The 112412-nt window shown below is 72.6% G+C and carries 102 protein-coding genes and 1 tRNA gene (2 of these 103 cut by a window edge); 49 read left to right on the top strand and 54 right to left on the bottom strand.

The features are described from left to right. Together AB0Q96_RS09130 and AB0Q96_RS09125 are read left to right on the top strand one after the other, a co-directional pair. Positions 1-615 carry the end of a class E sortase gene (locus AB0Q96_RS09130; RefSeq protein WP_365323209.1) on the top strand. The gene continues 708 nt to the left of window position 1, outside the view, so only the last 615 of its 1323 coding nucleotides appear in the window; the start codon falls outside the window, past its left edge; its stop codon occupies positions 613-615. A 38-nt stretch (positions 616-653) separates the two neighbouring features. After that, on the top strand, positions 654-1331 hold the full coding sequence (locus tag AB0Q96_RS09125; RefSeq protein WP_365323208.1) for a class E sortase: 678 nt from the start codon (positions 654-656) through the stop codon (positions 1329-1331). Between the two features lie 89 nt (positions 1332-1420). Here the strand turns inward: AB0Q96_RS09125 and pknB are convergent, their stop codons facing one another. From pknB to AB0Q96_RS09095, 6 genes are all read right to left on the bottom strand, one after another. Further along, positions 1421-3388, bottom strand: coding sequence for a Stk1 family PASTA domain-containing Ser/Thr kinase (gene pknB, locus AB0Q96_RS09120; RefSeq protein ID WP_365323206.1), 1968 nt, complete (start codon positions 3386-3388; stop codon positions 1421-1423). 157 nt (positions 3389-3545) lie between these two features. Beyond that, on the bottom strand, positions 3546-5012 hold the full coding sequence (locus tag AB0Q96_RS09115) for a penicillin-binding transpeptidase domain-containing protein (RefSeq protein WP_365323204.1): 1467 nt from the start codon (positions 5010-5012) through the stop codon (positions 3546-3548). After that, positions 5009-6451, bottom strand: coding sequence for an FtsW/RodA/SpoVE family cell cycle protein (locus tag AB0Q96_RS09110; protein WP_365323202.1), 1443 nt, complete (start codon positions 6449-6451; stop codon positions 5009-5011). The genes AB0Q96_RS09115 and AB0Q96_RS09110 overlap by 4 nt, the downstream gene beginning before the upstream one ends. Before the next feature lie 28 nt (positions 6452-6479). Beyond that, positions 6480-7970 (bottom strand): Stp1/IreP family PP2C-type Ser/Thr phosphatase, encoded by a 1491-nt coding sequence (locus tag AB0Q96_RS09105; protein WP_365323200.1) that lies wholly within the window; start codon positions 7968-7970, stop codon positions 6480-6482. A 185-nt stretch (positions 7971-8155) separates the two neighbouring features. Next, positions 8156-8680 (bottom strand): FHA domain-containing protein, encoded by a 525-nt coding sequence (locus AB0Q96_RS09100; protein ID WP_361834640.1) that lies wholly within the window; start codon positions 8678-8680, stop codon positions 8156-8158. Positions 8681-8690: 10 nt separating this feature from the next. Beyond that, a complete protein-coding gene (locus AB0Q96_RS09095; protein WP_365323198.1) occupies positions 8691-9614 on the bottom strand; it encodes a DUF3662 and FHA domain-containing protein in 924 nt (307 codons plus the stop codon). A 412-nt stretch (positions 9615-10026) separates the two neighbouring features. Here AB0Q96_RS09095 and AB0Q96_RS09090 point away from each other — a divergent pair. The 3 genes from AB0Q96_RS09090 to AB0Q96_RS09080 all read left to right on the top strand — a co-directional run bounded on the left by AB0Q96_RS09090 (position 10027) and on the right by AB0Q96_RS09080 (position 12954). Next, positions 10027-10113 (top strand) — tRNA-Leu (locus AB0Q96_RS09090). 374 nt (positions 10114-10487) lie between these two features. Next, a complete protein-coding gene (locus tag AB0Q96_RS09085) occupies positions 10488-12218 on the top strand; it encodes a histidine kinase (RefSeq protein WP_365323329.1) in 1731 nt (576 codons plus the stop codon). Between the two features lie 73 nt (positions 12219-12291). After that, entirely contained in the window at positions 12292-12954 is a 663-nt protein-coding gene (locus AB0Q96_RS09080; protein ID WP_365323327.1) for a response regulator transcription factor, read from the top strand. A gap of 1 nt (position 12955) precedes the next feature. Here AB0Q96_RS09080 and AB0Q96_RS09075 read toward each other — a convergent pair whose 3' ends face one another. Then, on the bottom strand, positions 12956-13411 hold the full coding sequence (locus AB0Q96_RS09075; RefSeq protein ID WP_365323196.1) for a MarR family winged helix-turn-helix transcriptional regulator: 456 nt from the start codon (positions 13409-13411) through the stop codon (positions 12956-12958). 114 nt (positions 13412-13525) lie between these two features. Between AB0Q96_RS09075 and AB0Q96_RS09070 the strand changes: the two genes are divergently transcribed. From AB0Q96_RS09070 to AB0Q96_RS09055, 4 genes are all read left to right on the top strand, one after another. Continuing rightward, positions 13526-14752 carry a hypothetical protein gene (locus AB0Q96_RS09070; RefSeq protein WP_365323194.1) on the top strand — a complete coding sequence of 409 codons (1227 nt, stop codon included), beginning with the start codon at positions 13526-13528 and terminating at the stop codon, positions 14750-14752. A gap of 142 nt (positions 14753-14894) precedes the next feature. Continuing rightward, entirely contained in the window at positions 14895-16361 is a 1467-nt protein-coding gene (locus tag AB0Q96_RS09065) for a DUF2252 domain-containing protein (protein ID WP_365323192.1), read from the top strand. Positions 16362-16653: 292 nt separating this feature from the next. Then, entirely contained in the window at positions 16654-17469 is an 816-nt protein-coding gene (locus AB0Q96_RS09060) for a hypothetical protein (RefSeq protein ID WP_365323325.1), read from the top strand. A gap of 62 nt (positions 17470-17531) precedes the next feature. Then, the gene (locus AB0Q96_RS09055; protein ID WP_365323190.1) at positions 17532-17876 is read left to right on the top strand and encodes a rhodanese-like domain-containing protein; all 345 of its coding nucleotides are present in this window, start codon (positions 17532-17534) and stop codon (positions 17874-17876) included. Positions 17877-17888: 12 nt separating this feature from the next. Here AB0Q96_RS09055 and AB0Q96_RS09050 read toward each other — a convergent pair whose 3' ends face one another. From AB0Q96_RS09050 to paaA, 6 genes are all read right to left on the bottom strand, one after another. After that, positions 17889-19022, bottom strand: coding sequence for an acyl-CoA dehydrogenase family protein (locus tag AB0Q96_RS09050; protein WP_365323188.1), 1134 nt, complete (start codon positions 19020-19022; stop codon positions 17889-17891). Between the two features lie 86 nt (positions 19023-19108). Continuing rightward, complete coding sequence (locus tag AB0Q96_RS09045; protein WP_365323186.1) at positions 19109-20197, bottom strand: 2Fe-2S iron-sulfur cluster-binding protein; 1089 nt, start codon at positions 20195-20197, stop codon at positions 19109-19111. Then, the gene (gene paaD / locus AB0Q96_RS09040; protein WP_365323184.1) at positions 20198-20722 is read right to left on the bottom strand and encodes a 1,2-phenylacetyl-CoA epoxidase subunit PaaD; all 525 of its coding nucleotides are present in this window, start codon (positions 20720-20722) and stop codon (positions 20198-20200) included. Next, positions 20716-21450 carry a 1,2-phenylacetyl-CoA epoxidase subunit PaaC gene (gene paaC, locus AB0Q96_RS09035; protein WP_365323182.1) on the bottom strand — a complete coding sequence of 245 codons (735 nt, stop codon included), beginning with the start codon at positions 21448-21450 and terminating at the stop codon, positions 20716-20718. Before paaC ends, paaD begins: the two co-directional genes overlap by 7 nt. Next, positions 21447-21734: a 1,2-phenylacetyl-CoA epoxidase subunit PaaB gene (paaB, locus tag AB0Q96_RS09030; protein ID WP_365323180.1), complete on the bottom strand. Its 288-nt coding sequence runs from the start codon at positions 21732-21734 to the stop codon at positions 21447-21449. Before paaB ends, paaC begins: the two co-directional genes overlap by 4 nt. After that, entirely contained in the window at positions 21731-22747 is a 1017-nt protein-coding gene (gene paaA, locus AB0Q96_RS09025) for a 1,2-phenylacetyl-CoA epoxidase subunit PaaA (RefSeq protein ID WP_365323178.1), read from the bottom strand. Before paaA ends, paaB begins: the two co-directional genes overlap by 4 nt. A 112-nt stretch (positions 22748-22859) precedes the next feature. Here paaA and AB0Q96_RS09020 point away from each other — a divergent pair, with 112 nt between their 5' ends. The 3 genes from AB0Q96_RS09020 to AB0Q96_RS09010 all read left to right on the top strand — a co-directional run bounded on the left by AB0Q96_RS09020 (position 22860) and on the right by AB0Q96_RS09010 (position 25749). After that, positions 22860-23786: a DUF5819 family protein gene (locus tag AB0Q96_RS09020; RefSeq protein WP_365323176.1), complete on the top strand. Its 927-nt coding sequence runs from the start codon at positions 22860-22862 to the stop codon at positions 23784-23786. After that, positions 23783-25006: an HTTM domain-containing protein gene (locus AB0Q96_RS09015; protein WP_365323174.1), complete on the top strand. Its 1224-nt coding sequence runs from the start codon at positions 23783-23785 to the stop codon at positions 25004-25006. The genes AB0Q96_RS09020 and AB0Q96_RS09015 overlap by 4 nt, the downstream gene beginning before the upstream one ends. A gap of 107 nt (positions 25007-25113) precedes the next feature. Next, entirely contained in the window at positions 25114-25749 is a 636-nt protein-coding gene (locus AB0Q96_RS09010) for a TrmH family RNA methyltransferase (protein WP_365323323.1), read from the top strand. A 72-nt stretch (positions 25750-25821) separates the two neighbouring features. Here the strand turns inward: AB0Q96_RS09010 and paaN are convergent, their stop codons facing one another. Beyond that, entirely contained in the window at positions 25822-27519 is a 1698-nt protein-coding gene (gene paaN, locus AB0Q96_RS09005) for a phenylacetic acid degradation protein PaaN (RefSeq protein WP_365323172.1), read from the bottom strand. Positions 27520-27640: 121 nt separating this feature from the next. On the opposite strand from paaN, the gene AB0Q96_RS09000 reads away from it, so the two are divergent. Beyond that, entirely contained in the window at positions 27641-29212 is a 1572-nt protein-coding gene (locus AB0Q96_RS09000; RefSeq protein WP_365323170.1) for a 3-hydroxyacyl-CoA dehydrogenase, read from the top strand. Continuing rightward, complete coding sequence (locus AB0Q96_RS08995) at positions 29209-29802, top strand: TetR/AcrR family transcriptional regulator (protein WP_365323168.1); 594 nt, start codon at positions 29209-29211, stop codon at positions 29800-29802. The genes AB0Q96_RS09000 and AB0Q96_RS08995 overlap by 4 nt, the downstream gene beginning before the upstream one ends. A gap of 204 nt (positions 29803-30006) precedes the next feature. Here the strand turns inward: AB0Q96_RS08995 and AB0Q96_RS08990 are convergent, their stop codons facing one another. After that, the gene (locus AB0Q96_RS08990; protein WP_329428404.1) at positions 30007-30474 is read right to left on the bottom strand and encodes an Lrp/AsnC family transcriptional regulator; all 468 of its coding nucleotides are present in this window, start codon (positions 30472-30474) and stop codon (positions 30007-30009) included. A gap of 316 nt (positions 30475-30790) precedes the next feature. Here AB0Q96_RS08990 and pdhA (AB0Q96_RS08985) point away from each other — a divergent pair, with 316 nt between their 5' ends. From pdhA (AB0Q96_RS08985) to AB0Q96_RS08950, 8 genes are all read left to right on the top strand, one after another. Next, positions 30791-31954, top strand: coding sequence for a pyruvate dehydrogenase (acetyl-transferring) E1 component subunit alpha (pdhA, locus tag AB0Q96_RS08985; RefSeq protein ID WP_365323167.1), 1164 nt, complete (start codon positions 30791-30793; stop codon positions 31952-31954). Further along, positions 31951-32982 (top strand): alpha-ketoacid dehydrogenase subunit beta, encoded by a 1032-nt coding sequence (locus tag AB0Q96_RS08980; protein WP_365323165.1) that lies wholly within the window; start codon positions 31951-31953, stop codon positions 32980-32982. The genes pdhA (AB0Q96_RS08985) and AB0Q96_RS08980 overlap by 4 nt, the downstream gene beginning before the upstream one ends. After that, a complete protein-coding gene (locus AB0Q96_RS08975; protein WP_365323163.1) occupies positions 32982-34319 on the top strand; it encodes a dihydrolipoamide acetyltransferase family protein in 1338 nt (445 codons plus the stop codon). Before AB0Q96_RS08980 ends, AB0Q96_RS08975 begins: the two co-directional genes overlap by 1 nt. Positions 34320-34594: 275 nt before the next feature. Beyond that, positions 34595-35515 (top strand): DUF6457 domain-containing protein, encoded by a 921-nt coding sequence (locus tag AB0Q96_RS08970; RefSeq protein ID WP_365323161.1) that lies wholly within the window; start codon positions 34595-34597, stop codon positions 35513-35515. Then, entirely contained in the window at positions 35512-36855 is a 1344-nt protein-coding gene (locus tag AB0Q96_RS08965; RefSeq protein ID WP_365323160.1) for a molybdopterin molybdotransferase MoeA, read from the top strand. Before AB0Q96_RS08970 ends, AB0Q96_RS08965 begins: the two co-directional genes overlap by 4 nt. Next, complete coding sequence (locus AB0Q96_RS08960; RefSeq protein ID WP_365323159.1) at positions 36852-37937, top strand: potassium channel family protein; 1086 nt, start codon at positions 36852-36854, stop codon at positions 37935-37937. The genes AB0Q96_RS08965 and AB0Q96_RS08960 overlap by 4 nt, the downstream gene beginning before the upstream one ends. Positions 37938-37947: 10 nt before the next feature. Next, the gene (locus AB0Q96_RS08955) at positions 37948-38148 is read left to right on the top strand and encodes a hypothetical protein (protein ID WP_365323158.1); all 201 of its coding nucleotides are present in this window, start codon (positions 37948-37950) and stop codon (positions 38146-38148) included. A gap of 10 nt (positions 38149-38158) precedes the next feature. Next, positions 38159-39145 carry an NAD(P)H-quinone oxidoreductase gene (locus tag AB0Q96_RS08950; RefSeq protein ID WP_365323156.1) on the top strand — a complete coding sequence of 329 codons (987 nt, stop codon included), beginning with the start codon at positions 38159-38161 and terminating at the stop codon, positions 39143-39145. Between the two features lie 177 nt (positions 39146-39322). On the opposite strand, the gene AB0Q96_RS08945 is transcribed toward AB0Q96_RS08950, so the two are convergent. From AB0Q96_RS08945 to AB0Q96_RS08920, 6 genes are all read right to left on the bottom strand, one after another. After that, positions 39323-39874: a bacterial proteasome activator family protein gene (locus AB0Q96_RS08945; RefSeq protein WP_365323155.1), complete on the bottom strand. Its 552-nt coding sequence runs from the start codon at positions 39872-39874 to the stop codon at positions 39323-39325. A gap of 114 nt (positions 39875-39988) precedes the next feature. Beyond that, positions 39989-42853 (bottom strand): ABC transporter permease, encoded by a 2865-nt coding sequence (locus tag AB0Q96_RS08940; protein ID WP_365323153.1) that lies wholly within the window; start codon positions 42851-42853, stop codon positions 39989-39991. After that, positions 42850-43587, bottom strand: a complete 738-nt coding sequence (locus AB0Q96_RS08935; protein WP_365323151.1) for an ABC transporter ATP-binding protein — start codon at positions 43585-43587, stop codon at positions 42850-42852. Before AB0Q96_RS08935 ends, AB0Q96_RS08940 begins: the two co-directional genes overlap by 4 nt. A gap of 180 nt (positions 43588-43767) precedes the next feature. Beyond that, on the bottom strand, positions 43768-44409 hold the full coding sequence (locus AB0Q96_RS08930; RefSeq protein WP_365323149.1) for a PadR family transcriptional regulator: 642 nt from the start codon (positions 44407-44409) through the stop codon (positions 43768-43770). A gap of 96 nt (positions 44410-44505) precedes the next feature. Then, positions 44506-45342, bottom strand: a complete 837-nt coding sequence (locus AB0Q96_RS08925; protein ID WP_365323147.1) for a hypothetical protein — start codon at positions 45340-45342, stop codon at positions 44506-44508. Positions 45343-45472: 130 nt separating this feature from the next. Continuing rightward, positions 45473-47128, bottom strand: coding sequence for a protein kinase (locus tag AB0Q96_RS08920; protein ID WP_365323145.1), 1656 nt, complete (start codon positions 47126-47128; stop codon positions 45473-45475). A 291-nt stretch (positions 47129-47419) separates the two neighbouring features. On the opposite strand from AB0Q96_RS08920, the gene AB0Q96_RS08915 reads away from it, so the two are divergent. Beyond that, positions 47420-49120 carry a protein kinase gene (locus tag AB0Q96_RS08915; RefSeq protein WP_365323143.1) on the top strand — a complete coding sequence of 567 codons (1701 nt, stop codon included), beginning with the start codon at positions 47420-47422 and terminating at the stop codon, positions 49118-49120. 25 nt (positions 49121-49145) lie between these two features. On the opposite strand, the gene AB0Q96_RS08910 is transcribed toward AB0Q96_RS08915, so the two are convergent. The 3 genes from AB0Q96_RS08910 to AB0Q96_RS08900 all read right to left on the bottom strand — a co-directional run bounded on the left by AB0Q96_RS08910 (position 49146) and on the right by AB0Q96_RS08900 (position 51456). Further along, positions 49146-50186 carry a phosphotransferase gene (locus AB0Q96_RS08910; RefSeq protein WP_365323141.1) on the bottom strand — a complete coding sequence of 347 codons (1041 nt, stop codon included), beginning with the start codon at positions 50184-50186 and terminating at the stop codon, positions 49146-49148. A 15-nt stretch (positions 50187-50201) separates the two neighbouring features. Continuing rightward, positions 50202-50654, bottom strand: coding sequence for a pyridoxamine 5'-phosphate oxidase family protein (locus tag AB0Q96_RS08905; protein WP_365323139.1), 453 nt, complete (start codon positions 50652-50654; stop codon positions 50202-50204). A gap of 142 nt (positions 50655-50796) precedes the next feature. Then, the gene (locus AB0Q96_RS08900; RefSeq protein ID WP_365323137.1) at positions 50797-51456 is read right to left on the bottom strand and encodes a response regulator transcription factor; all 660 of its coding nucleotides are present in this window, start codon (positions 51454-51456) and stop codon (positions 50797-50799) included. Between the two features lie 343 nt (positions 51457-51799). Here AB0Q96_RS08900 and pdhA (AB0Q96_RS08895) point away from each other — a divergent pair, with 343 nt between their 5' ends. From pdhA (AB0Q96_RS08895) to AB0Q96_RS08875, 5 genes are all read left to right on the top strand, one after another. Beyond that, positions 51800-52981, top strand: coding sequence for a pyruvate dehydrogenase (acetyl-transferring) E1 component subunit alpha (gene pdhA, locus AB0Q96_RS08895; protein ID WP_365323135.1), 1182 nt, complete (start codon positions 51800-51802; stop codon positions 52979-52981). A 2-nt stretch (positions 52982-52983) separates the two neighbouring features. Next, positions 52984-53964: an alpha-ketoacid dehydrogenase subunit beta gene (locus tag AB0Q96_RS08890; protein WP_365323133.1), complete on the top strand. Its 981-nt coding sequence runs from the start codon at positions 52984-52986 to the stop codon at positions 53962-53964. A gap of 31 nt (positions 53965-53995) precedes the next feature. Further along, complete coding sequence (locus AB0Q96_RS08885) at positions 53996-55432, top strand: dihydrolipoamide acetyltransferase family protein (protein ID WP_365323321.1); 1437 nt, start codon at positions 53996-53998, stop codon at positions 55430-55432. A gap of 90 nt (positions 55433-55522) precedes the next feature. Further along, positions 55523-56194, top strand: coding sequence for a GntR family transcriptional regulator (locus tag AB0Q96_RS08880; protein ID WP_365323131.1), 672 nt, complete (start codon positions 55523-55525; stop codon positions 56192-56194). Further along, complete coding sequence (locus AB0Q96_RS08875; RefSeq protein WP_365323130.1) at positions 56191-57507, top strand: MFS transporter; 1317 nt, start codon at positions 56191-56193, stop codon at positions 57505-57507. Before AB0Q96_RS08880 ends, AB0Q96_RS08875 begins: the two co-directional genes overlap by 4 nt. A 47-nt stretch (positions 57508-57554) precedes the next feature. Here the strand turns inward: AB0Q96_RS08875 and AB0Q96_RS08870 are convergent, their stop codons facing one another. Next, positions 57555-58382 carry a maleylpyruvate isomerase family mycothiol-dependent enzyme gene (locus tag AB0Q96_RS08870; RefSeq protein ID WP_365323128.1) on the bottom strand — a complete coding sequence of 276 codons (828 nt, stop codon included), beginning with the start codon at positions 58380-58382 and terminating at the stop codon, positions 57555-57557. Between the two features lie 160 nt (positions 58383-58542). Here AB0Q96_RS08870 and AB0Q96_RS08865 point away from each other — a divergent pair, with 160 nt between their 5' ends. Then, positions 58543-59316: a carbon-nitrogen family hydrolase gene (locus tag AB0Q96_RS08865; RefSeq protein ID WP_365323126.1), complete on the top strand. Its 774-nt coding sequence runs from the start codon at positions 58543-58545 to the stop codon at positions 59314-59316. A 103-nt stretch (positions 59317-59419) separates the two neighbouring features. Here the strand turns inward: AB0Q96_RS08865 and AB0Q96_RS08860 are convergent, their stop codons facing one another. Beyond that, a complete protein-coding gene (locus tag AB0Q96_RS08860; RefSeq protein WP_365323124.1) occupies positions 59420-60868 on the bottom strand; it encodes a PLP-dependent aminotransferase family protein in 1449 nt (482 codons plus the stop codon). Between the two features lie 72 nt (positions 60869-60940). On the opposite strand from AB0Q96_RS08860, the gene AB0Q96_RS08855 reads away from it, so the two are divergent. Further along, a complete protein-coding gene (locus AB0Q96_RS08855) occupies positions 60941-62140 on the top strand; it encodes an aminotransferase class I/II-fold pyridoxal phosphate-dependent enzyme (RefSeq protein ID WP_365323122.1) in 1200 nt (399 codons plus the stop codon). A 47-nt stretch (positions 62141-62187) separates the two neighbouring features. On the opposite strand, the gene AB0Q96_RS08850 is transcribed toward AB0Q96_RS08855, so the two are convergent. From AB0Q96_RS08850 to AB0Q96_RS08840, 3 genes are read right to left on the bottom strand one after another with little or no spacing between them, the layout of a single operon-like run. Then, the gene (locus AB0Q96_RS08850; protein ID WP_365323120.1) at positions 62188-62679 is read right to left on the bottom strand and encodes an LURP-one-related family protein; all 492 of its coding nucleotides are present in this window, start codon (positions 62677-62679) and stop codon (positions 62188-62190) included. Positions 62680-62697: 18 nt separating this feature from the next. Beyond that, complete coding sequence (locus AB0Q96_RS08845; RefSeq protein WP_365323118.1) at positions 62698-63450, bottom strand: hypothetical protein; 753 nt, start codon at positions 63448-63450, stop codon at positions 62698-62700. Between the two features lie 7 nt (positions 63451-63457). Next, entirely contained in the window at positions 63458-64900 is a 1443-nt protein-coding gene (locus tag AB0Q96_RS08840; RefSeq protein WP_365323116.1) for a hypothetical protein, read from the bottom strand. Between the two features lie 152 nt (positions 64901-65052). Between AB0Q96_RS08840 and AB0Q96_RS08835 the strand changes: the two genes are divergently transcribed. Then, positions 65053-66837, top strand: coding sequence for an NHL domain-containing thioredoxin family protein (locus tag AB0Q96_RS08835; RefSeq protein ID WP_365323114.1), 1785 nt, complete (start codon positions 65053-65055; stop codon positions 66835-66837). A gap of 7 nt (positions 66838-66844) precedes the next feature. Here AB0Q96_RS08835 and AB0Q96_RS08830 read toward each other — a convergent pair whose 3' ends face one another. The 6 genes from AB0Q96_RS08830 to AB0Q96_RS08805 form a co-directional block, all read right to left on the bottom strand. Further along, a complete protein-coding gene (locus tag AB0Q96_RS08830; protein WP_365323112.1) occupies positions 66845-67516 on the bottom strand; it encodes a hypothetical protein in 672 nt (223 codons plus the stop codon). Positions 67517-67663: 147 nt separating this feature from the next. Further along, positions 67664-68956: a M18 family aminopeptidase gene (locus AB0Q96_RS08825; RefSeq protein WP_365323110.1), complete on the bottom strand. Its 1293-nt coding sequence runs from the start codon at positions 68954-68956 to the stop codon at positions 67664-67666. Positions 68957-69132: 176 nt separating this feature from the next. Continuing rightward, entirely contained in the window at positions 69133-70962 is a 1830-nt protein-coding gene (locus tag AB0Q96_RS08820) for an acyl-CoA dehydrogenase (protein ID WP_365323319.1), read from the bottom strand. Between the two features lie 171 nt (positions 70963-71133). Next, the gene (locus AB0Q96_RS08815; protein WP_365323108.1) at positions 71134-71637 is read right to left on the bottom strand and encodes a hypothetical protein; all 504 of its coding nucleotides are present in this window, start codon (positions 71635-71637) and stop codon (positions 71134-71136) included. 58 nt (positions 71638-71695) lie between these two features. Continuing rightward, entirely contained in the window at positions 71696-73459 is a 1764-nt protein-coding gene (locus AB0Q96_RS08810; protein WP_365323106.1) for an alpha/beta hydrolase, read from the bottom strand. Between the two features lie 5 nt (positions 73460-73464). Beyond that, the gene (locus tag AB0Q96_RS08805) at positions 73465-73890 is read right to left on the bottom strand and encodes a hypothetical protein (RefSeq protein ID WP_365323104.1); all 426 of its coding nucleotides are present in this window, start codon (positions 73888-73890) and stop codon (positions 73465-73467) included. A gap of 125 nt (positions 73891-74015) precedes the next feature. Here AB0Q96_RS08805 and AB0Q96_RS08800 point away from each other — a divergent pair, with 125 nt between their 5' ends. From AB0Q96_RS08800 to AB0Q96_RS08790, 3 genes are all read left to right on the top strand, one after another. Next, positions 74016-74534, top strand: coding sequence for an SseB family protein (locus AB0Q96_RS08800; protein ID WP_046909367.1), 519 nt, complete (start codon positions 74016-74018; stop codon positions 74532-74534). Between the two features lie 179 nt (positions 74535-74713). Beyond that, positions 74714-75676, top strand: coding sequence for a pirin family protein (locus AB0Q96_RS08795; RefSeq protein WP_365323102.1), 963 nt, complete (start codon positions 74714-74716; stop codon positions 75674-75676). A gap of 159 nt (positions 75677-75835) precedes the next feature. Then, positions 75836-76918 (top strand): AI-2E family transporter, encoded by a 1083-nt coding sequence (locus AB0Q96_RS08790; RefSeq protein WP_365323100.1) that lies wholly within the window; start codon positions 75836-75838, stop codon positions 76916-76918. Here AB0Q96_RS08790 and AB0Q96_RS08785 read toward each other — a convergent pair whose 3' ends face one another. Next, complete coding sequence (locus AB0Q96_RS08785) at positions 76919-77731, bottom strand: MBL fold metallo-hydrolase (protein ID WP_365323098.1); 813 nt, start codon at positions 77729-77731, stop codon at positions 76919-76921. Positions 77732-77797: 66 nt separating this feature from the next. Next, on the bottom strand, positions 77798-80098 hold the full coding sequence (locus AB0Q96_RS08780) for a SpoIIE family protein phosphatase (RefSeq protein WP_365323096.1): 2301 nt from the start codon (positions 80096-80098) through the stop codon (positions 77798-77800). 142 nt (positions 80099-80240) lie between these two features. On the opposite strand from AB0Q96_RS08780, the gene aspS reads away from it, so the two are divergent. Beyond that, the gene (aspS, locus tag AB0Q96_RS08775; RefSeq protein ID WP_365323094.1) at positions 80241-82061 is read left to right on the top strand and encodes an aspartate--tRNA ligase; all 1821 of its coding nucleotides are present in this window, start codon (positions 80241-80243) and stop codon (positions 82059-82061) included. 72 nt (positions 82062-82133) lie between these two features. On the opposite strand, the gene AB0Q96_RS08770 is transcribed toward aspS, so the two are convergent. From AB0Q96_RS08770 to AB0Q96_RS08760, 3 genes are all read right to left on the bottom strand, one after another. Continuing rightward, a complete protein-coding gene (locus tag AB0Q96_RS08770) occupies positions 82134-83012 on the bottom strand; it encodes a hypothetical protein (RefSeq protein WP_365323092.1) in 879 nt (292 codons plus the stop codon). Between the two features lie 175 nt (positions 83013-83187). Further along, positions 83188-84795 carry a methionine--tRNA ligase gene (metG, locus tag AB0Q96_RS08765; protein WP_365323090.1) on the bottom strand — a complete coding sequence of 536 codons (1608 nt, stop codon included), beginning with the start codon at positions 84793-84795 and terminating at the stop codon, positions 83188-83190. Positions 84796-84923: 128 nt separating this feature from the next. Beyond that, on the bottom strand, positions 84924-87182 hold the full coding sequence (locus AB0Q96_RS08760) for a VWA domain-containing protein (RefSeq protein WP_365323088.1): 2259 nt from the start codon (positions 87180-87182) through the stop codon (positions 84924-84926). 212 nt (positions 87183-87394) lie between these two features. On the opposite strand from AB0Q96_RS08760, the gene AB0Q96_RS08755 reads away from it, so the two are divergent. Further along, the gene (locus AB0Q96_RS08755) at positions 87395-89455 is read left to right on the top strand and encodes a PhoX family phosphatase (RefSeq protein WP_365323317.1); all 2061 of its coding nucleotides are present in this window, start codon (positions 87395-87397) and stop codon (positions 89453-89455) included. A 40-nt stretch (positions 89456-89495) separates the two neighbouring features. Here AB0Q96_RS08755 and AB0Q96_RS08750 read toward each other — a convergent pair whose 3' ends face one another. The 6 genes from AB0Q96_RS08750 to AB0Q96_RS08725 form a co-directional block, all read right to left on the bottom strand. Then, on the bottom strand, positions 89496-90485 hold the full coding sequence (locus tag AB0Q96_RS08750) for a hypothetical protein (protein WP_365323086.1): 990 nt from the start codon (positions 90483-90485) through the stop codon (positions 89496-89498). A 27-nt stretch (positions 90486-90512) separates the two neighbouring features. After that, the gene (locus tag AB0Q96_RS08745; RefSeq protein ID WP_365323084.1) at positions 90513-91988 is read right to left on the bottom strand and encodes an APC family permease; all 1476 of its coding nucleotides are present in this window, start codon (positions 91986-91988) and stop codon (positions 90513-90515) included. A 229-nt stretch (positions 91989-92217) separates the two neighbouring features. Continuing rightward, positions 92218-94194: an FUSC family protein gene (locus tag AB0Q96_RS08740; RefSeq protein ID WP_365323082.1), complete on the bottom strand. Its 1977-nt coding sequence runs from the start codon at positions 94192-94194 to the stop codon at positions 92218-92220. A gap of 49 nt (positions 94195-94243) precedes the next feature. Beyond that, positions 94244-94480, bottom strand: a complete 237-nt coding sequence (locus tag AB0Q96_RS08735; RefSeq protein WP_365323080.1) for a DUF2630 family protein — start codon at positions 94478-94480, stop codon at positions 94244-94246. A 72-nt stretch (positions 94481-94552) separates the two neighbouring features. Next, complete coding sequence (locus tag AB0Q96_RS08730) at positions 94553-94981, bottom strand: hypothetical protein (RefSeq protein ID WP_365323078.1); 429 nt, start codon at positions 94979-94981, stop codon at positions 94553-94555. Positions 94982-94986: 5 nt separating this feature from the next. Next, positions 94987-95418: a hypothetical protein gene (locus AB0Q96_RS08725; RefSeq protein ID WP_365323076.1), complete on the bottom strand. Its 432-nt coding sequence runs from the start codon at positions 95416-95418 to the stop codon at positions 94987-94989. A gap of 165 nt (positions 95419-95583) precedes the next feature. Between AB0Q96_RS08725 and AB0Q96_RS08720 the strand changes: the two genes are divergently transcribed. From AB0Q96_RS08720 to AB0Q96_RS08710, 3 genes are all read left to right on the top strand, one after another. Next, entirely contained in the window at positions 95584-96054 is a 471-nt protein-coding gene (locus AB0Q96_RS08720) for an Rrf2 family transcriptional regulator (RefSeq protein WP_365323315.1), read from the top strand. Positions 96055-96209: 155 nt separating this feature from the next. Further along, positions 96210-96641 carry a RidA family protein gene (locus tag AB0Q96_RS08715; protein WP_365323074.1) on the top strand — a complete coding sequence of 144 codons (432 nt, stop codon included), beginning with the start codon at positions 96210-96212 and terminating at the stop codon, positions 96639-96641. A 74-nt stretch (positions 96642-96715) separates the two neighbouring features. Then, positions 96716-97120, top strand: coding sequence for a hypothetical protein (locus AB0Q96_RS08710; RefSeq protein ID WP_365323071.1), 405 nt, complete (start codon positions 96716-96718; stop codon positions 97118-97120). A gap of 11 nt (positions 97121-97131) precedes the next feature. On the opposite strand, the gene AB0Q96_RS08705 is transcribed toward AB0Q96_RS08710, so the two are convergent. From AB0Q96_RS08705 to AB0Q96_RS08690, 4 genes are all read right to left on the bottom strand, one after another. Then, positions 97132-97650 (bottom strand): hypothetical protein, encoded by a 519-nt coding sequence (locus tag AB0Q96_RS08705; protein ID WP_365323069.1) that lies wholly within the window; start codon positions 97648-97650, stop codon positions 97132-97134. Between the two features lie 179 nt (positions 97651-97829). Next, positions 97830-98273 (bottom strand): universal stress protein, encoded by a 444-nt coding sequence (locus AB0Q96_RS08700; RefSeq protein WP_365323067.1) that lies wholly within the window; start codon positions 98271-98273, stop codon positions 97830-97832. Positions 98274-98339: 66 nt separating this feature from the next. Then, on the bottom strand, positions 98340-98999 hold the full coding sequence (locus tag AB0Q96_RS08695; protein WP_365323065.1) for an FMN reductase: 660 nt from the start codon (positions 98997-98999) through the stop codon (positions 98340-98342). A 4-nt stretch (positions 99000-99003) separates the two neighbouring features. Then, positions 99004-100092, bottom strand: coding sequence for an LLM class flavin-dependent oxidoreductase (locus AB0Q96_RS08690; RefSeq protein WP_365323063.1), 1089 nt, complete (start codon positions 100090-100092; stop codon positions 99004-99006). Positions 100093-100342: 250 nt separating this feature from the next. Here AB0Q96_RS08690 and AB0Q96_RS08685 point away from each other — a divergent pair, with 250 nt between their 5' ends. The 4 genes from AB0Q96_RS08685 to AB0Q96_RS08670 all read left to right on the top strand — a co-directional run bounded on the left by AB0Q96_RS08685 (position 100343) and on the right by AB0Q96_RS08670 (position 103426). Further along, positions 100343-100462, top strand: coding sequence for a DUF6126 family protein (locus AB0Q96_RS08685; RefSeq protein ID WP_318110168.1), 120 nt, complete (start codon positions 100343-100345; stop codon positions 100460-100462). 54 nt (positions 100463-100516) lie between these two features. Further along, on the top strand, positions 100517-101737 hold the full coding sequence (gene cbiE / locus AB0Q96_RS08680; RefSeq protein WP_365323061.1) for a precorrin-6y C5,15-methyltransferase (decarboxylating) subunit CbiE: 1221 nt from the start codon (positions 100517-100519) through the stop codon (positions 101735-101737). A gap of 8 nt (positions 101738-101745) precedes the next feature. Then, on the top strand, positions 101746-102495 hold the full coding sequence (cobM, locus tag AB0Q96_RS08675; protein WP_365323059.1) for a precorrin-4 C(11)-methyltransferase: 750 nt from the start codon (positions 101746-101748) through the stop codon (positions 102493-102495). A 217-nt stretch (positions 102496-102712) separates the two neighbouring features. After that, positions 102713-103426 carry a hypothetical protein gene (locus tag AB0Q96_RS08670; protein ID WP_365323057.1) on the top strand — a complete coding sequence of 238 codons (714 nt, stop codon included), beginning with the start codon at positions 102713-102715 and terminating at the stop codon, positions 103424-103426. Here the strand turns inward: AB0Q96_RS08670 and AB0Q96_RS08665 are convergent. Together AB0Q96_RS08665 and AB0Q96_RS08660 are read right to left on the bottom strand one after the other, a co-directional pair. Next, the gene (locus AB0Q96_RS08665) at positions 103366-104004 is read right to left on the bottom strand and encodes a GNAT family protein (RefSeq protein ID WP_365323055.1); all 639 of its coding nucleotides are present in this window, start codon (positions 104002-104004) and stop codon (positions 103366-103368) included. The two genes, AB0Q96_RS08670 and AB0Q96_RS08665, sit on opposite strands and share 61 nt — an antisense overlap. Before the next feature lie 102 nt (positions 104005-104106). Then, the gene (locus tag AB0Q96_RS08660) at positions 104107-104499 is read right to left on the bottom strand and encodes a helix-turn-helix domain-containing protein (RefSeq protein ID WP_365323053.1); all 393 of its coding nucleotides are present in this window, start codon (positions 104497-104499) and stop codon (positions 104107-104109) included. Between the two features lie 581 nt (positions 104500-105080). Between AB0Q96_RS08660 and AB0Q96_RS08655 the strand changes: the two genes are divergently transcribed. The 4 genes from AB0Q96_RS08655 to AB0Q96_RS08640 all read left to right on the top strand — a co-directional run bounded on the left by AB0Q96_RS08655 (position 105081) and on the right by AB0Q96_RS08640 (position 108371). Next, the gene (locus tag AB0Q96_RS08655) at positions 105081-106334 is read left to right on the top strand and encodes a helix-turn-helix transcriptional regulator (RefSeq protein ID WP_365323051.1); all 1254 of its coding nucleotides are present in this window, start codon (positions 105081-105083) and stop codon (positions 106332-106334) included. A gap of 39 nt (positions 106335-106373) precedes the next feature. Beyond that, a complete protein-coding gene (locus tag AB0Q96_RS08650) occupies positions 106374-106937 on the top strand; it encodes a hypothetical protein (protein ID WP_365323049.1) in 564 nt (187 codons plus the stop codon). Positions 106938-107084: 147 nt separating this feature from the next. Next, on the top strand, positions 107085-107546 hold the full coding sequence (locus tag AB0Q96_RS08645) for a hypothetical protein (protein WP_365323047.1): 462 nt from the start codon (positions 107085-107087) through the stop codon (positions 107544-107546). A 153-nt stretch (positions 107547-107699) separates the two neighbouring features. After that, complete coding sequence (locus tag AB0Q96_RS08640; protein ID WP_365323045.1) at positions 107700-108371, top strand: class I SAM-dependent methyltransferase; 672 nt, start codon at positions 107700-107702, stop codon at positions 108369-108371. Positions 108372-108383: 12 nt separating this feature from the next. On the opposite strand, the gene AB0Q96_RS08635 is transcribed toward AB0Q96_RS08640, so the two are convergent. Further along, entirely contained in the window at positions 108384-109511 is a 1128-nt protein-coding gene (locus AB0Q96_RS08635) for a cobalt-precorrin-5B (C(1))-methyltransferase (RefSeq protein WP_365323043.1), read from the bottom strand. 12 nt (positions 109512-109523) lie between these two features. Here AB0Q96_RS08635 and AB0Q96_RS08630 point away from each other — a divergent pair, with 12 nt between their 5' ends. Continuing rightward, positions 109524-110321 (top strand): cobalt-precorrin-6A reductase, encoded by a 798-nt coding sequence (locus tag AB0Q96_RS08630; RefSeq protein WP_365323041.1) that lies wholly within the window; start codon positions 109524-109526, stop codon positions 110319-110321. Further along, entirely contained in the window at positions 110318-111856 is a 1539-nt protein-coding gene (locus tag AB0Q96_RS08625; RefSeq protein ID WP_365323039.1) for a serine hydrolase, read from the top strand. The genes AB0Q96_RS08630 and AB0Q96_RS08625 overlap by 4 nt, the downstream gene beginning before the upstream one ends. 48 nt (positions 111857-111904) lie before the next feature. Here AB0Q96_RS08625 and AB0Q96_RS08620 read toward each other — a convergent pair whose 3' ends face one another. Beyond that, a protein-coding gene (locus AB0Q96_RS08620; RefSeq protein WP_365323037.1) for a precorrin-2 C(20)-methyltransferase crosses the window boundary here: on the bottom strand, positions 111905-112412 show its 3' portion. Its footprint extends 977 nt past the window's final position; only the last 508 of its 1485 coding nucleotides appear in the window; its start codon lies beyond the right edge, outside the window; the stop codon is at positions 111905-111907.

Raw genomic sequence — 112412 nt, 5'->3', positions numbered from 1 at the left:
GTCGTCATGCTGCTCTTCGTCACCTACCAGCTGTGGTGGACGAACGTCCGGGCCGGCCAGGAGACCGACCAGGCCAAGGCGCAGATCGAGAACTCCTGGTCGAAGGGCCAGAGCCGGCCCGACGCCTTCGAGCCCGGGCAGGGCTTCGCCATCATGTACATCCCCAAGCTGGACGTGGTCGCCCCCATCGCCGAGGGCATCAGCAAGCCCAAGGTCCTCGACAAGGGCATGGTCGGCCACTACGGCGAGGGCAAGCTGAAGACCGCCATGCCCGCCGACAAGCAGGGCAACTTCGCCGTCGCCGGCCACCGCAACACGCACGGCGAGCCGTTCCGGTACATCAACCAGCTGAAGCCCGGCGACCCGATCGTCGTCGAGACGCAGGACGCGTACTACACGTACGAGATGGCGAGCATCCTGCCGCAGACCTCGCCGTCGAACGTCTCCGTGATCGACCCCGTGCCGAAGGGTTCCGGTTTCACCAAGCCGGGCCGCTACATCACGCTGACCACCTGTACGCCCGAGTTCACGAGCACGTACCGCATGATCGTGTGGGGAAAGCTGGTCGACGAACGCCCGCGCAGCAAGGGGAAGCCGGCCGCGCTCGTAGGCTGAGCCCCATCGAGACCACCCACTTTCGACGGGACGACCCAGTGTCACGTGCGCGCAACCGGATCGCCGGGTTCATCAGCGTCTTCGGCGAACTCCTCATCACCGCCGGTCTGGTCCTCGGCCTCTTCGTCGTCTACTCGCTGTGGTGGACCAACGTCATCGCCGACCGGGCCGCCGACAAGGACGGCGACCAGGTCCGCGACCACTGGGCCGACAGCGGCCCCGGCGCGCTCGACACCAAGGACGGCATCGGCTTCCTGCACGTGCCGGCCATGGGCAACGGCGAGGTGCTCGTGAAGAAGGGCACCGACAGCGAGGTCCTCAACAACGGTGTCGCCGGCTACTACGTCGACCCGATCAAGGCGGCGCTGCCGCAGCAGAAGCAGGGCAACTTCACCCTCGCCGCGCACCGCGACGGGCACGGGGCCAAGTTCCACAACATCCACAAGTTGAAGAACGGCGACTCGATCGTCTTCGAGTCGAAGGACACCTGGTACGTCTACAAGGTCTACAAGACGCTCCCGGAGACCACGAAGTACAACGTGGACGTCCTGCAGCCCGTCCCCAAGGAGTCCGGCAAGACCCGCCCGGGCCGCTACATCACCCTGACGACCTGCACCCCGATGTACACCTCGGACTACCGCTACATCGTCTGGGGCGAGCTGGAGCGCACCGAGAAGGTCGACGCCCGCCGCACCCCGCCGGCCGAGCTCCGCTGACCGGCTCCCCTGGAGAACGAAGTAAGCCCCGGCATCCAGGATGCCGGGGCTTACTCGTACGACCTGCCCACAGGGTGGGCGCGCCGGTTCTAGCCGAACCAGCCCCCGCCGCCGTTGCCGTCCTTCTCGGTCTTCACGTTGACCGACTGGTTCGGCTGGCCCTGCGTGCCGGGCTGCGGGTCCTGCTCCTTGATCCGGGCGTCGCCGCTCGCCGGGCCGTCGACGTTGCCCAGCTGGTAGCCGAGCGCCGTGAGGGTGGCCCGCGCCTGGTCGATCGTCATGCCGACGATCGGGGGGACGGGCTGGGTGTTCTGCTGCGGGCCCTTGGAGACCTTCAGCACGATCTGCACGTCCTTGGACTGGTCCGTGCTGCCCTTCGGGCTCTGGTCGACGACCGTGCCCATGGGCTGCTCGGAGTCCACGTCCTGGCGGGAGACGTTGGTGAAGCCGAGGACCTGCAGCTGCTGGACGGCGACGTCGTAGGTGCGGCTCGTGACGTCCGGCAGCTGCGACTTCTGCTTCTTGGCCACGGTGATGGTGACCTTGGAGTTCTTCTCCGCCTGCGTGCCGCCCTGGGGGTCCTGCTTCAGGACCTTGCCCGGGTCCTCGTCGGACTCCTCGGTCTGCACGACGACCTGGAAGCCCTTGCCGCGCAGCACGTCCTCGGCGCTCGCCTGCTGCTTCTCCGTGACGTCCGGCACCTCGATCTGCGGCGAACCCTCGGAGACGATCACGGAGATCGTCTCGTTGACGTTCATCTTCGCCGTGGGCGAGTAGGCCGGCGTCTGGGTGCAGATCGCGCCCTTCGGCTGGTCACAGCGCTCGGAACCGGTCTGGGCGACCTTCACCTGCGAGTTGACCGACAGCCCCTGCGCTTCCTTCAGCGTCTTGCCGACGAACTGCGGCACCGGGACCTGCTGCGGCCCGTCCTTCTTGTCGAAGAGGGAGACACCGATGAAGATCGCGCCCACCAGCACCAGCAGTCCCGCCAGGATCAGCAGGATCGTCGAGGTGCTGGACTTCTTCTGACGGCGCCGGTCCGGACGGTCGTCGTAACCGCCGTAGCCGCCGTCGTCACCGTTCATCGGGGGCAGCATCGTCGTCTGCCCCGCCGGGTCCGCCTGGCGCAGCGCCGTCGTCGGCTGGTCCTCCGGCGGGTAGCCGCCGTAGCCGCCGCCGTACCCGACCGCGCCCATGGAGGCGGTCGCCGCGACCGGCTGGCCGTCGAGGCATGCCTCGATGTCGGCCCGCATCTCGTCGGCGGACTGGTAACGGTAGTCGGGGTCCTTGACCAGCGCCTTGAGGACGATCGCGTCCATCTCGGGCGTGATCTCGGGGTCGAAGACGCTCGGCGCCTGCGGCTCCTCCCGCACGTGCTGGTACGCGACGGCGACCGGCGAGTCGCCGATGAACGGCGGCCGGACCGTCAGCAGCTCGTACAGCAGGCAGCCCGTGGAGTACAGGTCGGAGCGGGCGTCGACCTGCTCGCCCTTGGCCTGCTCCGGGGAGAGGTACTGGGCCGTGCCGATCACCGCGGCCGTCTGCGTCATGGTCATGCCCGCGTCGCCCATGGCGCGCGCGATGCCGAAGTCCATGACCTTGACCTGACCGGTACGGGTCAGCATGACGTTCGCCGGCTTGATGTCCCGGTGCACGATCCCGGCGCGGTGCGAGTACTCCAGCGCCTGGAGGATGCCGACGGTCATCTCCAGCGTGCGCTCGGGCAGCAGCTTGCGCCCGGAGTGGAGCAGCTCACGCAGGGTCGACCCGTCCACGTACTCCATCACGATGTACGGGATGGAGACGCCGTCGACGTAGTCCTCGCCGGTGTCGTAGACGGCGACGATCGCCGGGTGGTTGAGCGAGGCGGCGGACTGGGCCTCCCGGCGGAACCGGGCCTGGAAGGACGGGTCGCGGGCGAGGTCCGCCCGCAGCGTCTTCACGGCGACGGTGCGGCCGAGCCGGGTGTCGTGAGCGAGGTACACCTCGGCCATGCCACCACGGCCGAGCACCGAGCCCAGCTCGTACCGGCCGCCGAGGCGACGCGGCTCTTCCATAGCTACTCCAGCCCTCTCCGTCTGTCCCGACCGCACCCGTGTGTGGTCCGGCGGTGTGTGCTGTTCGCGCATACGCTACCGGCCGCGGGACGACGCTTCGTCCGTCGGCCGCCACCTGATACCCGACCGGTATGCGGCCCCGGACCCCGGGATCGGCTCAGCTCTTGCTCTTCAGTACCGCCTTCATCACGGCCTTGGCGATCGGGGCCGCCAGACCGCCACCGGTGATGTCCTCACGGTCGGTGCCCTCCGAGTCCTCGACGACGACGGCCACCGCGACCGGCGAACCCTGGTCGGTCTTGGCGTAGGAGATGAACCACGCGTAGGGCCGCTTGGCGTTCTTCTCGCCGTGCTGCGCCGTACCCGTCTTGCCGCCGACCCGCACCCCGTCGATGTCCAGGGCGGCGTTGCCGCCGGTGCCCTTCTCGACGACGTTCTCCATCATCGCCTGGAGCTGCTGCGCGGTGCTCTGCGAGACCGGGCGGCTCAGCTCCTCCGGCTCGGTCTTCTTGATGATGTCCAGGTTCGGCGCCCGCAGCTGGTCGATCATGTACGGCTTCATCAGCTTGCCGTCGTTGGCGATCGCCGCCGTCACCATCGCCATCTGCAGCGGCGTGGTCGCCGTGTTGAACTGGCCGATCGACGACAGCGCGTTGCCACCGCGGTCGGACTTCTTGTCGTACACGGACGCCGCGGAACGCACCGGCGTGAACTGCTCGGCGTTGAAACCGAACTTCTCCGCCATCTCGACCATCTTGTCCCGGCCGACGTCGTCGCCCAGCTTCGCGAAGACCGAGTTGCAGGAGACCCGCAGCGCCTCGTTCAGGCTGGCGTTGGTGCAGCCGCTCGCGTGGTTCTTCATCGGCACCGTGGAGAGCGGGATCTTCCAGCCCTCGGGGGTGTCCGTCGCCGCGTTGATGTCCTTGACCTTGCCGCTCTCCAGCGCCGCCGCGGCCGTGACGACCTTGAAGACGGAACCGGGCGGGTAGATCTCGCGCAGCGCGCGGTTCAGCTTCGGCTTGTTCTTGTCCTTCTCCAGCGCCTGCCAGGCCTGGGCGTCCTTGTTGTGGTAGCCGGCGAAGGAGCCCGGGTCGTACGACGGGGTGGACGCGAGCGCCAGGATCTTGCCCGTCGACGGCTCGATGGCGACGACCGCGCCCGTCTTGCTGCCGAGGCCCTTGAACGCGGCCCGCTGAGCGGCCCCGCTCAGGGTGGTGACGACGTCGCCGCCCTTCTTCTTCTCCCCGGTGAACATGGAGAGCGTGCGGTCGAAGAACAGCCGGTCGTCGTTGCCGGTGAGGATGCCGTCCTCGATCTTCTCGATCTGGTTGGCGTCGAACGCCTGCGAGGCGTACCCCGTCACCGGCGCCCACATCCGGCCATCGACGTACGTCCGCTTGAACGCGTAGAAGTTGTCACCGGAGTCGACGGAGCCGGTGATCGGCTTGCCGTCGACGATGATGTTCCCGCGCTCGTTGGAGTACCGCTCGATCTGCACCCGCTTGTTCTTCGGGTTCGCGTTGAGCTCGTCGGCACGGACGTACTGGAGCCAGTTGTCCCGCAGCAGCAGGGCGAGGACCAGCAGGCCGCAGAAGATCGCGACCCGGCGCAGCGGCTTGTTCACGGACGGACCACCTGCGTCATCTCGGCGTCGGGGTTCGGGGCGGGGGAGGGCGCGGGGCGCCGCGCGGTGTCGCTGATCCGGATCAGGACACCGATCAACGCCCAGTTGGCGATCACGGACGAACCGCCGTAGGCGAGGAACGGCATCGTCATACCGGTCAGCGGGATGAGCCCCATCACACCGCCGGCGACGACGAAGACCTGCAGCGCGAACGCGCCCGACAGACCCATCGCGAGGAGCTTGCCGAACGGGTCGCGGGCCGCGAGCGCGGTCCGCACACCCCGCTCGATGATCAGGCCGTACAGCAGCAGGAAGACCATCACGCCGGCCAGACCCAGCTCCTCGCCGACCGTGGCGAAGATGAAGTCGGAGTTCGCGGCGAAGCCGATCAGGTCCGAGTTGCCCTGGCCGAGGCCGGTGCCGAGGATGCCGCCGGAACCGAACGACATCAGCACCTGCGTCATCTGGTCACAGGCGTTGGCCATGTTGGAGCCCTCGGCGGCCGTCTCCAGACAGCCGAACGGGTCCAGCCAGGCCGCCACACGCGACTGCACGTGGCTCGCGGTCGAGCCGACGACCACCGCGCCGCCCGCGGACATCAGCAGACCGATGACGATCCAGCTGGTCCGCTCCGTCGCCACGTACAGCATGATCACGAACATGCCGAAGAACAGCAGCGAGGTACCGAGGTCGTTCTCGAAGACCAGGATGAGGAGGCTGACCGCCCAGATCGTCACGATCGGGCCGAGGTCGCGGCCACGCGGCAGGTAGAGCCCCATGAACCGGCGGCTCGCCAGCGCCAACGCGTCCCGCTTCACCATCAGATAGCCGGAGAAGAACACGGCCAGGACCAGCTTCGCGAACTCACCGGGCTGGATGGAGAAACCGGCGACGTTGATCCAGATCTTGGCGCCGAACACGTCCGAACCGAGGCCCGGAACCAGCGGCAGCAGCAGCAGCACCAGGGCCGCCACCATCGAGATGTACGTGTACCGCTGGAGCACCCGGTGGTCCTTCAGGACCAGCAGCACCCCGACGAACATGGCGATGCCGATCGCCGAGTACAGCATCTGCTTCGGCGCGTCCGGACTGAACGAGCCGTACGCGCTCGTCGCCCGCTGGATCAGCCGCGGCGACTGGTCCAGCCGCCAGATCAGCACCAGACCGAGCCCGTTGAGCAGCGTGCCCAACGGCAGCAGCAGCGGGTCCGCGTACGGCGCGAACTTGCGCACCACGAGGTGCGCGACGCCCGCGAGCAGGGTCAGGCCCGCCCCGTAACCGAGCATGCCGGGCGGCACCTTGCCGTCGATCGCCAGACCGACGTTCAGGTACGCGAAGACCGGGATGGCGACGGCGAAAGCCAGCAGCGCCAGCTCGGTGTTCCGGCGGCTCGGCGCCTCGATGGCGCCGATCGTGGTCGTGTTCGTGACAACGCTCATGGTGGTGAAAGGCCCCCTACGGGTCTGCCTACTGCTTGCCGCAGTTCGAGGCCAGCTTCTGCTCCTCCGCGGACAGGGTCGGACCCGGGGACGGTGCGGCTGTGGTGGGCTTGGTGGGGTTCGGCGACGCGTTGTTCTCCGTGCCGCGCGGCGTGCTCGACCGGTCCGGGGCGGCGGCGGCCGCCTTACGGCGCTCCTCCGTCTTCTTGCAGGCCGTGGCCTGCACCGAGAGCTCGGAGATCTTCGTCCGCGCCTTGTCGAGGCTGCCGCCGGTGATGGTGTCCTCGACCTGCTTGCGCTGGTACTCGGGCAGGTACTTGAGTTCGATCTCGGGATGGTCCGTCTCGACCTCCGAGAGCTTCACCCACGCCAGATCCTGGCTGATGCCCCGGTACAGCGCCACGTGCTCGTCCTTCGAGCCCACGTAGTACTGCGTCTGCGTCCAGCGGTACCCGCCGTACAGCGCACCGCCGACCACGGCGAGCGCCAGCACCAGCAGGAACGACCGCTTCAGCCACCGACGGCCCGCGGACCGCGGCTTGACGAAGTCGTCGTCCTCGTACGCCCCGAAGGAGCCCTGCGGCGGCATCCCGCCGTAGCCGTGGTCGTCACCGCTGCCGGGCGGGCCGAAACCACCGGCCGGCGGCTGCTGGTGCGGCGCCGGCCGGCCGAGCCCGGAGGCCCGCCCCGCCGGCGTGTGCATCGCACCGCCGTCGTTCAGCTGCGCCTGGTTCTCGGCGACCGCGCCCACGATCACGGGGGTGTCGCTGAGATGACCGGCGAGGGTGTCGCCGCCGTCGACGTCCAGGACGTCGGCCACGATCACCGTGATGTTGTCCGGGCCGCCGCCGCGCAGCGCGAGCTGGATCAGCTCCTGCACGGTCTCCTGCGGACCCTGGTAGCTGGCGAGGGTCTCCTCCAGCGTCTGGTGCGACACCACGCCCGACAGGCCGTCGGAGCACACCAGATAGCGGTCGCCGGCCCGCACCTCGCGGATGGAGAGATCGGGCTCGACGTGATCGCCGCTGCCCAGCGCCCGCATCAGCAGCGAACGCTGCGGATGCGTCGTCGCCTCCTCCTCGGTGATCCGGCCCTCGTCGACGAGCCGCTGCACCCAGGTGTGGTCCTGCGTGATCTGCGTGAGCACGCCGTCCCGCAGCAGATAGGCGCGCGAGTCGCCGACGTGCACCAGGCCGAGGCGCTGACCCGTCCACAGCAGGGCGGTGAGCGTCGTGCCCATGCCCTCCAGCTGCGGGTCCTCCTCGACCATCATCCGAAGCTGGTCGTTGGCGCGCTGCACCGCCGTACCGAGCGAGGTGAGGATGTCGGAGCCGGGGACGTCGTCGTCGAGCGTCACCAGGGTGGAGATCACCTCGGACGAGGCGACCTCACCGGCGGCCTGGCCGCCCATGCCGTCGGCGATGGCGAGCAGCCGGGGACCGGCGTAGCCGGAGTCCTCGTTGCCCTCGCGGATCATGCCCTTGTGCGAGCCCGCGGCGAAACGCAGTGACAGACTCATGCCCACCTGCCCTGTCGGCGCCGCCTCGGGGTGCCGCCGGTCTCGAGACACACTGCCCACCCTCCGGTCGGGAGCCCGTGCCCGCCCTGGCCCACTGGCCGGGCTGCCACGCGCTGCTCGGGGCGGCCCGTCGTGGGGACCGTCCCGGCGCGCATGCTCCGCTCGCGCTCAATCATGACGTAGCACTACTTCCGAAGCTCGATGACGGTCTTGCCGATACGGATCGGCGCGCCCAGCGGAATCGGCGTCGCGGTGGTGAGACGGGTCCGGTCGAGATACGTCCCGTTCGTGGACCCGAGATCCTCGACGATCCAATTGCCGTCCCGGTCCGGGTAGATCCTCGCGTGCCGGCTCGACGCGTAGTCGTCGTCCAGCACGATCGTCGAGTCGTGGGCCCGGCCCAGCGTGATGGTCTGCCCCTGCAGGGCGACCGTCGTGCCGGTGAGGGTGCCCTCGGAGACGACGAGTTTCGTCGGGGCGCCGCGGCGCTGGCGCCCGCCCCCGCCGCTCGCGGTCTGCTGGCCGCGCTGTTGCGGCGGCGCCGCCTGGCGCGCGTTCTGCTGCGGACGCGCCTCCTGGCGGCGCGAACCGCGCTGGGTGACCCGCGTGCCGAAAAGGTCACTGCGGATGACCTGGACGGCCACGATCACGAACAGCCACAGAACGGCCAGGAAACCCAACCGCATGACCGTCAGGGTCAGCTCTGACATTGCCCCCGCTTCACCCTTCGGCTTGCCGGTAAACGATGGTGGTGCTGCCCACGACGATCCGCGAGCCGTCGCGGAGCGTAGCGCGGGTGGTGTGCTGCCCGTCCACCACGATGCCGTTGGTGGACCCGAGATCCTGGATCGTCGAGGGCGTTCCGGTCCGGATCTCGCAGTGCCGGCGGGAGACGCCGGGATCGTCGATCCTCACGTCCGCGTCGGTGCTGCGGCCGAGGACCAGAGTCGGGCGGGAAATCTGATGACGGGTGCCGTTGATCTCGATCCAACGGCGCACCTGGCCGCCCGCACCCGTCGCCGCGGGCGCCGCGGCCGCACCGCCGGGGCGGGCCGTGGCCGGAGCGGCCGGACGGTGTCCGGGCATGGCGGGCGCACCCGGCGGCGGGGCCGCGGGCATCGGCGGAGCGCCGGCCGGCGGACCGCCCTGCGGATAGCCGTAGCCACCGCGGGCCGGCTGCTGGTGACCCTGGGGCCCCTGCGGGAACCCACCGGGCGCGTTCTGCTGCGGGGGCGCCTGGGACGCGGGGGACGCCGGGGACTGTGACGAACTCGACGCGAGCGTACGGCTGCGCACCCGGTACAGACCGGTGTCGAGGTCCTCGGCCTTCTCCAGGTGGACCTTGATCGGCCCCATGAAGGTGTACCGCTGCTGCTTGGCGTAGTCCCGGACCAGACCGGCGAGCTCGTCGCCGAGCTGACCCGAGTAGGGGCTGAGGCGCTCGTAGTCCGGCGCGCTCAGCTCCACGATGAAGTCGTTGGGGACGACCGTCCGCTCGCGGTTCCAGATCGTCGCGTTGTTGTCGCACTCGCGCTGGAGCGCGCCGGCGATCTCGACGGGCTGGACCTCGGACTTGAAGACCTTGGCGAAGGTGCCGTTCACCAGACCTTCGAGTCGCTGCTCGAACCGCTTCATGACTCCCATGGGGCACCTCCTCCGTCGTTGTCGTCCTGGTACTGCTTACTGATCGTATCCACGCGTCGGGAAATCGGCTGGTTCCCCTTCTCTGCCCTGTGGACGAGTGTCACCTCTCACAGACCTTCCGCAGACCTTTCGGCAGACCTTCCCCACGGATCGTAGAGGTGGCCTGTGGACAGTGTCCCGCACCCGGCGGCGGATCAGGAGGGCCCCGTGCGTCACTCGTGCTTCTCGACGGGTCTTCCTCCTCACACTCCTCTCGTCCCCCACCCTTCCTCCCTCGCGCCCCTCCCCCACTCCTCGTCACCCGAGGCGAGGACGAAACAACGGATGTGAATCCACCGCCCCCGACGTGCTAATCTTCAGATGTCGCCAGGCGGACGGGCCAAAAAGCCAAGAAGCTCGGAGATCACCCAATGCGCGGGTGGCGGAATAGGCAGACGCGCTGGATTCAGGTTCCAGTGCCCGAAAGGGCGTGGGGGTTCAACTCCCCCCTCGCGCACCAGACGGAAGCCCCGTAGATCGAAAGATCTACGGGGCTTCTGCGTTGTACCGACGGCGTGGGACGCGCGGCGTGCGACGTGCGGAGTCGTACGGATGGCGTGCGACGTGCGAGGTCGTGCCGACGGCGTGCGAACTCGGGCCCAGGGTTCGGAGCTTGGGATCCGGTCCTCGCGACCGGCGTCCGGGGGCGCGACGTTCGTCGGTGCGGGACGCGACGAAAGAGGACGGCGGACCGTACGCGGCGCCGCCTATCGTGCGGGCGTGGAAGCTCCCCGGAAGATCAGGACGTGGTCCGAAGCCGCCCGGCGGTGGTTCGTGCTGCCCGGCCAGTGGTCGAGGCGCCGGACCGCGGGCGAGCTGGTCCTCGCCGTCGTCATGGCGCTGCTGGCCGCCGGCACCCAGGACATGCTCGGCGGCGACGGCCCGACCCTCGCCGCCGTCGCCCTGGGCTCCGCCGTGCTGTCGCTGCTGCGCCGCAGGCTCCCCGCGACCGTGCTCGTCGTCACCTCGCTCCTCGCGCCCTTCGTGCCGGGCTTCCTGGCCCTGCTGATCCTCATCGGCTGGTCCGCCGGACGCTACATAGCGGGCGCCGGACGGGCACTGGCCGCCTTCACCGCCGCGTACGTGCTGAACGTCGCGGGCACGGTGATCGAGGCCTGGGACCAGCGCATGATCCTGACCCTCGCGTTCATCACCACGCTGTACTTCCTCGCGACGACGCTCGCGCCCGGGCTCGCCCACCGCTACTGGACCCAGCGCCGCAGCCTGCTGCACGCACTCCAGCAGCGCAACGCCCAGCTGATCAGGGAGCGGGCGATGATCGCCGGGCAGGCCAGGCTGCGCGAGCGGCAGCGCATCGCGCAGGACATGCACGACAGCCTCGGGCACCAACTGGCGCTGATCTCGGTGCACACGGGCGCCCTGGAGGTCGACCCGAACCTGACCGACCGCCAGCGCGAGGCCGTCGGCGTGCTGCGGAACGCCTCGGTGGACGCCATGCACGAGCTGCGCGAGGTCGTCGGCATCCTCCGCGACGGGGTGGAGGCGCCCGTCGAACCCGGGGGCATGCCCGTGACGCGGCCCGGGGACGAGACCGGCAAGGCGGCCAGGGGGACCGCCGGCATCGAAGGACTCGTGGCCGCCGCCCGGTCCACCGGGACCACCATCGAACTCGCCCGCCACGGCGAGACCCGGCCGCTCGCGCCGGCCGTCGACCACGCCGCGTACAGGATCGTCCAGGAAGGCCTCACGAACGCCTACAAGTACGCGCCGGGCGCCGCCATAGCCGTCGAAGTGCGGTACGAGCCGGACGCGTTCGTCGTGGAGGTCCTCAATGAACCGGCGACGGCCGAACCGACCAGCGTCGTCAGCGGCGGACAGGGCCTCACCGGACTCCACGAGCGGGCCCGGCTCGTCGGCGGCATCGTGCACGCGGGCCCGGCCGACGGCGGCGGCTTCCGCGTCGCGGGCGTCCTGCCGTACGGGGCGGTGGAGGCCGCTCCGTACGTCGAGCCGGACCTGCTCACGGCGGGCATCGAACTCGGCGTCGCTCCCGGCGCAGGCGGCTCCTCCCACGGCCCCTCTCCCGCTGATCCTTTCGTCGATGCCGCCGACGACTTCCGGCAGCAGTCGCGGTGGCCCCGTTCACGCGACGGTGGTCGGGCCGCGGTCGGAACGCCCGACTGGACGGTGACCGAACGGGAGTGGGCGATGGCGATGCGCGCGGGCAGGGGCAGGAGCACGGGCAGTGGGATAGCGATCGGGTGCGGGATCGCGTTCGCCGCCCTCGTGCTGCTGCTGGTGGCGGGCGGCTTCGGCCTCTACTTCCTGATGGGGTCGATGCAGAAGGGCATGATCGGTCCGGGCGAGTACGACGCCGTCAAGGTCGGGCAGACCGAGCAGGAGGTGCGCGACCGGCTTCCTTCGGGTGACACCATCGCCACCACCGGCCTGCACGGCAAGGGCCCCCAGGAGCCCGAAGGTTCCTCGTGCCTGGTGCTGATGAGCTCGGAGACCGGGGAGAGCATGGAGAGCGAGCCCGTTTTCCGGTTCTGCTTCAAGGACGGCAAGCTGATCGAGAAGAAGTCGTACGAGGTCGTGCGCTAGGCGCGGCCGGTGCCGGCCGGGCCCGGACGCGGGCCCGTGAGCGCAAGTGAGCCGTGGGGGAGTGGCTGTGGCTGTGGCAGGGAGCCGGCAGATCAGGGTCGTCATCGCCGATGACGAGCCGTTGATCAGGGCCGGCATCAGGATGATCCTCACCTCGGACCCCGAGATCGAGGTCGTCGCGGAGGCGGCGAACGGCCGGGAGGCGGTCGACCTGGCCCGCGCCCACGCCGCCGACGTCCTGCTGCTCGACATCCAGATGCCCGTGCTCGACGGGCTCTCCGCCCTGCCGGAGCTGCGCCGGGCCGCGCCTTCGACGCGGGTGATCGTGCTGACCACCTTCGGCGAGCGGGAGAACGTGCTGCGGGCCCTGGAGCACGGCGGCGCCGGGTTCCTGCTCAAGGACACCGCCCCGGCCGAACTGATCCGTGCCGTACGGGCGGCGGCGGCGGGCGACGCGTACCTCTCCCCCGCCGCCACCCGGCACGTGGTCGAGCAGCTGGCCTCCGGGCGGGAGGCGGCCCGGGCGGAGGAGGCACGGACCCGGGTGACGGCGCTCAGCGAACGGGAGCGCGAGGTGCTGGCCCTGCTCGGCGAGGGCCTTTCCAACGCGGACGCCGGCCGCCGACTGCACATGAGCGAGGCGACGGTGAAGACCTACGTGAGCCGCATCCTCGCCAAGCTGGGCTGCGACAACCGGGTCCAGGCGGCCCTGCTCGCGCGGGACGCCCGCCTCTGAGTCAGTCCTTGGCGTCGGGGAGACCCGCGCCGCCGGCCGCGTTGTAGCGGAGCAGGTACGCGGCGAACCGGGCGAGGTCGTCGGCCGACCAGTCCTTGAGGCGCTCCTCGTACGCGGCTTGCCGGCTGGCGTGGGTGGAGGCGAGCAGCCGGGTGCCCTTCCCGGTGGGGTGCAGCACCTGGACCCGGTGGTCGTCCGGGTCGGGCCGCCGTTCGACCAGACCCAGCTTCTCCAGGGCGCCGACCTGACGGCTCACCGTCGACTTGTCCAGGAGGTAGTGGGCGGCCAGGTCCGTGGCCCTGCAGCCCTGCTGGTCGTCGATGTGGGCGAGGAGCGTGTACGAGACCAGCGGCAGCTCCGGGTGGAGCCGGGCGGCCGCGGCCCGCGCCCTGCGGGCGAAGGCGGTCAGCTCGCGCTCGATCGTGTCGAGGGACGCATCCCGCGCGCCGTCGCTCATGGTGCGCTCCTTGTCGCCGAGGGACCCGTGGTCGGACCGGACGGCCGGGCCCGGTGGCCCGATCCCTCTCTTCGGTTGTATAGTACAACGGTTATTTAGTTGTAAAAGCCAACCATGGAGGTTCGGGTGTCCGCAGGATCCGCAGGACAATCCACCCAGGGAGCGTTGCGCCACGTCCTCGGGCATCTGCTCACCCCCCTGCTGATGTGCATCGGCATGGGCCTCGCCTACCTGGGCGCCTTCCACGCACCCCAGCCCCACGACCTGCGCGTCGACATCGTCGGCTCCGGCCCCCAGGCCCAGGTCCTCGCCCAGACCCTCCAGGACAAGGGCGCCGGCGCCCTCGACGTCCGCACCGTCCCCGACCGCGCCACCGCCACCGCCCACCTCCGCGACCGGGCCAGCTTCGGCGCGTACATACCCGGCGGGCAGACCGAGGCGGGGCGGACCGCCGGGGCGCAGGCCGGGGCGCAGGCGGGCGGGGCGGCTGCGGGGCCCGAGCTCCTGGTGGCCTCCGCCTCCTCCGACACCAGCGCCATGGCCGTCGAGAAGGTCTTCACCAAGGTCGCCGCCACCCAGGGCGACCCCCTGAAGGTCACCGACGTCGCACCCGTCGCCTCCGGCGACCCCACCGGCCAGGGCGTCTTCTTCCTGCTCGTCGCCCTCAGCATCGGCTCGTACGCCTCCGTCGCCGTCATCGGCGGCGCCGGCGCCGTCCTGCCCATGCGGATCAGGGCCCTCCTCGCCGCCGGCATGTCCCTCGTCGTCAGCCTCATCGGCGCCGTCTTCGCCGGACCGCTCTTCCACCTCGTCGACCAGGGACTCGGCGGCGTCTGGGCGCTGTCGTGGCTGTACTCCGCCGGCATCCTGCTGATCGGCGTCGGACTCCACACGTTCCTCAAGCGCTGGACCACCCTCGGCGTGATGGTCCTGTTCGTGATGCTCAACTTCACCAGTTCCGGCGGCATCTACCGCCCCGAACTCCAGCCCGGCTTCTTCGGCTCGCTGCACGCCTTCTGGAACGGCGCGGGCTTCGTCGAAGGCGTCCGCGGCCACGTCTACCTCGCCGGCGACGACCTCGGCCGCAACGTCCTCGTGCTGGGCTTCTGGCTCCTCGCGGGCGTCCTCATCACCGTCACCGCCGGAAGGACCGAGGCCCGGCGGACGCGAGCGGCAGCGCGCACACCGGAGACGAAGATCGAGAAGAGCGCTGGGCAGGGCTCGGGGCAGGGCGCTGGGAACGGGTCCGGGAACGGGTCCGAGGAGGGCTCCGGGCAGGACTCCGGGCGGGGTGCTGAGCGGGACGTCGAGGAGGAGATGGAGGAGGCCGTCGGGGTCTGACCCGGCCCGTCCGACCCGCGGAAAGAGTTGTCCACAGGCCGTTGTCCACAGGGGAAGACGACCCGGCGGCCCCGGCGGTACCTTCATGCCAGTCGACGAAGTTGATGTTGGCAGACAGGCAAGGATCGGGGGAGGTCGTCCCATGGACGAGACCAGGACAACGCTTCCGGGGCAGCGCACCCACACCCACGGCGACGCGCGCATCCCGCACGTTCCCGGGTTCGCCCGCCGCGCGGCGGGCGGCACCGAGGCCACGGCCACCGGCTCCGCCAAGCAACGCGGCAAGGACCTGCGCCGCGACGTCCCCCGGGCATCGCACAGCACGCTCGTCCTCGCCGCCGGCCGGCCGGACGCCGTGGCCGCCGTCGAGGAGTCGAGCCGCGGCCGCGTCGCCGCACTCGCACCGATACGCGTCGGCAGGATGGCGGCCAGCCCCTTCGCCTTCCTCCGCGGCTCCGCCGGACTCATGGCCCACGACCTCGTCGGCTCCCCCGTCACCGGCATCGCCGCCCAGCTGTGCGGCGACGCCCACGCCGCCAACTTCGGCCTCTACGGCGACGCCCGAGGACGCCTCGTCATCGACCTCAACGACTTCGACGAGACCGTCGTGGGCCCCTGGGAATGGGACCTCAAAAGACTCGCCACCTCCCTCGTGCTCGCCGGCCGCGAGGTGGGCGCCGACGAGGAGATGTGCCGGGCCGCCGCCTTCGACACCGTCGGCGCCTACCGCCGCACCATGCGGCTCCTCTCCCGGCTCCCCGCACTCGACGCCTGGAACGCCATCGCGGACGAGGAACTCGTCTCCCACACCGACGCCCGGGACCTCATAGGCACCCTGGAACGGGTCTCCGCGAAGGCCCGCAACAACACCAGCGCCCGCTTCGCCGCCCGCTCGACCGAAGCCGTCACCGACGAGGACGGCGGCGGCAGACGCTTCGTCGACGCGCCGCCCGTACTGCGCCGGGTCCCCGACGAGGAGGCCACGGCCGTCGCCACCGCCCTCGGCGAGTACCTGGGCACCGTGTCCGAGGACCGGCTGCCGCTGCTCGCGCGGTACGCCGTGCACGACGTGGCGTTCCGCGTCGTCGGCACCGGCAGCGTCGGCACCCGCTCCTACGTGGTGCTCCTGCTCGACCACCGGGGCGAGCCCCTGGTCCTCCAGGTCAAGGAGGCCCGCCCCTCGGCGTTGCTGCCCTACCTTCCGGCGGCCGGCTTCACCGTCCCGGACGCGGGGCACGAGGGCCGGCGAGTGGTCCTCGGGCAGAAGCGGATGCAGGTCGTCAGCGACATCCTGCTCGGCTGGACCACCGTCGAGGGCCGGCCCTACCAGGTGCGCCAGTTCCGCAACCGCAAGGGCAGCGTCGACCCGGCCGCCCTGACCGCCGAGCAGGTCGACGACTACGGCCGCATGACCGGAGCCCTGCTGGCCCGCGCCCACGCCCACAGCGCCGACCCGCGCCTGATAGCCGGCTACTGCGGCAAGAACGAAGAGCTCGACGAGGCCGTCGCGGCCTTCGCCATCGCCTACGCGGACCGCACCACCGCCGACCACGAGGACCTGCTGTCGGCGATCCGCACGGGACGGATGGCGGCGGAACTGGGCGTCTGACGCCTGAGCGGTCTCCGGACCGGCTTCAAACGGGGGGGCGAGGGGGTGGAGGGGGGAGGGGGAGGGAGGGGGGAGGCCCCCCCGAAGGACCGTAGGCTGGATGGGACGAGCCGGAACGAGGACGTGGACGGGCGTGGACGTGAGCGTGGACCAGGGCGTGGGTGGCGGGTCCGAGGGTGAGCGGCCCGCGGAGGGGCTGTCCGAGGGCGGGCTGCCCGAGGGTGTCGAGCCCGAGGGTGTTCGGCCTGGTGGCGAGCGGTCCGTGGGTGAGCTGCCTGCCGATGGGCTGACCGTGGACGAGCCGCCGGTCGGTGAGCGGTCGGCTGATCAGCGGCCCGAGGCGCGGCTTGAGCGGGCTGTGCGGGTGGCTGAGCAGGCTCTGATCGAGTTCGAGATCGCGGTGGAGACGTTCCGGGTCGAGGTGGAGAACTTCTCCCGGCTGCACCACCAGCGGCTCGGCCCGATGTACACGCGTCTCGACGAACTGGACGCGCGGATCGCGGAGGCTCGGGCGGCGCGGACCGGGGATCCGGAGGACGTGCGGCGGGCGCAGGAGGCGCGGGCCGCGGTCATGCCGATGCCCGGGGTGGACGAGCTGTTCCACGACTGGGTGGACTCCGACGGGCTGTCCGCCGAGGCGGCGGCGATGCTGACCGACCGGCCGGTGCAGCCGCCGAAGCGGGTGCGGCCCTCGGACGAGGTGCGCAAGCTGTACCGCGAGCTGGCGCGGCAGGCGCATCCGGATCTGGCCCGGGAGGAGGGCGAGCGGCAGCGGCGTGAGGAGTTCATCACGCGCGTGAACGCGGCCTACGCCCGGGGCGACGAGGCGCTGCTGCGGGAGCTGTCCGAGGAGTGGGCGGCCGGACCGGTGGCGGAGCTGCGGCTGAGCGAGAGCGAGGAGCTGTACGCGCGGCTGGAGTGGCTGTCGCAGCGCAAGGAGATGCTGTCGGGGGTGGCCCGGGAGCTGGAGGACAGTGCCATCGGCGCGATGCTGCGGATGGCACCGGACGATCCCGACCGGCTGCTCGAGGAGATCGCGGATCAGCTGCTGGCGCAGGTCGGCGAGCGTGAGGCGGAGCTCGCCGTGCTGGTGCGGTCGGTGCAGTAGGTTTCGAGGGTTCGGCGTCCGTGTTCGCGGGTGCCCCCTCTGTGTGAGAGAAGGCCTGTCCCATGAATTTCGCCCCGCTGCCGTCGGTGGACGCGGCCTCCGTGCCGGCCGACGCCCTGGTGCTGGACGTCCGTGAGAACGACGAGTGGGCGGCCGGTCATGTCGAGGGTGCGATGCACGTGCCGATGAGCGACTTCGTGGCGCGGTTCGGTGAGGTGACGGAGGCCGTGGCCGAGGGGCGGCGGGCGTTCGTGATGTGCCGGGTCGGCGGGCGTTCGGCGCAGGTCACGCAGTACCTGGTGCAGCAGGGCATCGACGCGGTGAACGTGGACGGCGGGATGCTGGCCTGGGAGGGTGCGGGGCGCCCGATGGTCGCGGACGGCGGGAGCCCCGCGTACGTGCTGTAGTCCTGTGGTGGTTCAGGCGAGGGGGTGGGCGGCCAGCAGGTCGCCCAGTTCCTCCTCGTGGGCCGCGGCGGGGCCGAGGGCGAGTTCGAGGTGCTTGGCCCAGGCGTGGTAGCGGTGCAGGGAGTAGTCGGTGTCGGCGCCGAAGCCGCCGTGCAGGTGCTGGGCGGTCTGGACGACGCGGCGTACGCCCTCGGAGGCCCAGATCTTGGCGACGGCGATGTCCCCGCCGGCGGGGAGTGGTCCGCCGGCGTCGGTGGTGAGGCGCCAGGCGGCCTGCCAGAGGGTGACCTCCATGGCGCGCAGGTCGATGTAGCGGTCGGCGGCCTGGACGGCGACGGCCTGGAAGGTGGCCACGGGGTGGCCGAACTGTTCCCTCTTGCCGGTGTACTGGCTGGTCATGGTGAGGACTTGTTCGCCGAGGCCGAGGGCGAGGGCGCAGGTTCCGGTGGCGAGGAGGTCGCGGAGCTGTTCCCAGGCGCCTTCGGTTTCGATGACGTCGGCGGGGTCGAGGTGGACGCCGTCGAGGTGGAGTTCGGCGAGGAGTTCGCCGTGGGTGCCGTACTGGTCGGCGAGGGTGAGGCCCTGGTGGGTGCGGGGCAGCAGGGCGAGGACGGTCCTGCCGTCGGGGGTGTGCGCGGGGACGGCGATGAGCTCGGACTGGTGGGCCCAGGGGACGGAGCTGGTGTGCCCGTCGAGGGTCCAGCCGGTGGTGTCCCGGTGTGCGGTGACGGCGAGGGGGGCCGGGTCGTGTCCGGTGCGTCCGTGGGCGGCGGCGGTGAGGACGAGTTCGCCGCGGGTGACGCGGGGGAGCAGGGCGGCGGCGGTGTCGGCCGGTGCGTACTGCTGGAGGGTGAGGGCGACCGCGGTGGTTTCGAGCAGGGGTACGCGGGCGAGGACGCGGGCTGATTCGCGCAGCACGAGGCAGAGGGCGATGGGGTCGAGCCCGGCGCCGCCGTGGGCGGGGTCGAGGGTGAGGCCGAGGAGGTCGGCGGTGGCGAGGCGGGCCCAGAGTGGGCGGTCGTAGTCGTCGGCGACCGCGCCGGGGGTGAGGGCGGGGCTGGGTACGGCGTCGGGTGCGACGTCGGAGAAGACGGCCCTGGCCGCCTCGACGGCGGCGTGCTGTTCTTCGGTGAAGGTGAAGTCCACTGCCCTGTCCCTTCCGGCCCTGTCGATCTGACGGATCGTCAAGATAGAACAGGTTCTACCGGAAGGGAATGGGCGGGCTCCGCCCGTCAGCGGTCGAAGTCGAGCTCGACCTCCGGGGTCGCCGGGTGGGACTGGCAGGCCAGCACGTATCCGGCGTCGGTCTCCTCGGGCTCCAGGGCGAAGTTGCGGTCCATCCGGACCTCGCCGGTGACGAGGAAGGCGCGGCAGGTGCCGCAGACCCCGCCCTTGCAGGCGTACGGGGCGTCCGCCCGGGCGCGCAGCACGGTCTCCAGGAGCGTTTCGCCCTGCTGGACGGGCCAGTTGCCGGAGCGTCCGTGCAGGGTGGCGGTCAGGGTGGCGTCCGCGGGGGCGTCCACGGCGGGGGCCGGGGTGGGGGCGGAGCCGTCGTCGACGTGGAAGATCTCCTGGTGCACGCGGCCGCGGTCGACGCCGAGCTCGCGCAGGGCCCGCTCGGTGTTCTGCACCAGGCCGAAGGGGCCGCACAGGAACCAGCCGTCGATGTCGCCGACCGGGAGCAGTGCGGGCAGCAGGGTGGTGAGCCGCTCGTGGTCGAGCCGGCCGGAGGGGAGTCCGGCCTGCTGTTCCTCGCGGGAGAGCACGGTGACCAGCTGGAAGCGGTCGGGGAAGCGGTCCTTCAGGTCGGCGACCTCGTCGAGGAACATCGTGGAGGCCGCGGAGCGGTCGCTGCGGACGAGGCAGAACGTGGCGTCGGGCTGTCGGGCGAGCAGGGTGGCGGCCATGGACAGGACCGGGGTGATGCCGCTGCCGCCGACGACGGCGGCGAAGTGTCCGGGGCGCGGGTCGAGGACGAAGCGGCCCATGGGTTCCATGACCTCGACGGTGTCGCCGACGGCGAGTTCCTTGAGGGCGTAGGTGGAGAACTCGCCGCCGTCGACGAGGCGGATGCCGACGCGTAGGACGGGGGTCTCGCCCTCGGGGGCGGCCGGGGCGCAGATCGAGTACGTGCGGCGGATCTCTTCGCCGTGGGTTCCGGTGCGGCGCAGGGCGAGGTGCTGGCCGGGGGTGTGGCGGTAGGTGTCGCGCAGCTCGGGCGGGACGGCGAAGGTGACGGCCACCGAGTCGTCCGTGAGCTGCTCGACCTCGCTGACCCGGAGCGGGTGGAATCCGGCCCGTCCGGTCTTTGAGGACTGCATCTACAACTCCTTGAAGTGGTCGAACGGTTCGCGGCAGGCCGTGCAGCGGCGGAGTGCCTTGCACGCCGTGGACGAGAAGCGGCTGAGGAGTTCGGTGTCGGTGGAGCCGCAGTTCGGGCAGCGGATCGCGAGGGTGAGGGGTACCGGGCCGCCGGTGGGGCCCTGGGGGCGGGGCGGGGCGATGCCGAACTCGGTGAGTTTGCGGCGTCCTTCCTCGGTGATGTCGTCGGTCGACCAGGCGGGGCTGAGGACGGTGACGACGCTGACCTCGGGCATGCCGTGGGCGTGGAGGGCGTGTTCGATGTCGGAGGACATCGCCTCGATCGCGGGGCAGCCGGTGTAGGTGGGGGTGAGCTCGACCTCGACGCGGCCGGGTCCGCGGACGTGGACGCCGCGTACGACGCCGAGTTCGGCGAGGGTGAGGACGGGCAGCTCGGGGTCGGGGACGGCGCCGGCGATGCGGGCGAGTTCCTGTTCGAGCGCGGTCGGCGGGGCCGTGGCCGCGGCCGGGGTGGTGGTCACCATGACGCCCCCGGGTGGCTGCGGTGCAGGTGCTGCATTTCGGCGAGCATCCGTCCGAAGGACTCGGTGTGCAGGCCCTGGCGGCCGGCGCCGGCCTTCCAGGCGCCGGTGCGGGGTCCGGTGGGGACGGTGAGGGTGGCCTGGTCGAGGACGGCGGTGACGGAGTCGAGCCAGGCGCGCTCCATCGCGGCGGTGGCGTCGGGGGTGAGGTCCAGGCCGTCGAGGGGCCGGAAGAGTTCGCCCGTGTACCGCCAGAGGGCGTCGCAGGCCTGCTGCATGCGCCGGTGGCTCTCGTCGGTGCCGTCGCCGAGGCGGAGGGTCCAGTGCTCGGCGTGGTCCTGGTGGTAGGCGACTTCCTTGACGGCCTTGGCGGCGAGTCCGGCGAAGGGGCCGTCGCCGGCCGCGAGCTCGCCGTACAGGAGGCGCTGGTAGGTGGAGAAGTAGAGCTGGCGGGCGATGGTGTGGGCGAAGTCGCCGTTCGGCTGCTCGACGAGCTGGCAGTTGCGGAAGGCGCGCTCCTCGCGGAGGTAGGCCAGTTCGTCCTCGTCGCCGGCGAGGGAGAGCAGGATGCGGGCCTGCCCGAGGAGGTCGAGCGCGATGTTGGCGAGAGCGACCTCCTCTTCCAGGACGGGGGCGTTGCCGGCCCATTCCCCCAGCCGTTGGGCGAGGACGAGGGCGTCGTCGCCGAGGGCGAGGGCGGCGGCCGGGGTGGTGGCGGGCTGGGTGGTCACAGGTGCTTCACCCCGTCCGGGATCTCGTAGAAGGTGGGGTGCCGGTAGGGCTTGTCCGCCGAGGGCTCGAAGAAGGGGTCCTTCTCGTCGGGGGAGGAGGCGGTGATACCGGTGGAGGGGACCACCCAGATCGAGACGCCCTCGCTGCGGCGGGTGTAGAGGTCGCGGGCGTTGCGCAGGGCCATTTCGGCGTCCGGCGCGTGCAGGCTGCCGGCGTGGGTGTGGGACAGTCCGCGGCGCGAGCGCACGAACACCTCCCACAGCGGCCATCCGTTGGTGGTCATGCCCGTGCCTCCCCGTGCGTGTGCTGCTTCGCGGTGTGCTTCCCGGCGTATGCCGCGGCGGCGTCCCTGACCCAGGCGCCGTCCTCGTGCGCCTGGCGGCGCTTGGTGAGCCGCTCCTCGTTGCAGGGGCCGTTGCCCTTGAGGACGTCCCAGAACTCGGCCCAGTCGATGGGGCCGAAGTCGTGGTGCCCGCGCTCCTCGTTCCACTTCAGGTCGGGGTCGGGCAGGGTGAGGCCGAGGGACTCGGCCTGCGGGGCGGCGATGTCGACGAAGCGCTGGCGCAGCTCGTCGTTGGAGTGCCGCTTGATCTTCCAGGCCATGGCCTGGGCGGAGTGGGTCGACTCGTCGTCCGGCGGGCCGAACATCATCAGCGAGGGCCACCACCAGCGGTCCACCGCGTCCTGGGCCATGGCGTGCTGGGCCTCGGTGCCGCGGGAGAGGGCGAGGAGCGCCTCGTACCCCTGGCGCTGGTGGAACGACTCCTCCTTGCAGACCCGGACCATGGCGCGTGCGTACGGCCCGTAGGAGCAGCGGCAGAGGGGGACCTGGTTGGTGATGGCGGCGCCGTCCACGAGCCAGCCGATGGCGCCGACGTCGGCCCAGGTCAGCGTGGGGTAGTTGAAGATCGACGAGTACTTCTGGCGGCCGGAGTGCAGCTTGTCGAGGAGCTCGTCGCGGCTGGTGCCGAGCGTCTCGGCCGCGCTGTACAGGTACAGGCCGTGGCCGGCCTCGTCCTGGACCTTGGCCATGAGGATCGCCTTGCGCCGGAGGGAGGGGGCGCGGGTGATCCAGTTCGCCTCGGGCTGCATGCCGATGATCTCGGAGTGGGCGTGCTGGGCGATCTGGCGGACCAGGCCGGCCCGGTAGGCGTCGGGCATCCAGTCGCGTGGCTCGATGCGCTCGTCGGCGGCGACGGCGGCGTCGAACACCGCTTCCAGGGCCGCGTGCGTCGCCGCCGTCCCTGTCGTCGCCGGTGTCGCTGTCGCTGTCGTCTCTGCCGTACCTGCGGTCATCGGACCCCCTACCGACCGATCGTTCGGTTGAATTGCTTCAATGGTCGTTCGACGGCCCGTAAGGTGTCAACCTCTGTGGATAAGTGCTTGGGCCGATCGGGAGCGGGGCGCGATGGACTCGTACGGCGACGGGGGCGTGGAAGAGGACGCCGGGGAGGCTGCGACCAGCGAGGATTCCGGGGCCGGTGAGGACTCCGGGGCCACCGGGGACGGTGGGGGCACCGGTGATCCGGCCGGTGAGGACACCGGCCCGGCACGGCGGGACGCCCTCACGCCGGAGGACGAGCGCGCTCCGCAGGGATCCTCCGCTCCGCAGGACGAGAACGCTCCCCCGGCCGCTCCCCCGGCCGGCCCCCCGGCCGGGATCGCCGCGCTCTCGCTGCCGTATCAGGTGGTCGCCGCCGTCGCGCTCGCCGTGCTCGGGGTCTTCGCCTGTGTGCATCTCGGCATGGTGTTCCTGCACGTCGCTCCGTCGAACACGCTGACCAAGCAGCACGGCGAGGCCGTCGACGACTGGATCTACCCCGAGTTCGAACAGAACTGGAAGCTCTTCGCCCCCAACCCGCTCCAGCAGAACATCGCCGTCCAGGTGCGCGCGCAGGTGTCCGGTGCGGGCGGCCGCAGGACCACCGGCTGGATCGATCTCTCCGGCCAGGACGCCGCGCAGATCCGCGGCAGCCTCCTGCCGAGCCACACCGAGCAGAACGAGCTGCGCAGGGCCTGGGACTTCTACCTGAACTCCCACACCGACGACCACCGCCCCAACGGGCTGCGCGGAGAGCTCTCCGAGAGCTACATGCGGCGGATCGTGATGCTGCGCCTCGACGAGCGGGAGCTCGGCGGCACGGTCCAGCGGGTCCAGCTGCGCTCCGTGACCCGGCCCATCCCGTCCCCCTCGTGGAGCGGCGAGAAGACCGACACCGCGCCGGTCTTCCGTACGTATCCCTGGTGGCGGATCACCGATCCCGACCGGCCCGCCGGGGCCGCGGGCGCCGAGGCCCGGGGTCTCGCGCCGAACCGTACGGAGGCCGGCCGATGAGCGGCACCCCCGCTGCCCCCGCGCAGCCCCGCGTCCCCTTCGACCGGCGGCTCGCCCGCGCCCTCCAGAAGGTCACGGCCGAGGCCCTCGGCCCGTACCAGACGGCCATCGTCCGGATCGGCTTCTCGCTCACCTGGCTGCTGTTCCTGCTGCGCGAATGGCCGCACCGGGCGGAGCTGTACGGGCCCGACGGCCCCTGGTCCTGGGAGATGGGCCGCCGGCTGATCACCGACAACCACGCCTTCACCGTCCTGATGTGGTCGGACGGGAGGCTGTGGTTCGAGCTCGTCTACGGCCTCGCGGTGCTCTCCTCGGTCCTGCTGCTGCTCGGCTGGCACACCCGCGCCGTGTCCGTGGTCTTCATGGCCGGCGTGCTGTCCCTGCAGAACCGGTCCATCTTCATGGGCGACGGCGGCGACAACGTCGTCCACATCATGGCGCTCTACCTCGTCCTCACCCGCTGCGGCCAGGTCTGGTCGCTCGACGCCCGGCGGGCGTCGCGGCGGGCGGCGGACGACGCGGCGGGCGGCCCGGACCGCGACCTCGTGGGGCCGGTGCTGTGGACGCTCCTCGGCGGCCTGCTGATGGCCACCACCTACTTCTCCGACATCACCGGGGAATGGTGGCTCGTGGTGCTGCTGTGGGTGCTGTGGCTGGGGCAGGGGCTGTGGTGGCTGGTGTGCCGGTATGCCGAGGACGAGCCGCGCACGCTGCTCGACGTCATCGCCAACCTCACCCACAACGCGGCCCTCGTCGTGATCATGGCGGAGGTCTGCCTGATCTACGCCACGGCCGGCTGGTACAAGATCCAGGGTTCGCGCTGGCAGGACGGCACCGCGCTGTACTACCCGCTCAAGCTGGACTACTTCTCCCCTTGGCCCGCCCTCTCCGGGCTGCTGGGCACCAGCGGGGTGATGGTGCTGCTGCTGACCTACGGCACGGTGATCGTGCAGGTCGCGTTCCCCTTCACGCTCTTCAACCGCAAGGTCAAGAACGTCCTGCTCGCGGTCATGATGCTGGAGCATGCCGGCATCGCCGTGCTGCTCGGGCTGCCCTTCTTCTCGCTCGCGATGATCTCCGCGGACGCGGTCTTCCTGCCGACCGGCTTCCTGCTGTGGCTGGGCGTACGGGCGGCACGGGGCCGGGACCGGCTGCTGCGGCGGAAGGAGCCCGCGCGGGAGGAGGCTCCGGCGCCGCGCCCCCGTACCCTCGTCGGGTGAGCACCACCGAGGAACAGCCCCGGCCCGTCGGGAGCACCGAACCGTCCGAGCCGTCCGTCCCGTCCGCACCGGCCGGGACGGACGAGGCCGACGAGGCGAGCGAGCCGATCCAGTACGACGAGGGGTTCGGCCCCGAGGTCGGCGTCGGGCCGCACCCGGAGCCCTGGCCGCGGGGCGAGCGCTACGACCCCGAGCTGCTCGCCGGCGGGGACCGGCGCAACGTCGTCGACCGCTACCGGTACTGGACGCGCGAGGCCATCGTCGAGGACCTCGACACCCACCGCCACGACTTCCACGTGGCGGTGGAGAACTGGGGCCACGACTTCAACATCGGTTCGGTGGTGCGGACCGCCAACGCCTTCCTCGCGAAGGAGATCCACATCGTGGGGCGGCGGCGCTGGAACCGGCGCGGAGCCATGGTCACCGACCGCTACCAGCACGTGCGCCACCACCCGGACACCGAGGCGCTGACCGCCTGGGCAGCGGCCGAGAACCTGCCGATCATCGGCATCGACAACCTGCCGGGCGCCGTGCCGCTGGAGCGCACCGTGCTGCCGCGCCGCTGCGTGCTGCTGTTCGGGCAGGAAGGGCCGGGCCTCACCGAGGAGGCCCGGAAGCACGCGGCGATGGTCTGCTCGATCGCCCAGTTCGGCTCGACCCGGTCGATCAACGCGGGGGCCGCGGCCGCCGTCGCCATGCACTCCTGGGTGCAGCGGTACGCCGACGTCCCGGACCCGCAGTAGCCGACAGGCCCGCCCGGACCCGCCCTCCCGGTGGCCCGTGACCCCGGACCTCCGGGGTCACAGGGCGGGAGGTCAGGCCTGGCGGCGGACCTCCACCACGCGGAAGCGGTTGGAGACGAAGGCGCCGTCGCACAGCGCCGCGTTCGCCGCCGGGTTGCCGCCGGAGCCGTGGAAGTCGGAGAACGCGGCCGTCTGGTTCACGTAGACCCCGCCCGTCAGGTTCAGCGAGAGCTGCGCCGACTCCTCCAGGCAGACCTCCTCCACGGCCCGCTCGGTGTCGGCCGAGGTCGTGTACGCGCCGACCGTCATCGCGCCCTTCTCGCGCACCGTGCGCCGCAGCAACTCCAGGGCGTCGGCGGTCGAGTCGACCGAGACGGCGAACGAGACCGGGCCGAAGCACTCGGAGAAGTACGCCGCGTCCGCGTCCGGCTTGGAACCGTCCAGCTTCACGATGACCGGGGTGCGGACGACGGCCTGCGGGAAGTCCGGGTTCGCCACCTCGCGGGAGGCCAGCGCGACCTCGCCCAGGCCCGCCGCGGCCTCCAGACGCGCCTTCACGTCCGGGTTGACCAGCGCGCCGAGCAGCGCGTTCGCCCGCGCGTCGTCGCCGAGCAGGCCGCCGACCGCGCCCGCGAGGTCGGCGACGACCTCGTCGTACGTCTTCGGGCCCTGGTCGGTGCTGACGCCCTCGCGGGGGATCAGCAGGTTCTGCGGGGTGGTGCACATCTGGCCGCTGTACAGGGACAGCGAGAACGCCAGGTTGGAGAGCATGCCCTTGTAGTCGTCGGTCGAGTCGACGACGACCGTGTTGACGCCGGCCTTCTCCGTGTACACCTGCGCCTGGCGGGCGTTGGCCTCCAGCCAGTCGCCGAAGGCGGTCGAGCCCGTGTAGTCGATGATCCGGATCTCGGGGCGGACGGCCAGCGTCTTGGCGATGCCCTCGCCGGGACGCTCGGCGGCGAGCGCCACCAGGTTGGGGTCGAAGCCGGCCTCGGCGAGGACCTCGCGCGCGACCCGGACCGTGAGGGCCAGCGGGAGGACCGCGCGGGGGTGCGGCTTGACCAGGACCGGGTTGCCGGTGGCCAGCGAGGCGAACAGGCCCGGGTAGCCGTTCCACGTCGGGAAGGTGTTGCAGCCGATCATCAGCGCGATGCCGCGGGCGACCGGGGTGAACTCCTTGGACAGCTCCAGGGGATCGCGCTTGCCCTGCGGCTTGGACCAGTCGGCGCGGCCGGAGGGCGTACGGGTCTGCTCCGCGTACGCGTACGCCACCGCCTCCAGACCGCGGTCCTGGGCGTGCGGGCCGCCGGCCTGGAAGGCCATCATGAACGCCTGGCCGCTGGTGTGCATGACGGCGTGGGCGAACTCGTGGGTGCGGCCGGAGATCCGGGCCAGGATCTCCAGACAGACCAGGGCGCGGGTCTCGGGGCCCGCGTCGCGCCAGGCACCCATGCCGGCGCGCATCGCGGGCAGCAGGACGTCGATGTCGGCGTGCGGATACGTGATGCCGAGGGCCGGGCCGTACGGCGAGACCTCCGCGCCGGTCCAGTCGTCGGTGCCGGGCTGGTCGAGCTCGAAGCGGGTGTCGAGCAGGGCCTTGTAGGCGTCGAGACCGGCCGCCGCGTCCAGCGAGCCGCCCTCCCCGTACGCCTTGGGGTGCTCCGGATACGGAGACCAGTACGCGCGCGTGCGGATGGTGTCGAGGGCCTGATCCAGGGTGGACCGGTGCTTGTCGGCCAGACGGTCGGTGGTCAGCTGAGCGGCGGCCATGGGCGCAACTCCTCAATGAGCTGGGCAGGGGCAGGCGTACGGAGTTAGAGTAACCGAACGATCGGTCGGGACAAGGGGGTCCGCCGATCCTGTGGAAAACCCATCGGGGAGGATCACTCCTATGACCGCCAACACGACCGTCCAGGGGAGCGACGCGGTGTCGGCCGACGGAGCCGGACCCATCGATCCGAGCCGCACCGTCGCCGTCGTCGGCACGGGGACCATGGGCCAGGGCATCGCCCAGGTCGCCCTCCTCGCGGGCCATCGGGTCCGCCTCTACGACAGCGCCCCGGGCCGCGCCGAGGAGGCCGTGACCGGCGTCGCGGCCCGCCTGGACCGGCTCGTCGAGAAGGGCCGGCTCGACGCCGCGCTGCGCGCCGCCGCCGTCACCCGGCTGCACGCGGCGGACGGGCTCGCGGAGCTGGCCGACGCCGCCCTGGTCGTCGAGGCGATCGTCGAGCGGCTCGAGGTCAAGCAGCGCCTCTTCGCCGACCTGGAGGAGATCGTCGGCGAGGACACCGTGCTCGCCACCAACACCTCCTCCCTCTCCGTCACCGCCATCGCGGGCGGCCTGCGGCTGCCCGGGCGCTTCGTCGGCATGCACTTCTTCAACCCGGCCCCGCTGCTGCCGCTCGTCGAGATCGTCAGCGGCTTCGCCACCGAGCCGGCCGCCGCCACGCGCGCGTACGAGACGGCGAGGAGCTGGGGCAAGACGCCGGTGCGCTGCGCCGACACCCCCGGTTTCATCGTCAACCGGATCGCCCGCCCCTTCTACGCGGAGGCGCTGCGCCTCTACGAGGAGGGCGCGGCCGACCCCGCCACGATCGACGCGGCGCTGCGCGAGTCCGGCGGCTTCCGGATGGGCCCCTTCGAGCTGACCGACCTCATCGGCCAGGACGTCAACGAGGCGGTGACCCGCTCCGTATGGGAGTCCTTCTTCCAGGACCCCAAGTTCACGCCGTCGCTCGCGCAGCGGCGCCTGGTCGAGTCGGGGCGGCTGGGCCGCAAGTCGGGGCACGGCTGGTTCCCGTACGCGGAGGGCTCCGTCCGTCCCGAGCCGCACACCGCGCCGCCGGCGAAGGCGCCCGCGACGGTCACCGTCCGCGGTGACCTCGGGCCCGCCGGGGCGCTCGTCGAGCTCTTCGAGCAGGCGGGGATCACCGTGCGGCGCAAGGGCGGCACCGGGTACGTCGCGCTGCCCGGCGGCGGCCGGCTGCACCTCGCGGACGGCGAGACGTCCTTCGAGTTCCTCGACGAGGAGGTCGTCTACTTCGACCTCGCCCTGGACTACGCGCGGGCGGGCAGGATCGTTCTGTCCACCGCCGCCCGCACCTCCCCGGAGACCCTGGAGGAGGCCGTCGGGCTCTTCCAGGCGCTCGGCAAGCAGGTCTCCGTGATCGGCGACGTGCCCGGCATGATCGTCGCCCGTACGGTCGCCCTCCTCGCCGACCTCGCGGCCGACGCCGTCGACCGGGGCGTGGCCTCGGCCGAGGACGTCGACACCGCGATGCGGCTCGGCGTGAACTACCCGGCCGGGCCCCTGGAGTGGGCCGGACGGATCGGTTTCGCGGGGCTGCGGGACCTGCTCGGCAACCTGCACGAGCGCTACCCCACCGGCCGTTACGCGCCCTCGCTCGCCCTCGCGCGGCGTGGCTGCGACGAAGAGGCCGCAGAGGCGGAGGAGAGCCGATGACCACCGCGCGACGCGACACGTACACCCCCGACACGCTGCTCTCGGTCGCCGTGCGCGTCTTCAACGAGCGCGGCTACGACGGCACCTCCATGGAGCACCTGTCCAAGGCGGCCGGGATCTCCAAGTCCTCGATCTACCACCACGTGGCGGGCAAGGAGGAGCTGCTGCGGCGCGCGGTCAGCCGGGCGCTCGACGGGCTCTTCGCGGTGCTCGACGAGCCGGGCGCGGGGCGCGGCCGGGCCGTCGAGCGGGTCGAGTACGTGACCCGGCGCACCGTGGAGGTGCTGGTCGAGGAGCTCCCGTACGTGACGCTGCTGCTGCGGGTGCGGGGCAACACGCAGACCGAGCGGTGGGCGATGGAGCGCCGCCGCGAGTTCGACCACCGGCTGGCCGACCTCCTGAGGGCGGCGGCGGCCGACGGCGACCTGCGGGCCGACCTGGACATCCGGCTCGCGACCAGGCTGCTCTTCGGCATGATCAACTCGCTGGTGGAGTGGTACCGGCCGCACCCGGACGCCCCGGAGGAGGGCGATCAGCTGGCGGACACCGTCGTACGGATGGCCTTCGGAGGGCTGCGTACGGCCCGCTGAGGGCGAGGGGGCCCGCCGGGGCTGCCGAGGCCCCTCGTGCCCGGTGGCCCCCACCGAGGCCGGTGGGGGCCACCGGGGCTGTTGGGCACCCACCAAGGCCGGTGGGGGCCGACACCGGCCGTTGGGGGCAACCGAGGCCGGTGGAGGGCCAATCGAGGCCGGTGTCGGCCCCCTGGAGCCGCCCGGCGCGCCCCGTCGGGCCGCTCAGCCGCGCTGTTCCGGGTCCGGGTCGAGGTCGGTCTCCTCGAAGACCAGCAGGGTGCGGGTGGAGAGCACCTCCGGGATCGACTGGAGGCGGGTGAGCACCAGCTCCCGCAGGGTGCGGTTGTCCGGGGTGTGGACCAGCAGCAGGACGTCGAAGTCGCCGCTGACCAGCGCGATGTGCGCGGCCCCTGGCAGGGCCTGGAGCTGCTCGCGCACGGTGCGCCACGAATTCTGGACGATCTTGAGCGTGATGTAGGCGGAGGCGCCGTGCCCCGCCCGCTCGTGGTTGACCCGGGCGCTGAAGCCGCGGATCACCCCGTCGTCGATGAGCCGGTTGATCCGCGCGTACGCGTTGGCCCGGGAGACGTGGACCCGCTCGGCCACCGAGCGGACCGAGGCGCGCCCGTCCGCCTGGAGCAGCCGCAGGATGTCCCGGTCGATCGCGTCCAGCGGGCGGGCCGGCGGCATCGGGGAGACGATGGCAGGGCCCGCCGGGGCTCCCGCCGGGCCCGCCGGAGCGCCCGTCGAGGGGGCGGCGCCGGGGGGCGCGTTCAGGAGCTCGTCGATCGTGCGCTCCTCGACGTCGGCCATTTGTTCATCCGCCATGTCCCCCCGCCTCTCTCCTGTGGACGACCTGCACCCATCCCAAGCTGTGGAGAACCGTTTGTCCACAGGCTGAAGGTGCCTGTAGCCAAAATGCCTCCACGACCGAACAATCGGTAGGTGAGGCGCGCCACATTTCGCGCCACCCGCCTTCGGGTCTTATGCCCGCTCCCACGAGGAGGTGGACTCGTTGCAACAGCGCAGTTCGACAGTCCAAGAGCCCCCCGGTGCCGCACTCGCCTACCGGCCCACCCCGCCGCCGGCCTGGCGGCCGCGTACCGACCCCGCCCCGCTGCTGCCGGACGCCGAGCCGCTGCGCGTGCTCGGCACGGACGCCGTGGCCGACGCCGACCCGGAGCTGCTGCGCCGCCTCTACGCGGAGCTCGTGCGCGGCCGCCGGTACAACGCGCAGGCGACCGCCCTCACCAAGCAGGGCCGCCTCGCCGTGTACCCCTCCACGACGGGCCAGGAGGCCTGCGAGGTGGCGGCCGCGCTGGCCCTGGAGGAGCGGGACTGGCTCTTCCCCTCGTACCGCGACACGCTCGCCGCCGTCGCCCGTGGCCTCGACCCCGTCCAGGCGCTGACCCTGCTGCGCGGCGACTGGCACACCGGCTACGACCCGCGCGAGCACCGCATCGCCCCGCTGTGCACCCCGCTCGCCACCCAGCTCCCGCACGCGGTGGGCCTCGCCCACGCCGCCCGGCTGAAGGGCGACGACGTGGTCGCCCTCGCCATGGTCGGCGACGGCGGCACCAGCGAGGGCGACTTCCACGAGGCGCTGAACTTCGCCGCCGTGTGGCAGGCCCCCGTGGTCTTCTTCGTGCAGAACAACGGCTTCGCGATCTCCGTGCCGCTCGCCAAGCAGACCGCGGCCCCCTCGCTGGCCCACAAGGCCGTCGGCTACGGCATGCCCGGCCGGCTCGTCGACGGCAACGACGCCGTCGCCGTCCACCAGGTGCTCACCGAGGCCGTCACCCGCGCCCGGCGCGGCGGCGGGCCCACCCTCGTCGAGGCCATCACCTACCGGATGGACGCCCACACCAACGCCGACGACGCCACCCGCTACCGCGGCGACAGCGAGGTCGAGACCTGGCGGGCGCACGACCCGATCCTGCTGCTCGAACGGGAGCTGACCGAGCGCGGCCTCCTCGACGAGGACGGCCGGCGCGCGGCGGCCGAGGCCGCCGAGACGATGGCGGCTGCGCTCCGCGAGCGGATGAACGCCGACCCCGTGCTGGACCCGATGGACCTGTTCGCGCACGTCTACGCCGAGAAGACCGCGCAGCTGCGCGAGCAGGCGGAGCAGCTGCGGGCGGAGCTCGACGCCGAGAGTGAGGCGGGATGACCACCCACGCGACCGCGAGGCCGGCCGCCAAGGTGGCGGCCAAGCCCGCCACCATGGCGCAGGCCCTCCAGCGGGCCATGCGCGACGCGATGGCCGAGGACCCCACGGTCCACGTCCTCGGTGAGGACGTCGGCACCCTCGGCGGCGTCTTCCGGGTCACCGACGGCCTCGCCAAGGAGTTCGGCGAGGACCGCTGCACCGACACGCCGCTCGCCGAGGCGGGCATCCTCGGCACGGCCGTCGGCATGGCCATGTACGGGCTGCGGCCGGTCGTGGAGATGCAGTTCGACGCGTTCGCCTACCCGGCGTTCGAGCAGCTCATCAGCCACGTCTCCCGGATGCGCAACCGCACCCGCGGCGCGATGCCGATGCCGATCGTGGTCCGGGTGCCGTACGGCGGCGGCATCGGCGGGGTCGAGCACCACAGCGACTCCTCCGAGGCGTACTACATGGCGACCCCCGGTCTCCACGTCGTCACCCCGTCGACCGTCGAGGACGCCTACGGGCTGCTCCGCGCGGCGATCGCCTCCGACGACCCGGTGGTCTTCCTGGAGCCCAAGCGGCTCTACTGGTCGAAGTCCGACTGGTCCCCCGAGGCGCCCGCCGCGGTGGAGCCGATCGGCAAGGCCGTCGTGCGCCGCCGTGGCACCAGCGCCACCCTCATCACCTACGGCCCCTCCGTGCCGGTCTGCATGGAGGCCGCCGAGGCCGCCCGGGCCGAGGGCTGGGACCTGGAGGTCGTCGACCTGCGCTCGCTCGTGCCGTTCGACGACGAGACCGTCAGCGCCTCCGTGAAGCGCACCGGCCGCGCGGTCGTCGTGCACGAGTCCACCGGCTTCGGCGGACCGGGCGGCGAGATCGCCGCCCGGGTCACCGAGCGCTGCTTCCACCACCTGGAGGCGCCGGTGCTGCGCGTCGCCGGCTTCGACATCCCGTACCCGCCGCCGATGCTGGAGCGGCACCACCTGCCCGGCGTGGACCGGGTCCTGGACGCGGTCGCCCGGCTCCAGTGGGAGGCGGGGAGCTGATGGCCCAGGTGCTCGAATTCAAGCTGCCGGACCTCGGCGAGGGCCTCACCGAGGCCGAGATCGTGCGCTGGCTGGTGAACGTCGGGGACGTCGTCGCCATCGACCAGCCGGTCGTCGAGGTCGAGACGGCCAAGGCGATGGTGGAGGTGCCCTGCCCGTACGGCGGCGTGGTCACCGCCCGCTTCGGCGAGGAGGGCGCGGAACTGCCGGTCGGCGCACCGCTCCTGACGGTCGCGGTCGGCGGCGCGGAGGGAGCCGCGGGCGCGGGTACCGACGCGCTCGCGGGCGCCGGGGCGGCCGAAGAGGCCGAGTCCTCGGAGTACTCCGGCAACGTGCTCGTCGGCTACGGCACGGCCGGGCCCGCGGCCCGGCGGCGCCGGGTCCGCCGGGAGACGCCCGCCGTGACTCCGGTCGTCACGCCGGTCGTGGCACCCGTCGCGGCTGCCGTGCCCGCCGTGGCCCAGGGGCCCGTGCCCGTCATCTCCCCGCTGGTGCGCAAGCTGGCCCGGGACGAGGGGCTCGACCTGCGGGAGGTCCAGGGCTCCGGGCCCGCCGGGCTGATCCTGCGCGCCGACGTCGAGACGGCCCTCGCCGTACGGTCCCGGCCCGCCGCCCCGGCCCCCGTGGCGGTTGCCGTCGCGCCCGCCGCCGGTGAGCGGATACCGCTGCGCGGCGTGCGCGGAGCGGTGGCCGACAAGCTGTCCCGCAGCCGTACCGAGATCCCCGACGCGACCTGCTGGGTCGACGCCGACGCCACCGAGCTGATGGCCGCGCGCGCGGCCATGAACGCGGCCGGCGGGCCGAAGATCTCCGTGCTCGCGCTGCTCGCCCGGATCTGCGCCCACGCCCTGGCCCGCTTCCCGGAGCTCAACTCCACGGTGGACACCGCCGCACGGGAGATCGTCCGGCTGCCGTCCGTGCACCTGGGCTTCGCCGCCCAGACCGAACGCGGGCTGGTCGTCCCCGTCGTCAAGGACGCCGGCGGGCGCACCACGGAGTCGCTGACCGCCGAGTTCGCCCGGCTGACGGAGTCGGCGCGCCAGGGGAAGCTCACGCCGGCGGACCTGACCGGCGGCACCTTCACCCTGAACAACTACGGGGTGTTCGGCGTCGACGGCTCCACGCCGATCATCAACCACCCCGAGGCGGCCATGCTCGGGGTGGGACGGATCATCCCCAAGCCGTGGGTGCACCAGGGCGAGTTGGCGGTACGTCAGGTGGTGCAGCTGTCGCTGACCTTCGACCACCGGGTCTGCGACGGAGGCACGGCCGGCGGCTTCCTCCGCTACGTCGCCGACTGCGTCGAGAATCCGGCGGTGCTGCTGCGCACGCTGTGACAGGACTCCGCCGGGGCGGACACCGGCCGGGGCACGGGGCCCCGGCGGTTCCCGGCGGCCCCGTCCGGGACCCAAACCCGCGCCGGGTCCCGGACACGCCCTCGCGGACCGGGCCGGACCGAGCCGCCCTCTGCTGAGACGCGGACGCGGACGCGGACCGGCCGTACGTTCCGGCCGTACGTGCTGGAGGCGCCTTCCGGGCGGCGCCCTCCTCGGCCGACCCGCCCTGGGTCCCGGGTGGCCGGTCCCGGCCCGGTGCGGACGATACTGCTGGGATGACGACCGCGTACGACGCCATCGTGCTCGCCGGGGGTGCCGCCCGACGCCTCGGCGGGGCCGACAAGCCCGGAGTACGGGTCGGTGGTCGGAGCCTGCTTGACCGGGTCCTGACGGGCTGCCGCGACGCCGGGACGACCGTGGTCGTCGCCGAGCCCCGGGCCACCGCGCGCCCCGTGGAATGGGCCAGGGAGGACCCGCCGGGCGGCGGCCCCCTTGCCGCCCTCGACGCCGGCCTGCGCCGCCTAGCCCCCGCCGATCCCTTCGCCCCTTCCGGGCGTTCCACCCCCGCCGGCCCGTCTGGCCCTTCCGACCCCGTCGTTCTCCTCCTCTCCGCCGACCTTCCCTTCTTCCGCGCCGACACCGCGCGGCGGCTCGTGGACGCGCTCGTCTCGGGAGCCGGGGCCGGGGCCGAAGCGGCCGTGCTGGTCGACGGGGACGGGCGGGAGCAGCCGTTGGTGGCGGCCTACCGGGTGCGGGCGCTTCGGCGGGAGATCGCGGGAGTGGCCGCCGAGCGCGGTGGGCTCGACGGGCTTCCCCTGCGGCTCGTCACCGGGAGACTGCCGGTCGTGCGGGTCGCGGGGGAGGGCGGGGCCTCCTTCGACTGCGACACCTGGGGGGACATCGCCACCGCCCGGGCGCGGATCAGGGAGCATGGGAACGTGCTGGACGAATGGATCACCGCAGTCAAGGACGAACTGGGCATCGACCTGGACGTCGACACACACCTCCTGCTCGACCTCGCCCGGGACGCCGCCCACGGCGTCGCCCGGCCCGCCGCACCGCTGACCACGTTCCTGGTCGGGTACGCGGCGGCCAGGGCCGGTGCCGACGGAGGGCCCGAGGCCGTCGCGGAGGCCGCCCGCAAGGCGGCCGCGCTGGCCCAGCGATGGGCCGCCGAGCAGGACGACGCCGGATGACGATGAAGGAGCGGCTGCCCGACGACGGCGTCGACGACGCCCTCGCGCTCGTCGCCCGGCCCCGCACGGACTCCCCGGCCCCCGACGCCGCGCCGGAGGCCCATCGCGCCACCCCCTGGCCCGAGGCCCGCGCCGTCGCGGCCCGCGCCGCGGAGCCGCGCGAGCCGGTCCGGGTGCCGCTCGGGCAGGGGCTCGGGCACGTCCTGGCCGAGCCGCTGCGCGCGCTCACCGACCTGCCCTCCTTCGACACCTCCGCCATGGACGGCTGGGCGGTCGCCGGGCCCGGCCCCTGGCGGATCGCCCCCGAGGGCGCCGTCCTCGCCGGGCACGCCCCCGCCGCCGAACTCGCCGACGGCGACGCCGTGCGGATCGCGACCGGCGCGCGCGTGCCGTCCGGGGCGACCGCCGTCGTCCGCCGCGAGCACTCCCGTACCGACACCGCCGGGCAGCTGCACGCCCTGCGCGCGGTCGTCCACGGCCAGGACATCCGCCCCCGGGGCCAGGAGTGCGGCACCGGCGACCTGCTGCTGCCCGCCGGGAGCGCGGTGACCCCCGTGGTCCTCGGCCTCGCCGCCGCGGCCGGCTACGACGAGCTGGCCGTGCGCCAGCGCCCCCGCGTGGAGGTGCTGGTCCTCGGCGACGAACTGCTCGCCGCCGGACTCCCCCACGAGGGCCTGATCCGTGACGCGCTCGGCCCGATGCTCGGCCCCTGGCTGGCCGCGCTCGGCGCGGAGGTGCTCGGCACCCGCCGGATCGGCGACGACGCCGACGCGCTGTACGCGGCGGTCACCGGTTCCACCGCCGACGTGGTCGTCACCACCGGTGGCACGGCGGCCGGTCCCGTCGATCACGTCCACACCGTGCTCGACAAGGCGGGGGCCACGCTGCTCGTCGACGGGGTGAAGGTCCGGCCCGGCCACCCCATGCTCCTGGCGCGCATGGAAGCCGCCTCCGGCTCCTCGGCCCCCCGCCACCTGGTCGGTCTGCCCGGTAATCCGCTCGCCGCCGTCTCCGGGCTGCTCACGCTCGCCGAGCCGTTGCTGCGTGCCCTCGCCGGGGCGCCCGCCCCCGGCCCGTACCGGCTGCCCGTGCGGGCGGAGGTGCCGGGGCATCCGTACGACACCCGGCTGGTCCCCGTGGTCCACCGGGAGGACGGGGTCGAGCCGCTGCACTACAACGGCCCGGCGATGCTCCGCGGCATCGCCGTCGCCCACGGCATGGGCGTGGTCCCGCCGGGAGGTGCGGGCCCCGGGCAACCGCTGGAGCTCCTGGATCTACCCTGGCAGGTCGTGTCGGCCGACGGTCCGGGCGGCGGAGCCCAAGGAGTGTGTTTCACGTGAAACTTCCCAACCGGGACGTGATGGCCCGGGAGGCCGGGGAGAAGGTGACCGGCTCCCGGATCAGGCTGCCGCGCCGCGTGGTGGAGAATCCCCTGCGCCAGGTCGGCAAACGCCTGCTCATGGCGCTGGGAGTGCTGCTCCTGACCGTCTTCATCGTCTACATCGACCGGGCCGGCTACCACGACAACGCCGACGACACGGTCGACTTCCTCGACTCCGTCTACTACGCGACGGTCACCCTTTCCACCACCGGATACGGCGACATCGTCCCGTACAGCGACTCGGCGCGGCTGGCGAACATCCTGCTGGTCACGCCGCTGCGCGTGCTGTTTCTGATCATCCTGGTCGGTACCACCCTCGAGGTCCTCACGGAGCGGACCCGGGAGGAGTTCCGACTGCGCCGCTGGAGGACCGCCTTGCGCGACCACACCGTCATCGTCGGGTTCGGCACGAAGGGGCGGTCGGCGATCCAGACGCTCTGCGCGACCGGCCTGCGCAAGGACCAGATCGTCATCGTCGACCCCTCCACCAAGGTGATCGAGGCGGCCAACGCCGACGGTTTCGTCGGGGTCATCGGCGACGCGACCCGCAGCGACGTGCTGATCCGCGCCGAGGTGCAGAAGGCCCGTCAGATCGTCATCGCCACCCAGCGCGACGACACGGCCGTCCTGGTCACCCTGACGGCCCGCCAGCTCAACCGCGGGGCGAAGATCGTCGCGGCGGTCCGCGAGGAGGAGAACGCGCCGCTGCTGCGCCAGTCCGGCGCCGACGCGGTGATCACCAGCGCCAGTGCCGCCGGGCGGCTGCTCGGCCTGTCGGTGCTCAGCCCCAGCGCGGGCACCGTGATGGAGGACCTGATCCAGCAGGGCTCCGGGCTCGACCTCGTGGAACGGCCGGTGACCAAGGCCGAGGCGGGGCGGAGCGTCCGGGAGACGGACGACCTGGTGGTGAGCGTGCTGCGCGGCCACCGGCTGCTCGGATACGACGATCCTGCCGCCAGCCCGCTCCAGTTGACGGACCGTGTGATCACCATCGTGCGGGCCGCGCCGGTCACCCCGCTCACCACGCCGAGCGACGACTAGACCGGGGCGGGTGCCGCGACGGGCACCGGGACTGGGATCCAGGGCCGGGACCGGCACCCGCACCCGCGACCGGCCGGTCGGCCCCGGACCGGCACCCGCGACCAGCGGGCCCGGCGCCGGCACCCGCACCCGGGACCAGCGGGCCCGCACCCGCCCCCGCGACCGGCCGGGCCCCGGCCCGCACCCGCCCCCGTCGGCGATCGCGGAGTAGCCTCGCCGCCATGCATGCGATCACGATTCCGGAACCCGGTGGTCCCGAGGCGCTGGTCTGGGCCGAGGTGCCCGACCCCGTCCCCGCCGAGGGCGAGGTCCTCGTCGAGGTGGTGGCGAGCGCCGTCAACCGTGCCGATCTGCTCCAGCGCCAGGGCTACTACGACCCGCCGCCGGGCAGCTCTCCCTACCCCGGCCTGGAGTGTTCCGGCCGGATCGTCGCGCTCGGCCCCGGGGTCTCCGGCTGGTCCGTCGGCGACGAGGTGTGCGCGCTGCTCGTCGGCGGCGGCTACGCGGAGAAGGTCGCCGTCCCGGTGGGGCAGCTGCTCCCGAAGCCCGAGGGCGTCGGCCTGGCGACGGCCGCCGCGCTGCCCGAGGTGGCGTGCACGGTGTGGTCGAACGTCTTCATGCTGGCCCATCTGCGGCCCGGCGAGACCCTGCTGGTGCACGGCGGGGCGAGCGGCATCGGCACGATGGCGATCCAGCTGGCCAAGGCGGTCGGCGCGCGGGTCGCGGTCACGGCCGGCGGCCCCGAGAAGCTGGCGCGCTGCGCCGAGCTGGGCGCGGACATCCTCATCGACTACCGCGAGCAGGACTTCGTCGAGGAGCTGAGCAAGGCGACGGACGGTGCCGGGGCGGACGTCATCCTGGACATCGTCGGCGCGAAGTACCTGGAGCGGAACATCAAGGCGCTCGCCGTCAACGGCCGGCTGGTCGTCATCGGGCTCCAGGGCGGCGTCAAGGGCGAGTTGAACCTCGGCGCGCTGATGGCCAAGCGGGGGGCCGTGCTCGCGACCACGCTGCGTTCCCGTCCGCCGGGCGAGAAGGCGGCCGTGGTGGCGGCGGTCCGCGAGCACGTCTGGCCGCTGATCGGCGCGGGCACGGTCACCCCGGTCGTCGACCGCACGGTGCCGATGCCCGAGGCTCCCGACGCGCACCGGGCCATCGAATCGGGCACCCACGTCGGCAAGGTGCTGCTGCTCGCACCGCAGAACTGACGGAAGGCCCGGCGCCGCTGCTCGCACCGGAGCAGTGAAGGAGGCCCGGCGCCGTTGCTCGCCACCGCTGAAGTGACGGAAGGCCCGCCGCCGTTGCTCGCACCGCGGAAGTGACGGAAGGCCCGCCGCCGTTCCCGGCGTCGGGCCTTCCTCTCGTCCGTTCGTCCGTGTCCGGCCTTACAGGTACGGCCCGGATCCGACGGCCCGCCCGTGGCCCGGGCCGTGGTCGTCGTCATCGTCGTGCGAGGCGCCCGGCGGGAGTGCCCGGCGCATCTGCTCCAACTGGGCGCGGGCCGCCATCTGCTGGGCGAACAGCGCCGTCTGGATGCCGTGGAAGAGACCTTCGAGCCAGCCCACCAGCTGGGCCTGCGCGATCCGCAGCTCCGAGTCGGAGGGGATCGCCTCGTCGGTGAACGGCAGGGAGAGCCGCTCCAGTTCCTCCACCAGCTCCGGCGCGAGACCGTCCTCCAGCTCCTTCACGGAGCTGGCGTGGATCTCCTTGAGCCGCACGCGGCTGGCCTCGTCGAGAGGGGCCGCCCTGACTTCCTCCAGAAGCTGCTTGATCATGCTGCCGATCCGCATGACCTTCGCAGGCTGCTCGACCATTTCCGTCACCGGGACCTCGCGGGATTCGTCGTCACCCTGAGCGCCGCCGAGCGCCGTCCCGTCCGGGCCCACGATCAGGACCTGGGGGTGCTCCTGCGACCTGTCATTCCTCGGCATCTCCATGCCGCCATTCTCTCGCACACATGCCTCACCACACGGTGTGCCCCTGTACGGGAGTGATCCACCCTCGTACAGGGGCACGGCATGGCAACGAACGCGTGTGCGGCGGCGGGGTCCCTAGTGGGCGGCGCGGCGGGCCAGGGCTCCGCGCGAGCGGGTCACCAGGGCGGCCAGCAGGGCGGCGCCGAGCGGTACGGCCACCAGGAGGGCGGCGAGCGTCTCCCAGGGGACGACGATCGGCACGTACGGCGGGGTGTCCGAGCTGGACCAGCCGTTCTCCAGGTTCTCCTGGTAGAAGCGCAACTGCGCGCGCTCCTCGGTGAGCCGCAGCCCGATGGCGGGCAGGACTCCGGCGGCGGAGCCGAGGACCACGCCCATCGCGGCGACGACTCCGCACTGGAAGCCGCTGAGCGTACGGCGGACCCGGGGCGGGGCGCCGACCGCGGCGAGCGTCTTCAGGTCGGCCTCGGCGTCGGCCTGGGCGAGCCCGGTGGCGATGCCGGCCGCGCCGATGGTGACCAGGCCGGCGAAGACGGTCAGCGCGAGGAGGACGAGGCTGGTCTTGCTGACGTAGCCCTCCTCCAGGGTGAGGTCCACGCTGCTGCCCAGCTTGGCGATCTCGCTGTCCAGCTTCTGCCGCTGCTCGCTGTCGGGCAGGCGGTCGGTGGTGAAGTACGCGCCCATGGGCACGGTGGTCAGTCCGGCGGCCTTGGCGGCGGCCGGGCTGAGGATGCTGTGCACGCCGTACGAGAGCGGCGAGCCGGGCACCTGGTAGGCCGGGAGGTTCTTGACCTCGCCGGGGACCGGCAGGTTCTTCTGGGAGGCGAGGTCGGCGGCCTCGGTGTCGGTGATCAGCTTGACGCCGACCGTGCCGGTCTTCCGGTCGACCTGCGTCTTCAGGAAGTTGACGACCTTGCCGTCGGCGAGGGCCTTGGCGGCGCCGGGGTCGTCGATGCCGAGGATCTTGAGGATCGGGGCGTCGGCGACGAGCATGCCACCCTCGACGTAGACGCCGTTGCCGGCACTGGCCTGGCAGCGCCAGTCCTTGGTGCTGAGCTCGCGGCGCTGCTCCTTGGTGAACTTCTCGGAGGGGTCGGAGCCGTCGGGCGAGAAGGCCCACAGGGGGCACTCGTTGGCCCGCGGGACGACGACCTCGAAGCGGCCGCAGCCCTTGCCGCCGCCCCAGGGCTCGCAGCCCGGCTTGCCGACGGCGATCCGGGAGACGTCGGCGCGGACGTCGACGGGGAAGATGTGCTGGACGGCCTCGCGGACCGCCGGTGCGTCCCGGCCGCCCTCCTCGATGACGAGCGCGGCGACGACGCCGTGCGGCAGGCGTGCCTCGTACTCGGCGAGGCCCTGGGCGTCCTGGCTGGCGGTGTAGGTGGCGACGGCGACGGTGCCCGCGACGGCGGCGAGGACGGCGGCGACGGCGGGTGCCGTACGGCCCCGGTTGCGCACGGCGTCGCGCAGGGCGAGGCGCGGCGAGAGCGGCAGCCAGCGGCCGGTGCGGCCGAACAGGCCGACCAGGGCGGGGGTCAGGGCGACCACGCCCAGCTCGGCGATGGCCGAGCCGCCGGCGACGATGACGAACTGGTCGGAGACGACCGATCCGTACAGGGCGACGGCCGCGCCGAGGAGGACGGCGCCGAGGCCGACCAGGGGCAGCACCCGGCTGCCGCGGCGGATGCCGCGACGGCCCGTCAGGGAGGCGAGGACGGTCTGCCGGGAGGCGGTGACGGCGGGGACGATCGCGGCGAGCAGTCCGGTGAGGACGGCGAGTCCGGCGATGCCGAGGAGTTCCAGCGGCCGGATGGTGAAGCCGCCGAACCGCTGGCCCATCGCGTCCTCGAGGAGCGGGCGGAGCGCGAAGGTGAGGATCAGGGCGAGGACGGTGCCGACGAGGGCCGCGGCGACGCCGATGACGAGTCCGCCGCTGAGCACGATGGCCCGGATGTGGCTGCGGGCACCGCCGTTGGCGCCGACGAGGCCGAGCTGGCGGCGCGAGCGGCGGGCGCCGACCGCGAACGCCGGTCCGGCGAGCAGGCAGATCTCCAGCATCGCGAGACCGACCACGGTGCCCGCGGCGGCGAGGGCGGCGGCGTCGGAGGCCAGGCTGCTGTCGAAGTTGCGCCAGCCGTCCTTCTGGAAGAGCGGCACCTCGGCGTCCGAGGGCGGGTCGAGGGCCACGGCGCGCGAGACGACCACGACGCCCTTGGCGTTGATCTGCTGGACCATGTTCCACGTGAAACCACCGGGCTTGCGCACCAGGTACGTGGTGGAGAGCGACGGCGCCTGCAGCCCGGCCTTCTCGACGGCCTGGCCGTACGGCGCGAGGAAGGCCCCGGGCAGCGCGTTGACCTGGTCCGTCTTGAGGTCGTTGGGGAGCTCGTAGGAGCCGGTGATCCGGTACGTGCGGTCGAAACCGCGCGCGGTGAGGGTGGAGCCGACGGTCAGGCCGCTGGTCTCCAGGAAGTGCGTGGTCGCGGCGACCTCGTCGTTCTTCTCCGGGAAGCTGCCTTCCTGGAGGCGCATGATGCCGCGGGCGACGGGGTCGGCGGCCCTGAGCTCACGGACCTCGGTCTGGAGCAGACCGTGGGCGGTGGTCAGCTTGGCGGTGCCGTAGGTGTCGGTGAGGACGGTGGCGCCGGCCGGTATCACCTTGCGGACGTCGGTCGGGCCGTCCGGCCAGGGCTCGTTCTCGTAGTCCTTGACCGGGGTGTGCTGCTCGCCCGCCGGGTCCTGGTAGACCGGCACCCCGCTGACCTGGGCGTCCCTGAAGCGGGCGTCGGCGGCGCCGATGGCGCGTTCCGTCCGCTGCGCGGCGGTCAGCTCGGAGCTGCGCAGGGTGACGTCGAAGGCGCTCACGCCGAGGATCGGCAGCGCGATCATCGACAGGACGAGGAAACTGCGGCCCTTGGAGCGCCAGGCGTCGCGGCGGGCGATGCGGATCGCGGCCCGCCAGGAGTGGAACCAAGTGTTCACTGCTGTGCCGCCCGGCCGGTCAGGAGCGAGTCGGCCTCGCTGCGTACGGTCTGGTCGACGACGGCGCCGTCGCGCAGGAAGACGACCCGGTCGGCCCAGGCGGCGAAGCGCGGCTCGTGGGTGACCAGGACGCCGGCGGCACCGGCGTCGCAGCGGGTGCGGAGCAGGGCGAGGACGGACTCGCCGGTCTCGGAGTCGAGGGCGCCGGTGGGCTCGTCGGCGAGGACGAGGCGGCGGTTGCCCACGAGGGCGCGGGCGATGGCCACGCGCTGCTGCTGGCCGCCGGACATCTCGTCGGGGAAGCGGTCGGCGAGGTGGCCGAGCTCCATCTCGGCGAGGGCGGCGAGGGCCTCGGTGCGGGCCTTGCGGGCGGAGACGCCGTCCAGCTCGCGGGGCAGGGCCACGTTCTCGGCGGCGGTGAGGGCCGGGATGAGGTTGTAGTCCTGGAAGACGTAGCCGATGCTGCGGCGGCGCAGTGCGGCGAGCTGCTTGACGCTCGCGGAGGTGATGTCGGTGTCCTCGACGATCACCCGGCCCGAGGTGGGGGTGTCGAGGCCGCCGGCGATGGTGAGCAGGGTCGACTTGCCGGAGCCGGACGGGCCCATGACGGCGACGAGTTCGCCGGGGTAGACGTCGAGGTCGATGCCGCGCAGGGCGTGGACCTCGGTGGCGCCCGCGCCGTGGACGCGGGTCAGCTGCTGCAGACGCAGCACGGGCTGCTGCTGTGTGGACATGGCGGGATCCCCCTCGGGCGTACGCGGGCGGGGTGGCGGGCGGGTGCCGGCGGCCGTGCGACGGACGCCGGTGTGGCGGTGCCGCGGACGGCCGGTGCCGGGCGCGGTGCCGGTGCCGGTGCGTACGGTCTGGGTCTGGTCGGGTTGCTTGCGGAGCGGTCGGAAGCGGTGCCTGCCGGGTTACGAAACCCCCGTGGCTCCCGGCAGGGGTGAAGCGGTCGGGGCGGTGTGGGACGGCGCCCCGGGTGGGACGGGTGGTGCGGGTGAGGCGGCGGAGATCGCCGAGAGGCGGATCAGCCGGGACTCGCAGTGGTCCAGCCAGCGGGCCTCCGCCTCGGTCTGGAAGATCAGCTGCTCCAGGACGAGCAGCCAGGCGACGTCGTCGCGCTCGCGGGCGCCCCCGCTCTCGACGGCGGTGATCGCCTGTGCCTTGAGCCGGGTGTAGTCCTGCATCGCCTTCACGGTGTGCCGGCGCTGGGACTGGATGACGTCGCGGATGTCGACCCCGGACGCCCCGACCGCCATGGCCAGCTTGATCGCGAGCTCGTCGCGGGCGGGGCTGGTGCGGTCGACGGGGTTCTCGAACCAGGTGCGCAGTTCTTCGCGGCCCTTGTCGGTGATCGCGTAGAGGGCGTGTCCTGCTCCGTCCTCGCCGTCCTGGCCGACCATGCCGTCCCGTTCCAGCCGGGCGAGGGTCGTATAGACCTGTCCGACGTTGAGCGGCCAGGTGGAGCCGGTGCGGGACTCGAACTCCGTGCGGAGCTGCGAGCCGTAGCGGGGGCCGCGTTCGAGGAGGGCGAGAAGCCCGTGGCGGATCGACATACTCAGTATGTATACCGGGTATGCCCCGGCCGACAAGCGCCCTGAGGCGGACCCCCGGGGTCCGACTCAAGGAGGACCCGGGGCTTCCGGAAGGATTCAGCGGCGCCGCATCCGGACCCCGAGGAAGCCGATGCCGAGGCCCATCAGAGCGAGCCCGACGCCGAGCGTGAGCACCGGAATCCGCCGGTCGGAGAGGGTGGCGACGGCCTCCGCGCCGATCCGGGGCGCCGCCGCCGGCAGCGCCTCCGCCGAGGAGGAGGGGTGCGGCAGCTCCGTCTCAGGTACCGCTCCGACCGCCTCGTCCGCCTCCAGGTCGGGCGCGTCCTCTGTTGCGGTTTTGGTACGAGAGGGGCTTTCCGACGGTGCCGAGGGGCTCGTGGCGGCCGGGGAGCTCGGCTCCGGGGGCCGTCCCGGGTGCTCCCGGCCCTCGCCCGCGGGGTGCCCGGCGAGGGAGGCGGAGCCGTTCGGCGCGGGCCGCCCGTCGGACCCCGCGGCGGAACCGCTCGGCGCGGGCACGGGGGACGCGGTAGAAGAGGGCGAGCCGGAGCCGGAGCCCGATCCGGTCGCCGTCGGGCGCGGGACGACGGTGGCGGCGGTGGCGGCGGTCGGTGGGGCGGTCCCGGTCCCGGTCCCGGTCCCGGTCCCGCGGGGCGGTGCGGTGCTCGCGGCCGGGGTGCGTACGGGGGCCGAGCTCCCGCCCGTACCGCTGTCGTCGCCGCCCGCGTCGTCGGCGCCGTCGTTGCCGTCGTTCTCGCCGGCGCCCGCACGGGTGCCGTGCCCGGTCGTGGCGGGGCCGGCCGGGCCGGCGGGCGTGACCTCGGCGCCGTACGCGTACGCGGGCGGCCCGGTGACGGACACGGCGCAGGCCGCGAGACAGCAGGCGAGGACGGGCCCGAGGGCCCGGGACCGTGCCGTGCGGAGTGCTGGAGTCACCGGGTGACCCCCTCCCGTGCCGAGCCGCCGAGTTCTTCGACTCAGCGTCACATGACGCGACACACCCGGCATCCCGGATCATCCGGACGGGGACGGGCCCTGCGTCGGGCCTTGACCCGGGCCCGGAGGATCACTGCGGCGGATTGCCCGTGGAAACCTCGAGCTCGAACTCGGCGTCCTCCTTGGCGATGTCCGTGCCCTGGCGCGGGTACTGGGTCATGACCGTGCCCTGACCCCAGGTCGCCTCGTCGACGGAGGACTCGGACTTGATCTTCCAGCCCGCGGCCTGGAGGCACGCCTTCACCGACTGGATGTTCTTGAGGGTGAAGTTCGGGACCTCGAACTTGTTCGGGTCCTTGCTCGACTCGGACGGCTCCGTGCACTTCTTGGTCTCGATGGTCTTGCTGAGGTCCGGTCCCTTGTGGCCGGGGGCGACGCTGCCGGTCTGGCTCGGGCCGTCCGCGGTCGGCTCGCCCGCGGGCTCGCGGTTGTAGAGCGAGATGCCCGTGACCACACCGGCGACGACGAGCAGCGCGAGGGCGCCGAGCGCGATCTTCGACCGGTTCGACGAGGAGCCGCCGCCCGCGACGGGCACGTGGGCGTGCTGCTGGGGCACGGTGTACGGCCCCGGCATGGGCGCGGGCGCCGGGGTCTGGTAGGCGGGCGCGGGCGCCGGGGTCTGGTAGACGGGCGCCGGCGGGGGCGTCGGGACCTGCTGCGGGTACCCGTACGACGGCGCCGGCGTCGGCACCCCGTAGGGCCCCGGCTGCGGCGTCGGCTGGTACGGGGTCTGCATGCCGTGCGTCGAGGGCGGCGGGGTCTGGCCGACCGGCGGGAAGACGGCCGAGCCGACGCCCGAACCGCTCTGCACCGGGCCGCCCGCGACGATCACCGGCGCGCCGGTCTGACCGGCCGACAGCACCCGCAGGCACTCGTCGCGCATCGCGGCGGCGCTCGGGAAGCGCTCGTTCGGGTTCTTCTTCAGGGCGCGGGCCACCAGCGCGTCCATCGCCGGGGTCACCGAGCGGTTCACGGAGGACGGGGCGACCGGCTCCTCCTGCACGTGGGCGTACGCGATGGCCAGCGGCGAGTCGGCGTCGAAGGGCAGCCGGCCCGTCAGGAGCTGGAAGAGCATGATGCCGACCGAGTACAGGTCGGAGCGGGCGTCGACGGCGCGGCCCAGGGCCTGCTCGGGGGAGAGGTACTGCGGGGTGCCGACGACCATGCCGGTCTGGGTCATCGAGGTGACCCCGGACTGCATGGCGCGCGCGATGCCGAAGTCCATGACCTTGACGACGCCGCGCTTGGTCATCATCACGTTGCCCGGCTTGATGTCCCGGTGGACCAGGCCCATCTCGTGGCTGGTCTCCAGCGCGGCGAGCACGTCGCCGGTGACCTTCAGCGCCTTGTCGGCCGGCATCGCGCCGTACTGGCGCACGTCGGAGGCGAGCACCGAGCCGAGCGGCTGCCCCTCCACGTACTCCATGACGATGTACGGCATGACGGCGCCGTCGAGGGTGTCCTCGCCGGTGTCGAAGACCGAGACGATGTTGGTGTGCGACAGCTTCGCCACGGCCTGCGCCTCACGGCGGAAGCGTTCGCGGAAGGACTGTTCGCGGCCGAGCTCGGTGTGCAGCGTCTTGATGGCGACCTGGCGGTCCAGGGCGCTGTCGTACGCCAGGTACACCGACGCCATGCCGCCCTCGCCGAGCAGGTCGCGAAGCTGGTACCGGCCGCCCGCGACCGAACCGCCCGCATAGCGGCCCTGTGCGCCGTCCTGGCTCATCTCGTGCTTCCCCCTACACGCGCGCGTGGCGGCGCTGATCCGGAAATCGTTCGGCCAAGTCTGCCCGAGGGCAGTGACACGTCAAGCCGGGTGTCCGTTCGGTACCCGTTCCGTGACCCTCCGCACAGCCGCGCTCCCGGAAGCGTGACGGCCGCGTGACAGGAACGGCACGGAATTTGCACAGGTGTATGCGTGGGGAGTTGGATGGCCCGTCCATCGCGGACCGTGATGTCGTACGGAGCCTGTAGCGTGACGACTGGACACGGCACGAGAAGACGACGGCGAGGACTGATGGCACCCGAATCCGGAGCAGGCGGCGGTCTCCCGGACGCTTCCGCCGAGTCCTGGGGCATCGACGGAGTGGTCGGCGACGGCCGCTACCGGCTGACCCACCGACTCGGACGCGGCGGCATGGCCGAGGTGTTCGCCGCCGAGGACGTGCGCCTGGGGCGCACCGTCGCGGTGAAGCTGCTGCGCGCCGACCTCGCCGAGGACCCGGTCTCCAAGGCCCGCTTCACCCGCGAGGCGCAGTCCGTCGCGGGTCTCAACCACCATGCGATCGTGGCGGTCTACGACTCGGGCGAGGACCTGGTCGGCGGCCGTTCCGTGCCGTACATCGTGATGGAGCTGGTCGAGGGCCGCACCATCCGCGACCTGCTGATCAGCGCCGAGGCGCCGGGCCCCGAGCAGGCCCTGATCATCGTCTCCGGTGTCCTGGAGGCGCTCGCCTACTCGCACCAGCACGGCATCGTGCACCGCGACATCAAGCCGGCGAACGTGATCATCACGCACGGCGGCGCGGTCAAGGTCATGGACTTCGGCATCGCCCGTGCCCTGCACGGCGCGCAGTCGACGATGACCCAGACCGGCATGGTCATGGGCACCCCGCAGTACCTGTCGCCCGAGCAGGCGCTCGGCAAGGCCGTCGACCACCGCTCCGACCTGTACGCGACGGGCTGTCTGCTCTACGAACTGCTCGCGCTGCGGCCCCCGTTCACGGGTGAGACGCCGCTGTCCGTGGTCTACCAGCACGTCCAGGACACCCCGATCCCGCCGTCCGAGGTGGCGCCCGCGGCGCCGCCGGAGCTCGACGGCCTGGCGATGCGCTCGCTCGCGAAGGACCCGGACGACCGGTTCCAGAGCGCCGAGGAGATGCGCGGCCTGATCCAGTACGGGCTGCAGATGCTCCAGGAGCAGGGCGGCCACACCGGTGTGTGGAACACCGGTCCGGTCGGCGTGCACGACATGCACGACCCGATGCACACCCCGGGCGGCGGGATGGGCGGCGTCGGCGCGACGGCCGTCCTCGGCCACCCGATGCACCACCCGATGCACCAGACCGCGCAGGGCCCGATCCTGCCGCCGATGAACCCGGACGACGGGGGCTACGACGGCGGGCACGGCGGCTACACCCCGGACGGCGGCTACGGCGGGCACGGCGGCGGCAAGAGCGGCCGCGGCAAGCTGCTGCTGTTCGTGGCGCTCGCGCTGATCGCGATCGTCGCGGGCGTCGCGTACGCGATCGACAAGGCCGGCGACAAGAACGACGGCAACAACACGAAGCCGCCGGCCGTCACCGACTCCCCGTCCAGCGAGTCCCCGTCGCCGGACCCCTCCGACGAGCCCTCGCAGGAGCCCGAGCAGCCGGACACCTCGACCGGCGGCGGTCAGCAGCCCTACGAGCCCCCGCGCCAGCACACGCGCCAGCCCACGAAGGACCCGACGCCGTCGGACACCCCGTCGACGGACCCGACGGACACGGCCGACGGCGGCACGGGCACGAGCGAGGGCACCACCGAGGGCACCACCGACGGCACCACCGACGGCTCCTCGACCGGCACCTCCACGGGCACCTCGACGGGCACGTCCACCGGCACCGGCACCTCGACCGGTACGTCGACGGGCACCGGCACCTCGACGGGCACGTCGACGGGCACCGGCACCGCAACGGGCACGTCCACGGGCACCGGCACCACCACCGGCACGGGCTGACCGGGGCGCGCCCCGCGTCCCCCGTTCAGCCCGCGAAGGCGTCGCGCACCGCCTCGTACTCGCGCGTCCACCACACGGCCAGGGCCGACACCGCGGGGAACAGCGGGTCGGCCCTGCGGTCGTGCAGCTGGTAGCGCCAGCGAAGGGTCCAGAAGTCGTTGAGCCGCTCCCACCACACCCGGTCGACGGCCGCGGCCAGATCGGCCCGGTCCACGCCGGCGGCCCGCCGGTAGGCGCGCGCGTAGGCCCGCACCTTGTCCAGGGCCAGCTCGCCGCCCGGCCGGACGAAGAAGATCGCGGCGGCGCGGACCGCCTCCTCGGCGCGCGGGCGGACGCCGAGTCGGTCCCAGTCGATGATCGCGACCGGCTGGGAGCCCCGGTAGAGCAGGTTGAACGGGTGGAAGTCGCCGTGCACCCAGCCGCCCGAGGCGGCGGCGGGCGGGCGCCGGTGGGCGTGCCGGTCGAGCAGCACCCGGCGTTCGCGGAGCCGGTGCTCGGCGAGCTCGTCGAAGCCGTCGCGCCGCCGTCGGGCGCGCACCAGGCGTAACAGCTCCTCGATGAGCCGGAGGGTCTCCTCGGGGCAGGCGCTCTCGTGGCCGCCGTCCGGCGGCGGGGAGTCCATGACCTGCTCCAGGGACGTGTGGACGAGCCCGAGGAGGGTGCCGAGGCGGTCGGAGCCCACGGCGGACAGTTCGGCGCCGTCGCGGTGCCGGCCCTCGATCCAGGGGTGCAGGGCGTAGCAGCGCCCGCCGATGACGGCGACGGTGCGGCCCCGCGCGTCGTGCAGCGGCGGGGCGACGGGCAGCCCGAGGGCGTGCAGGCGGAGGGTGGCCCGGTGCTGGCGGGTGATGGTGTCCCGGTCGGCGGTGCGGGCGTCCAGGTGCTGTTTGAGGAAGTAGCGGCCCCGCGTGGTGGAGAGGCGGTAGCCGCGGTTGAGTAAGCCTTGGGCGACGGGTTCGCAGGACAGCGGCTCGCCCGTGTCCCCGTAGCGGCGCAGCAGGGCGCCGAGGGGCGGGGCGGGGGAGGTCGTCCGGGGCGGGGCCAGGGGTGCAGATGAGCGCGGCACTCCGCAGATGTTAGATCACGCTACGTGGTGGAGGTGTCGCACCGGGGACGGAAGGGTGGGAGCGGGGGCCTGGCGCTCGGACGTGTAGTCGAGGGTGTGCACGGTGACGAACTGGGGCTCGATCCGCATGAAGACCGGGTCGAAGGCCTCGCCGTCCACGGCGCGGGGCTCCTGGCCGAAGGCCGCCAGCTGGGCCTCGGTGGGGTCGGTGATCCGGGCGGTGCCGGTGAACTGCACGGACCACACGGTCTCGGCGTCGGAGCCGAGGTTGTCGGCCCCGTAGGCCACGACGCTGCCGTTGCAGGCGCGGTGGTAGCCCAGGCCGCGGTGGAGCCGGATCAGGACGTGGCCGTCGAACACGATGTGCCGGGCGGGGGCGACGAACGGCATCGCCCGCATGCTCGTCGCCACCCGTCCGTAGGACACCCGGCTCAGCAGGTCGAGGGCGCGGATCTCATCGGGGGACATGGCTTCCACTCTCCGCCACCGACACCCGGTCGGAACAGGGGCCCCCGCCCCCGTTCTGCGGGGACGTAGGTCCCGAATGCGGGCGGCCCGGCCCGGCCTTACCCGTTCGGGTGAAGCGCCGGGGTCCGGGAACCCGCCGGCCTCAGTGTCGCTCGGCCTGGATCCTCGCCACGTACGCCGCGGCCTGGGAGCGCCGCTCCATGCCCAGCTTCGACAGCAGGCTGGAGACGTAGTTCTTGATCGTCTTCTCCGCGAGGTGGAGCCGCTCGCCGATGACCCGGTTGGTCAGGCCCTCGCCGATCAGATCGAGGATCTTGCGCTCCTGCTCGGTGAGATTGGCGAGCCGGTCGTCGCCCTTGGGGTTGTTGCCGTCCCGCAGGCGCTCCAGCACCCGCGCGGTCGCCACCGGGTCGAGCAGCGACTTGCCGGCCGCCACGTCGCGCACCGCGTTCAGCAGCTCGTTGCCGCGGATGGCCTTCAGGACGTACCCCGAGGCCCCGGCCATGATCGCGTCGAACAACGCTTCGTCGTCGGCGTACGAGGTGAGCATCAGGCACTTGATCGAATCGTCCTGGGACCGGATCTCGCGGCACACCTCGACACCGCTGCCGTCCGGGAGCCGGACGTCGAGCACGGCCACGTCGGGACGGGTCGCAGGGATCCTGACCAGGGCGTCCGCGGCCGTACCGGCCTCGCCGACCACCTCGATGTCGTCCTCCACGGAGAGCAGCTCGTGGACGCCGCGCCGCACGACCTCGTGGTCGTCCAGCAGAAATACCCGGATTTTTCCTTCTTCGCGCACGCAGCCAGTCTCACATATTCGCTCTTCCCGTGCCCGGGGTGACCGGGATAACGTGCCGGGTGTTCCGGCGGTCCCTTCGGGCTGCCCCCAACGCCCGCTGACCAGCGGCGAGTCCCGCTTTTCTCGATTTACTTGGAAATCCAAGCAAAATCGCAGGTCAAATGGGGTTTCGCAGGAATGCGGCGCTGTGGGTAACGTGCCTATGACAGGGCGCTCGCCGGGGCACCTGTCACGCCCGACCCCGGCCGAGTCGCACCCACCCCGTGCGAAGGGCACGGTGAAGGCGGAGCCGCACTGGCCTCACCGGCGAACCCGGGGGCCGGACCGACGGAGGAGCACGCACGTGACCGTGGAGAGCACTGCCGCGCGCAAGACGACGCGACGCAGCAGCGGCACCAAGCGCACCGCAAGCGCCAGCGCGAGCGCGAAGAAGGCGACGGCCTCGCAGAGCGCCGAGCCCGAACTCGTTCAGCTGCTGACGCCCGAGGGGGAGCGCGTCCAGCACCCCGAGTACGACATCGACCTCAGCTCCGAGGAGCTGCGCGGCCTCTACCGTGACATGGTCCTCAGCCGCCGCTTCGACGCCGAGGCCACCGCCCTGCAGCGCCAGGGCGAGCTGGGCCTGTGGGCCTCGCTGCTCGGCCAGGAGGCCGCGCAGATCGGCTCCGGCCGCGCGCTGCGCGACGACGACTACGTCTTCCCCACCTACCGCGAGCACGGCGTCGCCTGGGTCCGCGGGGTCGACCCGACGAACCTGCTCGGGATGTTCCGCGGTGTGAACCACGGTGGCTGGGACCCCAACAGCAACAACTTCCACCTGTACACGATCGTGCTCGGCTCCCAGACCCTGCACGCCACCGGCTACGCCATGGGCGTCGCCAAGGACGGCGCGGACTCCGCCGTGATCGCGTACTTCGGCGACGGCGCCTCCAGCCAGGGCGACGTCAACGAGTCGTTCGTCTTCTCCGCGGTCTACAACGCCCCGGTCGTGTTCTTCTGCCAGAACAACCAGTGGGCCATCTCCGAGCCCATCGAGAAGCAGACCCGCGTCCCGCTCTACCAGCGCGCCCGCGGCTTCGGCTTCCCCGGCGTCCGCGTCGACGGCAACGACGTCCTCGCGTGCCTGGCCGTGACCCGGTCGGCGCTGGAGCGCGCCCGCCGCGGCGAGGGCCCGACGCTCATCGAGGCGTACACCTACCGCATGGCCGCCCACACCACCTCCGACGACCCGACCCGCTACCGCCGCGACGCGGAACGCGCGGAGTGGGAGGCCAAGGACCCGATCCAGCGCCTCAAGACGTACCTGGAGAACGAGGGCCACGCCGACGCCGCCTTCTTCGAGGAGCTGGAGACGGAGAGCGAGGCGCTGGGCAAGCACGTCCGCGAGGTCGTCCGCGCCATGCCCGTCCCGGAGCACATGGCGATCTTCGACAACGTGTACGCCGACGGGCACGCGCTCGTCGACGAGGAGCGCGCTCAGTTCGCCGCGTACCAGGCGTCCTTCGAGGGCGGAGAGGCCGAGTAATCATGGCTGTTCAGAAGCTTCCCCTGGCCAAGGCGCTCAACGAGTCGCTGCGCAAGGCGCTGGAGACCGACCCCAAGGTCCTCATCATGGGTCTGGACGTCGGCAAGCTCGGCGGTGTCTTCCGGATCACCGACGGCCTGCAGAAGGACTTCGGCGAGGACCGGGTCATCGACACCCCGCTCGCCGAGTCCGGCATCGTCGGCACCGCGATCGGTCTGGCCCTGCGCGGCTACCGGCCGGTCGTGGAGATCCAGTTCGACGGCTTCGTCTTCCCGGCGTACGACCAGATCGTCTCCCAGCTGGCGAAGATGCGGGCCCGTTCGCTCGGCACCGTGAAGATGCCGATCGTCATCCGCATCCCGTACGGCGGCGGCATCGGCGCCGTCGAGCACCACTCCGAGTCCCCCGAGTCGCTCTTCGCGCACGTCGCGGGCCTCAAGGTGGTCACTCCGGCGAACTCCTCGGACGGCTACTGGATGCTCCAGCAGGCGATCCAGAGCGACGACCCGGTCATCTTCTTCGAGCCCAAGCGCCGTTACTGGGACAAGGGCGATGTCGACGTCGAGGCGATCCCCGGTGAGCTGCACAAGGCCCGGGTCGCCCGCGAGGGCACGGACCTGACGCTCCTCGCGTACGGCCCGATGGTGAAGACCTGCCTGGAGGCGGCCTCGGCCGCCGCCGAGGAGGGCAAGTCGATCGAGGTCGTGGACCTGCGCTCGATCTCCCCGCTCGACTTCGACACGATCCAGGCCTCGGTGGAGAAGACCCGCCGCCTGGTCGTGGTGCACGAGGCCCCGGTCTTCTTCGGCTCCGGCGCGGAGATCGCCGCCCGGATCACCGAGCGCTGCTTCTACCACCTGGAGGCCCCCGTCCTGCGGGTCGGCGGCTACCACGCGCCGTATCCGCCGGCGCGCCTGGAGGAGGAGTACCTGCCGGGGCTGGACCGCGTGCTCGACGCCGTCGACCGCTCGCTGGCGTTCTGAGGAGAGCACCGTGACGATCCGCGAATTCAAGATGCCCGACGTGGGCGAGGGCCTGACCGAGGCCGAGATCCTCAAGTGGTACGTCCAGCCCGGTGACACGGTCTCCGACGGGCAGGTCGTCTGCGAGGTCGAGACGGCCAAGGCCGCCGTCGAGCTGCCGAGCCCCTTCGACGGCGTGGTGCACGAGCTGCGCTTCCCCGAGGGCACGACGGTCGACGTCGGCGAGGTCATCATCTCGGTGAACGTGGGCGGCGACGCCGCCCCGGAGGCCCCCGCGGCCCCCGCCGCCGAGCCCGTCCCCGCCGCCGCCCCGGCCGCCGACGAGGAGGCCGAGCCGCAGGGCCGCCAGCCGGTCCTGGTGGGTTACGGCGTGGCCGCGACCTCCACCAAGCGCCGGGCCCGCAAGGGCTCGGTGGCGGCCCCGGCCGCCACCGCACCCGCCCCCGTGGTCCCGGCCCCGGTGGTCCCCGAGCAGCTGAACGGCCACGGTCCCGTGGCCGGCCGCCCGCTGGCCAAGCCGCCGGTGCGCAAGCTGGCCAAGGACCTGGGCGTCGACCTGGCGACGGTCACCCCGACCGGCCCGGACGGTGTCATCACCCGCGAGGACGTGCACGCGGCGGCCACCCCGGCCGTCGCGGCCCCCGCGCCCGTGGCCGCACCGGCCCCGGTCCCGGCCCCGGCCCCGGTCCCGGCCCCGGCCCCGGTCCCGGTCCCGGCGCCCGTCGCGGCCCCGGCGCCCGCGCCGGTGGCCGCCGTCTCCCCGGGCGCCCGGGAGACCCGTATCCCCATCAAGGGCGTACGGAAGGCCACGGCGGCGGCGATGGTCGGCTCGGCCTTCACCGCGCCGCACGTCACCGAGTTCGTGACCTTCGACATCACGCGCACGATGAAGCTGGTCGAGGAGCTCAAGTCCGACAAGGACATGGCGGGCCTGCGGGTCAACCCGCTGCTGCTCATCGCCAAGGCGGTCCTGGTCGCGGCCAAGCGCAACCCGGACATCAACGCGGCCTGGGACGAGGCCGCCCAGGAGATCGTGCTCAAGCACTACGTGAACCTGGGCATCGCCGCGGCCACCCCGCGGGGCCTGATCGTGCCGAACATCAAGGACGCGCACGCCCAGACCCTCCCGGAGTTGTCGGCCTCCCTGAGTGAGCTGGTCGCCACCGCCCGCGAGGGCAAGACGACCCCGGCGGCCATGCAGGGCGGCACCTTCACCATCACCAACGTCGGCGTCTTCGGCGTCGACACCGGTACGCCGATCCTGAACCCGGGCGAGTCCGCGATCCTCGCGGTCGGCGCGATCAAGCTCCAGCCCTGGGTCCACAAGGGCAAGGTGAAGCCGCGTCACGTCACCACCCTGGCCCTCTCCTTCGACCACCGCCTGGTCGACGGCGAGCTCGGCTCCAAGTTCCTGGCCGACGTGGCCGCGATCCTGGAGCAGCCGAAGCGGCTCATCACCTGGGCGTAACACCCCATGTGACCGTTTCACGTGAAACAGGCCCGTCCGCATCGCGGACGGGCCTGTCTGTTGCACCCCTGTTGTATCTAAGCTGTGCGCATGCCTTCAGCCCACGCTCCCGCGCCGCAGCCCGTCCGGCGGCCGCCCGCCGCCGACCGCGTCTACATGCACGTCAAGCAGGCCGTGCTCGACCGTCGGTACGAAGGGGGGACGCTCCTCACCGAGGGCGAGCTCGCCCAGGCGGTGGGGGTGTCGCGGACGCCGGTGCGCGAGGCGCTGCTGAAGCTGGAGATGGAGGGGCTGCTCAAGCTCTACCCCAAGAAGGGCGCCCTCGTGCTCGCGGTCTCCGCGCAGGAGATCGCCGACGTCGTCGAGACCCGGCTGCTCGTCGAGGAGTTCGCGGTGCGGCGGGCCGTGCCCCCGGCGCCCGGGCTCGTCGAGCGGCTCGAAGAGCTCCTGGAGGAGCAGAAGCGGCGGGCCGAGGCGGGCGACCTGGCCGAGGTCGCCGCCACCGACCGGGCCTTCCACGCCGAGATCGTCCAGCACGCCGGGAACCAGATCCTGGCCCGCCTCTACGACCAGCTCCGGGACCGGCAACTGCGGATGGGCGTCGCCGTGATGCAGTCCCAGCCCGACCGGATCGCCAAGAACATCGTCGAGCACGCCGAGATCCTGGAGCGGATCAGGGCCGGTGACGCCGAGGGCGCCGCCGGCTGCGTCCGGCAGCACCTGAGCTGGGTCAAGGTGCTGGTCCGGGGTGACGCCCGGTGAGCCGCGGCAACGGGTACGGGTCGGCCGTCACCCTGCCCGGGGACCCGCCCGGCGGGCGGCGGGCCGCCCTCGTCTGGGGCGTCGGCGTCTCCGTCTACTTCGTCGCCGTCATCTTCCGCACCTCCCTGGGCGTCGCCGGACTCGACGCCGCCGACCGCTTCGGCGTCAACGCCTCGGCCCTGTCGACCTTCTCCATCCTCCAGCTGCTCGTCTACGCGGGCATGCAGATACCCGTCGGCCTCATGGTCGACCGGCTCGGCACCAAGAAGGTGCTGACCATCGGCGTCCTGCTGTTCACCCTCGGGCAGCTGGGCTTCGCGCTCTCCCCCACGTACGGCATGGCGCTCGCCTCCCGGGCCCTGCTCGGCTGCGGCGACGCGATGACCTTCATCAGCGTGCTGCGGCTCGGCACCCGCTGGTTCCCGGCCCGCCGCGGCCCCCTCGTCGCCCAGCTCGCCGGGCTCGTCGGCATGGCCGGCAACCTGGTCTCCACGCTCGTCATCGCCCGGCTCCTGCACGGCCTCGGCTGGACCGCCGCCTTCGCGGGCAGCGCCGTCGCCGGCGTGGTCGTCCTGGTCCTGCTGCTGCTCTTCCTCAAGGACCACCCCGAGGGGTACGAGCCGGAGCCGCTGCCGCACGCGGGCGCCGCCTTCGTCCGGCGGCAGATCGGCGCCTCCTGGCGCGAGCCCGGCACCCGGCTCGGGATGTGGGTGCACTTCACCACCCAGTTCCCCGCCATGGTGTTCCTGCTGCTGTGGGGCCTGCCGTTCCTCGTCGAGGCGCAGGGGCTCAGCCGTGAGACGGCCGGCTCGCTGCTCACCCTGGTGGTGGCCTCCAACATGGTGGTGGGGCTCGTCTACGGGCAGATCATCGCCCGCCACCACGCGGCCCGCGCCCCGCTCGCCCTGGGCACCGTCGCCGCGACCGCCACCCTGTGGGCGGCGACCCTCGTCTATCCCGGTGAGCACGCGCCGATGTGGCTGCTCGTCACCCTGTGCACGGTGCTCGGCGCCTGCGGCCCCGCCTCGATGATCGGCTTCGACTTCGCCCGGCCCGCCAACCCGCCGGAGCGGCAGGGCACGGCTTCCGGGATCGTCAACATGGGCGGTTTCGTCGCCTCGATGACCACGCTCTTCGCGGTCGGCGTCCTGCTCGACGCCACCGGCGGCGACTACCGGGTCGCCTTCTCCTCGGTCTTCGTCCTCGAAGCCCTCGGCGTCGTGCAGATCCTCCGCCTCAAGTCCCGCACCACCCGCCGGGAGCGGGAGCGGCTGGTCGCCAGCCGGGTCGAGGTCGTGCACGTACCGGCGTGACCGCCGGGCCCCGGGCCCGGACGGGCGTGACCGCCGAGGTCCCGGCCCTAGTTGGGGGTGACCGCGAAGTGGTCCAGGATCGCCCGCGCCAGGTCCTCGTCGCCCTCGGTCTTGACCCGGTCGGCCACCTCGGCCGGCCGGACCCGGCCGCAGGCCAGGCGCACGTACGTCTCCCAGTCGGTCATCAGCGTGACCGCCGGGCCCAGGGACGGCGCGCCGTCCACCGAGCCGTTGCCCTCGGCGTCCACCCGGACCGTCCGCAGGAACTCGACGGGCCCGGTCACGTCGAGGACGATCGCCGAGCTGGTGGGCGCGCCGGCCTCCTTCGCGACGACGAACGGCAGCGCCTCCAGGAGCACGTCCCGCGTGATGTACGCGCCGGGGGAGTCCAGGTTGCCGGGGACGCCCAGGGTGGTCCGCAGGTCCTGCTCGTGCACCCAGCAGTCGAAGGCGCGCATCCGGTAGGCCAGTTCCAGGGTCTGCTCGGCGCCGAGCGGGGCCCGCATCAGGGTGTCGGGCAGCCGGTTCTCGTTGCGCAGCTGACGGGCCCGGCGGATCAGGATGTACTCCAGCTCCGAGGTCATCTCCGGCGCGGTGTGGTGGCGCCGCACGTCGACCTGCATCTCCATGTAGCGGGCGAAGTCGCTGCGCACGTGGTAGAGATCGCGGGGGAGGCTGTGGATCGGGCGCGGGTCGCCCAGCATCTCGGTCTCCATGCCGATGACATGGGACACGATGTCGCGGACGGACCAGCCGGGGCACGGGGTGGCGCGATTCCACTCGCTCTCCACGAGCGGCCCGACCAGCTCCGCTATCGCTTCGATCGAGTGGGTCCAGGCGTCGGCGTAGTTCTGGAGGCTGGGATGGACGGTCACGGGACCCCTCGGCGGCGCTTGGTACGGCTGGGCGGGCTGAAAACATGTCTGCGTGGGAGGCTCGCTGGCTAAGTTACGCTGCCCGCAGGCACCCCGGCAGTGCTTTCGTGTGACGATCGTAGGCCGGTGTTGACGGCTCGAATGCCAGGACGGTGGTAGTGTGCGCGCCTCGCTGATCCAGATCGCGGTAGACCCGGACGAACCGGTCGAGAGCCGGAGGGCGCGGGTCGCGCGTCTCGTGCGGGAGGAGCGGGAAGCGGCGGACCTGGTGGTCCTGCCGGAGCTGTGGCCCGTCGGGGCCTTCGCCTACGAGTCCTTCGCGGCCGAGGCGGAGCCGCTGAAGGGACCCACGTACGAGGCGATGGCGGCGGCCGCGCGGGACGCCGAGGTCTGGCTGCACGCGGGTTCGATCGTCGAGGCGGTGGGCGGGGCGCTCTACAACACCTCGCTGGTCTTCTCCCCCGACGGCGAACTCGTCGCCTCCTACCGCAAGATCCACCGCTTCGGCTTCGACAAGGGCGAGGCGGTCCTGATGACGGCAGGCGAGGACCTCGTCACCGTCGACCTGCCGCAGCTCACCGTCGGCGTCGCCACCTGCTACGACCTGCGCTTCCCCGAGCTGTTCCGCGGCCTCGTCGACGCGGGCGCCCAGACCTTCCTGCTGCCCGCCGGCTGGCCGGCCCGGCGCCTCGGCCACTGGCGGCTGCTGGCGCAGGCCCGCGCCGTCGAGAACCAGGCGTACGTCCTCGCCTGCGGCACCGCCGGCACCCACGCGGGCGTCGAGCAGGCCGGCCACTCGATGGTCGTCGACCCCTGGGGCGAGGTCCTCGCGGAGGCGGGCCCGGACGAGGAGATCCTGCGGGTCGTCCTGGACCCGGCGAAGGTGGACCTGACACGGGAGCAGTTCCCGGCGCTCAAGGACCGGTTGCTGTAGCCACGGCGGGCCCTGGGGCGGGTGCCCCAGGGCCGGGCTGCCGGGCTGCCGGGCCGCGGGGCCGCCCGGGACACCGCCGGCTCGGGGCCGGGCTCCGGGCTCCTCAGACGGTGATCGCGTTCAGGGCGGTGCCGCCCGGTCCCGGCCCCGTGCCCGGCACGTACTCCGCCCAGGCCGACGCCAGTCGGCGCACCGCCTCCGTGAGGGTGCCGGGCGCCAGCAGGAAGTGCAGCCGCAGCATGCGGGTGCTGCCGCCCAGGGCGTCCATGGTGGAGCCGGGCAGCACGGCCACCCCGTGCCGCAGCGCGAGCTGCGCGAAGGAGACCCCGTCGCCGTACGGGAGGCGGACCCACAGCGTCTGGCCGCCCGCCGCCGGCGGGCACTCCCAGGACGGCAGCCGCCGCGCGAGCTCGGCCCGCAGCAGGTCGTGGCCCGCGCGCAGTTCGGCCACCCGGGCCCGCAGCAGCGGTGCGAAGGAGTCGAACAGCCGGGCCGCCACCAGCTGGCCCGGCACGTCGCTGCCGAGGTCGTGCAGCGCCTTGAGGCGCGCGAGGCGCGCGATCAGCGGGGCCGGGCCGCGCACCCAGCCGGTCCGCAGGCCGCCCCAGACGCACTTGCTCAGCGAGCCGACGCCGATGACCTCCCGCCCGTACGAGGAGAGCGGCGGCACGGCGTCTCCGTCGAAGCGCAGCTCGCTCAGCACCTCGTCCTCGACGAGCGGCACCCCGTACGCCTCCGCGGCTTCGACGAGGCGCCGGCCGAGCAGGGGCGGCAGGACGGTCCCGGTCGGGTTGTGGAGGTGCGGGACCACATAGGCCAGGGCCGGGCGGTGCCGCTCCAGCACCCCGACGGCCGCCGCCACGTCGAGCCCGGCCGGTCCCACCGGCACCGGTCGCGGTACGGCCGCGGCCTCCCGGAACAGGTCGAGCGCCCCCGGGTAGGTCGGCGCCTCGACCAGGACCGCGTCGCCGGGTGCCACCAGGAGCCGGGTGAGCAGCCCGATGCCCTGCTGGGCGCCGGTGGTGACCAGGATCTGCTCCGGGCCGGTCGGCACGCCCCGCGCCTCGTACCTGCGGGCGACGGCCGCCCGCAGGACCGGGAGGCCGGCCGGGTGGTAGCCGAGGTCGTCCGTGGGCAGCACGATCCGCGCGTACGACTCGGCCACCAGGGCGGGGGGCGACGGCGGGGCGGCACAGCTCAGCAGGATCACGTCGTCGGACGGTTCCAGGAGGTGGAGGAACATCGGGTTGGACGTCTCCACCACCCGGGGCCCCGGCGGGGCGAGCGCGGCCGGGGCGACCCGGGTGCCGCTGCCCTGCCGGCGCACCAGGCGCCCTTCCTGGCGCAGGGTGTCGTAGGCGGCGACGACCGTCGTCCGGCCGACCGACAGCGCGGTCGCGAGGCGCCGGTCCGGCGGCAGCGGGGCGCCCGGCGGCAGCAGCCCCTCGTCGATCAACTGGCGTACGCGGGCGGCGAGCAGCAGATACATCGGCCCGCGCCCGGCCGACCAGCGGCCGAGCCAGGCGACCAGCTCGTCCAGGGCGGGTGTCATTGGATCCATCGGCGAACCAATCTGCCGGGATTGGTCCTGTGGGCGCAAGCCTTCCGTCCACAGACTGACGTCATGAGCGCCGACTTCCTTCCCCGCACCTCCCGTCCCGAGACCCTCGCCGTCCACTCCCCGCAGCCCGAGATCACGGGCAGCAGGCCGCTCGGCGTGCCGCTGCACCAGGGGCACGTCTTCGCCTTCGAGACCGCCGACGCGATGGCCGAGGCGTTCCACTCGACGGACACGTTCCTCTACAGCCGGATGGGCAACCCGACCGTCCGCGCCCTGGAGACCGCCGTCGCCCGCCTGGAGGGCGGTGCCGCCGCCCTCTCGTACGCCTCCGGCATGGGCGCCATCAACGGCGTGCTGCTCGGACTGCTCGCCACCGGCGGCCACATCGTCGCCCAGCGCTGCCTGTACGGCGGCACGTACGCCCTCCTGGCCGACCTCACCGCGCGCTGGGGCGTCGACGTCACGTACGTCTCCGGCACCGACCCCGAGGAGGTGCGGGCCGCGCTGCGCCCGGAGACCCGGCTGCTCTACCTGGAGACCATCGCCAATCCGACCACCCGCGTTTCCGACCTGCCCGCGCTGATCGCCGTCGCGCGCGAGGCGGGCGTGCCGTCCGCCGTCGACAACACCTTCGCCTCGCCGCTGCTGTGCCGGCCGATCGAGTACGGCGCCGACATCGTCGTGCATTCGGCGACCAAGTACCTCGCCGGTCACGCCGACGTCCTCGGCGGCATCGCCGTCTTCCGGGACGAGGAGCTGTACGGCCGGGTCCGGCACTACGCCGTCGAACAGGGCGCCACCACCGACCCGTTCGCGGCCTGGCTGACCCTGCGCGGCCTGCAGACGCTGCCGCTGCGCGTCGAGCGGCAGTGCGCCAACGCGGCCGGGCTCGCGGCCCGGCTGGCGGCGCACCCGGCGGTCGCCGCCGTCCGGCACCCGGCGCTCGCCGGCCACCCCGACCACGAGATCGCGGCCCGGCTGCTGCCCAGGGGCGGCGGCGGGGTGGTCTCCGTCGACCTCACGGGCGGCCGGGAGGCGGGCCGCACCTTCGTCGAGGGCGTCCGGCTCGCCTCCCTCAGCGCCTCGCTCGGCGACGTGAAGACCCTGGTCATGCACCCCGCCTCCACCTCGCACCGGCAGCTGGACGCGGCGGCCCTGGAGGCGGCGGGCATCGGCCCCGGCACGGTCCGGATCTCGGTCGGCATCGAGCACGTCGAGGACCTGTGGACGGACCTGGAGCAGGCCCTGGACAAGGCGCTGTAGGCGAGTCGGTCCCAGCCCTCCCAGCCCTCTCAGACGTCTCAGCCCGCTCAGTCCTCCCGTTCCCGCTCGGCCATCCGGATCACGCACACCGCGACCGCGATGAGCAGGGCGGGATCGGCGTCCTCGCGGACCGCGTTCACGGCGTACGTGTCGCGGACGTGGAACCACTGCCGGGAGATGTGGGACAGCAGCTCGCCGTCGTACTCGACGGTGAACTCCCGGTCCAGGATCCGGCCGCTGACGTCGAGCTCCGTGCCGTCGACGAGGGTGACGCGGAAGTGGTTGCGGAGCAGCGAGAGGCGCTTGCGGCGGATGGTGGCGAGCGGGCGGTCGTCCCGCTCGATCGTCATCGCGTCCCGCAGGCTGAACATCTTCTGCCGCAGCGTGACGAGGATGTGCCCGTCCGGGTCCTTCAGCTCCAGGGTGTCGCGCAGCCGCAGCGCCTTGCCGTCGACGAGGAAGGCGTGACGGCCCCGCTCGTCCTCGATCCAGTAGTCGTCGCCGATCGCGAAGATCTTGTCCCGTACCAGGTATTTCATGCCGGAATGCCTTCCCCGTCACGCCGGGAAGTAGCGCGTGAACGGGTCCGGGCTCGCGCCGAGCATCTCCCCGAAGGGCGCGTCCAGCTGATGGATCAGCAGGACGGTGAAGGCGATGAAGCCGGCCAGTCCCATCACCATCACCACATGGGTGGTGTTCCGGCTGATCCCGAACAGGAACATGAAGGCCAGCGTCAGCAGACCGCCGATGATGAGCCCGGCCCACAGCACGGGCGACAGGCGCTCCTGGGCCGCCGCCTCCCGCCCGCGCCGGGCGTCGTCCACGTAGCCGATCTGGGCGAGCGTCTCCTGTGCCGCGATCTGCTGGGCGGTGGTGCCGGTGCCGTGCAGCTGTCCGGCGTCGCGCAGCCGGGCGAGCAGGGCCCAGCCCTCCGGCCCGAGCGGCGCGCGCTCGGCCATCAGCGGCCACTCCACGTCCACGACGTGCGCGGCGTACGCGCGGGCCGCCTGCCGCACCGGCTCCCGCTGCTCGGCGGGGAAGGTGTCGGCGAGCAGGTACGTCTGGTGCAGCGCGCTCGCCTCGATCTGCACCTGGTCGTCGGCGGAAGCCCGATTGTCCCAGACGGAGACCAGGCACAGGCCGAGTACGAGGGCGTAGAGGACCGAGACCATCATCGCGATGTACTCGGCGACGTCCTCGCGCGGTTCGTCGCCCTCGCGCATCGGGAACAGCCGGGTCTTCACGACGACGGCGAAGGCGGCGACGACGGCGACGCCGATGACGACGACGAAGGTTTCCAGCAGGGCCATGGGGCTCCTAGTGGTGGCGGGAACCGAAGAGGGCGGCGGCGATCGCCGCCGGAACGAGCAGGAGCAGCAGCGTGAGGACCACACCGAGGTGCGGGAGCTCGCGGTAGCGCCGGTGCAGACGGGGCAGCAGCCCCTCGTCACCGGCGGCGACGGGGACCCGGGCGGTGCCGGTCCGGGTGTCGGTGCCGGGGGGCCACGCCGGTGGTACGCCGGGGGGCCGGGCCCCGGGCGGCCGCGCCCCGGCGCCCGTGCCTGCGCCCGTTCCCGCGCCTGCGCCCGTGCCTGCGCTCGTGCCTGCGCCCGTTCCCGCTCCCGCGCCAGCACCCGCACCCGCTCCCGCGCTTCCCGCCCCTCCCGCCGCCCCGGCTCCGCCCGCCCCTCCCGCGGCCCCGGGCGCGCCACCCGCCGCCGCTGCCCCAGCTGCCGCCCCCGCCCCCGCCGCTCCCGGCGCACCGGCCCCGCCCGCCCCCGCCGTACCTCCGCCGACGGCCCCGCTCCCCGCCGCCGCCCCGCCGGGCCGCACCACGCCCCGGACCGCCGCGGGAGCGCCCGGGCCGGCCCCGGCGCCGGTTCCAGGCCCCGTCCCGGGCCCCGCCCCCGCCCCCGCTCCCGTCCCGTCCCCGCCTCCCGGCACCCGGAACGTCGCCGAGGCGTTCGCCGTGAGTTCCGGCGCGGGGACGGGCTCGCCGCGCTCGTCGTAGGTCGTGACGCCGTCGCTGCCCGAGGCGGACCCGGTGCTGAGGTACGTCCCGGGGGCCCGCCGCACCGTCGCCACGCACCCCGCGGAGGCGCCGGGCGCGAGCACGGGGACGGTGGCCGCCGGGCCCGTACCGCAGGTGATGCCGTCGGCGCCCAGGGCGGCGTCGGAGAGGCGGACGGCGCGGACGGGGCGGTTGCCGAGGTTGCTGACGGTGTAGGCGACGACGGCCGTGCGGTCGCCGGGCGCGGCGTGCGGCGCGGAACGGCCCTGCCGCCCGGCCGCGGAGCCGACCCGTGCGGTCTCGGTCAGCCGCAGCGCCCCGGCCACCCCCTCGTATCCGGAGCGGGCGGCGGCGGTGACGCTCCGGCGCAGGGAGGGGATGTCGCCGGTGGCCCGCGCGGTGGCGGTGCGGGTGCCGGGCAGCGCGGGGAAGCGGGCCGTGCAGACCATGGAGCGCAGCGCGGTGAGCGGTGCCGCGGGGCAGCGGACCAGGTCGCCGGGGACGCCGGGGTCGGCGATCCGCACGTGGTGGAGGTCGGCCTCGCCGCGGTTGACGAGCCGGTACCGCTTCACGACCGGGGCCCCGGCCCGTACGGCCCGGGTGCCGGTGCCCCCGTTCACGGTGACGCTCATGCTCAGCGCGCCGTCCCCGGCGCCGCCCGCCCGGGCGCCGGGCGCCCCCCAGAGGGGCAGGAGCAGCAGGGGCAACAGCGGCACCAGGGACGGCGCAGTACTCCGGAACCGCCGCATGGCACCCTCCCGGCCGAGCGAAAAATCCGATGATCGTTCCGGCTGTCATGCTCGCCACGCCCCCCGCCCCGCCCCCGCACAAGACACGCCGGCGTCCCGCCACCCGGGCCCCTCATTCATCCGTCCGGCCGGACGTACGGCACCCTTGAGCCATGAACGACGACTCCGTGCGCGCGCGCGTCCGTGTCCGTGCCCCCGAGCTGATCGGCAAGGGCGGCTGGCTCAACACCGGCGGAGACGATCTGACCCTCACCGACCTGCGGGGAAAGATCGTTCTGCTCGACTTCTGGACCTTCTGCTGCATCAACTGCCTGCACGTCCTCGACGAGCTCCGCGAGCTGGAGGAGAAGCACCGCGACACCCTGGTGATCATCGGGGTGCACTCGCCCAAGTTCGTGCACGAGGCCGAGCACCAGGCCGTCGTCGACGCCGTCGAGCGGTACGAGGTGCACCACCCGGTGCTCGACGACCCCGAGCTCGCGACCTGGAAGCAGTACGCCGTACGGGCCTGGCCGACGCTCGTCGTCATCGACCCCGAGGGGTACGTCGTCGCCCAGCACGCGGGCGAGGGGCACGCCAACGCGCTCCGGACGCTCGTCGAGGAGCTGGAGGCCGAGCACGGCGCGAAGGGCACGCTCCGGCGCGGCGACGGCCCGTACGTGCCGCCGGAGCCGGTCGCGACCGACCTGCGCTTCCCCGGCAAGGCGGTCCTGCTGCCGTCCGGGAACTTCCTGGTCTCCGACACCACCCGCCACCAGCTCGTCGAGCTGGAGCCGGACGGCGAGACCGTGGTGCGCCGGATCGGCGACGGGGAGTTCCGCGAGCCGCAGGGCCTCGCCGTGCTGCCGGGGGGCAAGGTCGTCGTCGCCGACACCGTGCACCACGCGCTGCGGCTGCTCGACCCGGCCACCGGCACCTCCGAGCGGATCGCCGGCACCGGCCGCCAGTGGTGGCAGGGCTCCCCCACCTCCGGTCCCGCCCTCGACGTGGACCTGTCCTCGCCGTGGGACGTGGCCTGGTGGCAGGGGAAGGTGTGGATCGCCATGGCCGGCGTCCACCAGCTGTGGACCTACGACCCGGAGAGCGGCACCGTCGAGGTCGCGGCCGGCACCACCAACGAGGGCCTGGTCGACGGGCCCGCCGGCGAGGCCTGGTTCGCGCAGCCCTCCGGGCTCGCCGCGACCGAGGACCGGCTGTGGGTGGCCGACTCGGAGACGAGCTCCCTGCGCTGGCTCGACCCCGACGGGTTCGTGCACACGGCCGTCGGCACCGGCCTCTTCGACTTCGGGCACCGCGACGGCGAGGCCGGGCAGGCGCTGCTCCAGCACCCGCTGGGCGTGACCGCGCTGCCCGACGGCTCGGTGGCCGTCAGCGACACCTACAACCACGCGCTGCGCCGCTTCGACCCGGCGAGCGGCGAGGTCACCACGCTCGCCACCGACCTGCGCGAGCCCAGCGACGCGGTCCTCGTCGGCGAGGACCTCGTGGTCGTCGAGTCGGCCCGGCACCGGCTCACCCGGCTGCGGCTGCCCGAGGAGGCCGTCCAGGTCGAGTCGGTCGCCCACCGCACCCGGCGGGAGGCCACCGAGGTCGCCCCCGGCGGCCTGCGCCTCGACGTCGTCTTCCAGGCCCCGAAGGGCCAGAAGCTGGACGAGCGGTACGGTCCCTCGACCCGGCTGCTGGTCTCCTCGACCCCGCCGGAGCTGCTGCTCGGCGGCGAGGGCACGGGCACCGACCTGTTCCGCGAGCTCGTCCTGAACCCGGAGCTGACCGAGGGCGTCCTGCACGTCTCGGCGATGGCCGCGTCCTGCGACGACGACCCCGAGAACGAGTACCCGGCCTGCCACGTGCACCAGCAGGACTGGGGCGTCCCGGTCCGCCTCACCGAGGGCGGCGCGGCCCGGCTGCCGCTGATCCTCGCGGGCATGGACGGCTGACCCGGACCTACCCCACCGGCGCTGCCGCCGTCTCCTCGGCGAGGCCCTCGACGAGGACCTCGGGGAAGGCGGCGGCCGTCGGCCGGGCGGCGCGGATCCGCCGGCGGAGGTCCTCGGCCTCGGCGTGCAGCCGGTGGAAGGCCGCGGAGACGTCCAGCTTGTGCACGAGCGCGGTGCGCCCGTCCTTCAGGACCTCCAGGTCCCGGCTCGCCCGCTGGATCCGCCGCCGCAGCGGCTTGCTGGTGATGCCGTCGGCGGCGAGCGCGTCCAGCTCCGCCCGGGCGGCCTCCAGGCCGGCCGTCGCCGCGAGGGCGGGCGGACGGCACAGCGTGCGGAAGTCGGCGATCATCTCGAAGAGGTAGTCCAGGTCCCGCTTCGACTCGGCGCCGGCCTCCAGCGGTTCCAGGACCGCCGCGGTCGCCTCCTCGAACGCCTCCGTCGCCCGCCTCACCTTGCGGGTGGACGGGAGCCGGCCGAGCGGGAGGAAGGAGTCCCGGAGCGCGAAGTACTCGGTGAACACCGCCACGAAGATGCTCTCCACCCTGGCGCAGGCGGCGAGCGTGCCGGCGCAGTTGTCGCGCTGCAGCCCGAAGCCGTCGTCCAGGAGGCGCTGGAGCTCGGAGGCGTAGAACTTCGTGCTCCGCTCGACGATCTCCGCCTCGTAGAAGGCGGCGGTCATCTCCCGGAGCGCCACCTCCGCGTCCCGCAGGGCCTCTTCCCGTCTCCCGCCGTCCCGTCCCCATGGCCACCACATACGCGTACCCCTCCCCCGATCGGTCCGTGGATCATGACACGGCCGGGGGGAGGGGCCCAGGGGCGCGGGGCCTCAGCCCTCCAGGAAGGCCACGAGCGCGTTCGCGAGGTGGTGCGGGTCCTCGGAGCCGCAGAGTTCGCGGGCGCTGTGCATCGACAGGCAGGCCACGCCGATGTCGACGGTGCTGATGCCGTGGCGGGCCGCGGTGATCGGGCCGATCGTGGTGCCGCAGGGCATGTCGTTGTTGGAGACGAACGACTGCCACGGCACGCCGGCCTTCTCGCAGGCGGCGGCGAACACGGCCCGGCCGCTGCCGTCGGTGGCGTAGCGCTGGTTGACGTTCACCTTGAGGATCGGGCCGCCGTTGGGGCGCGGGTGGTGCGTCGGGTCGTGCCGCTCGCTGTAGTTGGGGTGCACGGCGTGGCCGACGTCGGAGGAGAGGCAGATCGAGCCGGCCAGCGCGCGGGCCTTGTCCTCGTAGCCGCCGCCGCGGGCGTAGACCGAGCGCTCCAGGACGTTGCCGAGGAGCGGGCCGTGGGCGCCGGTGTCGGCCTCGGAGCCGTTCTCCTCGTGGTCGAAGGCGGCCAGCACCGGGATGTACGGCAGGTCCGGCAGCGCCGACACGGCCGCGAGGGCGGCGACGCAGGCGTGCACCGAGATCAGGTTGTCCATCCGCGGGCCGGCCAGCAGCTCGCGGTCGCGGCCCAGGTAGGCGGGGGCCTCGACGGCGTGCACCATCAGGTCCCAGCCGGCGACGTCCTCGGCGTCGACGTCCGCCTCGTCGGCGACGAAGGAGATCAGGTCGCCCTCGTGGACCTCGCCCAGGCCCCAGATCGGCTGCATGTGGCGCTGGCGCTCCAGCTTCATGCCGTCGTTGACGCCCCGGTCGAGGTGAATGGCGAGCTGCGGCACCCGCAGCACCGGCCGGTCCACGTTCACCAGGCGGTGGCTGCCGTCGCGCAGGGTGAGCCGGCCGGCCAGGCCGAGGTCGCGGTCGAGCCAGCTGTTGAGCAGCGGGCCGCCGTAGACCTCGACGGCGATCTGGCGCCAGCCCTCGCGGCCGAAGTCGGGCTGGGGCTTCACGCGCAGGTTGGGGGAGTCGGTGTGGGCGCCGACGATCCGGAACGGCGTGTGCGGGGCGGCGCCCTCGGGCACGTACCAGGCGATGATCGCGCCCCCGCGGATCACGAACTTCCCGCCGGCCGTCCCGTCCCAGGCGTCGGTCTCCTCGACCCTGCGGAAGCCGGCCTCCTCCAGCCGCGCGGCGGTGTTGGCCACCGCGTGGTACGGCGAGGGCGAGGCCGCGAGGAAGGTCATGAGGTCATCGGTGTGGCCGCGGTCGAACCGGGGAGCTGCGCTACTCATGCTGTTCACCTTACGCAGGTGCCTTCCGAAGCCGACGAGGGCCGCCGAGCGACGGATCGGACGCCGGAGCGGACCCCGACCGGACTCCGGAGCGGGACATCGGAACGGGGGGCAAAAGAGAACGGCCCGCTCCCCTCCCCGGGAGCGAGCCGTTCCGGTGCGGACGGAGGCGTGTCCTAGAACACGGCCTCGTCCAGGTCCATCAGCGAGCCGTCGACGCCCTCCGCGAGGAGGCGCTCGGCGGTGACGCCCGGCAGCATGTTGGCGGCGAAGAACTTCGCGGCCGCGATCTTGCCCTGGTAGAACGCGAGGTCCTTGCCGGTGGCGCCGGCGGCCAGCTTCTCGGCGGCCACGGCCGCGCCGCGCAGCAGCAGGTAGCCGACGACGACGTCGCCGGAGGCGAGCAGCAGGCGGGTGGTGTTGAGGCCGACCTTGTAGATGTTCTTGACGTCCTCGCCGGTGGCGGTGAGGTCGGTGAGCATCTTGCCGACGATGCCCTCCAGGTCGACGGCCGCCTTGGCGAGCGCGTCGCGGGCGCCGGCCAGCTCCTCGCCGCCGGTGCCGACCGCGAGGAACTTCTTGATCTCCTCGGCGAGCGCGTTCAGGGAGGCGCCCTGGTCGCGGACGATCTTGCGGAAGAAGAAGTCCTGGCCCTGGATGGCCGTGGTGCCCTCGTAGAGGGTGTCGATCTTGGCGTCCCGGATGTACTGCTCGATCGGGTACTCCTGCAGGAAGCCGGAGCCGCCGAAGGTCTGCAGCGACTGGGCGAGCTGCTCGTAGCCCTTCTCGGAGCCGTAGCCCTTGACGATCGGGAGCAGCAGGTCGTTCAGGCCGTGCAGGGCCTTCGTGTCCTCGCCGGCGGCTTCCGCTACCGCGATCGCGTCCTGCACGGAGGCCGTGTAGAGGACGAGGGAGCGCATGCCCTCGGCGTACGCCTTCTGCGTCATCAGCGAGCGGCGGACGTCGGGGTGGTGCGTGATGGTGACCTTGGGCGCGGCCTTGTCCATGAAGTTCGCCAGGTCGGTGCCCTGGACGCGCTCCTTGGCGTACTCCAGGGCGTTGAGGTAGCCCGTGGAGAGGGTGGAGATCGCCTTCGTGCCGACCATCATGCGGGCGAACTCGATGATGAGGAACATCTGGCGGATGCCCTCGTGCTTGTCGCCGATCAGCCAGCCCTTGGCGGGGTGCTGGTCGCCGAAGGTCATCTCGCACGTGTTGGAGGCCTTGAGGCCCATCTTGTGCTCGACGTTGGTGGCGTAGACGCCGTTGCGGGCGCCGAGCTCGCCGGTCTCCCAGTCGAACTCGTACTTCGGGACGAGGAAGAGCGAGAGGCCCTTGGTGCCGGGGCCGGCACCCTCGGGGCGGGCGAGGACGTAGTGGAGGATGTTCTCCTCCATGTCGTGCTCACCGGAGGTGATGAAGCGCTTCACGCCCTCGATGTGCCAGGAGCCGTCCTCCTGCTGGACCGCCTTGGTGCGGCCGGCGCCGACGTCGGAGCCCGCGTCGGGCTCGGTGAGCACCATGGTGGAGCCCCAGCGCTTCTCGACGGCGATCTGCGCGACCTTCTTCTGCGCCTCGTTGCCCTCGTTGTAGAGGACGCCGGCGAAGGCGGGGCCGGAGGAGTACATCCAGATGGCCGGGTTCGAGCCGAGCAGGAGCTCCGCGTAGGCCCAGACGAGGGAGCGCGGCGAGGTGGTGCCGCCGATGCCCTCGGGGATGCCCAGACGCCAGTACTCGGAGTCCATGAAGGCCTTGTAGGACTTCTTGAAGGAGGCCGGGACGGGCGCGGTGTTGGTCTCCGGGTCGAAGACCGGCGGGTTGCGGTCGGCGTCCGCGAAGGACTCCGCGAGCTCGTTCTCGGCGAGGCGGCGGATCTCGTCGAGGATGCTCTTCGCGGTCTCGACGTCCATCTCCTCGAACGGACCGGTGCCGTACACCTTGTCGCGGCCGAGCACCTCGAAGAGGTTGAACTCGATGTCGCGGAGATTCGACTTGTAGTGCCCCATGGCGACGGCTCCGTAAAGGCTCGGGGAGGCGGTTTCCTCATACGCGTACACGACGACTACCGGCGGGTAGCTCACGCTCTCTACGATGATGCTACCCACCGGTAATAACGGCAACCCCTATCCGGCCAAGTTGTCTGTGACGCCGCCCTCAGTGGCGCGGGGCCGGGGCGGTCAGTAGTGCTCCACCTTCTGGCCGTCCGGCACCTGGTAGCAGCCGGAGACGACGTCGATCATCAGCATCGGCGGCTTCGGCTTGCCCAGCACGGTGCGGGCCTTCCAGAAGCTGACGTGCACGCCGAACTTCCGCTCGTCGTTGTCGGCCGTCAGCTCCAGGCTCTTGGCGGGGCTGCCGTCGGGGCCGTACTTGACGATCTTCCAGCCGTGCTTGGGAAGCTCCGCCTTCAGTCGCTCCATGGCCTGCGCCAGCTCGTCGTCGGTCGTCGCCGACAGGCTCCACGGGTGGAACATCGTGTAGAACTTCTCGCGGTCCAGGCCCTCGCAGGAGCGCACCCCGGCGCCCGCCTTGGAGGCGGTCCCCTTGACCGCGATCAGGTCGTAGAGCTCGCTCGACACCTTCTTGGTCTCGGCGTTCACCTCGTCCTGGTCGCGTACGCCGACGACCTTCGCCCCGTCGGAGCCGGACGTGCCGGCCGCGGTCCCGTTCGAATCGGACATGCTGCATCCCGTGAGTGTGAGGAGCGCCGCCACCACGGCGGCGGCGCCGGCCCGGACCTTAGTCAACCTTCTTCACCTGTTCGTATTCGCCGGTGACCACGGCGGCCTGGTTCCTGATGCTCAGGCTGCCGTCGTTCCAATAGTCGCTGTGCCCTTCCCCGTCCGTGGCCATCTGGTTGGCCCCGAACACCTCGTCGCTGGGGATGAGGAACACGCCGCCGCCCAGCCGCCACTGGCTGCCGCCGTGGCCCCACCGGCCGATGTCGGGCACGGCGTCGCCGTCGGCCTCCTCGTTCCACACGTGCCCCTTGGGGACGTCCAGCTCGCCCGCCGAGCCCACCTGGACGCCGGGGCTGCCCGCGAAGACGATGTCGTCGGCGTGCAGGGTGCCCTGGCGCGCGGCCGAGCCGATCAGGGTCGTGCCGTAGGAGTGCCCGACGGCGGTGGTGTGGCTCTTGTCGGGGCCGCCCTGCGCGACCTCCAGGCCCTCCATGAACGTGTTGTAGGCCGGAGCGCCGTCGTTCGCGTAGTGGCTGAAGGGCGCGTCCTTCACGATGTCCTGCGGGGCGTCGTAGCCGAGCCAGGTGATGGTGGAGACGTTCGATCCCGGTGACATCGCGTGGGACTCGCGCCACAGGCTGTTCATGCGGTCGATGTTGCCGCCGATGCTGCCCAGGTTCGACGTCGTGCCGGGCACGTAGACGGCCGTGTGGTCGGCGTTGTCGGGATTTCCACTCGCGACGATGGCCCGGCCGTGTCCCTCGGGGGAGAAGCCGAGCAGATACGCCTCCGGCAGTCCGTCCTTGCCGGTCTTGGCGAAGCGCTCGTCGATCGCGTCCATGCCCTTGAGCGAGCTCTCGAGATGGGCCTTGCGGTCGCCGTACTCCTTGTCCCACTTGATCCACGCGTCGCTGTACAGCATTCCGGCGCGTCCCGCGAAGACCATCTTCGGGACGGGCTCGGGCGGGATCGCCTTGAGGTCGAGGTGGTACTGGGCCTTCGACTCCGCGAGCACCATCCGGTTGGCGTCGTCGCGGACGCCGGAGGGGATGCCGTCCAGGGCGCCGATGGAGGCCGGGTAGAGCGTCGCGTACTCGTCGCGCTGCTCCTGGGTGAGGCCGTTCCACCAGTCGGCGTTCTCCTTGGGGGACTTGCCGTGGGGGATCTTGTCGTCGTCGGCGTACTTGCCGGCCGCGTCCTGCAGCGCCTTGGTGTCCTTGGCGGCGTCGGCGAGGGTCGCGTCGCTGACGGTGAGGCCGGGCTCGGCCTTCAGGTTGCGCAGGGCGCCGGCGTAGCGGCCGTCGATCTCGGTGGCCTCCCGGACCGCGTCGCCGATGCGCTGGGCGATGTCCTCGGCCTTGCCCTTGTTCTCGTCGCCGCTGCCGATGCCCTCGGCCTTGCCGGGGAGGTACGGGAAGGGGGCGCCGTCGTGGGCGGTCTGGTCGCCCTTGAGGACGTACGACTGGGTCGGGTAGCTGACCGACCCGTCTTCCTTCACGGTGAACTTGAGGTTCTCCGCGTCCTCCAGGGCCTGCTTCAACTTCTTCTGCGGCGCCGCGAGTTCGGCCGCGAGCCCGTTGAGCGCGGTGCGGACGAGTCCGCACTCGGTGTGCAGGTACTGGTAGTTGCGGGAGAGCTGCTGGACGTCGCCGCCCGCCTTGTTCGCCGTGTCGCCCTTCTGGGTGTCGTGGATCCGGGCGAACATCCCGTTGTCCACCCGGTCCTTGTCCGCGTTGGAGCGGGAGCTGATCTTGCCCCAGCCGTCGGCGGCGTCGGTGTACTCGTTCAGCTTCACGTCGCGCAGCTGCTGCCAGGTGGGCACGGCGGTCAGCCTTCCTTCTTCGGGCCGGACTGCTTGTCGCCCTCGGCGGCGACCTTCTGCTGGGTGTCCAGCTCGCGCTCGCCGAAGTCGCGCCCGGCTGCCTTCAGGGCGCCTTCGAGGCGGCCGCACTCGTCGCGGACGTTGGTGAGGCGGGTCTTCCAGGTGCCGAGGATCTCGGTGAGCGCGGCGGAGGAGTCGAAGCCCGCGGTGCCGCCGGTGACGCCCTCGTTCGCGGTGTCGAGGTCGGTGACCGAGGTGGTCGTGGAGGTCTTCAGCTCGCCCGCGGTGTTCCCGGCGCTGTGCCAAGGGCCCACGTCGGCCTTGAGATCGGGACCTCCGCCGCCTCCGCCGTCGGGCGCCGGGACCCCCGCGAGGCTCATCGCCGCGGGCTGTTCGCCGATGATTTCCTGCCATTTGGCGTTGAGCGCCATCTTTCACCCCCGTGGTGGCCGGATTGCTTCCGCGAACCTAGCAAGAGAGTCCGTGCCGTGCGAAGAAGAGTGCGCGGGGCATCCATGCGCCCCCCGGGCGGGCGTCCGGTCGATAGTCTGGGCCCATGTACGGCTACGACCAGAATCCGGGTGCCCAGCAGCAGTACGGCCAGCCCCCGCAGCAGCCGCCGATGCACGGCGGGATGCAGGGCGGCGCGCAGGCCGGCATGCAGGGCGGCATGCAGGGCGGGTACGCCCAGCAGCCGCCGCTCTACCCGGAGCCGTCGCCGCCCTCGCTCGCGGACGCCGTCCGGGCCTTCACGACCGGCACCCTCGCGGCCGAGGACTTCCAGCAGATCTTCGCGACCTCGAAGGTCTACTGCCCGCGCGGGGACAACCCGGGCTTCCTCGCCCTGCACAACACCCAGCAGCCGGTGATCCCCATGTTCACCTCGCTGAAGGAGCTGCGCCGGTACGCGGGCAAGGAGTCCAAGTACTTCGTGATCACCGGGGCCGAGGTGATCGACCTGCTGCCGACCGGGTACGGCTTCGTCCTCGACATGGAGGGCGACCACCGCATGGTCTTCGACGCGAAGGCCGTGGAGCAGATGGTCGACTTCGCGATGCGGCGGATGTACGGCTGACGGACGCTGGTCGTATCGGCCGAAGTCGGTCGACGGCCGGAAGGTGTGGGGACGCCCGGGAGGAATACCTCCCGGGCGTCCCGCGTTCCAGGTGGCAGAAAGTTCAAGCTTCAACGAAAGTGGAAGCGAAGCAGTCGTACGAGCTTCAACTAAAGTGGTCGTACAGAAGGAGGCCCGCCATGCCCGCCGTGACCGTCGAGAACCCGCTCACCCTGCCCCGCGTCGCCGCTCCCGCCGAGGCCGTCGCCCGGCCGGTGCTCGCGGTGACCACCGCGCCCTCCGGCTTCGAGGGCGAGGGCTTCCCGGTACGCCGCGCGTTCGCCGGGATCAACTACCAGTACCTCGACCCGTTCATCATGATGGACCAGATGGGTGAGGTGGAGTACGCGCCGGGAGAGCCCAAGGGCACCCCGTGGCACCCGCACCGCGGCTTCGAGACGGTCACCTACATCATCGACGGGATCTTCGACCACCAGGACTCCAACGGTGGCGGCGGCACCATCACCAACGGTGACACCCAGTGGATGACCGCCGGCTCCGGCCTCCTCCACATCGAGGCCCCGCCGGAGCAGCTCGTCATGAGCGGCGGCCTCTTCCACGGCCTCCAGCTCTGGGTGAACCTGCCCGCCGCCGACAAGATGATGGCCCCCCGCTACCAGGACATCCGCGGCGGCCAGGTCCAGCTCCTCACCTCCCCCGACGGCGGCGCGCTGCTCCGCGTCATCGCCGGCGAGCTCGACGGGCACCAGGGCCCGGGCATCACCCACACGCCGATCACGATGATCCACGCGACCCTGCGCCCCGGCGCCGAGATCAGCCTGCCGTGGCGCGAGGACTTCAACGGCCTCGCGTACGTCATGGCCGGCCGCGGCACCGTCGGCGCCGATCGGCGCCCGGTCCACGTGGGCCAGACCGCCGTCTTCGGCAAGGGCGGCGCGCTCATCGTCCGCGCGGACGAGAAGCAGGACGCGAACACCCCCGACCTGGAGGTCGTGCTCCTGGGCGGACAGCCGATCCGCGAGCCGATGGCGCACTACGGCCCGTTCGTCATGAACTCCCAGGCCGAACTGCGGCAGGCCTTCGAGGACTTCCAGGCCGGCCGCCTCGGCACCATCCCGGCCGTCCACGGCATGGGCGAGTAGCACCCGTACGGCCGGAGCCGTCACGGGTACGGGGCGCGAGGACGCCCTCGTACCCGTGACGGCTCCTCCGTTCCCGGCCTGCCGCCCCGCGGCGGGCGCCGTCGCCCGTCCGGCCCCCACCGCAGGACGACACGCCGGGCGGCGTGGTCCGGTGGACGGGTGTCCACCGATCGCCCGCCGCCGCTGCTTCCCGAGGGTGCCCGCCGCACCGCGGCCTGGTGCGCCGTCGCCCTCCTCGTCGCCGGGGTCGCGGCGGTCTTCATCTGGCTCTGCGTCGTCTTCAAGACGGCCGTCACCCCCGTCCTGCTCGCCCTCCTCGGCACCGCCCTGCTCGGCCCGCTCTACCGCCGGCTGCTGCGGATGAAGGTGCAGAAGTCGCTGGCCGCCGGGCTCACGGTGATCGCCGTCGTGACGGTCGTCGGCGGCGCCACGTACATCGTCGTCGCCGCCCTCATCGAGACCGGCGACCAGATCATCGCCTCGCTGCGGCAGGCCGCCACCGACATCGCCGACCACCTCGGCGCGGCCGGCACCTCCCTGGACGACCTCGCCAAGAACGCCAAGAAGCTGCTGGAGAAGTTCGGCGGGACCGCCGCCTCCGGAGTGATCTCCGGGCTCAGCGTCGTCGGCCAGATGCTCGCCGCCGCCGTCCTCGCCCTGCTCCTCATCTTCTTCTTCCTGCGCGACTCCGACCGGGCCGTCGACGCGCTGCGCTCGCTCGCCCCCCGCTCCACCGGCGACATGGTGGAGGCCATGGGGCGGCGCGCCTTCGAGGCCGTCGAGGGCTTCATGCGGGGCACCACCTTCGTCGCCTTCGTCGACGCCGTCCTCATCGGCATCGGCCTGCTCGTCCTCAAGGTGCCGGGCGCGGTGGGCCTGGCCGCGCTCGTCTTCGTCACGGCCTACATCCCGTACCTCGGCGCCTTCCTCTCCGGCGCCGTCGCCGTCCTCGTCGCCCTCGCCGACCGGGGCTTCGTCATCGCGCTGTGGGTGCTCGGCGTCGTCCTCGCCGTCCAGGTCCTGGAGGGGAACGTGCTCCAGCCCATGGTCCAGAGCCGGACCGTGCAGATGCACCCGGCCGTGGTCATGCTGGCGATCACCGCCGGCGCCTCCGTCGCCGGCATCCTGGGCATGCTGCTCGCCGTCCCGCTGACGGCCGCGGCGTTCGGGGTGATCGGCGAACTGCGCAGCCGGTACGGGAGCCAGGGCGGGCGGGACGTCCAGGACAGCGGGAGCGGGTGATCAGGCCGGCAGGGGACCTGGCTCGAAGGAGGCGAGCAGCTGTTCCAGGGCCGCCTGGTCGGGGCCGACGAACGGGTCCGCGTCCGGCGCCATCGTGAGCGTCTCGATCATCCGGCCGGTCATCCGCACCGCCGGCGGCAGATGCGTGCTCAGCACGATCTCCGGGTTCATCTCCCGGACCAGGTCCACCCACAGCCCGTACTTCACCGGGTCCACGATCTGCACCCACGGGCTGTCGATCATCGCCCACAGCAGCTGCGCGCCCCGCAGCTCCTCCGGCTTCAGGTCGTTGGCGTGCCCGGAGCGCGCGAGCTCCTCGGTGGGCATCGGGCCGCCGAAGCAGTCGGAGCTGAAACAGATCCGGGTCTTCTCGTCGTAGAAGCCGACGGTGGCCGGGTTGTCGAAGAGCGGCGGCCGGAACGCGTCGAGCGACCGGTCGCCCACGTCCAGGCGTTCGCCCGGGTTGAGGAAGTACACGCGGTCCATCGGCAGGGCCCGCTCGGTCGTCATGATCCCCGCGCCGACGAAGGTCGTCACCACCTTCGCCCGGGGCGCCGCCTCCAGCAGCGCGAAGAGCCCGCCCGTGTGGTCGCGGTCCGGGTGGGTCAGCCAGATCCAGCGCACGTCGGCCGGGTCCACGATGCCGCCGAGCACGGCGAGGAAGTCCCGGTCGGCGACGGACAGCCCGGTGTCGACGACCACCGGCTCGCGGGCGGTGAGGACGAAGGCGTTGACGGGGATGTGGCCGATCCCCGGCACTTCGAGACTGTCCCCGAGGACGGTGACGTCACTGCCGACCCTGTGCGTGTCCATGGCGGGCTCCAGGTCCCCCGGCGACCGTACGGAACCAGTCTCCTCCGGGGGTGGGGAGGGCGCGCGTTACGGGGCGGGGGTGGGGGGCTGGTCGGCCTGGTCGGGCAGGCCCTGCTCGTTCGCCGCGTCGGCCTGGTCGGGCTCGTCGGGTAGGCCGGGCGCGTCGGCAGCGTCGGGCAGGCCGGGCTTGTCGGCCGCGTCGTTCTCCTCGCCCTGGTCGGTCTCCTCGGCCGGGCCGGGCTCGTCGAGTTCGAACCAGATCGACTTGCCGTCGCCCCGCGGGTCCACCCCCCACGCGTGCGCCAGCATCTCCATCAGCCACAGCCCGCGCCCGCTGGAGGCCATCTCGCCCGGGTGCCGCTTGTGCGGGAGCTCGTCGCTCGCGTCGGAGACCTCGACGCGGAGCCGGCGGGACGTCCCGCCGCACACGACCTCGGCGACGAGCAGCGCGTCGCCGTCGGTGTGGACCAGCACGTTGGTGAGCATCTCGGAGACCATCAGGACCGCCGAGTCGACCTGGTCCTCGTCCGACCAGTCGTGCAGGAGCTGGCGCAGTTGCTCGCGGGCGGCGGCGATCCGCTCGGGCTCGGCCTGGGCGACCGTCATCATCGTGCGGCGCGGGGCCGGCAGCGTCGCCGCGCCCTGCCGGGACAGCAGCAGCACCGCGATGTCGTCCTCGCGGCGGTCGGCGAGCGGCCCGGTGGTGTGGTGCGAGCCGGGCCCGTGGACGGCCTCGACGAGGCGGTCGGCGAGCCCTTCCAGGTCCTCGCCGTCGTCGGCCTCCAGCAGCTTGCGGACCCGCTCCCAGCCGGAGTCCAGGTCGTGGCCGCCGGTCTCCAGGAGGCCGTCGGTGCAGATCATCAGGGTCTCGCCGGGCTCCAGGGTGAGCCGGGTGGTGGGGTAGTCGGTGTCGGGGTCGATGCCGAGCGGCAGGCCGCCCGCCGTGGGCCTCAGGAGAACCGTTCCGTCGGTCATGCGCACCGCCGGATCGGGATGCCCGGCGCGGGCGATCTCGACCACCCCGGACTCCAGGTCGACCTCCAGGTACAGGCAGGTGGCGAAGCGGGGGCCGCCGTAGGGCCCGGAGTCGTCGGCCCCGTAGCCTCCGACACCCCCGCCTGTGCCGTCCGTGCCCTCGGTGCCGTCCGTGCCCTCGGTGATGCCGTACAGGAACCGGGACGCCCGGGAGAGCACGGCGTCCGGGCGGTGCCCCTCGGAGGCGTACGCCCGCAGGGCGATCCGCAGCTGCCCCATGAGCCCGGCCGCCCGCACGTCGTGGCCCTGGACGTCGCCGATCACCAGGGCGATCCGGCCGGCGCCGGACCCGCCGGGCAGCCGGATCATGTCGTACCAGTCGCCGCCGACCTGGAGACCGCCGCCGGTGGGCACGTACCGGGCGGCCACCTGGATGCCGGGGATGCCGGGGCCGAGCACCGGCATCATCGTGCGCTGGAGCCCCAGCGACAGCTCCCGCTCCGACTCGGCCACCCCGGCCCGGGCCAGCGCCTGGGCCAGCATCCGGGCGACCGTGGTGAGCACCGAGCGCTCGTCGGGCGTGAAGGCGACCGGGTGCTTGAACGCGGCCATCCACGCGCCCATCGTGCGCCCGGCGACGACCAGCGGGACGAAGGCCCAGGAGCGGCGGCCGAAGCGCTGGGCGAGCGGCCAGGTCATGGGGAATCGGCGCAGGTACTCCTCGGGCGTCGGCAGGTAGATCGCCCGCCCGGTCCGCGCCACCTCCGCCGCCGGGTAGTCGGTGTCCAGGGTCATCGAGGTGAAGGGGCCCTCGTCGCCCTCGCTGTGCCCGTGGTGCCCGATGATCGTCAGCCGGTCGCCGGCCAGGCCGAAGACGGCGAGCCCGTCCGGCGAGAAGCCCGGCATGGACAGCGAGGCCGCCACCCGCAGCACCTCGGCCGTCGACCGGGCCTCCGCGAGCGCCCGGCCCGCGTCCAGCAGGAACGCCTCGCGGGAGCGGCGCCAGTCGCCGGTGATGGGGGTGGAGGCGGCGGTGCCGGGCTGCGGCTCGGCGACCTCCTGGAGGGTGCCGACCAGCTGGTAGTCGTCGCCCTCGATGAGCGGCTTGGACCTGCTCCGTACGGTACGGAGCACCCGGCCCTGCTCGTCCATGATGCGCAGCCGGGCCTCGGCCAGGGTGTCCTCGGCGACGGCCAGGTGGACCACGCCGTCGATCTCGTTCCAGTCGACGGGGTGGAAACGGGAGCGGACGGCCGCCTCGGTGAGCCGCACGGACTCCGCGGGCAGCCCGAGGAGCCGGGCCGCCTCGGCGTCGAGGGTGACCACCCCGGACGCGTTGTCCCAGCGCCACAGACCGGTCGCGATGGCGGCCAGGACGTCCTCGGTGCGCATTGCCCCACTTTATGAATATCGGACTGCAAGTCGCCACTGAGAGTATTCGAATCGCGATCATGGGTGGCCCGGTACCCTGGGACGGCTGGACGTGTGTCCGTCCGGCGCCCACCAAGGATCCCGAAGAACTGGATGAACGACGATGCATCGGTACAGGTCCCACACCTGCGGCGAGCTCCGCGCCTCTGACGTCGGTACTGACGTCCGGCTGAGCGGCTGGCTGCACAATCGGCGCGACCTGGGCGGCATCCTCTTCATCGATCTGCGCGACCACTACGGCATCACGCAGCTGGTCGCCCGTCCCGGCACCGCCGCGGCCGAGGTCCTGGACAAGCTGACCAAGGAGACCGTCGTCCGCGTGGACGGCAAGGTCGTCTCGCGCGGCGCCGACAACGTGAACCCGGAGCTCGCCACCGGCGAGATCGAGATCGAGGCCGCCACGGTCGAGGTCCTGGGCGCGGCGAAGCAGATCCCCTTCACCATCAACGCCGACGACGGCGTGAACGAGGAGCGGCGCCTGGAGTTCCGCTTCCTCGACCTGCGTCGCGAGCGCATGCACCGCAACATCATGCTGCGCTCCGCCGTCATCGCCGCCATCCGCTCCAAGATGGTGGCCCTCGGCTTCAACGAGATGGCGACCCCGATCCTCGCCGCGACCTCCCCCGAGGGCGCCCGCGACTTCGTCGTCCCGTCCCGTCTGAACCCGGGCAAGTTCTACGCGCTGCCGCAGGCGCCGCAGCAGTTCAAGCAGCTGCTGATGATCTCCGGCTTCGACCGCTACTTCCAGATCGCGCCCTGCTTCCGCGACGAGGACGCCCGCGCCGACCGCTCGCCGGGCGAGTTCTACCAGCTCGACGTCGAGATGAGCTTCGTCGAGCAGGAGGACGTCTTCCAGCCGATCGAGAAGCTGATGACGGAGCTCTTCGAGGAGTTCGGCGGGGGCCGCCACGTCAGCTCCCCCTTCCCGCGGATCCCCTTCCGCGAGTCGATGCTGAAGTACGGCAACGACAAGCCGGACCTGCGCACCGACCTGGAGCTCGTCGACATCACCGACGTCTTCGAGAACTCCGAGTTCAAGGCCTTCGCCGGCAAGCACGTCCGCGCGCTCGCCGTGCCGGAGACCGGCGACCAGCCCCGCAAGTTCTTCGACTCGCTGGGTGACTTCGCGGTCTCCCTCGGCGCGAAGGGCCTGGCCTGGGTCCGGGTCGGCGCGGAGGGCGCGCTCACCGGCCCGATCGCCAAGTTCCTCACCGAGGAGAACGTCAAGGTCCTCACCGAGCGCCTCGGCCTGGCCGACGGCCACGCCGTCTTCTTCGGCGCGGGCGAGTTCGACGAGGTCTCCAAGATCATGGGCCCGGTCCGGGTCGAGGCCGCCAAGCGCGCCGGCCGCTTCGAGGAGAACGTCTTCCGCTTCGCGTGGATCGTCGACTTCCCGATGTACGAGAAGGACGAGGAGACCGGCAAGATCGACTTCTCGCACAACCCGTTCTCGATGCCGCAGGGCGGTCTGGAGGCCCTGGAGACCCAGGACCCGCTGGACGTCCTCGGCTGGCAGTACGACATCGTCTGCAACGGCATCGAGCTGTCCTCCGGCGCGATCCGGAACCACGAGCCCGAGATCATGTTCAAGGCGTTCGAGATCGCGGGCTACACGCGCGAGACCGTCGAGACCGAGTTCGCGGGCATGCTCCGTGCCTTCGAGTTCGGCGCCCCGCCGCACGGCGGCATCGCCCCCGGCGTCGACCGCATCGTGATGCTCCTCGCCGACGAGCCGAACATCCGCGAGATCATCGCCTTCCCGCTCAACGGCAACGGCCAGGACCTCCTGATGGGCGCCCCGACGGAGCTCGACGAGTCCCGCCTGCGCGAGCTGAACATCCAGCTCCGCAAGCCGGTCACGAAGGAGAAGCCCTCGGACGACCGCCCGGTCACGGAGTCGGTCCACCCGGACGCGGCCCGCTGAGCCTGACGGCCTGACGAAAGGGCCCGGAACCGATCCTCGGTTCCGGGCCCTTTCGTTTGCGGGGGATACGGCCTACGCGTCCTCGTCGGCGAAGATCTCGTCGACGCCGGAGACACTGACGGCCCGAGCGACCCAGCGACGCAGCACCTCGGGATCGTCGCAGCCGGTGATGCGCTCACGGGCGGCGTCGGAGACGTCGAGTCCGCGCTGCTCCAGGATGATCAGTATGGCCTGGGCCGTGCCCTGGGCACGGCCCTCGTCCCGGATCTCCTCGGAGATGACCGACGTGTAGAAGGAGAGGTCCACGGCCACCAGGTTCCTCCAGAGCTCTAGGGCCGGTCGCTTCTCCAGCCCCTGGGTGGTGAATTCGATGATCGGGTCGGCGACGTCCTCGGGGACGTCCCGCAGAGCGGTGGAAAGTGCTTTCAGTATGGCACCGATGTCCGGATCGCCCGCGTGCGTGATGGCCGACAGGGTGGTCAGTGCGAGGTCCGCGCGGGCCTCGGCGGGGTCGGTGATCACCGGCATGTTGTGGGGGCCCACGACGAGCGGCCGCAGGGTGAGCGTGGGCAGGTCCGGCGGTCCGCTGGACACCGGCCGCCCGGCCCATTCGGCGGTGGCCCGGTCCTGGCACACGACCAGCAGCGCGGTCGGCAACCGGTACTTCGTCCAGAGGTACGCGGTGTAGTACGCCCAGCTCGCCGGCTTCGCCGGGTCCTTCTTCCCTTGGGCCTCGATGGCGAGGAGGAGGGAGCCGTCCTCCGCGCTGTCGAGGCGCAGAAGGGTGTCCAGCCGCCGCTCGACGGGACTCGCCTCGGTGAGGTCCGTGGGCATGACGGTCACCTCGACGGGCGAGGGCAGGGGTAAGCCGAGCACTCCGGAGAGGCGGCTGAAGAGGTGCAGGTCGTGCTGGAAGATGCGGTGCATCGCTTCGTGCGGGGAGCTGACCACGGGGTTCCTTGAGGGGTCGGTCCTTCTCCTGGTCCGGTCGGGACGAGCGTAGGGAGAGCGGCACGGGCGGGTCCTATGCTTCTGGCATATTCGCTCGTACGGGTGACCGGGCTGGCCGGAGAACGGCGAAGGCCGCCGTCCCTTGGGGGAGCGGCGGCCTTCGGAGTGGGGTGGGTCAGTCCTTCTTCGGGTCCTCCAGGCGGGGGAACAGGACCGCGCCCTTCGTGACCGTCGTGCCGGCCGGGAGCTTGCCCCAGTCGCCCGCGTGCTGGACCGGCTGGGTGGCCAGGGCGCCCAGGGACGCCTCGGCGCCCAGGGAGTCCCAGAGCGCCTGCGAGGTCTCCGGCATGATCGGGTTGAGCAGGACGGCGACCGCGCGCAGGGACTCGGCGGCCGTGTAGAGGATCGTCGCCAGGCGGGCCCGGCCCTCCTCCGACTCGTCCTTCGCGACCTTCCACGGCTCCTGCTCCGTGATGTAGCCGTTGACCTGCTTCACGAAGTCGAAGATCGCCAGGATGCCGCCCTGGAAGTCCAGCTCCTCGCCGATCTTCCGGTCGGCCGTCGCGACGGCCTTGGCCAGGCCCTCGTGGACCGCCTTCTCCGCGTCGCCGTCCGCCGTCGCCGCCGGCAGCGCGCCGTCGAAGTACTTGCCGACCATCGCCGCCACGCGCGAGGCGAGGTTGCCGTAGTCGTTGGCCAGCTCGGACGTGTAGCGGGCGGAGAAGTCCTCCCACGAGAACGAGCCGTCCTGGCCGAACGCGATCGCCCGCAGGAAGTACCAGCGGTACGCGTCCACGCCGAAGTGCGAGGTCAGGTCCTGCGGCTTGATGCCGGTCAGGTTCGACTTCGACATCTTCTCGCCGCCGACCATCAGCCAGCCGTTGGCCGCGATCCGCCCGGGGACCGGCAGGCCCTGCGCCATCAGCATCGCCGGCCAGATCACCGCGTGGAAGCGCAGGATGTCCTTGCCGATGAGGTGGACGTTGGCCGGGAAGGTCTCCGCGAACTTCTCCGGGTTCTCGTTGTAGCCGACCGCCGTCGCGTAGTTCAGCAGCGCGTCGACCCACACGTAGATCACGTGCTTGTCGTCCCACGGCACCGGGACGCCCCAGTCGAACGTCGAGCGCGAGATGGAGAGGTCCTCCAGGCCCTGCTTGACGAAGTTCACGACCTCGTTGCGGGCCGACTCGGGCTGGATGAAGCCCGGGTTCGCCTCGTAGAACTCCAGCAGCTTCGGGCCGTACTGGCTCAGCTTGAAGAAGTAGTTCTCCTCCTTGAGGATCTCCACCGGCTTCTTGTGGACGGCGCACAGCTTCGTGCCGTCCTCGGCCTCGATGAGATCGCCCGGGAGCTTGTACTCCTCGCAGCCCACGCAGTACGGGCCTTCGTACCCGCCCTTGTAGATCTCGTCCTTGTCGTACAGGTCCTGCACGAACTCCTGGACGCGGTCGGTGTGACGCTTCTGCGTGGTGCGGATGAAGTCGTCGTTCGCGATGTTCAGGTGCTCCCAGAGGGGCTTCCACGCCTCCTCGACCAGCTTGTCGCACCAGGCCTGGGGAGTGACGTTGTTCGCCTCGGCCGTGCGCATGATCTTCTGACCGTGCTCGTCCGTGCCGGTGAGGTACCACACCTTCTCACCACGCTGGCGGTGCCAGCGGGTGAGCACGTCGCCTGCGACGGTCGTGTAGGCGTGGCCCAGGTGAGGAGCGTCGTTGACGTAGTAGATGGGGGTCGAGACGTAGAACGCCTTCGTGCCCTGCTTCTCGGATCCAGTGGCCGCCATGGTGCGAATTTTAACGGCCGGAAGAGGGTCTCCTCACACGGTTAAAACGGGGGCTCGGGGGGTAAGCCGTCCGGCCTGCCCCCCGGGCCCCCGTTTCGGCGGGCGGGACGGGGCCCGCCCGCCGCCCGTCAGAGCGCCGGGGCGTCCGCGAGCAGCCCGCGGTAGAACGCGGCGTGCGGGGTCTCCAGCGGGGCCGGGCCCGCCAGGTGGACGCCGGTCCTCGGGGCGGTGGCGGGCAGCTTCCGCAGGTAGTCGAAGGCCTTGCCGTCCTCCTCGCCCCAGGCCGTGAACCGCCAGTGCACCGGGCGGTCCGCCGCCTCCGCCAGCGCCTGCGTGGCGGCCGTACGGGACTCGGGCGCGCCGTCTGTCTGGAACACCACCAGGGCCGGGCGGGCCGGGTCGTTCTTCTCGTGGTGGGCCAGGACCTCCTCGATCGCCCGGTGGTAGTTGGTCCTGCCCAGCCGGCCGAGCGTCGCGTTGACGGTCTCGACGCGGTCCGGGGTGAGGTCGGCGGGGCGGAGCTCGACGGTGCCGTCGATGTCCGTCGAGAAGAACACCGCCGTGACCGCCGCGTCCTCGGACAGGTGCGCGGCCAGCGCCACGGTCTGCTCGGCGAGCCGCTGCACGGACCCGTCCTTGAAGTACGGCCGCATCGACCCGGACCGGTCCACCACGAGGTACACGGCCGCCCGGGCCCCCTCCAGCCCCTGCTTCTTCAACACGGCACCGGCGGCCTTGTACGCGTCCACGAGCTGCGGGGCGACGGCCTTGACCTGGGCGAGGGAGAGCGCGGGGGCGGGGGCGGGGGCCTCGGCGGCCGGCTCGACGGGGGTGTCGGTGGCGGCCGGCTCCTCCTCGGCGGCGGGGGCCTCGACCGGGGCCGTGGCGACCACGGCCTCCGGGGCTGCGCCCGGCTCGGCCGGCTCCGCCGTCTCGGCGGACGCGCGGGCGGCGGGGATCTGCGCCGAAGCCACGGCGACACGCTCCTCGCCGTCCGACCCCTCGACCGCGATCTCGGCAGGGGCCTCCGGCGCGGCGGTGTCGGTGTCCACGGCTGCCGTGGGCTCGACGGCGTCGGCGTCTGCGGTCGCCTCCGGCTCGATGGTGTCGTCCACGGTGGCTTCCGGCTCGGCGAGCTCGTCCGCGTCCACGGTGGCCGCATCCGCGACCACCGCCGCGTCGACCGTCGCGGCGGGCTCCTCCACCTCGTCCGCCTTGGCAGGCGCCTCGGCGTCGGCCGGGGAGTCCGAGGCGTTTGCGTCAGCCACCGGCGCGGCTTCGGTCTCGGCGGTCGCCTCGGCGGCGTTCGTGTCTGCCGTCGTCTCGGCGTCGGCCGGGGAGTCCGTCGCGTCCGCGTCAGCTGCCTGCGGGGCCTCGGTCTCCGCCGGGGTCTCGGCGCTGTCCGTGTCCGCCGTCTGCGTGGCTTCGGCCTCGGCGGTGTTCGTGTCTGCCGTCGTCTCGGCCTCGGCCGGGGAGTCCGACGCGTCCGCGTCAGCTGCCTGCGGGGCCTCGGTCTCCGCCGGGGCCTCGGCGCTGTCCGCGTCCGCCGCCTGAGTGGCTTCGGCCTCGGCCGTCGTCTCGGCGGCGTCCGCGTCTGCCGTCGTCTCGGCCTTCGCCGGGGAGTCCGTCGCGTCCGCGTCCGCCACCTGCGTGGTGTCGGTCTCGGCCGTCGGCTCGGCGGCGTTCGTGTCTGCCGTCGTCTCGGTCTCCGCCGGGGCCTCCGTCGCGTCCGCGTCCGCCACCTGCGTGGTGTCGGTCTCGGCCGTCGCCTCGGCGCTGTCCGCGTCAGCCGTCTCCGTGGTGTCGGCCTCGGCCTCGGCCTCGGCCGTCGGCTCGGCGGCGTCCGTGTCCGCCGCCGTCTCGGTCCCCGCCAGGGGTTCCGACGCGTCCGCGTCCGCCGTCTCCGCCGCCGTGTCGCCGGCCGGAGTGGTCTCCTCCGTCTCGGCCGCCGCCGACGGCTCGTCCGCCTCAGCGGTCGCGGGCGCCGTCGCAGCCGGCTCCTCCGCCTCGCCGGTCGCCTTATCGGCAGCCGCGCTCACCGGCGCCTCGGCCGGCGCCCCGGGCTTCGCCGAAGCCTCGGCCTCCGCCTCCGCCGAAGCCGCCGGAGCCTCGACCTCCGCCTCCGCCGAAGCCTCGGCCTCCCCCGACGCCCCCTCGTCCGACGCCCGCCGTGCCGCCGGCACCTGCGGGTTGTCGAAGGAGGCTGCCACCAGGTCGGCCGCCGCGCGTTCGGCGGGGGATTCTTCCGTGGTGGTCGTGGTGGATCCCTTGGCCTCGCCCGGGCCCGACGACTGGGCCGGTACGGAGGTTGCCGGGGCGGAGGACTCTTCGGCGTCGTTCGCGCGGTCTCGGCCGAATACCTTGCGCAGCAAGCTCCGAATACCCATGGGCGAACCCCTTCGCATGAGTTGGGCGTTATGCGTCCTTCATCCCTGGCCAGGGCGGACACGTAAGGTTAGCGGCCGCGCCCGCCCGGCCCTACGACCCGGGCTCCCCCGGTCGCCGTGCATTCATCCGGCGTTCACTCCACCGCCTCCGCTGTGCAGATGTGCGCACATAACGTCACCGCCGGACGATGATCGACACCCCGGAGGACGACGTGCGCAACCTGCTGCCGATGCTGAGCAACCACTCGCATGGAGGCGGGCGTTCCGCCATGACCTGCCGGTTCCGGTGTGGTGACGCCTGCTTCCAGGAGGTGCCCAACACGAGTGGCAACGAGTACGTCGGCGACGTCATAGCCGGTGCGCTCTCGCGCCGTTCCGTGATGCGTGCCGCCGCGGTCGTGACCGTCGCCTCCGCCGCCGGGACCGCGCTCGCCGTCGGCAACGCGCCCGCCGCCGAGGCGCACCAGCGGCCGAAGCCGAAGCCGGAGGCGGGCGGGGCCCGCGGGCTCCGGTTCACCCCGGTCGCGCCGAACACCGCCGACCGGGTTACCGTCCCCTCCGGCTACGAGCAGAACGTGGTCGTCCGCTGGGGCGAGCCCATCCTGCGCGGCGCGCCGGCCTTCGACCCGGAGAAGCAGACGGCGAAGGCACAGGCCGGGCAGTTCGGCTACAACAACGACTTCCTGTCGCTGCTGCCGCTGCCGGACGAGCACCACCGCCAGGTGCTGGTGGCCAACCACGAGTACACCGACGAGGTGCTGATGTTCCGGGGCTACGACCCCGAGAACCCGACCCGCGAGCAGGTCGAGATCGCCTGGGCCGCGCACGGCCTCGGCGTCGTCGTGGTCCAGGAGGAGCACCGCACCGGCAAGCTGACGGCCGTCACCCGCCACCGGCTCAACCGGCGCCTCACCGCCACCAGCGTGTTCGAGGCGACCGGTCCCGCCGCGGGCAGCGCCCTCCTGAAGACCTCGGCCGACCCCTCCGGCCGCAAGGTGCTCGGCACGCTCAACAACTGCTCCGGCGGCACCACCCCGTGGGGCACCACGCTGCACGGCGAGGAGAACTTCAACCAGTACTTCGCCAACGCGTCGAGCGCCACCGACAAGCGGTACGGCATCGGCACCGGCGCCAGCGAGCGCAAGTGGGAGCGGTTCGACAAGCGCTTCGACCTGAAGCAGGAGCCGAACGAGGCGCACCGCTTCGGCTGGGTCGTCGAGCTCGACCCGTACGACCCGGAGTCGACGCCCCGCAAGCGCACCGCGCTCGGCCGGTTCAAGCACGAGGCCGCGCAGCCGCGGATGACCGCCGACGGGCGGGCCGTGGTCTACATGGGCGACGACGAGCGGTTCGACTACTTCTACAAGTTCGTGTCGAGCAAGCGGATGAAGAAGGGGCGTTCGCGGGCCGCGCACGCGCACAACCTCACGCTGCTCGACGAGGGCACGCTGTACGTCGCCCGGCTGACCGGCGACAGCCCGGCCGCCGAGATCGACGGCAGCGGCAAGCTCCCCGCGGACGGCGAGTTCGACGGCAGCGGCGTGTGGATCCCGCTGGCCACCGCGGGTCCGGACGGGGCGGTCTCGCACGTGCCCGGGATGACCGCCGAGGAGGTGTACGTCTTCACCCGCCTCGCCGGCGACAAGGTGGGCGCCACCAAGATGGACCGTCCCGAGGACATCGAGCCGTCCCCGCGCACCGGCCGGGTCTACGTCGCGCTCACCAACAACTCCAACCGAGGCAAGGGCACCAACCCGGGCGCCGACGAGGCCAACCCGCGCAACCTCAACAAGCACGGGCAGATCCTGGAGCTCGCCGAGCACTGGGACGACCCGTCCTCGGACGGCTTCGCCTGGCGCCTGTTCCTGGTCGCGGGCGACCCGAACGACCCGGCCACCTACTTCGCGGGCTTCCCGAAGGACAAGGTGTCGCCGATCTCCTGCCCCGACAACGTCGCCTTCGACCCGCACGGCAACCTGTGGATCTCCACCGACGGCAACCAGCTCGGCTCCCACGACGGCCTGTTCGGCGTCGCCACGCACGGCGAGCGGCGCGGTGAGCTCAAGCAGTTCCTGACCGTCCCGACCGGCGCCGAGACCTGCGGCCCGATCGTCCAGGACCGCCGGGTCCTGGTCGCCGTCCAGCACCCGGGCGAGATCGACGGGGCCTCCGTCGAGAAGCCGGCGTCGGTGTGGCCCGACGGGCCCGGCCGGATCGTCCGGCCGGCCGTCGTCTCGGTGTGGCGGGCCGACGGGCGCGACATCGGCGTCTGATCCCGGGAGGGGGAGGGCCGAGGCCGGTCGGCCGGACGCGTCACGTGACGCCCAGGCCCTCCCTGAACCGTACGAACTGTTCCTCCGGCTCCCCGGTGTACACCCACGGCACCCACGCCGCCCGGGCCCCGAGGAGCCCGAGGAGCTCCCGCGCCAGCTCGACCTGGCCCGCGTAGCACGCGGCGTGGGCCAGGTAGTTGAGGTCGGCGACCTCCTCGGGGGCCACCGGGCGGCCCGGTTCGCGTCCGCCGATCCAGCGGGCGTACGTGCGGCGCAGCTCGGTCACCGCGAGTTCGTGTTTCCAGTGCTGGTCGAAGCCGCGCACCGGGCCCCGGCCGAGTGCCCCGTCGGCGATGTAGCGGTACTCCTCGACGCGCGCGACCTGCACCAGGACCGGCAGCGGCGAGCCGGGCGGGGCGACGCCCGCCGCGTCGCGCGCGAAGTCGTACATGGCGCCGTGGGTGCCGTGCCAGCGCGCCGACCAGTAGCGCAGCACCTGGGTGTGGCCCTCGGTGTTGTACGGGTCGCGGCGCCGCAACTCGTCGAACCAGTGGCGCAGTTCGCGGCGCGGCACCCCGCCCTCGTACAGCCGGGCGACGGACAGCAGCGACACCCACGGCATCGGGTCGGCGGGTGCCGCCCCCGCCGCCGCGTGGCAGGCGTCGACGGCCGCGTCGATCCGGCCGCGGTCGACGGCGCCGCCCCGGCCGGCGGCGATGGCGACGTCGAAGACCCGGACGACGTCGGTGGCGGCCCGCAGGACGGCCGCGTCGGGGCAGCCGGGTTCGGCGGCCCGCCAGGCCTCGACGGTGGAGCTGCCGGCGGCGGCGTGCGACAGGAGCCGCAGCCGGTGGGTGCGGCGCGGCCAGTCGTCGCCGGTGGCCCGCAGCAGGTCACGGACGCCCTGCCAGCGTCCGATGACCATGTCGTGGCGGGCCTCGGTGAGCGCCCGGTCGCCGAGGTCCGGGTCGAAGTCGGGTGTGAAGCGCGCCGGGCGCGACGAGCGGGACGGTCTGCGGAGAGCGGCCATCCGTTCCTCCCTCGAAGGCAGTGGCCGTCAGAAGTCCGTGGCGAACGACTCGTCCGAGCGGCGGGCGCGCGGCGAGTCCGGTGAGGCGAAGGGCGCGGCGGCGGCGAGCGCGCGGACCGCGTCGAGGCGGGCGGGGCGGTAGTAGGCGCTGCCCTTGGCCCAGTACACGAGCATGGGCACGACGCCGAGGGCGAGGCCGCCGAGGCCGATGGTCAGGGCGGTCGTGGAGAGCTCGCCGAGCGACTGGACGAAGGCCCACAGCATGAAGGCGGAGCCGAGCAGCGGCCACACCCCGCCCAGGACGAAGTCCCGTACGGAGCTGAGCAGCAGCGACTTGTAGGCGACGACGGCGGCGATGCCGGCGAGGCCGTAGTAGAACGCGATCTGGAGCCCGATGGCGCTGACCGCGTCCTTGAGGACCTGCTGCACGGAGCCGGCGACGGCCGCCGCCGCGAACATGACGAGCGCGGCGGCGCCGACCGCGACGATCGCCACCCAGGGGGTGTTCCAGCGCCGGTGCACGGTGCCGAGCGCGGCCGGCATGGTGCGGTCGCGACCCATCGCGAACAGCGAGCGGGTGACCTGGATGAGGGTGGTCTCCAGGGTGGCGACCGTGGACAGCAGCACGGCGAGGACGAGGAGCTTTCCGCCGGTGCCGGGCCAGATCTCCTCGCCGAGGACGGCGAGGACGTTGGCGCCGGCGCCGTCGATCCGCTCCGCGCTCAGCAGCACGTTGACGGAGACGGTGAACGCCTCGAACAGCAGGAAGACCACGCCGATGCCGACGAGCGCGGCGAGTCCGGCGGTGCGGCGGCTGTCGCGGGTCTCCTCGCTGAGGTTGCTGGTGACGTCCCAGCCCCAGTAGTAGAAGGCGGCGATGAGCGCGCCGGACGCGAAGCCGGACGTGCCGTCGAAGTGGCCGAGGCCGAACCAGGACCAGTCGAAGGCGGTGGCGTGCCCGCGGTGCGCGACGGCGCCCAGCACGAACGCGACGAGGATCAGCAACTCCACGCCGGACAGCAGGAGTTGGGCGTGAACGGTGAGGCGGGCGCCGCCGAGGACGACGAGCAGCATCATCAGGAACCAGCCGGCGCCGACGGCGCAGGACAGCGCCGTGTTCCCGGCGAGTTCGGGGGCGAAGAGGGAGAGCGTCAGCGAGCCGGCGGGCAGGGAGCCGGCGACCATGAAGACGGTCGTGGCGAAGACCAGGGCCCAGCCGGCGAGGAAGCCGAGGAAGGGGTGGAGGGTGCGGCCCACCCAGGAGTACCCGGCGCCCGCGTTGACGTCGATCCGGCCGAGCCGGGCGTACGCGAGGACGATGCCGAGCATCGGTATCGCGCAGTAGAGCAGCGCGGCGGGCCCGGCGAGGCCCACCGCGCCGAAGAGGACGGCGGTCGTGGCGGCGAGCGAGTAGGCGGGGGCGCTGCCGGCCACGGCCATCACGATGGTGTCGAAGGTGCCGAGGGCATTGGGCTGGAGACCTCTGCCGGAGGTGGTGCGCATGGCGGTGTCCTCGGGGAGGGGAAGGACGGGGGACGCAGGCAAGTGACCGTGCCACCAGGACGCTTGTGGCCGGGGACGGGGGCGCGGATCACGGTGAGTCGAGCGCATCGTAGTCGTACGCGTGGATTCCGGTAACGGCGGCGGGAGGGTTCCGTTCCGCAACCGCCGGTAAGGGCTTCCGTACGCCCTATTGGCGAGGTTTGAACCCTTGTCGTCCCCAAGAGGCGTGCTACGGCGAGGCGATGGCGCGGGCCGCCCGCACCTCCTGCCGCAGCGGGTCCAGGACCCCCTCCTCGTCGCCGCCGAGATCGGCCCGGACCTCCACCAGGACCCGGCTGGACCGCAGCCCCTCGGCGAGCTCGCGCAACTGGCCCTCCACGGCGGCGACCTCGGCCGGTTCGGGCGGGGGCGCGCCGTGGTCCACGCGGATCCGGGCGGCCGTGGTGGCGTCCACGATCCGCTCCACGGCGATCGCCAGCGGCCACCACGCGGCGGCCAGGTCCCCGGCGGGCGGCGGTTCGGTCAGGGCCCGCTGGAACTCGGAGCGCACGGCCGACATGTCCCGGTACAGCGCGCGGCGGGCCCGGTGCCGGCGGGCCGGGTCGTCGCCGGCGGGCGGGCGGAAGGCCAGCGACACGTACCCGGCGGTGTCGGCGACGGCGTCCGCGAGCCGGTCCGCGACCCGGGTGTGCCAGGACTCGGGCCACAGCAGGTAGCCGGCGACCAGCGCGATCCCGCAGCCGATCAGCGAGTCGTACAGCCGGGGCAGCACGAGGTCGAAGCCCTGGTGGTTGAGGAGGTCGGAGAGGAGCAGGATGACCGGGGTGATGGCCGCCGTCTGGAACGCGTACCCCTTCGCCGAGAACGCCGGGATCAGCGCGGCGAGCAGCATCATCACCGGCACGTCCCACCAGCCGCGCGGCACCGCCGCGAGCAGCGGCGCGGCGATCAGCAGCCCGGCGGCGGTGCCGAGGGCGCGCAGCACGGCCCGGGAGAAGACCGAGCCGAAGTCGGGTTTGAGGACGAAGGTGACGGTGAGGGCGATCCAGTACGAGCGGGGGACCGGGATCAGCGAGACCAGCGCCTGGGCGAGCCCGATGCACAGGGCGAGCCGCAGCCCGTACCGCCAGGACGCCTCGGAGAACAGCACCGCGCGCGCGGTGCGCCGCACCCGGACGCGGAGCGCGGCGGGCCGCCCCAGCCGGTCGTCGATGTTGTACGGGTTCGGCTCCGCCTTGTGGACGACGGTCGCCGCGTAGCGCAGGGCCGCGTCGACGGCCTTCTCGGAGGGCCGCCGGGCCTCCGGCAGCGCGGGTTCGGGCGCTCCGGCGCGGCCCTGCTCGACGGCGTCGGCGAGCGCGCGCACGGCGGCCGGGATCTCCGGCGGCAGCGGCCGGTGGAAGCGCCGCGCGGCGAGGTGGGCGGCGGGCGCGGCCTCCAGGAGCGGGATGACCGCGTTGAGCTGGGAGAGCAGCCGGGCCAGGCTCGGCGCCCGGCCGTGCTGCCGGGCGCGGCGGGCGAGCAGGAGGTCGTAGGACTGGTTGAGGGAGGCGGTGACGGTCTGCCGACGCTCGTCGTACGTGTCGGTGCCGGCGGCGTCGAAGAGTCCGGCGACGGCCCGGTAGGTCCCGGCGACCGCCGTCCGTTCGGGCGTGCCGCCGCGCAACGGCCAGCCCAGCAGGGTGAGGACGAGGACCACGACCCCGCCGAGGGTCAGCAGCAGCGGCGCCTTCCACCAGGGGTCGGGCATCGGCAGGCCCGCGCCGACGACGGCGTTGAGGAGCAGCAGCAGCCCGGAGACGGAGGCGACGGCGCCGATCGAGGAGATCATCCCGGAGACGAGCGCGATGAGCGTGAGCACGACGACGGCGAGCCAGCCCTGCCCGAAGACGAGGGTGCCGAGCGTGACGCCGAGGGCGCCGAAGAGCTGCGGGACGGCGATGTTGAAGATCCGCATGCGGTACGCGTCGGCGGTGTCGCCGATCACCCCGGAGAGCGCGCCCATGGACACCAGCGCCCCGTACGCGGGCTGCCCCGCGGCGAATCCGACGGCCAGCGGCGCGGAGAGCGCGACCGAGGCGCGGAGCACGGCGGCCCACGGGACGGGGGTGGACTGCGGGCGGAGTCCCGCGGTGAGCCAGGAGGGCGGGGTGAGCCGGGGTGGAGCGCTCCGGGCGGGTGGGGTGGGCCGTGCGGGTTTCGCCATGCTTTCCAAATCAGGACGAAGGGGGGCGTCCGGAGGAACGGCCCCCGGATCAGCTGCGGTAGCCCTCGACCTCCGACGGGGGACGGAGGGCGGCGGTGTCCGGGTCCTCGCCGTACTCGGCCTTCGCACGGCGCTGCCGCAGCAGGTCCCAGCACTGGTCCAGCCGGACCTCCAGTTCGGCGAGGCGGGCGCGCTCCTCGTCCAGGAGGCCCCCGGTGCGCAGGCGAAGGGCGCGCTCCTCCTCGACGAGGGTGCCGATGTTCTCGAGGATCTCGTCGTTCTCCATGCCTTCAGCGTGGCCGATGGGCGCCCGCCCCGCAGGTCGAGCGCCCGGGCCGCCGCCGGGGCCGGTGGTGTCTCAGTGGCGTACGGCCTGCTGGATCTCGGCCTTCGTCTCGCCCGTGAGAGTCCGGTTGCTGCGGGCCGTGCCGGACTTGGACTTCCCGGCCTCCACGCCGTCGATGTTCAGGACGACGGCGTCGAGCAGATTGCCGCCGGAGTCCCGGAAGTTGACCCAGACCGTGTAGTCGGCCGTCTTGTCCTTCGGGTTGGTCGCGGTGACCTCGGCGACCGTCCGGTCCCCGTCGGCGGACGTCGGCCCGGCCTTGACGTCGCCGGTCGCGTTCACCCCGTCCTTGACCTCGTTCATCTTCTCCTGGGCGGCGGACGCGGCCGCCGCCGTGGCGGAGGAGACGATGCCGCCGGCCGCCTCCTTGGCCTGGTCGCAGCCGGTGGCGGCGAGGGAGGCCCCGAGCAGCAGCGCGACCGCGCCCGCCGTGGCGCGCACCCGGGTCACCGGCGCTCGCCGCCGTCGCCCTCGTCCGTGGCCAGCGCCCAGATCACGAAGACCGAGACGGCCATGGAGAACAGCGCCCACCAGGGCTGGTAGGGCAGGAACAGGAAGTGGGCGAGGACGTTGAGGGAGGCGAGCGCGATACCGGCGACCCGGCCCCACTCGGCGCCCTTGAGGATGCCGTAGCCCGCGATGGCGACCACGATGCCGAGGACGAGGTGGATCCAGCCCCACGTCGTCAGGTTGAACTTGAAGACGTAGTCGCCGACGCGGGTGTAGACGTCGTCCTCGGCGATGCCCGCGATGCCCTGGAAGATGTCCATGATGCCGGTGACCAGCATGAGGACACCGGCGAAGAGGCTGCCTCCGGCGGCCCAGCCGCCGGAGCCCGACGAGGTGTTCTTGTGCGGTGATGCGGTGTTCTGGCTCATGGCCCCATCGTCGGAGCGCCCGCCCGCGAACCTTCAGTTGAGCCGTACGGGTGAGGGCGCCCGGCAGCCGACTTCCTGCTCCTTACTCCCTGCCGACCCCCTGCCGACTCCCTGCCGATCCCCTGGCACCCAAGATCCTGGACATGTAGCATCCAGAATATGAGGATGAACGAGGGCGTCGAATGGGCGCTGCACAGCTGTCTCAACCTCGCCTGGATCGGCGAGGACCGGGCGGTCACCGCGGCCCGTCTCGCCGCGTACCACGAGCTGCCCGCCGCCTACCTCAACAAGCAGCTCCAGGCACTCGTCCGGGCCGGCGTCCTCAGCTCGGTCTCCGGCCCGAAGGGCGGTTTCCGGCTCGCCAGGTCGCTGGACCGGATCACCCTCATGGACGTGGTCGCGGCGATCGAGGGCCCGGACGAGGCCTTCCGCTGCACCGAGATCCGCGGCCAGGGGCCGGGGGCGGCGGGACCGTCCTCCGCCGAGTGCGCCATCGCCGGCGCGATGGGCCGCGCCGAGCTGGCCTGGCGGCGGGAGCTGGCCGGCCGGACCCTGGACGACGTCCGCGCCCAGGCCGAACGGCAGGCGCCGACCGCCCCGGACCGCATCCGCCGCTGGCTCGCCACGACGGGCTGAGCGCGGCACCGGGCCCAGCGCCACGGGTCCGCGTGCGGAGCAGCCGTACGGCTCCACGTACCGCCAAAACACCCCGCCCCACACCCCGCCCCACACCCCGCTTCACATCAGGATTCCGGACATCGGATGTCCGGTTCACGGGAGGACTTCGGCTCATGAGCGCGACCCACGACCAGCGCACGATCACCAACCCCGCGACCCTGCACGACCCGGCCCCCTTCGGCTACAGCCACGCGGCCTCCGCGCCGGGCGAACTCGTCTTCATCGGCGGCCAGTACGCCTCCGACGCCACCGGCTCCCCGCTCCACCCCGAGGACTTCGCGGCCCAGGTCGACCTGGCCTTCACGAACCTGCGGCACGCGCTGGAGGGCGTCGGACTCGGCTTCGAGCACGTCGTCCGGCTCGGCTCGTACATCGTCGACCACGACCTCGCCAGGCTGGAGGTCCTCGGCAAGGCCCTGCACGGGGCCTTCGGCGACCGGCTGCCCGCCCAGACCCTCAGCGGCGTCGCGTCCCTGGCCCTGCCCGGCATGCTCTTCGAGGTCGACGCGGTCGCGGTGCGCCCGGCGGAACCGGCGGCCGGCTGATCCACTTGCGGGGCGCCGGGCGCGGGTGTGCCCTGGAGGGTGCAGGAACGGTTCCGGGGAAAGGAGCTCCCGCCATGGCCGCACACGCAGCGGTACCCGCCCGGCGGCTGCCGAACACACACGGCTGGGCCGTGCCCGCCACCATCGGCATCCTCTACGGTCTCTACGCCCCGGTCATCGTCCGCGACGGCGGCGCCCTGTCCTGGGGCCAGTTCTGGCTCGGCCTGATCAGCGCCGTCGTCCTCGCGGTGGCCATCTACGGGCTGCGCCGCTACGGCGGCCGGCTGCGGCGCGAACTGCGCGCCGTGGCCTGGGGCGCCCTCACTGGCATCGCGATCGGCTTCCTCTACAGCCTCTCCGGCGCGAGCATCTACTCGTCCTCGCTGCTCGGACTGATCGTGGCGGGGGTGAACGGCGGCGCCGCCTTCTACCTCTTCTACACCCACGAGGACGCGGCCGGCCGCCCCGCGCCCTACTGACCCACCGCCCGTTACCGGGCCCGCCCGGCGCGGCGACGGTGGTACGCCACCGCCACCGCGCCGAGCAGTACGGGCCAGGCGGCGAGCGGCAGGTAGCAGCCGAGGAACAGGGCGTCCTGGGCGGCGGTGAGTTCCGTGCCGTCGCCCTCGCCGAGGCCCGCGTACACCGCGTACCCGGACCAGCCGCCCGCCGCGAGCAGCCCGGCGGCCCCCGCGAGCGCGGCCCCGGTCGCCGCCCGCACGCCCACCGGCCGGCCGCCGACCAGCGGCAGCCACTCCGGGAACACCTCGCCCCAGTCCCGTACGAGACCGAGCGTGAGCAGGGCCAGCAGCTCGGACAGGACGGTCAGTCCGATCATGTACGCCAGCATCCCCGGCCCCGGATCGCTGTACGGGGAGTGCGCGGCGACCGGAATCCCGAAGGCCAGGGCGAGCCGCCACAGTCCGGCGGGCAGGACCAGGAGGGGGACGGCGTGCGCGGCGACGGCGGCCCAACGGGGCACGCCGGGAAGGGCGTTCATCCTCGACATGCGTCAAGGCTGCCGCCGGTCCTCACCCGGGGTCGTCGCCCCGCCGTGCCGACCGCCTCCCCCGCACGGGGGAGACGGTCTCCTTCGCCGGGGCGCCGGGGCGCCGGGGCGCCGGAGCGCCGGAGCGCCGGGGCGCCGGGCCCCGGGGTCTCCGGGTCCTCGGGACCCCGGGCCCGGCCCTACTCCTCGCCCGGGATCTCCCCGCGCACGACCACCACCGGGCACGGCGCGTGCTGGGTGACGTGGGAGGAGACGGAGCCCAGGACGGCCGCCTTGAAGCCGCTGTAGCCGCGGTCGCCGACCACGAGCAGCGTGGCGCCCTCGGCCTGGTCGATCAGGGCCTGGGGCGCGTTGCCGCCCACCACGGTGCGGGTGACCGCGGCGGCGGTGGCGGGGGCGAGGGCCTGGTCGAGGGCCTGGTCCAGGATCTGCTTCGCGAGCCGTTCCGGGTCGAACTCGGGCGGGACCCCCGGCATGAGGGTGGCCCAGGACGCCGGGTACTCCCAGCTGATCACCGTCTGGAGGGAGTCCCCGGTGAGGGCGGCCTGCGCCGCCGCCCACTTCAGTGCCCGCAGGGACGGAGCCGATCCGTCCACACCCACCACGATCCTGCCGCCGGCCATGACCGACCTCCGTTTCGCTGTCGGGAGGCCCCGTGCGGGGCCCTCCCGACCAACGTAACAAATAGATCAATCCAGCCGCAGGTCGGCCAATTGGCGCTCGAACGGGACGATCTCGTCCAGTCCGTCGAGACCGTCGAGTCCGTCGGTGGCGGCCTCGTCGTCGCGGCGGCGCGGGCGGGCCGCGACCATCCCGGCGAACTCCTGCCCGGCCCGGGTGATCCGGGAGGGCAGCCCCTCGGTGTACTCGTCGCCGCCCGTGCCCCAGTCCTCCGAGGCCGCGTAGACGGCCGTCGGGGCGACGGCGGCCCGCAGGTAGGCGAAGAGCGGGCGCAGGGCGTGGTCGAGGACGAGCGAGTGGCGGGCGGTGCCGCCGGTCGCCCCGATCAGGACCGGGACGCCGGTCAGCGCGGTCGGGTCGATCAGGTCGAAGAAGGACTTGAACAGGCCGCTGTACGAGGCGGTGAAGACCGGCGTCACGGTGATGACGCCGTCGGCGCCCGTCACCGCGTCGATCGCCGCGCCCAGCTTCTCGGAGGGGAAGCCGGTGACGAGGTTCTTCGCGATGTCCACGGCCAGGTCGCGCAGTTCGACGACCTGGACGTCGACCGCGTACTCCTGCTCGGCCAGCCGGTAGCGGGCCGCCTGGAGGAGCCGGTCGGCGAGCAGCCGGGTGGAGGACGGGGAGCTGAGGCCGGCGGAGACGGCGACCAGCTTGAGCGTCTGCATGGTGTTACGACTCCTTCTCGGTGCGGTGCGCGGTCACGGCGGGGTGCAGCGGGGCGGTCTCGGGGACGCCGGCCGGCCGCAGGTTCGCGAACTCCTTGCGGAGCACCGGGACGACCTCCTCGCCGAGGATGTCGAGCTGCTCCAGGACCGTCTTCAGGGGCAGACCGGCGTGGTCGACCAGGAAGAGCTGGCGCTGGTAGTCGCCGACGTAGTCGCGGAAGGACAGGGTGCGCTCGATGACCTCCTGCGGGGAGCCGACGGTCAGCGGGGTCTCGCTGCTGAACTCCTCCAGGGAGGGGCCGTGGCCGTAGACCGGCGCGTTGTCGAAGTACGGGCGGAAGTCCCGTACGGCGTCCTGCGAGTTCTTCCGCATGAAGACCTGGCCGCCGAGGCCGACGATCGCCTGCTCGGGCGTGCCGTGGCCGTAGTGGGCGTACCGCTGCCGGTAGAGCCGGACCATCTTCTCGGTGTGCTGCTTGGGCCAGAAGATGTGGTTGGCGAAGAAGCCGTCACCGTAGTACGCGGCCTGCTCGGCGATCTCCGGGGAGCGGATGGAGCCGTGCCAGACGAACGGCGGGACGCCGTCGAGCGGGCGCGGGGTGGCCGTGAAGCCCTGGAGCGCGGTGCGGAACTTGCCCTCCCAGTCGACCACGTCCTCCCTCCACAGCTTGTGGAGGAGCGAGTAGTTCTCGATGGCGAGCGGGATGCCCTGGCGGATGTCCTGGCCGAACCACGGGTAGACCGGGCCGGTGTTGCCGCGGCCCATCATCAGGTCCACACGGCCGTCGGCGAGGTGCTGGAGGGTGGCGTAGTCCTCGGCGATCTTCACCGGGTCGTTGGTGGTGATGAGGGTCGTGGAGGTGGAGAGGATCAGGTTCTCGGTGCGGGCGGCGATGTGCCCGAGGAGGGTCGTCGGGGAGGACGGGACGAACGGAGGGTTGTGGTGCTCGCCGGTCGCGAAGACGTCCAGGCCGACCTCCTCCGCCTTGAGCGCGATGGCGACCGTGTTCTTGATCCGCTCGTGCTCGGTGGGGGTACGGCCGGTGGTGGGGTCGGCCGTCACGTCGCCGACGGTGAAGATCCCGAACTGCATCGTGCTCACCTCTCGCGTTTCCCGATGCCATCCGCATCAGTGGTTGAATCTTAAACCATCACGTGGAACGGCGCACCCCACCCCGCTATTCCCGGCCCCCGGCACCCGCGCCCGTACCCTGGAGGACATGACGGATCCCGGCACCGACACCGAGAGCGGCACGGACGGCGGCGCCGCACCCGGCAAGGACAGCGGCAAGGACAGCGGCACGGACAACCGCACCGACGACCGCACCGACAGCGGCACGGACATCGAGCGCTGGAAGGAGCGGGGCGTGATGCTCCGCGTCTTCGTGTACGTCTTCGCGACGCACGCCTTCGCGGGCTTCGTCTGGCTCCTCTTCTACGTCGGGCAGAACGCCCAGAAGTGACCGCGCGCCGACCGCGCGGCAAGGCTCCGCCCCTGCTCACGTAGAGTCCCGGGCGTGAACGCTGCGATATCGGTGTCGGTCGTCGGAATCGGCGCGGACGGCTGGGACGGGCTCCCCGAAGCCTCCCGCCGCACCCTGCGCGCCGCCGAGGTGCTCATCGGCGGCCCCCGCCAGCTCGACCTGCTGCCCGCCGCCGACTGCGCCGGCACCCGCGTCGCCTGGCCCACCCCGCTGCTGCCCGCCGTGCCCGGCCTGCTCGCCGCCCACGAAGGACGCCGGATCGCGGTCCTCGCCAGCGGCGACCCCATGTTCCACGGCATCGGCCACACCCTCGCCCGCACCCTCGGCCCGGACCGGCTGCGGGTCCTGCCGCACCCGTCCTCCGTCTCGTACGCCTGCGCCCGGCTCGGCTGGCCCCTGGAGGCCACCGAGACCGTCTCCCTCGTCGCCCGGCCGCTCGACGCCCTCACGGCCCGGCTGCACGACGGGCGCCGCCTGCTGCTCCTCGGCGAAGGGCCCGAGTCCCCGGCGCGGGTCGCCGCGCTGCTGCGCGCCCGCGGCTGGGGCGGCACCCGGATCCGGGTCCTCGAACAGCTCGGCTCCCCGCGCGAGGCGCTCCTCGACGGCACCGCGGCCCACTGGCCGCACGAGCGCGTCGACCCGCTCCACGTGATCGCCCTCGACTGCGCGCGCGACCCGGAGACGCTCCGGCTCGGCGTCACGCCCGGACTGCCCGACGAGGCGTACGAGCACGACGGCCAGCTCACCAAGCGGTACGTGCGCGCCGCCACGCTCGCCGCGCTCGCGCCCGCCCCGGGCGAACTGCTCTGGGACATCGGCGGCGGCTCGGGCTCCATCGGCATCGAGTGGGCACGGGCGCACCGCGACTGCCGGGCCGTGACCGTGGAGCGGTCCGCCGAGCGCGCGGCGCGCATCGAACGCAACGCGGCGGCCCTCGGCGTACCCGGCCTGCGGGTCGTGACGGCCGCGGCACCGGCCGGCCTCGCCGGCCTGCCGGCCCCCGACGCGATCTTCATCGGCGGCGGTCTGACCGCCCCCGGCCTGCTCGACGCCTGCTGGGACGCGCTCCCGGCCGGCGGCCGGCTCGTCGCCAACACGGTGACGATGGAGTCCGAGGCGCTGCTCGCCGAGCGCTACCGCCGCCACGGCGGCGAACTGGTCCGGCTCGCGGTCGCCGCCGCCGTGCCGGTGGGCGGCTTCACCGGCTGGCGCCAGGCGATGCCGGTCACGCAATGGTCCGTAACGAAGGGTTGAACACCGACATGACCGTCTACTTCATCGGCGCGGGCCCCGGGGCGGCCGACCTGATCACCGTGCGCGGCGCGCGGACCCTGGCGAAGTGCGGGGTCTGCCTCTACGCGGGCTCGCTCGTCCCCACCGAACTCCTCGCCGAATGCCCGCCGGACGCGAAGCTGGTCGACACGGCCCGGATGGACCTGGACCAGATCGTCGCCGAGATCGCCGCCGCCCACGAGGCCGGCCAGGACGTGGCCCGCCTCCACTCCGGCGACCCGTCCGTCTTCAGCGCCATGGCCGAGCAGATGCGCCGCCTCGACGCGGCGGGCATCCCCTACGAGGTCGTGCCCGGCGTTCCCGCCTTCGCGGCGGCCGCGGCGGCCCTCAAGCGCGAACTGACCGTCCCGACCGTCGGCCAGACCGTCATCCTCACCCGCATCGCCCAGCAGGCCACGCCCATGCCGGAGGGCGAGGACCTGGCGACCCTCGGCCGCAGCGGCGCCCTCCTGGTCCTCCACCTGGCCGCGCGCTACGCCGACCGCGTCGTCGCCGAGCTCGTCCCCCACTACGGCGAGGACTGCCCCGCCGCCGTCGTCGCGATGGCCAGCCGCCCCGACGAGGTCGTCCTGCGCGGCACCCTGGCCGACATCGCGGACCAGCTCAAGGCGTCCGGCATCACCAAGACCGCCGTGATCCTCGTGGGCCGCACCCTGGCCGCCTCGGAGTTCCGCGACAGCCACCTGTACGACCCGGCCCGGGACCGCCACACCTGCTGAACGGGCGGCGGCCCGGGCACCTCACCTCAGGTATTGGGCCGCTTCCCGTGGTTGGCACCCTTCTTCTTCCGCGCCCGGCGCTTGTTGCCTCGCTTCGACATGGCGTTCCTCCCGGTCTGCTGGGGACTCTGCGGGGGTTTGCCCTGGCAAGCCTAGGTTCGGGGGAGGAGGGGCGCATGTCGGCCCGGTTGTCAGTGCGGTGCGCTGCAATGGGTCCATGACCGTCCACGACGTGGCCCGGGCGCTGCCGGGCATAGCGGAACTGCGCGACCACTGCCGGGGCCTCGCGATGCTCGACGCCGTCCTGAGCCCGGAGTGGGAGCCCCGCTACCACTCCTTCGACGCGCACTGGGGCGAGGGCGAACAGCGGGCCTCCATGCGCGACGGGTCGGGCGACGAGTACGCCGTGGTCTTCTCCCCCGCGGGCGCCGTCGCCGAGGGCTTCGACCACGAGTCGCCCATGAGCCCCTGGGCCCGCGTGGACGGGGACCCGGAGGTGTGGCCGGGAGTCCTCGACGAGCTGCCGGCCGCCTTCCACCCGTACGTCACCCGCCCCGAGGACGAGCCGCCGTCCGTCACGGCCTGCCTGTGGCGCACACCGGACGACCCCGCCTGGCGCACCGGCACCATCGACTTCCCGCCCCGCGAGGGCGACGACGCGCCCGACGGCGCCCCGTACGTCTTCGAACTCCTCGTGGACCGCTCCCCGGAGGCGTACGCGGAGTGGGCCGCCGACTACTTCGAGACCGAGGTCCCCGTCGAGGCGGTCCGCCACGTCCTGGCCCTGCGCCCGCTGACCGGGACGGTCGTCGCGGCCCTCAACCCGGCGCTGGACCCGGCCGCCCTGGCGAAGGACATCGCGGAGATCGGCTACCCGGAGACCTGGGACCCGGAGACCTGGGACCCGGAGACCTGGGACCCGGAGACCTGAGACCCGACGACCTGAGACCCGACGACCTGAGACCCGGCCGCCCACTCCGGCGCCAGCACCGCCATCACCGGCGCGTCCACCCGCTCGCCCTCCCACCGCAGCGCCCCGCGCAGGACCCCCTCCGCCCGGAAGCCGGCCTTCTCGTAGGCGCGGCGGGCGCGCGGGTTGAACGCGTACACCTCCAGCCACACCCGGTACAGCCCGAGGCCGTCGAAGGCGTGCCCGAGCATCAGCCGGGTCGCCTCGGTGCCGAGCCCGCGCCCGATGCCCTCGGGGGTGAAACAGATCCGGAACCCGCAGCTCTCGTTCCCCTCGTCCCACTCGTTGAGCACCACCTCCCCGACCACCCGCCCCGTGGCCCGCTCGACCACGGCAAGGTCGAGCCGCCCGTCCTGCCCGCCCCGCGACCCGTACCACTTCCGCAGCGCCGGCTCGTCGAAGCGGGTGTGGAGACCGGTGAGCCGGGCGATCTCGGGGTCGCCGAACATCGGCAGCAGCGCGGGGACGTCGTCCTCGGTGACGGGACGCAGGGTGACGAGCTCGCCGGCGAGCGTGGGCTTGTGGAGGAAGTCGGCCATCCGAGGATTGTCGGTCGCAGCGGCTCCGCCCGTCGTGACCTTTTCCCTTGGGGGATGGCGGTCAGAGGATCTCGTATGCGACCTCAACCACGGACTGGCACATCAAGCCCGGTCGTCGGCCTGTTCTCCGTTGCCGCCGTCGATGACGGTGAGTCCTCCGGCTTTCTTGGCGTCCGCGTAGGGGTCGGGGGTGCCCTCGGGGATGTTCTGGATGGCTTGGCCCTGGGCTGCCCCGTTGCCGTTGAACACGAAGTCCGCGCGCAGACGCCAGTTTCGGCCATCGGGGTAGATGAACCCCTGGTCGGAGAGCTGGCGGAGAGCGCGAGAGACCGAGGACTGGGACATACCGACCTGCTCGGCGAACTTGGTCTGGCTCTCGACGATGACGAGGCCGTGGTCCTTGCGGTTCTGGATGCCGCACATCTTGTGGAACAGCTTGAAGGCCGCCGCGCTGAGGTCGGCGTCGGCGAGGGCCAGGTGTGCCGCGTATCCCATGGTGGTGAACCCTCCTCCTCTGAACCAGAGGCCGGATGCGACCGATACCGACGAATGGACGGTGAGGTCGTTCACCTCGCCCGTCGACCGGTTGACGGTCTCGATCCGGGTCACCTTCCGCCCTGCACGCACAGATTACCCCCCACGGGTGAAGAGAAGACGAGCAGCGATGCATCAGCTCATGCGTCCCTGACGAGTCCTCATCCAGAACTGGGTGAAACTCTACTCTGCGCTATTCAATTCTGGGTAGTAGCATCCAGCGGCGGGTGACCTTTCGGGTAGGCGTGCAGCTCAGCGGCCTGCCGTGGTCCCTCCGTCTTAAGCAGGTAAGGCACCCGCCGCGCGGGAGCGCCTGCGGGTCGCCATGGGCGGAGGCCGTGGCATCAAGGAAGCGTGGCCGAGGGCGGACGTGGTTGCTGGAGACACACGTGGCGGACGACCGTCCGGCTCTCCCGCCGTCGTGGCGGGCTTTCGTGGGCTGAGGTCACGACGGGGCTCCATGGAGGCTCGCGCTGCAGGGCCCGAAGGCGGCGGCGGGAAGGGGCTCACGCGGGCGCCTGGCCGCCGGTACCGTTCCCCGTATGGCGTACGAGCTGGAGGAACAGGAGGCCATCGGCCGCCGGATCAAACGGCGGCGACTCGGCCTTGGCATGGCGCAGGCCGACCTCGGCCAGGCCGTCCGCAAGTCGCAGGCATGGGTGTCGAAGGTCGAGGCGGGCCGGATCGAGCTGGACCGGACCGGGCTGATCAACATGATCGCGGCGGCACTGCACTGCCACCCCAACGACCTCATCTCCCGCCCCTATCTGGGCAGTCCGAGCGATGAGCAGTGGCAGCCGGCGGCGGCGTCGATCCTGCGTGAACTCCGCCGCTACGACCTGACCCCCGTCTTCGACGGCATCCCGCGCTCCTCGGCCGCGCTGTGGGCGGACATGACGCGACTTCACCGGCTCCGTGACTCGGCCGCGAACGTGGCGATCCTGCGCAGCCTTCCGGACCTCCTGCGCGAGGCCCACGCCCTGGCCGACCGGTCCCGTGGACACGAGCGGGAAGAGGCATTCGGGATCTACGCCGTGTGCTGCAAGTTCGCCCACACCTCCGCCCACGCGCTCGGGCACTCCGAACTGGTCGCCACCGCGTGCGACCGGGCGTCCTGGGCGTCGCGACTGTCGGGCGACCCGGTCCTCCCGGCCGTCGCGGACTGGATGCGGGTCTGGGACATGTGGGCCACAGCCGACTGGTCCGACGCCATGGCGCTCGCCGACAAGGCATTGGCCGGCATCGAGGCCGAGTACGAGCGCGGAGAACCCCGAGCCCTGCGGGCCTGGGGGGCCATCCAGCTCCGCGCGGCCGTCTCCGCCGCCCGGGCGAACAACAAGGCCGAGACCGAGCACCGTATCGGCCTCGCCCGCCAGGCCGCCGACCGCGCCGACGCCGCCGGTAGCGAGCCGTTCGACGACCGGCACTCCCTCACCTTCTCCTCAGGGAACGTCACGATCCACGGCATCAGCGTCGCCCTGGAGATGAGCGACCAGCGCCGGGCCCTGGCCCTCAACCACCAGGCAGACCCTGGCCAGATCGAGGCCCTGCCCCACTCCCGCCAGGGACACCACCGCATGGACCTCGCGCGGGCCTACCTGTGGGACGGGGACCGCCGCCGTGCACTCACCGAACTTCGCCAGGCCGAGGACCTCGCACCGCAGCTCGTCCGGAACCATCCCATCGCCAGGGCCACGCTGCGGAAGATCGTGTACGCCGAACGGGCCGCCACCCGGCAGCAGTTGCGCGGGATGTCGAGCCGTTTTCACCTTGATGACCAGGACCTATTCTCCTGATTCATACTCAGCCGTCGCCAGCTCCGTAGCTTCAGGGGTATGACCACGGACGGACCCGCACCGCACGTCACCGCACCGGCCTGGACGCCGCGGCGCGGAGACCTCGCGTACGACACCGGCGCCTCCCGCACCGGTGTCGTGACCGCCTTACCCGAGGACACCGGCACCACCACCTACCAGCTCTCCCCGGAGTGCGGCGGCACCGGCTGGACGGCCCCTCGCGAACGGCTCCGGCCGAGCGGAGCCGCACAGGCCGCGGTGCTGTACGTATGCGCCGAGCGAGGCGGACGGCTGCAGCCGAACCTCGCCGTCGAGCGAGCGGAGTCCGAGGGGCGCATGTTCGCCGAACTCCACGGCCTGACCCTCGTCGAGACGATCACCGACACGTCCGGCGAGCCGGACCCCCGGCTGCGTGACGGCTGGCCGCGTGTCCGCGAGCTCGCCGTGACCGGCCGGGTCGCGACCGTCATCGTCCGATGGCCCGCCACCATCTCCACCGAGCACTCCCACGAGCTGAGAGCCCGCGAGATCAAGTGGCTCCAGGGTCACGGCACGACCGTCCGCTACTCGTGGCCGCCGCTCGCCGACCCGGGCATGGGCTGATCCCCGGCCCCCATGAGTTCGCCGGTCTGTCACGTGGACAGGTAGCCGGCGATGAGGGGTGGGCCCGGAGGAGATCCCCGTTCTCCACCAGGCCGGGTCCGCCCCGTCTGCACCACTCGAACCCAAGCGATCGAGAGGAGCATGACCATGACCATGTCGGCCATCGAGCCGGAGGTCGTCGAGGCCTCGGACTTCCGAGACCCCCGGGCCTACGTCAAGCCGGAGGTGTGGGACCGCGAGATCCAGCTGCTCATGCGGGACCACCCCTTCGACGAGGTGATGGCGACCCGCCTGTTCCACGCGGCGGTGTCGTATCTGATCACCGCGATGGAGAAGTGGGGCCAGGGCCTGGAGATGTGCTGCGGCCGGATCGTCGACATCGCCGTCCACGTCCTCATCCTCGACACCCGCAACTACCGGGAGTTCTGCGCCGAGCACTTCGACGGCGGGTTCCTGGAGCACATCCCGGAGATCGCCTTCAAGTGCGACGGCTCCGTCGAGCGGACTGCGCAGATCATCGCCGACAACGGCTTCTCGGTGGACTGGAAGCTGTGGGAGGCGGACTACGCCAAGTGCGGTCCGTGCTCTCCTGGGGCGAGCTGCCACTAGCCCGTAGCCCCGTACCAGGGCCCGGGGGCGCCTCGCGAGCCCCCGGGCTCCCCGTTCGAGCGGCACGCTCGGATTCGCCGACTTCTTGGGTGGAGGCGCGAGTAGCTTGGCGGCCCTCGCCGTCCGGCATGCGCCTCCCGGAGGAACCTGAACATGCTCAGCGCCGCCCCGACCACCCCGGCCGAATACTGGGACACGTACAAGCCCCACCGGGGGGAGGGAGAACAGCCCCGGCCCGCGGCTGGTGCCTTCGACTGGACCGGGCTTCCCGGGCACGGGCCCGGCGTCGAACGCCTCGGCAGTCCGGCGACCGCCCTGGACCTGGGTCCGGCGGAAGGCGAGAACGCCGCGTTCCTCGCCCGCGCCGGGGTCGAGGTCACGGCCGTCGACTTCTCCGCCGCCCAGATCGCGCGCGCCCGCCGCTTCTGGGACGGCGCACCGCGTCTGACGTTCGTGCACGCCGAGGCGGGTGCCTACCTCGACCGGGAAGAGGGGCGGTTCGACGCGATCTACTCCACGTGGGGGGCCGTGTGGTTCACCGACCCCGACGAGCTCTTCCCTCGCGTCGCCGCCCGCCTCGCGCCCGGCGGGGTGTTCGGCTTCTCGCACCGCGAACCGGCCGTCGGGCAGTACGGGGCCCAGCGGATGGGCGGGAAGTGGCTGGAGGGCCGCGAGGCGGAGCTGACCGTCCTGCGCTGGCAGTACACCGCCGAGCAGTGGGCCGACATCCTCAAGCGACACGGCTTCGCGCACGTGCGGGCCGAGGTGCTGCCGAACCCGGACCCGGCGGCCCTCGGCACGCTCCTGGTCACCGCCAAGCCCTGAAGCGCGCGTGGCCTACGGCCCCGCCACCTCCGAGCGCCCCACGACCACGCCCGCACGGTCGATGCACACCACGTCCACCGCCACCGGCGCGCCCCGCAGGACCGTCAGGGCCTCGTCGCGGGCGCGGGTGGCGACGAGGTCGCCGAGGGGGACGGCGGCGGATTCGCAGAGGCGGAGGGCGGCGAGGCCCGTGTTGGCGGTGGTGATCTCGGTGGCGAGGGCGTCGGAGGCGCCGCCCGTGCGGGCGAGGGCGGCCAGGAAGGGCTTGTCGACCTGGGAGCGGGCCGAGTGCAGGTCCAGGTGGCCGGCGGCGAGTTTGGAGAGCTTCGCGAAGCCGCCGCAGATCGTGAGCCGGTCCACGGGGTGGCGGCGGATGTACTTGAGGACGGCGCCCGCGAAGTCGCCCATGTCGAGGAGGGCGAGCTCCGGCAGGTCGTACAGCGTCGTCACCGTCTTCTCCGAGGTGGAGCCGGTGCAGCCCGCCACGTGGGTGAGTCCGGCCGCGCGGGCCACGTCGACGCCCCGGCGGATGGAGTCGATCCACGCCGAGCAGGAGTAGGGGACGACGACGCCCGTGGTGCCGAGGATGGACAGGCCGCCGAGGATGCCGAGCCGCGGGTTCCAGGTGGAGCGGGCGATCTCCTCGCCGTCGTCCACGGAGAGCGTGATCTCCACGTCCCCGCTCCCGCCGTGCGCCGCCGCGACGGCGGCGACGTGGTCGCGCATCATCTGCCGCGGGACCGGGTTGACGGCCGGTTCGCCGACCTCCAGCGGCAGGCCGGGGAGGGTGACCGTGCCGACGCCGGGGCCCGCCCGGAAGACGACGCCCGCGCCGGGCGGCAGGAGCCGCACGGTCGAGCGGATCAGCGCGCCGTGGGTCACGTCGGGGTCGTCGCCCGCGTCCTTCACCACCCCGGCCGTCGCGGAGCCGGCCGTCGTCGACTCCACCGCCAGCGCGAAGGCGGGCGTCTGGCCCTTCGGCAGGGTGATCGTCACCGGGTCGGGGAACTCGCCGGTGAGCAGCGCCGTGTACGCGGCGGTCGTCGCCGCCGTCGCGCAGGCGCCGGTCGTCCAGCCGGGGCGCAGGCCCGTGTGCTTGAGTTGGGCCTCGCGCCCGCCGCCGGAACTCGTCGCACTCACGGATGGACTCCCATGCACGTACTCATACTCGGGGGAACGACCGAGGGCCGGGTCCTCGCCGGGCTCCTCCACGGGGCCGACGGGGCCGGGGACCTCCGGGTCACCAGTTCGCTCGCCGGGCGGGTCGCCACGCCCCGGCTGCCGGCCGGCGAGGTGCGGGTCGGCGGCTTCGGCGGGGCGGAGGGGCTGGCCGCGTGGGTGCGGCAGCACGGCGTGGACGCGGTCATCGACGCCACCCATCCCTTCGCCGAGCGGATCAGTTTCAACGCGGCCCGGGCGGCCGCCACCGCCCATGTTCCCCTGCTCGCGCTGCGCCGTCCCGGCTGGGTCCCGGTGGCGGGGGACACCTGGCACGAGGTGGGCTCGCTCGCGGAGGCCGCCGACGCCCTCGGCGGCCTCGGTGACCGCGTCTTCCTCACCACCGGCCGGATGGGCCTCGCGGCCTTCGCCGACCGCCCCGAGTGGTTCCTGGTCCGGTCCGTCGACGCCCCCGAGGCGCCGATGCCGGCCCGTACTGAAGTCCTCCTGGAGCGGGGGCCGTTCAGCCTGGACGGGGAGCGGGAACTGCTCGCCCGGCACCGGATCGACGTCCTCGTCACCAAGGACAGCGGCGGCGCGGCGACCGCCCCGAAGCTCACCGCCGTCCGCGAGGCCGGCGTCCCGGTCGTCGTCGTGCGCCGCCCGCCGGTCCCCGAGGGCGTGCCGACGGCGGCGGCCCCGGAGGAGGCCGCCGCCTGGGTACGGGCCGTCGGCGCGGCACGCGGTCAGCGCGCGACAGACCCCGGCGCAGGTCTTTCAATGGAGGAATGAGCACCGTTCGATGGCTTGCCGCGGCGGGACTGACGGCGCTCCTGGGCGCCACGGCCCCGGGGCCTTCCCCGCCGCCGCCCCAGCCGCCGCCCCAGCTCGACGACGCGGACGTGCAACGGGCCGTCGACCGGCTGGACGGGGTCGTCGAGGCGGCCATGAAACGCACCGGGGTGCCGGGCGTGGCCGTCGCCGTCGTCCACGACGGGAAGGTGGTCAAGATCCAGGGGTACGGGGTGCGGAAGGCCGGCGAGAAGGCCGCCGTCGACGCGGACACCGTCTTCCAGCTGGCGTCCGTGTCGAAGCCGATCGCCTCCACGGTGGTCGCCGGGGCCGTCGGCGTCGACGGCTGGAGCACCCCGGTCGCCCCGCACGTGCCGGGCTTCCGCCTCAAGGACCCGTGGGTCACCTCGCACGTGACGGCCGCCGACCTGTTCTCGCACCGCAGCGGCCTGCCCGACCACGCCGGGGACCTCCTCGAAGACCTCGGCTACGACCGGGCGTACATCCTGTCCCACCTGCGCTACGAGCCCCTCGCCCCGTTCCGGGCGAGCTACGCGTACACCAACTTCGGCCTGACGGCCGCCGCGCAGGCCGTGGCGGACGAGAAGGGCGTGCCCTGGGAGAAGCTGGCCGCCGACACCCTGTACAAGCCGGCCGGCATGGACCACACCAGCTCGCTCTTCGCGGACTACGCGCACGCGCCCGACCGCGCCTACGGGCACGTGAAGGCCGCCGACGGCACCTGGCAGGCGCGGTACGTGCGCGACCCGGACGCCCAGTCCCCGGCCGGCGGCGTCAGCTCGACCGCCCGTGACATGGCGACCTGGCTGAAACTGCAACTCGGCGACGGCAAGCTGGACGGGCGGCAGATCATCGCCGCCGACGCCCTCCAGCGCACCCACTGGCCCGAGGCGATCGCCAACCCGCCGCACGCGCCGGCCGCCAGGACCGGCTTCTACGGCCTGGGCTGGAACGTGAGTTACGACGACGCGGGCCGCCTGCGGCTCTCGCACACCGGGGCGTTCGCCCTCGGCGCGCACACCAACGTCACGATGCTGCCCGGCGAGGACCTCGGCATCGTCGTCCTCACCAACACCGCACCGGTCGGCGTCGCCGACGCCGTCGCGCTCGACTTCTTCGACATCGCCGAACACGGGCAGCCCACCCGCGACTGGATGCCGCTCGTCAACCAGCTGTACGAGCAGGAGGCCGACGCGGGCCGCTCGAAGACCGACTACACCCACCCGCCGACCGGCGCCGCCCCCGGGCAGCCGCCCGCCACCTACAAGGGCACGTACCGCAACGCCTACTACGGCCCCGCCGAGATCGTCACGGCGCCGGACGGCACCCTCACCCTCCAACTGGGCCCGAAGCCCCAGTCGTACCGCCTGACGCACTACGCGGGCGACACGTACAGCTTCGAGACGGCGGGCGAGAACGCCGTCGGCCGCACCGGCGTCACCTTCACCCCGGACGGGAAGTCGTTCACCGTCGAGTACCTGGACGGGGAGGGGCTGGGGACGTTCAGCCGGTAGCGCCCGGCGTTCCCCCGCCCCTCCCGCCCCTCCCATCAGGGAGCACCGCTATCCGTAACGCCGAGGCGTCCACGCGATCGTGCGCCCGTCGCCCCGCTCCGTGACCCGGGTCTGGGAGGAGCCGATGAGGAGGAGGGTGCGCATGTCGACCTCGGACGGGTCCAGGGTCTTCAGGGTCAGTACCCGTACCGACTGCTCCGGGCCGCCGACGTCGCGGGCGACGACCACCGGGGTGTCGGGTGAGCGGAGTTCCAGGAGGAGTTCGCGGGCGGCGGCGACCTGGTGGGTGCGGGACCTGGAGCCGGGGTTGTAGATCGCGAGGACCAGGTCGGCCTCGGCGGCGGCGCGCAGGCGCTGGGAGATGACCTCCCAGGGCTTCAGGCGGTCGGAGAGGGAGATGGTCGCGTAGTCGTGGCCGAGCGGCGCGCCCGCGGCGGCGGCGGCCGCGTTGGCGGCGGTCACGCCGGGCAGGACGCGGACCGGTACGTCGGCGTAGCGGTCCTCCGAGGCCACCTCCAGGACGGCCGTCGCCATCGCGAACACGCCCGGGTCGCCG

It is taken from the genome of Streptomyces sp. NPDC093111, from assembly GCF_040683955.1.
Taxonomy (GTDB): Bacteria; Actinomycetota; Actinomycetes; order Streptomycetales; family Streptomycetaceae; genus Streptomyces.
This window is presented reverse-complemented; position numbering and strand designations above follow the sequence as displayed.

Bases quoted from the DNA above. Each gene is read 5' to 3' on its own strand.
- AB0Q96_RS08880 (WP_365323131.1), top strand. From the start codon at position 55,523: ATGCCTTCAGCCCACGCTCCCGCGCCGCAGCCCGTCCGGCGGCCGCCC.
- AB0Q96_RS08885 (WP_365323321.1), top strand. From the start codon at position 53,996: ATGCCCGACGTGGGCGAGGGCCTGACCGAGGCCGAGATCCTCAAGTGG.
- AB0Q96_RS08965 (WP_365323160.1), top strand. From the start codon at position 35,512: ATGACGATGAAGGAGCGGCTGCCCGACGACGGCGTCGACGACGCCCTC.
- AB0Q96_RS08710 (WP_365323071.1), top strand. From the start codon at position 96,716: ATGGCCGCACACGCAGCGGTACCCGCCCGGCGGCTGCCGAACACACAC.
- AB0Q96_RS08830 (WP_365323112.1), bottom strand. From the start codon at position 67,516: ATGACCGCCGCCTTCTACGAGGCGGAGATCGTCGAGCGGAGCACGAAG.
- AB0Q96_RS08750 (WP_365323086.1), bottom strand. From the start codon at position 90,485: ATGGCCGCTCTCCGCAGACCGTCCCGCTCGTCGCGCCCGGCGCGCTTC.
- AB0Q96_RS08945 (WP_365323155.1), bottom strand. From the start codon at position 39,874: ATGGAGATGCCGAGGAATGACAGGTCGCAGGAGCACCCCCAGGTCCTG.
- cobM (WP_365323059.1), top strand. From the start codon at position 101,746: ATGACCGTCTACTTCATCGGCGCGGGCCCCGGGGCGGCCGACCTGATC.
- AB0Q96_RS08785 (WP_365323098.1), bottom strand. From the start codon at position 77,731: ATGGACACGCACAGGGTCGGCAGTGACGTCACCGTCCTCGGGGACAGT.
- AB0Q96_RS08760 (WP_365323088.1), bottom strand. From the start codon at position 87,182: ATGGGTATTCGGAGCTTGCTGCGCAAGGTATTCGGCCGAGACCGCGCG.
- AB0Q96_RS08980 (WP_365323165.1), top strand. From the start codon at position 31,951: ATGACCACCCACGCGACCGCGAGGCCGGCCGCCAAGGTGGCGGCCAAG.
- paaN (WP_365323172.1), bottom strand. From the start codon at position 27,519: ATGGCCGCCGCTCAGCTGACCACCGACCGTCTGGCCGACAAGCACCGG.
- AB0Q96_RS08715 (WP_365323074.1), top strand. From the start codon at position 96,210: ATGAGCGCGACCCACGACCAGCGCACGATCACCAACCCCGCGACCCTG.
- AB0Q96_RS09100 (WP_361834640.1), bottom strand. From the start codon at position 8,680: ATGTCAGAGCTGACCCTGACGGTCATGCGGTTGGGTTTCCTGGCCGTT.
- AB0Q96_RS09045 (WP_365323186.1), bottom strand. From the start codon at position 20,197: ATGCAGTCCTCAAAGACCGGACGGGCCGGATTCCACCCGCTCCGGGTC.
- AB0Q96_RS08740 (WP_365323082.1), bottom strand. From the start codon at position 94,194: ATGGCGAAACCCGCACGGCCCACCCCACCCGCCCGGAGCGCTCCACCC.
- AB0Q96_RS08930 (WP_365323149.1), bottom strand. From the start codon at position 44,409: ATGTCGATCCGCCACGGGCTTCTCGCCCTCCTCGAACGCGGCCCCCGC.
- AB0Q96_RS08860 (WP_365323124.1), bottom strand. From the start codon at position 60,868: ATGACACCCGCCCTGGACGAGCTGGTCGCCTGGCTCGGCCGCTGGTCG.
- aspS (WP_365323094.1), top strand. From the start codon at position 80,241: ATGCATCGGTACAGGTCCCACACCTGCGGCGAGCTCCGCGCCTCTGAC.
- AB0Q96_RS08690 (WP_365323063.1), bottom strand. From the start codon at position 100,092: ATGCAGTTCGGGATCTTCACCGTCGGCGACGTGACGGCCGACCCCACC.
- AB0Q96_RS08890 (WP_365323133.1), top strand. From the start codon at position 52,984: ATGGCTGTTCAGAAGCTTCCCCTGGCCAAGGCGCTCAACGAGTCGCTG.
- AB0Q96_RS08670 (WP_365323057.1), top strand. From the start codon at position 102,713: ATGACCGTCCACGACGTGGCCCGGGCGCTGCCGGGCATAGCGGAACTG.
- AB0Q96_RS08660 (WP_365323053.1), bottom strand. From the start codon at position 104,499: ATGGGATACGCGGCACACCTGGCCCTCGCCGACGCCGACCTCAGCGCG.
- AB0Q96_RS08800 (WP_046909367.1), top strand. From the start codon at position 74,016: ATGTACGGCTACGACCAGAATCCGGGTGCCCAGCAGCAGTACGGCCAG.
- paaD (WP_365323184.1), bottom strand. From the start codon at position 20,722: ATGGTGACCACCACCCCGGCCGCGGCCACGGCCCCGCCGACCGCGCTC.
- AB0Q96_RS08655 (WP_365323051.1), top strand. From the start codon at position 105,081: ATGGCGTACGAGCTGGAGGAACAGGAGGCCATCGGCCGCCGGATCAAA.
- AB0Q96_RS09085 (WP_365323329.1), top strand. From the start codon at position 10,488: ATGGCGCTGCTGGCCGCCGGCACCCAGGACATGCTCGGCGGCGACGGC.
- AB0Q96_RS08975 (WP_365323163.1), top strand. From the start codon at position 32,982: ATGGCCCAGGTGCTCGAATTCAAGCTGCCGGACCTCGGCGAGGGCCTC.
- AB0Q96_RS08850 (WP_365323120.1), bottom strand. From the start codon at position 62,679: ATGAAATACCTGGTACGGGACAAGATCTTCGCGATCGGCGACGACTAC.
- AB0Q96_RS08650 (WP_365323049.1), top strand. From the start codon at position 106,374: ATGACCACGGACGGACCCGCACCGCACGTCACCGCACCGGCCTGGACG.
- paaB (WP_365323180.1), bottom strand. From the start codon at position 21,734: ATGACCACCAACGGATGGCCGCTGTGGGAGGTGTTCGTGCGCTCGCGC.
- AB0Q96_RS08950 (WP_365323156.1), top strand. From the start codon at position 38,159: ATGCATGCGATCACGATTCCGGAACCCGGTGGTCCCGAGGCGCTGGTC.
- AB0Q96_RS08935 (WP_365323151.1), bottom strand. From the start codon at position 43,587: ATGTCCACACAGCAGCAGCCCGTGCTGCGTCTGCAGCAGCTGACCCGC.
- AB0Q96_RS08845 (WP_365323118.1), bottom strand. From the start codon at position 63,450: ATGGCCCTGCTGGAAACCTTCGTCGTCGTCATCGGCGTCGCCGTCGTC.
- AB0Q96_RS09075 (WP_365323196.1), bottom strand. From the start codon at position 13,411: ATGAGCGACGGCGCGCGGGATGCGTCCCTCGACACGATCGAGCGCGAG.
- AB0Q96_RS08735 (WP_365323080.1), bottom strand. From the start codon at position 94,480: ATGGAGAACGACGAGATCCTCGAGAACATCGGCACCCTCGTCGAGGAG.
- AB0Q96_RS08725 (WP_365323076.1), bottom strand. From the start codon at position 95,418: ATGAGCCAGAACACCGCATCACCGCACAAGAACACCTCGTCGGGCTCC.
- AB0Q96_RS08745 (WP_365323084.1), bottom strand. From the start codon at position 91,988: ATGCGCACCACCTCCGGCAGAGGTCTCCAGCCCAATGCCCTCGGCACC.
- paaA (WP_365323178.1), bottom strand. From the start codon at position 22,747: ATGACCGCAGGTACGGCAGAGACGACAGCGACAGCGACACCGGCGACG.
- AB0Q96_RS08835 (WP_365323114.1), top strand. From the start codon at position 65,053: ATGAACGACGACTCCGTGCGCGCGCGCGTCCGTGTCCGTGCCCCCGAG.
- AB0Q96_RS08825 (WP_365323110.1), bottom strand. From the start codon at position 68,956: ATGAGTAGCGCAGCTCCCCGGTTCGACCGCGGCCACACCGATGACCTC.
- AB0Q96_RS08905 (WP_365323139.1), bottom strand. From the start codon at position 50,654: ATGTCCCCCGATGAGATCCGCGCCCTCGACCTGCTGAGCCGGGTGTCC.
- AB0Q96_RS08645 (WP_365323047.1), top strand. From the start codon at position 107,085: ATGACCATGTCGGCCATCGAGCCGGAGGTCGTCGAGGCCTCGGACTTC.
- AB0Q96_RS08700 (WP_365323067.1), bottom strand. From the start codon at position 98,273: ATGGCCGGCGGCAGGATCGTGGTGGGTGTGGACGGATCGGCTCCGTCC.
- pknB (WP_365323206.1), bottom strand. From the start codon at position 3,388: ATGGAAGAGCCGCGTCGCCTCGGCGGCCGGTACGAGCTGGGCTCGGTG.
- AB0Q96_RS09020 (WP_365323176.1), top strand. From the start codon at position 22,860: ATGGACTCGTACGGCGACGGGGGCGTGGAAGAGGACGCCGGGGAGGCT.
- AB0Q96_RS09070 (WP_365323194.1), top strand. From the start codon at position 13,526: ATGGAGGTTCGGGTGTCCGCAGGATCCGCAGGACAATCCACCCAGGGA.
- AB0Q96_RS08990 (WP_329428404.1), bottom strand. From the start codon at position 30,474: ATGCCGCCGGCCCGCCCGCTGGACGCGATCGACCGGGACATCCTGCGG.
- AB0Q96_RS08855 (WP_365323122.1), top strand. From the start codon at position 60,941: ATGAGCGCCGACTTCCTTCCCCGCACCTCCCGTCCCGAGACCCTCGCC.
- AB0Q96_RS08695 (WP_365323065.1), bottom strand. From the start codon at position 98,999: ATGCAGACGCTCAAGCTGGTCGCCGTCTCCGCCGGCCTCAGCTCCCCG.
- AB0Q96_RS09055 (WP_365323190.1), top strand. From the start codon at position 17,532: ATGAATTTCGCCCCGCTGCCGTCGGTGGACGCGGCCTCCGTGCCGGCC.
- AB0Q96_RS08815 (WP_365323108.1), bottom strand. From the start codon at position 71,637: ATGTCCGATTCGAACGGGACCGCGGCCGGCACGTCCGGCTCCGACGGG.
- AB0Q96_RS08920 (WP_365323145.1), bottom strand. From the start codon at position 47,128: ATGAGCCAGGACGGCGCACAGGGCCGCTATGCGGGCGGTTCGGTCGCG.
- AB0Q96_RS09065 (WP_365323192.1), top strand. From the start codon at position 14,895: ATGGACGAGACCAGGACAACGCTTCCGGGGCAGCGCACCCACACCCAC.
- AB0Q96_RS08780 (WP_365323096.1), bottom strand. From the start codon at position 80,098: ATGCGCACCGAGGACGTCCTGGCCGCCATCGCGACCGGTCTGTGGCGC.
- AB0Q96_RS09015 (WP_365323174.1), top strand. From the start codon at position 23,783: ATGAGCGGCACCCCCGCTGCCCCCGCGCAGCCCCGCGTCCCCTTCGAC.
- AB0Q96_RS09000 (WP_365323170.1), top strand. From the start codon at position 27,641: ATGACCGCCAACACGACCGTCCAGGGGAGCGACGCGGTGTCGGCCGAC.
- AB0Q96_RS08820 (WP_365323319.1), bottom strand. From the start codon at position 70,962: ATGGGGCACTACAAGTCGAATCTCCGCGACATCGAGTTCAACCTCTTC.
- metG (WP_365323090.1), bottom strand. From the start codon at position 84,795: ATGGCGGCCACTGGATCCGAGAAGCAGGGCACGAAGGCGTTCTACGTC.
- AB0Q96_RS08665 (WP_365323055.1), bottom strand. From the start codon at position 104,004: ATGGCCGACTTCCTCCACAAGCCCACGCTCGCCGGCGAGCTCGTCACC.
- AB0Q96_RS08705 (WP_365323069.1), bottom strand. From the start codon at position 97,650: ATGTCGAGGATGAACGCCCTTCCCGGCGTGCCCCGTTGGGCCGCCGTC.
- AB0Q96_RS08640 (WP_365323045.1), top strand. From the start codon at position 107,700: ATGCTCAGCGCCGCCCCGACCACCCCGGCCGAATACTGGGACACGTAC.
- AB0Q96_RS08795 (WP_365323102.1), top strand. From the start codon at position 74,714: ATGCCCGCCGTGACCGTCGAGAACCCGCTCACCCTGCCCCGCGTCGCC.
- AB0Q96_RS08630 (WP_365323041.1), top strand. From the start codon at position 109,524: ATGCACGTACTCATACTCGGGGGAACGACCGAGGGCCGGGTCCTCGCC.
- AB0Q96_RS09105 (WP_365323200.1), bottom strand. From the start codon at position 7,970: ATGAGTCTGTCACTGCGTTTCGCCGCGGGCTCGCACAAGGGCATGATC.
- AB0Q96_RS08915 (WP_365323143.1), top strand. From the start codon at position 47,420: ATGGCACCCGAATCCGGAGCAGGCGGCGGTCTCCCGGACGCTTCCGCC.
- AB0Q96_RS09110 (WP_365323202.1), bottom strand. From the start codon at position 6,451: ATGAGCGTTGTCACGAACACGACCACGATCGGCGCCATCGAGGCGCCG.
- AB0Q96_RS09095 (WP_365323198.1), bottom strand. From the start codon at position 9,614: ATGGGAGTCATGAAGCGGTTCGAGCAGCGACTCGAAGGTCTGGTGAAC.
- AB0Q96_RS08625 (WP_365323039.1), top strand. From the start codon at position 110,318: ATGAGCACCGTTCGATGGCTTGCCGCGGCGGGACTGACGGCGCTCCTG.
- AB0Q96_RS08970 (WP_365323161.1), top strand. From the start codon at position 34,595: ATGACGACCGCGTACGACGCCATCGTGCTCGCCGGGGGTGCCGCCCGA.
- AB0Q96_RS08995 (WP_365323168.1), top strand. From the start codon at position 29,209: ATGACCACCGCGCGACGCGACACGTACACCCCCGACACGCTGCTCTCG.
- AB0Q96_RS08720 (WP_365323315.1), top strand. From the start codon at position 95,584: ATGAACGAGGGCGTCGAATGGGCGCTGCACAGCTGTCTCAACCTCGCC.
- AB0Q96_RS08805 (WP_365323104.1), bottom strand. From the start codon at position 73,890: ATGGCGCTCAACGCCAAATGGCAGGAAATCATCGGCGAACAGCCCGCG.
- AB0Q96_RS08840 (WP_365323116.1), bottom strand. From the start codon at position 64,900: ATGCGGCGGTTCCGGAGTACTGCGCCGTCCCTGGTGCCGCTGTTGCCC.